This is a genomic window from Cellulomonas sp. ICMP 17802 (assembly GCF_041295535.1).
Lineage (GTDB): Bacteria > Actinomycetota > Actinomycetes > Actinomycetales > Cellulomonadaceae > Cellulomonas.
Genome location: NZ_JBGFQZ010000003.1, coordinates 1 through 111874, shown reverse-complemented (window position 1 = coordinate 111874; position 111874 = coordinate 1). Strand labels below are relative to the sequence as shown.

The window sequence follows — 111874 nt, the reverse complement described above, 5'->3', positions numbered from 1 at the left end:
CCTGCTCGACGCGGCCGGGCACGGCGACGATCTCGCGGACAAGCCGGCGACCGGTTCCGTCGAGGTCCAGGTGCACCACGAGGTCCACCGCCGACGCGACCGTCGGGATCACGAAGCGGTCGGACACGTTCTCGCCCGCGAGCAGCGGCAGCGTGCAGAGCTTGGTCAGGGCCTCGCGGGCCGAGTTGGCATGGATCGTGCACATGGCCGGCACGCCCGCGTTCAGCGCGATGAGCAGGTCGAGGGCCTCCGCCTCGCGCACCTCGCCGACCAGCAGCCGGTCGGGACGCATGCGGAGCGCCTCCTTGACCAGCCGGCGCAGCGGGATCTCGCCCGTGCCCTCGAGGCTCGGTTGGCGGCACTGCATGGCCACCCAGTCGCGGGCGACCAGCCGCAGCTCGAAGACCTCCTCGCAGGTGATGACCCGCTCCCGCGCCGGGATGGATCCGGCCAACGCGTTCAACAGAGTTGTCTTGCCTGCCTGCGTTCCGCCCGAGACCAGCACGTTGAGGCCAGCGCGGACGGCACCCTGCAGGAACGCGGCCGCGTGCGGGGTCACGGTGCCGAGCCCCACCAGGTCGTCCAGCGAGGTCGCGCGGACCACGTACTTGCGGATGTTCACCGACCAGTGCCGCCGCGTGACGTCCGGGATCACCGCGTGCAGGCGCTCCCCGCCCGGCAGGCTGGCGTCGACGAACGGGCTGGACAGGTCGAGGCGCCGGCCCGAGACCTTGAGCATCTTCTCGACGAGGTCGCGGACCTGGCCGTCGGTGAGGATCGTCGTCGTGAGCTCCGACTCGCCGCGCCGGGCCACGAACACCTGCGTCGGCGAGTTGATCCAGATCTCTTCCACGTCCGGGTCGTCGAGGTACTTCTGCAGCGGACCGAGCCCGGCGACCGCGTCGACCACCGCCTTGTGCGCGGCGACGGCGTCGGCCAACGGCGGGACCGCCCCCACCACCGACCGCTCGTCGTAGTCCGCGATCACGTCCGAGACCAGCGCGACGACCCCCGGCCGGTCCCGCACCGGGTCGATGCCGCGCCGCCGGATGAGCTCGCGGACCTCGGTCTCGAGGATCGCCACGCCGTCCACGAGTGCTCCCCTCGCTCGGTCACAGCGCCCGGTTCATCCGTCATGTCCGATATGCACGCTGGCCGGAACCCTAGGGGACGCCCGGGGGTGGGCACAGCCCGCTGTCCACAGATGAGACGTGGTTCACCCATCGGAGGGACCCGTCCGGGACCTGGGTCCCACGGTTTCGCGACGCTTGCCTTGGACAATTGGGGTACATCGAGCAGGAAGGAGGCAGAGACGTGAACACGCACCCGCGGTCGATCCGCCGCTACGCCTTCCGGATCGGGTCCACTCGCGGAGCCTGAGAGCTCCCGCGATGCCCGTCCCGCACCGTCACCGGTGCACCCTGACTCCCCCACGAGGAACTTCTCCATGCGCTTCCGCACGCTCGGCGCCGCCCTCCTGACGGCCGCCCTCGTCCTGCTCCCCTCCGCCGCCCACGCTGCCGGCTCCGACGGCCCGACGCCCTACACCGTCACCGCGGACGGCCTCACGCTGCCCGCCGGCACCACCTTCGAGGCCAACGGGCACATCAACTACCGCGTCACCAACCCCGACGGGACCGGCGCGCGGACGTTCAACGTCCACCAGTCCGTGCCCCACAACGGCGTCTGGCCCCAGGCGCGGTACGTCGGGCTGAGCTACTACCCCTGGGCTGCCCACCCGCAGTTCGCCGGGGCGTTCCCCGACGGCTACTGCATCACCTGGGTGCAGGTGAGCCTCTACAACGAGCACTTCGGCGAGGGCGGCCAGGCGCCGGTCTGCAGCATCCCGACCCCGCCGGTGGACCCCGTGGACCCGGGCACCCCGGTGGACCCGACGGACCCGATCGACCCGGTCGACCCCGGCACGCCCGTCGACCCGACCGACCCGGTGGACCCGGTCGACCCGACCGACCCCGGCACCCCGGTCGACCCGACCGACCCGGTGGACCCGACCGACCCCGGCACGCCCGTGGACCCGGTCGACCCCACGGACCCCGGCACCACGGTCGACCCGACGGACCCGGTCACCCCGACCGACCCGGCTCTCCCCACCGACCCCGCCCAGCCGCTGACCCCGGCCGAGCCCGGCTACATCAGCGAGGTCCTCGCGGCCGAGCCGGACGGCACCACGGCCTCGTCGGCCACGCTCGCCTCGACGGGCTTCCCGACGGCCGCTGTCGCGGCGCTGGCCGCCGCGGCGCTCGGTGCCGGGACGACCCTGGTCGTCCTGACCCGGCGCAAGGCGGAGACCGCGAGCTAGCACACGGCCGGACACACGACCCGATGCCACGGGTCGTGTGTCCGGCCCGCTAGCGTGTGAGCGTGTCCACGACGACGATCACCCCTCTGCCCACCGGCCGCCAGCACGTCCTCGAGCTGGGCGGCCAGCGCGCCGTCGTCACGGCCGTGGGCGCCAGCGTGCGCGAGTACACGGTGGACGGCCGCGACGTCGTGCTCCCGTTCGACGAGTCGGAGATCCCGCCGGCGTTCTCGGGGGCGGTCCTCGCCCCGTGGCCCAACCGGCTGCGGGACGGCGTCTACGTGTACGACGGCGAGCAGTACGTGGTCCCCCTCACCGAGCACGCGCCCCGGCTGACGGCGCTGCACGGGCTGGTGGCACAGACGGCGTTCACCACGGTCGACGCCGACAGCACCTCGGTGACGCTCGAGCACGTCGTCGTCCCCACGTGGGGCTACCCGTGGCCGGTCCGGCTGCAGCTGCAGTACACGCTCACCGAGGCGGGCCTGCACGTGCGGGCCGAGGCGACGAACCTCGGAACGTCGACCGCGCCGTACGGCATCGGGTTCCACCCGTGGCTGTCCCCCGGCGACGCGTCGGTCGACGACTGCACCCTGCAGGTGGACGCGGAGCGGCACGTGACCGTCGACGACCGGCTCCTGCCCACGGGGTCGGAGCGCGTGGCGGACGGCTTCGACCTACGGTCGGCGCGGCGGCTCGAGGGCCTGGACCTGGACGACGCCTGGGTCCAGCCGATCCGGGACGCCGACGGGCTGTCCTGGATCCGGCTGGGCTGCCCGGACGGCCGCACGGTCGCCATGTGGGCCGACGACGCGACGAAGGCGTGGCAGGTCTGCACCGGCGACACCGTCGCGCACATCTCGCGCCGGGGCGTGGCCGCCGAGCCGATGACGTGCATCGCGGACGCGTTCCGCACCGGGAGCGACCTGGTGCACCTGGCGCCGGGGGCGAGCCACACGATCACGTGGGGACTCGCGCTGCTCTGACGCTCAGCGGCGGCCGTCAGCCGTCGTAGTACTCGCCGTCGGCCTGGACGCCCTTGGTGTACTCCCAGTGCCACTTCTCGTGCGGGCCGCTGCCGCCCGGCTGCGCCCACGCGGGGTTCTCCCAGCCGTACGTCGCGCCGTTCTCGGTGATCCAGCGCCACTTCACGCCGGACGTCTGGTCCTGGCACAGGTCGACGGCGAGGCCCCAGCCGTGGTTGCTCTTGCCCGGGGCGGCAGCCAGGCCGCCCTTCTGCGCCTTGACGGCGCGCTGCTGCGCGAGCGTCCGGTAGCCGGAGCTGAGGCACAGGTCGCCGCCGAACCGCGCGGCGAAGGCCTGGTTGAACTCGGCGAGCGAGACGGCCGCGTCGGCGCGCAGCTGCGTGTGGTTGTCCCAGAGGGTGCACAGGTCTGAGACCTTGAGCAGGCCGTTCTGGCCAGCCGGACGGACCGAGCCGTCGCACCCGGGGAGCAGCGACCGCTCCTCGGTGCGGCTGGACGCCGACAGGCTCCGCGCCTGCATGGCGCCGTCGGCCGACACCAGCGACGAGGGCGGCAGGGCCGACAGCGGCGAACCGGCCAGCGCCGAGACCGTCGTCGGCAGGGTGGAGTCCGCGAGGGCGTCGGACCCGAAGGCGACCGGGCCGGGAATGACGCCCTGGCTCACCGGGATGACGACCGTGATGCCCGCGAGGACGCCGAGCACCCCGAGCCGTGCGGCCGTCCGGGAGGGGCGGCGCGCGCGGCGGGTGACGGCGCCGTGCTCGACGGCGGCCAGCTCCGGGGGGACGTCCGCCGGGACGGTACGTGCGACCGGCGAGGCGACGGCGGGAAGAGTTGCCGGCAGCGTGGGGAGCAGCACCGGAGCCGTCGGCGGGGCGACCGGCACGACGGGGCGGGCGACCGGGGAGGCGACCGCGGGAAGAGTCGCCGGCAGCGTGGGGAGCACCGGAGCCGTCGGCGGGGCGACAGGCTCGACGGGGCGGGCGACCGGGGTCGAGGCCCACGAGACGCGCGGCTGTGGCGACGGCTGGGCCGCAAGGGGCTGCGAAGCGGCCGGCTGCGGAGCGGTCGCCCAGCTGCGAGGCTCGGCCGGCGCCGGACGCGGCGCAGCAAGAGACGGCGCCGGACGCGGCGCAGCGAGAGGCTCGGTCGGCGCCGGACCCGGCGCGGCGAGCGGCGCGGTCGCCGGTGCGTGGTGCGCCCAGGACGGCACGTGGTGCACGGCCGTCGGGGAGTCGGGGTCGGGTCGCGGGGCCGTCGCGGGGACGGGGGCCGACGTGGGCCCGGCAGCAGAACGCCGCTCGGCCTCACGGAGGCTGCGGCGCGTCGGGAGGCCCGTCACGGGCTCCTCGCTGTGCGACCCCACGACACCTCCTGTCCGTTCACGCGTCTGATCGACCGGCAGATCGGCCTCGGATGCACGCCGCGCGCGACCCGGCAACTGCGGTCACGAAACCATAACGGGTGACGGTCGCGCTTCCAACCCCCTGGACAGCCGTCCAGAGAACGGATCGGACATACCGGGCGACACGCGCGGCGACACGCCGGTCCCCCGCACGCGATCCGCACAAGTGGCCTACCGGTCAGGACATCTGCCCGCGCTGCATCGCGTCACGCACCTCGCCGACGAGCTCCTCGAGGATGTCCTCCAGGAACACGACGCCGACCGTGCCGTCCCCCGCGTCGACCCGCGCCAGGTGCGAGCCCGACCGCTGCATCGCCGCGAGCGCGTCCTCCACCTCGTCCTGCGGCCCGACGACGGCCAGGTTTCGCACCCGCCACGCGGGGACCGCCACGGACCGGTTGCCCTCGTCGGCGTACAGCACGTCCTTGAGATGCAGGTAGCCGGTGAGCACGCCCGTGTCGTCGAGCACGGGGAACCGGCTGAAGCCCGTCCGGGCGACCAGCCGCTCGACGTCCTCCGGCGTGCTGCCCGGGCTCACGCTCACCAGCTGGTCGGTGCCGATCATCACGTCGGCCGCGGTCCGGTCGGAGAACTCGATGGCGCCGGCCAGCAGCCCCTGCTCGTCCTCGAGGAGCCCTTCCGCCTGCGACCGCTCGACGATGGACTGCACCTCCTGCGCGGTGAACGCCGACGAGACCTCGTCCTTGGGCTCGACGCCGAACAGGCGCAGCGCGTGGTTGGCCAGCCAGTTGAGCCCGGTGATCACCGGGCGGACGGCGCGGGCGATCCACACCAGCGGCGGGCCGAACATCAGCACCGCGCGGTCGGGGCCGGCCACGGCCAGGTTCTTGGGCACCATCTCGCCGAGCACCACGTGCAGGTAGACCACGATGGCGAGCGCGACGACGAACGAGATCGGGTGCGTGAGGTCCTCGCTGACGCCGAGGGCGGCGAGCGGGTCGGCGATCAGGTGCGCGATCGCGGGCTCGGCCACGACGCCGAGGCTGGTCGAGCACACGGTGATGCCCAGCTGGGCGCACGCGAGCATGAGCGAGACGTGCTCCATGGCCCACAGCACGGTGATGGCGCGGCGGTCGCCGGCCGCCGCGAGCGGCTCGATCGCGCTGCGGCGCGAGGAGATGATCGCGAACTCGGCGCCGACGAAGAACGCGTTGGCGGCGAGCAGCAGGATCCCGAGCAGGAGGGCGAGGGACGAGCTCATGACTCGACCTCCTCACCGTCGTCGTCGACCGCGCACACGCGCACCCGCTCGACCCGCCGGCCGGCCATCGCCTCGACCTGGAGGCGGACGCCGTCCACGACGATCTCGTCGCCGTCGGTCGGGATGCGGCCGAGGACGAACATGAGCAGGCCGCCCAGGGTCTCGTAGGGGCCGTCGGCCGGGACGTGCAGCCCCGTGACCTCGGCCAGCTCGTCCGGCCGCAGCACGCCCGGCAGCAGCCAGGAGCCGTCGGCGGACCGGGCGGTCGAGGCGCGGCGGCGGTCGTGCTCGTCGGCCACGTCCCCCACCAGCTCCTCGACGACGTCCTCGAGCGTGACCACGCCCGAGGTGCCGCCGTACTCGTCGACGACGACCGCCATCTGCAGGCCCTGCTCGCGCAGCTCGACCAGCAGCGGGCCCAGGTGCACGGTCTCGGGCACGCGCGGCGCGTCGACCATGAGCGCGGCCGCCGGCACCTCGGCCCGCCGCTCGTACGGCACGGCGATCGCGCGGCGCAGGTGGACCAGCCCGACGATGTCGTCGCTGGAGTCGCCGATCACCGGGAAGCGGGAGTGGCCCGTGCGGCGGGAGAGCTCGATGACGCCCGCCGCCGACTCCTCGCGCCGGACCACGACGAGCCGCAGCCGGTCGGTCATCACGTCGACCGCCGTGAGCTCGGTGAACTCGATCGAGTTGGTGAGCAGCGTGGCCGTGGACTCGTCGAGCGTCCCGACCTCGGCGGAGCGGCGCACCAGCGCGGCGAGCTCCTGCGGCGACCGGCCGCCCGAGAGCTCCTCGCGCGGCTCGACCCCGACGGCCCGCAGCAGCGCGTTGGCGCTGCCGTTGAACGCGACGATGAGCGGCCGCAGCGCGCTGGTGAACCCGCGCTGGAGCGGGGCGACCATCCGGGCGGTAGGCAGGGGGCGGCTGATCGCGAGGTTCTTCGGGATCAGCTCACCGACCACCATCGAGAAGCCGTTGACGAGGACGATCGCCAGCACCGCGGCGACGACACCGCCGACCGCGCGCCCGAGCACCGAGTCCTGCAGCGGCAGCCGCAGCAGGTGCGCGACCGCCGGCTGCGTGGTGTACCCGAGCAGGACCGTGGTCAGGGTGATGCCCAGCTGGGCCCCGGAGAGCTCGGTGGACAGCCGGCGCAGCGCCTTGAGCACGGACTGGCTGCGCCGGTCGTCGGGCGCGGCCTGGCCCTCGACGAGCCCGGGGTCCAGCGTGACCAGCGAGAACTCGCTGGCGACGAACACGGCGGTGCCGAGCGTCAGCAGGACGCCCAGCCCGACGAGCAGCCACTCGGTCAGCACGCGGCACCGCCGCGCGCACGACGAACGCCGACCCGGAGGCCGGCGCTCGTGGGCATCCCAAGCACGGGAGAGAAGAGGAAGAGGTGGCCGGCATGGTCTCCCCCGGGCTCATCGGCCCGGGAGTGACGCCGGCAGCGACTTGAGCTGCTCATGGTGGGCTCGATCATACGGGCGCACGGGCGACGACACCTGGTGCGGAGACAGATCTGCCGACGAACGCCGCGTCATTGTCGATGGCCTGTGCCACGCTGACGCCATGGCGAACGTGAGCGGAGGGCCGACGACGGCGCCCGGCGGTGCAGCCGGCACGACGGTCCTGGTGGTGGAGGACGAACCGGCGATCGCGCAGGCGATCGTGCACCGGCTCTCGGCGGAGGGCTGGACGGTCGAGGCGGCCGCCGACGGGCTGGCCGGCGTGAGCGCGGCGTCGCGGCTGCGCCCGGACGTGGTGGTCCTCGACGTCATGCTGCCCGGCATCGACGGGCTCGAGGTCTGCCGCCGCATCCAGGCCGAGCGTCCCGTGCCGGTGCTCATGCTCACGGCCCGCGACGACGAGACGGACATGCTCATCGGCCTCGGCGTGGGCGCCGACGACTACATGACGAAGCCGTTCTCCATGCGCGAGCTCGTCGCGCGCACCAAGGCCCTGCTGCGCCGCACCGAGCGGGCCACGCGAGCCGCCGAGATGGCCGCCGCCGACCAGCCGGACCCGCCGCTGGTCCTGGGCGACGTCACGGTCGACCGGGCCCAGCGGCGCGTGCTGCGCGGCGACACCGAGGTGCACCTGACCCCCACCGAGTTCGACCTGCTGCTCGCGCTCGCGGCGACGCCCCGCACGGTGCTCACGCGCGAGCGCCTGCTGGCGGAGGTCTGGGACTGGGTCGACGCGAGCGGCACCCGCACGGTCGACTCCCACATCAAGGCGCTGCGCCGCAAGCTGGGCGCCGACCTCATCCGCACGGTGCACGGCGTCGGCTACGCGTTCGAGCCGAACGACGGCACGGGCGACGGGGCGAGTGGCCCCGAGGACGCGTGAACGCACCCCGGCACGTCCGTGGCGAGTTCGCACGCTCGCGGATCCCGGACGTCCGGCCGCTCGACCGCTTCCGCTCGATCAAGATCAAGCTCGGCGTGCTCGTGGCCGCGACGGTCACCGCGGCGTCGTTCATCACGTGGCTGGGCCTGTACAACCACCTCGGCCCCACCCGCACGCTGCCGATCGCGATCCTCGGCTCGCTCGTGGTCACGCAGCTGCTGGCCCGCGGCATGACGTCGCCGCTGCGGGAGATGACCTTCGCCGCGCGGCGCATGGCGAGCGGCGACTACAGCCGCCGGGTGCGGGCCACCAGCCTCGACGAGGTGGGCCAGCTGGCCGACGCCTTCAACACGATGGCCGACGACCTCGAGCAGGCCGACACCTTCCGGCGCGAGCTCGTCGCCAACGTCTCGCACGAGCTGCGCACCCCCGTGACGGCGCTGCAGGCGCAGCTGGAGAACATCGTCGACGGCGTGACCGAGGCGGACCCGGCCACCATGCAGGCGGCGCTGGCGCAGACCGAGCGGCTCGGGCGACTGGTCACCTACCTGCTCGACCTGTCCCGCCTCGAGGCCGGCGACGTGCCCCTCCAGCTGGCCGACGTCCGGCTGCAGGACTTCCTCGAGGAGGCCGCCGAGGGCGGGATGCTCGTCGGGTCGACCAAGCGCCTGCGGTTCCCCGTGGTGGTCGAGCCCCCGGACCTCACCGTGCCCGCGGACCCCGACCGGCTGCACCAGGTCGTCGCCAACCTGGTGCACAACGCGGTGCGGCACTCCCCCGACGACGACGAGGTGCGGCTGGAGGCCTCGCGCGTGGGCTCGGACGTCCGCATCGACGTGGTCGACCACGGTCCCGGCATCGCCCGCGACGACCGCGCGCACGTGTTCGAGCGGTTCGTCCGCGGCAACACCCCTGCGCTCACGGGGCAGGTCTCGACGGGCGGCACCGGGCTGGGGCTGGCGATCGTGCGCTGGGCGGTCGAGCTGCACGGGGGCCGGATCGAGGTGGCCGACACCGACGTGGGCTGCACGATGCGCGTGACCCTGCCGGCGGGCAGCGCGCGCCCGGCGTGAGCTACTTGTTCTACTCGGGGTAGAACACTACGGTCGAGGCATGACGACCGACGGCACGATCCTCGTCGAGCACCTCTCCAAGTCGTTCGGGTCGGTCCGCGCCGTGGACGACCTGTCGTTCCAGGTCACCCCGGGTCGCGTCACCGGGTTCCTCGGGCCCAACGGCGCCGGCAAGACGACCACGCTGCGCATGCTGCTCGGTCTGGTCCGCCCGACGTCGGGTGCCGCGACCATCGGCGGCCGGACGTACGCGCAGATCAGCCGCCCGCTGCGCACGGTCGGCGCCGCGCTCGAGGCCGCGAGCTTCCACCCGGGCCGTACCGCGCTGGACCACCTGCGGCTCTACACCCCGCAGGTCGGCGTCCCCGACGAGCGCGCCGGCCAGGTGCTCGAGCTGGTCGGCCTGTCGGCCGCGGCGGACCGGCGGGTGGGCGGGTTCTCGCTCGGCATGCGGCAGCGGCTCGCGCTGGCCACCACGCTGCTCGGCGACCCGCGGGTGCTCCTGCTGGACGAGCCCGCCAACGGCCTCGACCCGGAGGGCATCCGGTGGCTGCGCGGCTTCCTGCGCGCGCTGGCCGCCGAGGGTCGCACGGTCCTGGTCTCCAGCCACGTGCTGTCGGAGGTCGAGCAGACGGTCGACGACGTGGTGATCATCGCGCGCGGGCGGCTGGCGCACGCGTCGTCGCTGGCCGAGCTGGCCGGCATGGCCCGGGTGCGCGTGCGGGTGGTCTCCCCCGACGCCGCCGGGCTCGCCGCGCTGATCGAGCGCTCGGGCTGGACCCGCACGCCGGCCGGCGACCCGCGCGTGGCGGACGTGCTCGACGTCGACGCGGCCACGGTCGGCGCCGCGGCGTTCGCCGCGGGTCTCGAGCTGCACGAGCTGGCCGGCCAGGACCCGGGCCTCGAGGGCCTGTTCCTCCAGCTCGTCGGCCAGGTCGAGGCGGCGGCCTGATGCGCGCCGCGCTGGTCACCGAGTACCGCAAGCTCGTCACCACCCGCCTCTGGTGGATCCTGCTGCTCGCCATGGTGGTCTACATGGCGTTCCTGTCCGGCGTGCTCGGCTGGGGCATCTCGCAGGCCGGCGGCCTGTCGGGCTCGGACGTCGGCGGGGGCACCGGCACGGTAGACACCGCCCCGGACGCCGTGGTGCGCGCGGTCTACACGATCGCCGTGACGTTCGGGTACGTCTTCCCGTTGATCGTCGGCGCGCTCGCCGTGGCCGCGGAGTTCCGCCACCAGACGATCACGCCGACCCTGCTGGCCGAGCCCCGCCGGACCGTCCTGGTGGGAGCCAAGGTCATCTCGGCCGCGGCGCTCGGCCTCGTGTACGGCATCGTCGGCACCCTGGCCGCCGTCGGCGCCGGGGCGGCCGTGCTCACGCTGCTGGACAAGCCGACGTTCCTCGACTCCGCCTCGACCTGGCGGACCATCGCGCTGTCGGCCCTCGCGCTCGCGCTCTGGGCCGTGGTCGGCGTGGGCCTGGGCTCGGTGCTCACCAACCAGGTCGCGGTCATCGTGGTGGTCCTCGCGTTCACCCAGTTCGTCGAGCCCGTGCTGCGGTTCGTGCTCTCCCTGACCAGCTGGGGGCACGGCGTGGCGGCCTACCTGCCCGGCGCCGCGGGCGAGGCCGTCTCGGGCGGCAGCTTCTACTCGGAGTCCGGCGTCGGCGACCTGCTCGAGTGGTGGCAGGGCGCCCTCGTCCTGCTCGCGTACGGGCTCGGGCTGGCCGCGATCGGGCGCGTGACCACCTTCCGGCGCGACATCACGTGACCTCGCACGCCGGGTCCGGACCGCCTGCAGAACCATGACCTGGCAGGGCTGCCGACAACCCCACCTTGAGGCGCGCTGAACGGGCTCGTTGCCCTGCGTTGACCCGGGTGTGCCGACCAGGTGAAGACCTCTGCGGATCCGTCCCGCAGGGGCCTCCCGAGGCAGGTCGAAAGGCCCAGAGGCCGTAGTGTTGTCATCAACAGAACGCACCTGAACCAGCAGAGACGCGGTTGCGAGCCGCGGCGGAAGTGGGCGATCCCAGCGTGACCCAGAAGGCGGATCCTGACTCGACGCGTGCCGATTTCGGCGCCAACGAGTGGCTCGTGGACGAGTTGTACGAGCAGTACCTCCAGGACAAGAACGCCGTCGACCCGGCCTGGTGGGACTTCTTCGAGGGCTACAAGCCCGACGAGGTCCCGACCAACGGCTCGGTGCCGGCACCTGCAGCGACCAACGGCGTCCCGGCGACGAAGCCGACGCCGGTCGTCCAGGCCCCGGCACCCGCCGCCGTCCCGACGCCGGTCGCTCCTCCCGCGGCCCCGGCCGCGCTCCCCCCGGTGCACGTCGCGCCGTTCGTCGAGCCGCCCGCGGTGACCTCCCCGATCGCGACGGCCCAGCCCGCGACGGCCCCCTACGCGCAGGTGGCGCAGCGCGCGTCGCAGGCCGACGAGGCCGAGGCCGCCGACGACATCCAGAAGCTGCGTGGCCCCGCCGCGCGCGTCGTGACCAACATGGAGGCCTCGCTCGAGGTCCCCACGGCCACCTCGGTGCGCGCCGTCCCGGCCAAGCTCATGGTCGACAACCGCATCGTCATCAACAACCACCTGGCGCGCGGGCGTGGCGGCAAGATCTCGTTCACGCACCTCATCGGCTTCGCGATGGTCGAGGCGCTGGCCGAGATGCCGGCCATGAACACCTCGTACATCCTCGCCGACGACAAGCCGAGCGTGCTGACGCCGGCGCACGTCAACGTCGGCATCGCGATCGACCTGGCCAAGCCGGACGGCACCCGCCAGCTGCTCGTCCCGTCGATCAAGAAGTCCGAGACCCTCGACTTCGCCGGCTTCTGGAGCGCCTACGAGGACGTCGTCCGCCGGGCGCGCGCCAACAAGCTCACGGTCGAGGACTTCGCGGGCACCACGATCTCGCTGACCAACCCTGGCACCATCGGCACGGTCCACTCGGTCCCCCGCCTGATGCAGGGGCAGGGCACGATCGTCGGCGTCGGCGCCATGGACTACCCCGCCGAGTTCGCGGGCACGTCCGAGGACGCGCTGAACAAGATGGGCGTCTCGAAGGTGCTGACGCTCACCTCGACGTACGACCACCGGATCATCCAGGGCGCGCAGTCGGGCGACTTCCTGCGGATCATCGGCCGCAAGCTGCTGGGCGAGGACGGGTTCTACGACCGCGTGTTCGCCGCGCTGCGAGTGCCGTACGAGCCGGTCCGCTGGGTGCGCGAGGCCGCGGACCCCGACGCCGAGGCCATCAAGCCGGCGCGGATCGCGGAGCTCATCCACTCGTACCGCTCGCGCGGCCACCTCATGGCCGACACGGACCCGCTGGCCTACCGCCAGCGCAAGCACCCGGACCTGGACGTGCAGACGCACGGCCTGACCCTCTGGGACCTCGACCGCACGTTCCCCACGGGCGGCTTCGGCGGCAAGCCCCGCGCCAAGCTGCGCGAGGTGCTCGGCCTGCTGCGCGACTCGTACTGCCGCACGGTCGGCAGCGAGTACATGCACCTGCAGGACCCGCGCCAGCGCAAGTGGCTGCAGGAGCGGCTCGAGTCGGGCTACGCCCGCACGCCGCGCGAGGACCAGCTGCGGATCCTGCGGCGCCTCAACGCGGCGGAGGCCTTCGAGACCTTCCTGCAGACCAAGTACGTCGGCCAGAAGCGGTTCTCGCTCGAGGGCGGCGAGTCCGTCATCGCGCTGCTCGACGCGATCCTGTCCAAGGCCGCCAACAACGGTCTCGACGAGGTCGGCATCGGCATGGCCCACCGCGGCCGCCTGAACATCCTGGCCAACATCGCCGGCAAGTCCTACGCGCAGATCTTCAGCGAGTTCGAGGGCAACCAGGACCCCAAGTCGGTCCAGGGCTCGGGCGACGTGAAGTACCACCTCGGCACCGAGGGCACGTTCACCGCCGAGTCCGGCGCGACGACCGCGGTGTACCTGGCGGCCAACCCGTCGCACCTCGAGGCCGTGGACCCCGTGCTCGAGGGCATCGTCCGCGCCAAGCAGGACCGCATCGACCTGGGCGGCGACGGCTTCTCCGTGCTGCCGATCCTCATCCACGGCGACGCGGCCTTCGCGGGCCAGGGCGTCGTGTTCGAGACGCTCAACCTGGCGCAGCTGCGCGGGTACCGCACCGGCGGCACCATCCACGTGATCATCAACAACCAGGTCGGGTTCACCACCGGTCCGTCGTCGTCGCGCTCGTCGCAGTACGCGACCGACGTGGCCAAGGGCCTGCAGGTGCCGATCTTCCACGTCAACGGGGACGACCCCGAGGCGTGCGTCCGGGTGGCCGAGCTCGCGTTCGAGTACCGCGAGCAGTTCGACCGTGACGTCATCATCGACATGGTCTGCTACCGCCGCCGCGGCCACAACGAGGGCGACGACCCCTCGATGACGCAGCCGCTGATGTACAACCTCATCGAGGCCAAGCGCTCGGTCCGCAAGCTCTACACCGAGACCCTGGTGGCGCGCGGCGACCTCACGATCGCCGACGCCGAGCAGGCGTTGCAGGACTACCAGTCGCAGCTCGAGCGGGTGTTCGCGGAGACGCGGGAGGACGGCTACGCGCCGGCTCCCCCCGAGGCCGAGGCCGTCAAGGGCCTGGAGCGGCCGGAGTCGCAGCTCGAGGACGCGGGCGTCATGGTCGGCTGGAAGACCGCCGTCGACGCCGGCACGCTCGAGCGGATCGGCCGCGCGCACGTGCGGCCGCCCGAGGGCTTCACGGTGCACCCCAAGCTGGCGCAGCTGCTGGCCAAGCGCGAGGCGATGACCCGCGAGGGCGGCATCGACTGGGGCTACGGCGAGCTGCTGGCGTTCGGCTCGCTGCTGGTCGAGGGCACCCCCGTCCGGCTGGCCGGGCAGGACTCGCGCCGCGGCACCTTCGTGCAGCGCCACGCGGTCATGCACGACCGGGAGACCGGCGCCGAGTGGACCCCGCTGCTGTACCTGTCGGCCGACCAGGCGAAGTTCTGGGTCTACGACTCGTCGCTCTCGGAGTATGCGGCCCTCGGGTTCGAGTACGGCTACTCCGTCGAGCGCCCGGACGCCCTGGTGCTCTGGGAGGCGCAGTTCGGCGACTTCGTCAACGGCGCGCAGACGATCATCGACGAGTTCATCTCGTCCGCCGAGCAGAAGTGGGCGCAGCGGTCCTCCGTCGTGCTCCTGCTCCCGCACGGGTACGAGGGCCAGGGGCCCGACCACTCGTCGGCCCGCATCGAGCGGTTCCTGCAGCTCGCGGCCGAGGACAACATGACGATCGCGCAGCCGTCGACGCCCGCGTCGCACTTCCACCTGCTGCGTCGCCAGGCCTACGCCCGGCCGCGCCGCCCGCTGGTGGTGTTCACCCCGAAGTCGATGCTGCGCCTCAAGGCGGCGTCGTCCGACGTGGCGGACTTCACCACGGGCACGTTCCGCCCGGTGATCGGCGACGAGCTCGCCGCCGCCAAGGCCGGCCAGGTCACGCGCGTGCTGCTCTGCTCGGGCAAGGTCTACTGGGACCTGCTCGCGCACCGCGTCAAGACGGGCGACGAGCACACGGCGATCGTGCGGCTCGAGCAGCTCTACCCGCTCGACGCCGAGGCGGTCCGCGCCGCCGTGGCCCCGTTCGACGGTGCCGAGCTGGTGTGGGTGCAGGATGAGCCGCGCAACCAGGGCCCGTGGACGTTCCTGTCCATGCACCTGCCGCAGCTGCTCGGTCGCACGCTCCGGGTGGTCTCGCGCAAGGAGTCGGCGTCGCCGGCCGCCGGGTCCGCCAAGAAGCACCAGGCGCAGCAGGCCACGCTCGTCGAGACCGCGTTCGCGCGCTGACCGACGGCTGACCGAGGCCCGCATCCCCCACGGGGTGCGGGCCTCGCCCGTGTCACCCGACCGCGACCGGGGCGAACGTCCGGCGGTACTGCTGGGGGCTGGTGCCCAGGGTCCGCGCGAAGTGGTGGCGCAGCACCGCCGCGGTGCCGAAGCCGCACAGGCGCGCGATCTCCTCGATGCTCGCGTCCGACCGCTCGAGCATCTCCTGCGCCCGGACCACGCGCTGCCGGGTGACCCACGCGGCGGGCGTGGTGCCCGTCTCGGCGCGGAACCGGCGGGCGAAGGTCCGCTCCGAGACGAATGCCCGAGCCGCCAGGTCGGGCACGTTGAGGTCCTCCTCGAGGTTCTCGACCATCCAGGCCAGCAGCGGGGCGAGCGTGTCCGCGTCGCACGGCAGGGGGGTGTCGACGTACTGCGCCTGGCCGCCGTCGCGGTGCGGCGGCACCACCATCCGGCGCGCGACCGCCGAGGCCGCCGCGGCGCCCAGCTCGCGGCGGACCAGGTGCAGGCACGCGTCGATGCCCGCGGCGGTGCCGGCGCTGGTGATCACGTGGTCGTCGTCGACGTAGAGCACCGCGGGGTTGAGCCGCGCGGCCGGGAACTGCCGCGCCATCTCGTCGGTGTACATCCAGTGCGTGGTGCACTCCCGGCCGTCGAGCAGCCCCGCCTGCCCGAGGGCGAACGAGCCGCTGCAGATGCTGAGCACCCAGGCGCCGCGCGCGTGCGCGTCCCGCAGCGCGTCGAGCACCACCTCGGGCACGTCCCCCGTGTCGCCGTACGCGGGCACGATGACCAGGTCGACGTCCTTGGTGGCCTCCAGGCCGTGCTCGACGATGATCGAGTAGCCGGCGCCCTTGGTCGGGACCACACCCGGCTCGATGCCGCACAGCGTGAAGTCGAACGACGGTCCGCCGGTGTCCCGGCGGTCGATGCCGAAGACCTCGCAGGCGACCCCGAGCTCGAAGGGCGCGACGTTCGGCAGGGCGATGGCGGCGACGGAACGGAGCATGCAGCCAGCATCGGCACGGACTGGCGGAATGTCAACGGTCATCGTCAGTTCTGCCACTCGTGGCGCGTTGTGCTCGGGCGGAGACTTTCTGCCATGACCACCTTCTGGATCGTCCTCGCACTCGCCGCCGCGGCCTGGCTGGTCGCCCGACTGGTCGTCACGCTGCGCCGCGACGGCCTCGGCAGCTCGCAGCCGCCCGCCTCCCACGCCGACTGGTCGGACGTCACGTCCGACCTGCCGAGCCACCCGTTCCGCACCGCCGGCTGACCGCCCGCCTACCGGGGAGTCGTCGGCGCTGTCGTCGGCCAGCACCCGTCGCTGCAGGGATGGATGCACGATCCGCGGCCCAGCCACGGCGTGTCGCGCATCCATCCCTGCAGCCACCACCCTGCAGCCACCGCCGCATCGGTTCGCCGGCGGGAAGCCTCGCGGCGGGTCCGACCGAGACGCGCGTCGCGGCGGGACCGACCGCGCCACGCCGCGCGACGGGTCCGACCGTGTCACGCGCTCACGATGGACCCCCCGGGCACGCCTCGCGACAGGCCCGCCGATGAACCGGCCCCCGTCGCCCCGCCCTGAGAGACTGTGCCGACGACGGCCGACGGCCGTCGCAGCACGGTCCGACGGCGAAGGGTGAGGCACGTGGGTGAGCTGCCGCTGAGGCTGGCGGTGGTCGGCGACGAGCTGGTGGCCGGCGCGGGCGACCCCAAGGGGCTGGGCTGGGTGGGCCGCGTCACGGCGCGCACGCAGACGCCCGAGCCGCTGACCGTGATGACGCTCGCGGTGCCGGGTGAGACCAGCACGGGGCTGGGCAGCCGGTGGGACGACGAGGTCTCGCGCCGCTGGTCGCCCGAGGCCGACAACCGCCTGGTGGTCGCGCTGGGCCGGGCCGACGTCGCCGCGGGCCTGTCGCTCGCGCGCAGCCGGCTCAACCTGGCCAACATCCTCGACGTCGCCGAGCAGCGCCGGATCCCCGCGTTCGTCGTCGGCCCCCCGCCGGGCGGCACGGCCGAGGCCGAGAAGCTGGCGGACCTGTCAGCCGCGTTCGCGGACGTGGCCACCCGGCGCCGGGTGCCGTTCGTCGACACCTACACGCCCCTGGCCGCCCACGACCAGTGGCTGGGCGACCTCGCCGCCGGCGACGGGGTCCTGCCAGGCCAGGCCGGGTACGGCCTGATGGCGTGGCTGGTGCTGCACACCGGCTGGCACACCTGGCTCGGGCTGCCCGACGACGCCGCCTGACAGCCACCGGCTCCACAGGGTCATCGCAGGGTTCCCCGCACCGCCGTCAACGCCGAGTCCAGCACGGTCCGCAGCGTGTCGAGCGTGAGCTGCTCGACGCTGCCGCGCGCGTCCGCCTTGCGCAGGTCGGCACGGATCTCGTCGCGGAACCGGTGGATCATCGCCTCGGCGTCCTGGTACCGGACGTGCGACGCCAGCCGCGGGTCGTCCGTGGCGCCCGGCGCGTGCGGCACCGCGGCGGCGCGCGCCTGCTGGGCGGCGGCGGCCAGGTCGGCGCGCAGCCCGCGCATCGAGCCGCGGACGTCGTCGCGGACCTGCGCGGCACGCTCGCGCACGGACTCGGCGATGCCCTCCTCGAGGTGCGCGAGGTCGCCCCGGCGCGCCTCGAGCTCGGCGTACCCGGCCTCGGTGAGCGCGTAGGTGCTCTTGCGCTCCTCGTCCACCCGCATGACCAGGCCCTCCTCCTCGAGGCGGGCCAGGCGCGGGTAGACCGTGCCGGGGCTGGGGCGGTAGGTGCCGCCGAAGCGGTCCGAGAGCGCGGTGATCAGCTCGTAGCCGTGCTTCGGCCCGCTCTCGAGCAGCGACAGCAGGTAGAGGCGCAGCTGGCCGTGCGCGAAGACGGGGGCCATCATCACGCGACCCCGGTCCCCGCGCCGCGCAGCACGGTGAGGTGCCCGGACACGGTGCTGGCGGACACGAAGCAGGCGCCGTCGCCCGTGCGCAGGTCGACCTTGCGGTGCCCCGGCGAGCTGCCCTTGTACTCCTCGCCGTCGACCACGAGGCGGCCCGAGACGGACTGGCCCTTGACCTGCACGCCCTTGCCGGCGGGCAGCCGCACGGTCACGTCGCCGGAGACGGTCGTCGCGGTCACGCTCGAGGTCCCGGACGTCACGTCGAGGGTCAGCGAGCCCGAGACCGAGTTGGCCTGCACCAGGCTCAGCTCCCCCGACGCCGCCAGCTCGCCCGAGACCGAGTTGAGCTTGAGGTCGCCGCGGTGGTCGCGCACCACGATCTCGCCCGAGACCGTGTTGGCGCCCAGCCGCCCGACCGTGCCGTCGGTGATGAGCGTGCCGGACACCGTGGACACGGACGCGTCCTCCTGGATGCCGGCCAGCAGCCCGTCGGCCGTCACGGTGCCCACCTTGGCGTGCACGTCGCGCGGCACGGCGATGTGCACGTCGGCGCGGTCCTTGCCGCGGAAGTTGCGGAACCGCTCGAGGAACCCGTCCCAGCCGCCCAGGGTGAACTGGTAGCCCACCCGCAGCTCGCCGTCGGACAGGCTCACCTCGAGGGGTCGGCCGTCGACGTCGTGCACCTCGATGCGGGCGCCCGGACCGTCGTGCGCGACGACGTCGACCCGACCGGCGACGAGCTGGACGCGCAGGCTGGTGATCGCCTCGATCTCGATGATCTGCGGGCCGGCGACGACCCAGGACTCGCTTGCCATGATGCTCTCCATTCGCGATATATCTCGTTCGAGAGACACGTTATATCGCGTTACGCGGAGTGGCAACCCCCGGACGCGCGACGAGCCCGTGACCTCGAGAGGTCACGGGCTCGTCGCGCGGAGGGTCCTAGGAGACCAGGCCGGCCTGGCGCAGCTCGACCGTCAGGTCGTGCGGGCTGGTCGACGCCGAGAGGGCCTCGTCGTACGTGATGACGTCGTCGCGGACCAGCTGGAACAGGTGCTGGTCGAACGTCTGCATCTTGTAGAAGTCGCCCTCCTTGATCAGGTCGATCAGGGGCGGGGCGTCCTCCGGCTCGAGGATCGCGTCGCGCGTGCGGCCGGTGTTGACCATGACCTCGATGGCGGGCCGGCGGCCGGTGCCGTTGGCCAGGCGCACGAGGCGCTGCGAGACGATGCCGCGCAGGGCCTGGGCCAGCGCGATGCGGACCTGCTTCTGCTCGTGCGGCGGGAAGAAGTCGATGATGCGGTTGATCGTCTCTGCCGCGTCGATGGTGTGCAGCGTCGAGAGGACCAGGTGGCCGGTCTCGGCGGCGGACAGCGCCGCGCGGACCGTCTCGACGTCACGCATCTCGCCGACCAGGATCACGTCCGGGTCCTGGCGCATCGCGGCACGGAGGGCCACGGTGAAGTCGGCCGTGTCCTGGCGCACCTCGCGCTGGGAGACGATCGACTTCTTGTCCTGGTGCAGGATCTCGATCGGGTCCTCGATGGTGACGATGTTGACCTCGCGCAGCGTGTTGATGAGGTCGACCATCGACGCGAGCGTCGTCGTCTTGCCCGAGCCGGTCGGGCCCGTGACCAGCACGAGACCGCGGGGCTCGAGGGCGAGCTCGCCGACGACCTCGGGCAGCGACAGCTCGGCCAGCGCCTGGGCACCGACGGCGACCCGCCGGAAGACCATGCCGTACGTGCCGCGCGCCTGGTAGGCGTTGACGCGGAACCGGCCGACGCCGGACACCGAGTAGGCGAAGTCCGCCTCGTGGTGCTCACGGAAGGTGTCCACCAGGTCGTCGGGCAGGACCTCCTCGAGCATGCGCTCGGTGTCCGCCGGCTTGAGGTCGGGCACCTGCAGCTTGCGCAGCCGACCGTCGACGCGCACACGCGGCGCGGACCCGACCTTGCAGTGCAGGTCGGAGCCGCCCGTGCTCGCGAGGGCGTGCAGGAACGGGATCACGGACTGTGTCGGCTGGCTCACGCTCTGGATATCGGCCGCACGGCCGCCGCACTTGAGGGTGTGCAAGATGTGGGACCATGGAGCGAGTCCGGCGTGCAGCACGGCCGCCGTCAACCGAGGAGAACCCATGAGCAAGCGAGGCCGCAAGCGCCGCTCCCGCAAGGGCAGCGCAGCGAACCACGGCAACCGTCCCAACGCCTGAGCGTCGGCAGACAGGTAGTCAGAAGGCCCGGGCAGCATCGCTGCACCGGGCCTTCGTCTGTCTGGGGGGCTCTCAGTCGAGCGTGACCCGCATGACCGTCAGCTGCTCGTGGATGCGCACGCGCAGGCTGTCCGGCGCCGCCTCCTGGCAGCCGCGCTTGACCAGCGTCTTCACGACGAGGTCGACGTCGTACTCCTCGAGGCAGCCCTGGCACTCCGCCAGATGGGTCCGGACCGTCTCGGCGTCGGGCGCCCCGAGCTCGGCGTCCAGGTACTCCCAGAGCCGGTCCAGCGCATCGGCGCAGTTGTTGCCGCAGGTGCCGGTCGACGTCGGCAGGCCACTGTCACTCATCGTTCGCCCTCCGGTGCGGTCGGGGCCACCGCGACCAGACCACGCCCCCGCGCGTAGTCCGAGAGCATCTCGCGCAGCTGCGCGCGCCCGCGGTGCAACCGGGACATCACCGTCCCGATCGGTGTCCCCATGATCTCGGCGATCTCCTTGTACGCGAAGCCCTCGACGTCGGCGAGGTACACCGCGATCCGGAACTCCTCCGGCAGACGCTGGAGGGCGTCCTTGATGTCGGAGTCCGGCAGGTGGTCGAGCGCCTCGGCCTCGGCAGACCGCAGACCCCTCGACGTGTGCGACTCGGCGCGGGCCAGCTGCCAGTCCTCGATCTCCTCGGAGCGGGACTGCTGGGGCTCGCGCTGCTTCTTGCGGTACGAGTTGATGTACGTGTTGGTGAGGATGCGGTACAGCCACGCCTTGAGGTTGGTACCCGGGCGGTACTGGTGGAACGCGGCGAACGCCTTGGCGAACGTCTCCTGCACCAGGTCCTCGGCGTCGGCCGGGTTGCGCGTCATCCGCAGGGCAGCGCCGTACAGCTGGTCCAGGTAGACCAGCGCCTCGGCCTCGAACCGCTCGGTGCGTGCCGCGTCGCCCTCGGACTCCGGGGCGCGGTGGGTGTCCTCGCTCATCGCGGTGAAGCCTAGCCCCGCGGGCTGAGAGACACCGGCCGAGGTGGGCGACGCCACATCCACCCGCACGGCCTGCATCTGCGGGGACCGCTGGGTCGGAAGGGTGTCCACGGGGACGCCGAGCGCCCATCCGGTCCCGGAGGGCGTCGTGGGTCGCGTCTCGGTGGCGCAGCTCATGGTGGGCACAACGGCACGGGAGCGCGAGCCATTCCCACTCGTGCCAACCCCGGGGTCGCGCACTAGGTTGGCGGCATGACCAGCAGCACCGACGAGTCCACCTTCCTGCGCCTCCTGCGCGAGCAGATCGGTCACGAGTTCGACGCCCACCAGCAGTACGTGGCCATCGCCGTGTGGTTCGACGGTCAGGACCTGCCCCAGCTGGCGCGGCACTACTACCGGCAGGCGCTCGAGGAGCGCAACCACGCGCTGATGATCGTGCGGTACCTGCTGGACCGGGACCTCAAGGTCGAGATCCCGGCGGGCGGCGCCGTGCGCAACGACTTCACCGAGGTGACCGAGCCCATCGGCCTCGCCCTGCGCCAGGAGAAGCAGGTGACGTCGCAGATCGAGGCGATCTTCGCGGCGGCGCGCGCCGAGGGCGACGCCCTGGGCGAGCAGTTCCTGCTCTGGTTCCTCAAGGAGCAGGTGGAAGAGGTCGCGTCGGCGACCACCCTGCTCACCGTCGCCACGCGAGCCGGCGACAACCTGTTCGACCTCGAGAACTATGTCGCCCGGGAGCAGATCGGTGACGGCGGCGAGTCCGCCGACGCACCGGCCGCTGCCGGCGGCGCCCTGTAGGAGGAGCTGCCGTGCTGCTGCGCCGTCTCGCGCGTCCCCTGTTCGCGTCGTGGTTCGTCACCGAGGGGCTCGACGTCGTCCGTCATCCCGCGGCCCACACGGCCGACGCCCGCGGGGCGCTGACCACGCTGCGCTCGCGGCTGCCGGAGAACGTCCGCCAGGGCCCGGCGGGCGAGGCCCTCGGCTACGAGATCAGCGACCGGCAGCTGACGACGATCGTGCAGGCGCACGGCGTCGCCCTCGCCGGGGCGGGCATCCTGCTCGCCGTCGGCAAGGCGCCGCGCACGGCCGCCCTTGCGCTCGCGGCCCTCACCGCCCCGCTGATCCTGGTGAACCTGCCCCTCAAGCGCGTCAAGGGCGAGGACCCGGCCCTGCGGCGGGCCCGGCGCGACCGGTTCGTGCGCGCCCTGGCCTTCACGGGGGGCGCGCTCATCGCGGGAGTCGACCTCGAGGGCCGGCCCGGGATCACCTGGCGCGTGCAGAAGGCTCGCAGCGAGCACGCGGCGGCGAAGGCGTCCGACTGAGCCTCTGAGACGGTCGCAGTGCTCGTCGGCACCCCCACTAACCTGGGTGCCATGGACCTGTGGACCGCGCCGCTCGCCGGTGGACCGCTCGACGCGCTCGTCGAGGTGCCCGGCTCCAAGTCGCTGACCAACCGGTACCTGGTCCTGGCGGCCCTGGCCGACTCCCCCGGGCGGCTGCGCGGCGCGCTGCGCTCGCGCGACACCCGACTGATGGCCGCCGCGCTGACCAGCCTGGGCGCGCGGGTCGACGACGAAGGCGCCGACTGGGTGGTGACCCCGGGCCCGGTGCTCGGGTCCACCACAGTGCACTGCGGGCTGGCGGGGACCGTCATGCGGTTCCTGCCGGCGGTCGCCGCGCTGGCGGACGGGCCCGTCCGGTTCGACGGCGACGAGTCCGCGCTCGCCCGGCCGATGGGACCGGTGCTCACGGCACTGCGCATGCTGGGGGTGCGCATCGAGGAGCACGGAGAGCCCGGGCGCCTGCCCTTCACGGTGCACGGCCGCGGCGCGGTGGCCGGCGGGCAGGTCGACGTGGACGCCTCCGCGTCGAGCCAGTTCGTCTCCGGCCTGCTGCTCGCCGCCGCGCGGTTCGAGCGCGGGCTGACCCTGCGGCACACCGGGCGGACGCTGCCCAGCCTGCCGCACATCGAGATGACGGTGGCGCTGCTGCGCGAGGCCGGCGTGGACGTCGACGACTCGCGCCCGGCCATCTGGCAGGTGGCGCCCGGTGCGGTCGCCGGCCGGGACGTGCGCGTCGAGCCCGACCTGTCCAACGCGGCACCGTTCCTCTGCGCCGCGTTGGTGGCGGGCGGCACCGTGCGCGTGCCGGGCTGGCCCACGGCCACCACGCAGCCGGGCGGGCTGCTGCCCGGCATCCTCGAGCGCATGGGCGCCACCACCGGCCTGGACGGCGACGTGCTCAGCGTCTCCGGGACCGGCGCGATCCACGGCGTCGACCTCGACCTGCACGCGGCCGGCGAGATCGCGCCGACCATCGCCGCGCTGGCCGCGCTGGCCGACTCCCCCACGCGGCTGCGCGGCATCGCCCACCTGCGCGGGCACGAGACCGACCGGCTCGCGGCCCTCGCCGCGGAGATCACCCGGCTGGGCGGGCAGGCCGAGCAGACGTCGGACGGGCTGGTCATCACGCCGCGCCCCCTGACCGGCGGTGCGTGGCACACGTACGAGGACCACCGGATGGCCACGGCAGGCGCCCTGGTCGGCCTGCGGGTGCCGGGCGTGCAGGTGGAGGACGTGGCGACCACCGCGAAGACCCTCCCCGACTTCGTGGGGCTCTGGGGCGGCATGCTGACCGGTTCGGCCGTGCTGGCCTGATGGGGACCCGGCGCTACGACGAGCGGGACGTCCGCATCCGTCCCGGTCGCGGCTCGCGCCCGCGGACCAAGCAGCGCCCCGAGCACGCCGACGCGGAGGTCGCCCTGGTGACGGCCGTGGACCGCGGCCGGTACTCGATCCTGGTCGACCCCGACGGGCCCGACGAGCGCGTCGCGATCGCCATGAAGGCCCGCGAGCTGGGCCGCGACCGCGTGGTGCCCGGCGACCGCGTGGACATCGTCGGCGACACGTCGGGCGACGAGGGATCCCTGTCCCGGATCGTGCGGATCGGCGAGCGCCGCACCGTGCTGCGGCGGACCGCCGACGACACGGACCCGGTCGAGCGGATCATCGTCGCGAACGCCGACCAGCTGGTGATCGTCACGGCGCTGGCCGATCCCGAGCCGCGGACGCGCATGATCGACCGCTGCGTGGCGGCGGCCTACGACGCGCGCATGGACGCGCTGCTGGCCCTGACCAAGGCGGACCTGGCGGACCCGGCCGAGCTGGTGGGCATGTACGCGCCGATCGGCGTGGAGGTCGTGGTCACCAGCGCCGAGAAGTCGACGGGCGGCCGGATCATCCACGGGCTCGACGACGTGCGCGCCGCGCTCGAGGGCAAGACGTCGGTGCTGGTCGGGCACTCGGGCGTCGGCAAGTCGACGCTGGTGAACGCCCTGGTCCCGGGCACGTACCGCGCGGTGGGCGTGGTCAACGACGTGACCGGCCGCGGCCGCCACACGTCGAGCTCCGCGGTGGCGCTGCGGGTGCCGGGGACGAGCAGCCCCACCTGGGTCATCGACACCCCGGGCGTGCGGTCGTTCGGGCTCGCGCACGTGGACCCGCAGCACCTGCTGGGCGCGTTCGCGGACCTCGCCGAGGTGGCCGAGGAGTGCCCGCGCGGGTGCACGCACGCCGACGACGCCCCCGACTGCGCCCTGGACGAGTGGGTCGAGGCCTCCCCCGACGAGAGCACCCGGGCGGCGCGGGCGGCCCGCATCGAGTCGTTCCGCCGCCTGCTGGCCAGCCGCCTGGGCACCGGCGAACCGGACAACCGGGAGCCCGCGCGTCCCTGACGTGCGGGTTCGACGCACTACCGTGTCGGGCATGAGCCTGCGCCCCGGGTACGACGACGACCTGCGCCTCGCCCACGTGATCGCGGACCAGGTCGACTCCCTGACCATGTCCCGGTTCAAGGCCCAGGACCTGCGGGTGGAGACGAAGCCCGACCTCACGCCGGTGTCCGACGCCGACAAGACCGCCGAGGAGATCGTCCGCGGTCAGCTGTCCCGGGCGCGGCCGCGCGACGCGGTGCACGGCGAGGAGATGGGCGACACCGGCCACGGGCCGCGCCGCTGGGTGATCGACCCGATCGACGGCACCAAGAACTTCGTCCGCGGCGTGCCCGTGTGGGCCACCCTGATCGGCCTGCTCGACGGCGACCAGGTGGTGGTCGGCCTGGTCAGCGCCCCCGCGCTCGGCCGGCGCTGGTGGGCCGCGCAGGGGTCCGGGGCGTGGACCGGCAAGTCGCTGGCGGCCGCGAGCCAGCTGCACGTGTCCGGCGTCGACCGGCTCGAGGACGCCTCGCTGTCCTACTCGTCGCTGGGCGGCTGGGAGGAGCGCGGGCAGCTCGACGCGTTCCTCGGCCTGACCCGCCGGACCTGGCGCACCCGCGCGTACGGCGACTTCTGGTCGCACGTGCTCGTCGCGGAGGGCGCGGTGGACCTCTCGGCCGAGCCCGAGCTCGCGCTGCACGACATGGCCGCGCTGGTGCCCATCGTCACCGAGGCCGGCGGCATGTTCACGTCGATCCGCGGCGTGCCCGGGCCGTTCGGCGGCTCCGCGCTCGTGTCGAACGGCCTGCTGCACCGGGCGGCGCTCGAGCTGCTGGACCCGCTGCCCGAGCCGTGAGCACCGACGACCGCGCCGCACGCGCCGCATCGTTCGAGGGCGGCGCGTCCGTCTACCGGGCCACCCGGCCCAGCTACCCCGACGACGCGGTCGGCTGGTCCGTGCCGGCGGGGGCGCGCGACGTGCTCGACCTCGCGGCCGGCACGGGCAAGCTGACCGAGCGGCTGGTCGCGCGCGGCCTGCGGGTCGTGGCCGTGGAGCCGTCGGACGCCATGCGGGCGGAGCTGACCGCCGGCCTCCCGGACGTCGAGGCGCGCCCGGGCACCGCGGAGCACCTGGACCTGCCCGACGGCTGCGTGGACGCGGTGACGATCGCGCAGGCGTGGCACTGGGTGGACCCGCCCGCGGCCGCCGCGGAGGTCGCCCGGGTCCTGCGGCCCGGCGGGCAGCTCGCCGTGCTGTGGAACATCCGCGACGAGACCACCGACTGGGTGGCCCGCTGGACCGAGATCGTGCACCGCGGCGATTCCTTGGGCCGGACCCTCGACTACGGCGAGCCGCGGCTCGGCGACCGCTTCACGGCCCCGGAGCACGCCACGTTCCACTGGACGGACCGCCTGCGCGCCGCCGACCTGCGGGTCCTCGCCGCCAGCCGCAGCCACCTGATCCTGCTGCCGCCCGACGAGCGGGAGACCCTGCTGGACGCCGTCGACGAGCTCGTCGCCACGCACCCGGACCTGCGCGGCCGCGAGTGGGTCGACGTGCCGTACCGCACCGAGTGCTACCGGGCGCGCCTGCGCTAGAGGCCGAGCACGGCCGGGAGCTCGTCCAGCGACCGCACGACCAGGACGTCCGCCGCGGCGATCTCGTCGTCGCCGATCGGGATCCGGCGTCCACCGGGACGGTCGAGCCAGACGCCCACGAGGCCCGCGGCGCGCGCGGCAGCGGCGTCGACGTCGAGCTCGTCGCCCACGTACGCGGTGCGCGCCGGGTTGATGCCCAGCCGGCTGCAGGCCTCCGCGAACACCCGGGGGTCGGGCCTGCCGAAGCCGTCCTAACGACGGTCCGACCCGGGACCGGCGTGGCTTTAGCTCTTTGGAACGGCAAACGCCTTGCCCTGAGTGATCGACAAGCCCCCACGGTAGAGCGGTGGGACCTTGTAGGTCGAACCGACCCTTTCAAGAAACCCGAGATCAGCGAGACGCTTAGTCTCTTCGACGGCATTATCGCCCAGGAGATCGCGAAGAGACGTCTCGTTATGCTCGGACTTGCCTCCCTCGAAGCTTCGAATCAACTCGGCGCTGTCTCCCGCCTCTGCAATCAACGTGTCTTCGACGCGCTCTCGACTCAACTCAACGAGCGCCAGTTTTAGGGCTTCGCCCGTTATGAGCGGCTCGCCGGGTTGGTGAGTGCGCGGATTGCGCACCTCTCGACGTTTCTGGGCATCTATCGCCTTTGCGACGAGGTCAACGAGGTTGCGGGGCGACTTAACGTCGTTTCCATCACGAATCCGAGTGAGCATCCAATTCCACGTTGTCGGCCGCTTTTCACCTTGATCAACCTTGATCGGGAAGACCGCCGAGAAGACTTCTGAGTCGGTGGCATCTTCAAGGCCAGCGAGGACGAGAAACTCCTTGGACTCGCGTAGCCGCCTTACGAGCAAGGCGTGCAGGTCATCATCGTCCCAGGTCAAAGGGATCTTGCGAGCATTGATGTGCGTCAGGTTGACAAAGCCGTTCGCGATGATTCTGCGGAACAAGTCGTTCCGGACGAACAGTTTGATGTCAATACGAGCCAGGCTCTGCATGTCGAGGTAGCAGCGAAACAGCGCCCGGAGTGCCGGGTACTCGACGTCGGGTCTCGCCTGAAACGCCTCGTCAAGTCGGTCGAGGACCATCCAGATCTCGAAGTCAGTCTCGATGAGGCAACGATCGAGGAGTCCCAGAGCATCGTCGTGGCGAAGGAACGCTTGCTGGGCGATATCGGCCGCTCTTGGTTCTGCAAACGAGACTTTCGTCGTTGAAATCGGAATACCGTCTGGAGTGAATGTGAGCGTCGATTCCAGATCTTTCGGGTTGAGGAACTTCTCCAGCAATCGTGAGAACACGTTCTTTGCCTCGGGTGCCGCGACCCGAAGTCCCGCCTCGACGAGCACCCTATCTAGTTCCGCGAGACTACCCGGCCTGGTATTGCCGTATTCTTCGAGAAGCCAATTTCCACCAAGTATGAAGAAATAGGTCTTCCAAACTCGGATATATTCCGCCTCGTCGAGAAGTGCCGCATCGGTCAGTCGCTGGAAGATGGGTGTTCCTGCAGGGTTGAATGCTGCGAGCACCGTTACTGACCCGAGCTCCGGGTAAGACTCGTATCGTTCAGCAAGAATGCGGTACAGGGCAGACTTTCCGGTGCCCTTATCTCCGGCGACCGTGTCACCACCGTTAGTGATGAGCCGCCTGAAGGTGTCCGTCTCGATGAAGTAGTTCGCGAGGGCCGTATCGTGCTCCGCAACGGGCGAGCCCAATGAGATCTTGCCCAGCACATCGGCGACAGACCGCCCTTCGAGTTCTGACATGCGGCCATGATGACGCATCTGGCGAGGCTTCGGCCCAAGTTCACGCGCGAGTCTCGATCCGATGAGCTCCTGCGGTTCGTCGCAGGGGCGGAAGACCCGATCATGCCCCGGCACGGACGAGCGCAGGCTCCCCCGGGCATCGGACCGTTCGTGTCAGGAATGGGCTTAAGTTGCGAGATCGATTCCCAGAGCCTCCGGCACTTTCGAAAGCGAATCGATCCTGAGGACGCCCGCGTCGTGTGCTGACCCTATTTCGATCGCCGATATGGCACGCCGTCGACCATCGGGTCGATCGAGCCACACGCCAATCAATCCGGCGCCGACCGCGCCCACCGCATCGACGTCCAGTTCGTCGCCTACGTACGCGGTTCTCTCGGGCTCTGTGCCGAGCCGGCGACAGGCCTCGAGAAAGGTCTGAGGATGAGGCTTGCCGAAGCCGAGCGTGTCGACGCCGACCAGCATCGGCACGCGGTCCAGCAGCGCCGCGTGCTCGAGCTTGCGGGTCTGGTAGGCCACCGAGGCGTTGGACAGCGCACCGACCGCCAGACCCGCGTCGAGCAGCCGGTCGACCACCGCGTCCACGTCCGGGTGGGCGAACCACGCTCCCGAGAACTCCGCCTCGAACGTCCGGTCCCACCGCGCGAACCCGTCGTCGTCCAGCGCCGGGCCGCCGAACCGCTCGTGCAGCTCGTTCGCCCGGGCCATGCGCTGCTCGGTGTAGCCCACGTCGCCTCGCGTGTACGCCGCGTAGTGGCCGCCGACGTCCGCGCGCCAGACCGTCACCAGCTCGTCGTGCCGCTCCGCGGGCAGGTCGGGCAACCAGCGCCGGGCCACCCCGGACAGCGCGTGGACGAAGGCGCCGCGCGTGTCGACGAGCGTGTCGTCGATGTCGAAGAGGACCCCGTCGACCCGCATCAGAGCGTGGCGCGCAGGGCGGCGATCCGCGCGAGCGTGGACTCCTTGCCCAGGATCTCCATCGACTCGAACAGCGGCGGGGACACGCGGCGACCGGACAGCGCGACGCGCAGCGGGGTGAACGCGAACCGGGGCTTGATGCCCAGGCCGTCCACCAGCGCCGCCTGCAGGGCCTCCTGCGTGGTGGCCGTGGTGAACTCGGTGAGTCCGCCGAGCGCGGCCGCGGCGGCGTCGAGGACCGACCCGGCCTCCTCGCGCAGCGCGCCGCGCGCGTCGTCGGCGATTTCCAGCGCGTCGTCGCCGACGAACAAGAAGCCGAGCATGCCCTCGGCCTCGCCCAGCAGCGTGATGCGCTCCTGGATCAGGGGCGCCCCCGCGTAGAGCAGCGCCTGGTGGGCCGGCGAGAGGTCCGCGTAGGAGTCGGTGGGCACCAGGCCGGCGCGGTGCAGGTACGGCACCAGGCGGTCGCGGAAGTCGTCCGGCGCGAGCAGCCGCACGTGCGCCGAGTTGATCGCCTCGGCCTTCTTCACGTCGAAGCGCGCCGGGTTGGGGTTGACGTCCGCCGCGTCGAAGGCCGCCGTCATCTCCGCCATCGAGAAGATGTCGCGGTCCGGGCCGATCGACCAGCCGAGCAGGGCCAGGTAGTTGAGCAGGCCCTCGGGCGTGAAGCCGCGGTCGCGGTGCAGGAAGAGGTTGGACTCGGGGTCGCGCTTGGACAGCTTCTTGTTGCCCTCGCCCAGCACGGACGGCAGGTGCCCGAACACGGGCTCACCCGTGCCGACGCCGATCGCCAGCAGGGCCCGGTACAGCGCGATCTGGCGCGGGGTCGACGACAGCAGGTCCTCGCCGCGCAGCACGTGCGTGATGCCCATGAGGGCGTCGTCGACCGGGTTGACCAGCGTGTACAGGGGCTGACCGTTGGCGCGCACGATGACGAAGTCCGGCACCGAGCCCGCCTTGAACGTCACCTCGCCGCGCACCAGGTCGGTGAAGCCGAGGTCCTCGTCCGGCATCCGCAGGCGCAGCACGGGCTCGCGGCCCTCGGCGCGGAACGCCGCCCGCTGCTCGTCGGTGAGGTCGCGGTCGGCCCCGTCGTAGCCCAGCTTCGGGTCCCGACCGGCCGCGAGGTGGCGGGCCTCGATCTCCTCGGGCGTGGAGAACGACTCGTACGCGTGCCCACCCTCGAGCAGGCGCCGGGCGACGTCCGCGTACAGGTCCATCCGCTGCGACTGCCGGTAGGGCTCGTGCGGGCCGCCCACCTCGACGCCCTCGTCCCAGTCCAGGCCGAGCCAGCGCAGCGCGTCGAGCAGCTGGAGGTAACTCTCCTGCGAGTCGCGCGCGGCGTCCGTGTCCTCGATGCGGAAGACGAACGTGCCGCCCGTGTGGCGCGCGTACGCCCAGTTGAACAGCGCCGTGCGGATCAGGCCGACGTGCGGCGTCCCGGTGGGCGAGGGGCAGAAGCGGACACGCACGGCGGAGGAAGTCACGGGCTCCAGGTTAGTGGCGGCGCAGCACCGGGTTGCGCAGGGTGCCGATCTCCTCGACCTCGACCTCGACGATGTCCCGGTCCACGATCGGGCTCACGCCCGCGGGCGTCCCGGTGAGGATGAGGTCGCCGGGCAGCAGCGTGAACACCTCGGACACGTAGGCCACGAGGAACGCGGCGTCGAAGATCATCTGGGACGTGCGGCCGTCCTGCCTGGTCTCGCCGTTGACGCGGGCGCGCACGTACAGGTCGTCGACGTCCAGGCCGGGCACGATCCAGGGGCCGATCGGGCACGAGCCGTCGAACCCCTTGGCGCGGGTCCACTGCAGGTCCGCCCGCTGGACGTCGCGCGCGGTGACGTCGTTGGCCACCGTGTAGCCGAAGACGTGGTCGAGCGCGCGGTCGGGCGTGACGTCCTTGGTGACCTTGCCGATGACGATGGCCAGCTCGGCCTCGTGCTCGACGTGCTCGGTCCAGTCGGGCAGGACGATCGGGTCGTCCGGGCCGATGATCGACGTGTTCGGCTTGAGGAAGAGCAGCGGCGCCGAGGGGACCTCGTTGCCCAGCTCCGCGGCGTGCTCGGCGTAGTTGCGCCCGACGCCGATGATCTTGGAGCGCGGGATCACGGGGGCGAGCAGACGCACCGAGTCGTCGTCGAGCCGGATCTGCTCCCCCGTCGGCTGCACCGGCGTGTAGAGCGGGTCACCCGTGATGACCACGAGCTCCTCGGAGCCGGGGGCTCCGTCGACCAGGGCGTAGCGGGGGTCTCCCCCGGTGGTGAACCTCGCGATGCGCACCCCGGAAGCCTATGTCAGGCGCGGGCGAGCACCTCGCCGTGCAGCACCGCGAACCACCCGTCGGGCTGCGTGCCCCACTCGCGCCAGGCGTCGGCCAGCAGCTCGAGGCCGACCTCGTCGGCGAGCCCGTGCGCGATGGCCTGGGCGGCGAAGTTCGACGCGACGGAGCGGTCCGCCCACAGCCCGGCCCACCACGTGCGGTCCTCGGGCGTGGCGTAGCACCAGACGCCCGCGCTGGGCACGATGCCGGCGGGGTCGAAGCCGGCCTCGCGCACCCACGAGAGCAGCTTGCGGCCCGCGTTCGCGTCGGCCTCGTTGGCCTGCGTGACCTCGTGGTAGAGCTCGCGCCACTCGTCCAGGCCGTTCGACGGCGGGAACCACGTCATCCCGGAGTAGTCGGCGTCGCGCACCGCGACGATCCCGCCTGGCTTGGTCACGCGGCGCATCTCGCGGAGGGCGGTGACGGGGTCGGTGAGGTGCTGGAGCACCTGGTGGGCGTGCACCACGTCGAAGGCGTCGTCGGGGAACGGCAGCTCGTACGCGTCGGCCACCTGGAACGTCACGTTGTCGGCGCCGGCGTCCGCGGCGGCCTTCTGCGCGATCTCGACCACGGCCGCCGACGTGTCCACGCCGACCACCTCGCCGGGCTCCAGGCGCGCCGCGAGGTCGATGGTCACCGACCCCGGGCCGCAGCCCACGTCGAGCAGGCGGGTGCCCGGGACGAGGGCGGGTAGCAGGTACGCGGCGGAGTTCTCGGCCGTGCGCCACCGGTGCGAGCGCAGCACCGACTCGTGGTGCCCGTGGGTGTACACGTCGGGGTGCGTCGGAGAGTTCACATCGAACTGTAAGCATCCGACGGGGTAGAAGTTCAAGAATCGGGACGAACCGTTTCGACATGCGAGATTCCGCGGATCGCTAGCATCCGAGCATGCGCCGCATCGTGGGGATCGACGTCGCCCGAGGGCTCGCCGTGCTCGGGATGATGACCGCGCACGTGGGTCCCGACGACCCCTACGGCCTCTCCGAGCTGGCCGACGGCCGGCCGGCCTCGTTGTTCGTCGTGCTGGCGGGACTGTCCCTCGGGCTGCTCTCCGGCGGCGCGACGCCCGTGACCGGGACGCGGCTGGTCCAGGCGCGGGTCCGGATCCTGGTGCGGGCGCTGCTGCTCTTCGCGATCGGCGAGCTGCTGGTCCTGCTGGGCACGCCGGTCGCCGTCATCCTGCCCACGTACGGGCTGCTGTTCGCGCTCGGGTGCCTCGCGCTGCGGTGGTCGCGGCCCGCCCTGCTCACCGCCGCCGGGGTGGTCGCGGTGGTCGGCCCGCCCCTCGGGCAGATGATCGCCGCCGAGCTGGACGGCCGGCCGGACACGACGCTCGTCGCCCTGGCGACCGGGCACTTCTACCCGGCGATCGTCTGGCTCGCGTACCTGCTGCTGGGCCTCGCGGTGGGCCGCAGCGACCTGCGCGACCGGTCGCTGCGCCTCGTCGGGGTGCTGGTCGGCGTCGGCCTGGTGGTCCTCGGGCACGGCGGGTCCTGGGTCGCGCTGCACGTCTTCCGCTGGCCGATCGGCCTGGCGACGAGCGCGCCGCACTCGTCCACGACGTTCGAGGTCGTCGGCAACGTCGGCGTGGCGCTGCTCGTGATCGCCGCGTCGCTCGCGGTCGCCGAGCGCTGGCCGCGCGTCCTCGCGCCGCTGGCCGCCGTCGGGTCGCTCGCCCTCACCGCCTACACCGTGCACGTCGTCGTCATCGCGGCGCTGGGACAGACCGTCGTCTACGACCCGAGCGTCGAGGTCTGGCTCGCGTTCCTGCTCACGACGGTCGCCCTGTGCTGGCTCTGGGCCACCGCCGTCGGGCGCGGGCCGTTCGAGTGGCTGCTGCACCGGGTGTCGACGAAGGCGGCCGACGTGGCGCCGGACGAGCTGCCCGCCGCCCCCGAGCCCTCCCCGGCTACGCGCACTCCCAGATGACCGAGAGGGCGCTCTGCCTGAGCGCGAGAAGCCATTCCCCCGGTGCGCCCTCGATCGCGTACAACGAGCGAGCCGCGAGGAACGAGGCGTCCGTGGCGAACGGATAGCCCGCCGCGGCGCCGGTCACCATCTCGCCGCCGTCCGCCGGGTAGGTCCACGAGTGCTCCTCCTGCCAGTCGCGGACCGTCCGGGCGATCGGGTTGCCGCCGTCGACCGGCACGTACACCGGGCGACCCTCGGCGGTCGCTCCGGCGACCTGCCACTGCGCGGCGACGTGTCCGGCCTCGCGGGCGAGGATGGCGCCACCGTTGCACGCGTTCGAACCCGGCGAGACGGCGAGCTCGAAGTCATACGGGGCCGGCTGGGGGGCAAACCCGCCGTTCCACCGGATCGTCGTGACGTCGCCGCCCGGCAGGTCGTCGGCCCGGAGCATCACCGAGCTCCCGAAGGGCATCGCGACGGCGTACCGGAAGCTCGCGAGCTCCGGTCCATAGGACTCGAACTCCTCGGCCACGACCGCTTGCGCACCCATCGAGCGGACCGTTCGCTCGCTGCCGAAGGCCGAGCCGACGAGCTGGGCCCCGTCTCCGTAGAGCTGCGACGGGAACGACGGGCTCCCCACTGTCCTCGTCGTGGTGAGGACGTACCCGCCGCCGAGGTCCACGGCGCGCGGGATCGTGGCGGTGTCGTAGAAGGTCGCCTCGTCGCGCACGACCCCCGGTGCCCGCATCCACGTGTCGTCGTCCGCACAGGGATCATGCGTCCGTGCGCTCGGGCAGGCGATCAGTCGGGCGCCCGCGGCATCGATCTCGTAGAGCCCGGACACGGGCGTTCCCCCGTAGGTCGGGGCTTCCACCGTGATGTAGATCGACGCGTCCCCCCGCGTACCGACGAGGAACGCCTGCGCTCCGTAGGCCGTCTCGGCGATCAGCGTCGGCTCGACCTCGGGAGCGCGGACGGGCGTCTGCCACACCTCGCCGGTCCGGGGGTGCTCGAGCCGGGCCAGGACCGTCGCGTCGTCGATCGACTCGGCGCGGGCCGGCGGCCCGGTCGGGGTCGGGGTGGAGCTCGGGGTCGGGGTCGGCGTCGGCGTGGGCGTCGGGGTCACGCTCGGCGTCACCACGGGCGCCACGGGGTCGGGAGCCCGGTCGACGGAGCCGAGCCAGACGCCCACGCCCACCGCGGCCACGGCCGCGACGCCCGCGAACGACTCCGCGGTCCGGCGGGCGAGCCGGCGGCGGCGGGCGGCGGACCGGACCAGGTCCAGGCGGCCGCCCGGCAGGGCCGGGGACGCACCCTCGATCTCGTCGGCCGCCCGGGCCAGCAGGGCGTGCAGCTCATCGCTCACGGCGCACCTCCGTCGGGGTCAGGTTGCGCACGGAGATCCGCTCGACGGGGGCGGCCGTGCTGCCGAGCTCGGCGTTCAGGCGCGCGAGCCCGTCGGACGTGTAGCGCTTGACCGCGCCCTCGGACAGGCCGAGGGCGGCGGCGGTCTCGACGACGGAGAGGTCCTCCATCTGCCGCAGCACGACGCAGGCGCGCTCCCGCGGGCTCAGGCCGGCGAGGGCGCGGACCACGTCCGCACCGGGCAGCCGGTCCTCGTGCACCACGCCGTCGGGAGTCTGAGCCGCCGCGCGCGCCAGGAGCCGGGCCTCGCGCGTCTTGCGCCGCCCGGCGTCGATCGCCCGGGACGCGATCGCGCGCCGCACGTACGCCTCCGCCTGCTCGACGGACCCGAACCGGGCGCGTCCGGAGAACGCCGCGATCAACGACTCCTGCACGAGGTCCTGGGCGTCCGACGGCGACGCGGACACGAGTGTCGCGTGCGCCACCAGACGGCCGTACCGCTCACGGGCGACCTGCTCCAGCAGGTCCTCCCACCGTCTGCTCACGCACCACGCTCCCTGTTCGCGACTCCTGCACCCATAACGCCTTTCGACGCTGACGGCGTTGGGGTTGAGGTCGCGGGGAGGTCAGGACACGAGCGCGACCACCGCGAAGACCACGGCGAGCAGGGGGAAGGTGCCCTGGGTCGCGGCGGCCCGGGCCATGCTGCGGTTCGTCGCGACGAGCACGAGGGCGGCGGCGAGCATCGACCCGCAGGCCAGCAGGACGAGGGCCAGGCCGACGGTCTCCTGGCCCGCGAGCGCCAGGACCACCCCGACGATCGCGCCGATGGCCAGGAACAGGTTGTAGAAGCCCTGGTTGTACGCCCACGGCTTCACGGCGGGGACGTCCTGCGTGCGCGTCTGGAAGCGCGCGTGCACGTCGGGTCGCTCGAAGAGGATCGACTCGTACGCGAAGAACAGGACGTGCAGGAGGGCGGCGAGGACGGCGACGACGGACGCGAGGATGACCACGAGGGCAGTCTGGCAGGCCGCCTACCCTTGACGCGTGACCGTGACCGCTCCAGCCGTGCTCGACGCCGCGACGTGGACGTCGCTCGCGGCCGCGCACGCCGAGCGTGCCGACGCCTTCACCGCCGACCGCCGCGAGCGCCGGTCCCGCCACCAGACGCACGCGATCGAGGACTTCCTGTTCGAGTACTACCCCGTGTCGCCCGCGGCGCTGCGTCGGTGGCACCCCGGGGTCAGCGTCGGGCTCGAGGCCCCTGCACCGCACGAGGGCCGGCGCTGGTACCGGGTGGTCGGCGACACCGTCGGCCTGGACGTCGCGGCGTTCGTCACCGACCGGGGCGACACGGTGCGGTTCGTGCACGGGCTCCTGGGCGCCACCCTCGGGCGCCCGGCCTTCACGGGCTGCTTCGGCCTGCACGAGTGGGCCATGGTCTACCGCGAGGGCGCCGACGAGCACCGGCACCCGCTCCCCCTGCGCCTCGGACCCGACGGCACCGACGCCGTCGTCGAGTCCCATCGGATCCGCTGCTCGCACTTCGACGCGTACCGGTTCTTCACGCCGCAGGCCGTGGACCGCAACACGCTGCGGCCCACGCGCGAGTCGATGACCGCGATGGAGCAGCCCGGCTGCCTGCACGCCGGCATGGACGTCTACAAGTGGGCCACCAAGCTGGGCCCCGCGGTGCCCGGCGAGCTGCTGCTGGACTGCTTCGAGCTCGCCCGCGACATCCGCACGCTCGACATGCAGGCGTCGCCGTACGACGTCACGACGTACGGCCTCGATCCCGTGGCCATCGAGACGCCCGAGGGCAAGGCCGAGTACGTCGCGCGGCAGCGCGGCTTCGCCGAGCGCGGCAACCTGCTGCGCTCCCGGCTCGTCGACGTGTGCGAGGCCGTGCTGGCCTGAGCGCCCGCCTCAGCCCACCACCATCGTCCAGTTGCCGTTCGCCTTGATGTCGATCACCGACGGGCCCGAGCTCAGCGGCACGGTCCCCGCATACGGCCCGATCTCGTTGACCAGCAGCCCGTACTCGAACGCGTCCCCCGTGTCCTCGCTGACGACGATGTTGCCGTCGCCGTCGTGGGTGACGCTCAGGGCGCCGGGCGGTCCGTCGTAGAGGAACACCGCGTCGCCCGCGCCCACCGGGACCAGCGGCGGCGCCGTCGACACCGGGGCGATGGTCAGGGACCAGTTGCCGTCCGCGGTGACCTGCAGCATCACCGGCTCGGCCAGGCCGTGCCCGAACAGCGTCGTGCCGGCGTAGGGACCGATCGCGTTGACCAGCAGCTCGCCGGTCGGCTCGTTCGCGGCGTCCAGCACCGCGATGGCGAAGTTCGCCGAGCCGTCGTGGGTGGCGGTGACCACCCCGACCACCGCACCCGCGGGGAGGCTCACGAGGTCGTCCCCCGCACCCGTCTGGGTCTCCGCGGCGAAGGTGCCGAACGTCTCGTCGGCCCACGACTGCACCGTGACCACGGGCTCCGTGGGCTCCTCGGTCACGACCGTGTCCGGCACCGTGACGTCCTCGGTCTCCACCACGTCCGGCGCGTCGACCGTGGGCGCCCCGCCGAGGTCGTCGACGACCCGCCCTGCCGCGGCGCCGTTGATCCCGCCGATGACGGCCGAGATCGCGAACACGACGCCGGTGACGACCCAGGCCATCTTCTTGTACTGCTCGTACCCCGCGAGCGGGCGACCGATCTTGTCCTTCTGCGCTCCCGCCAGCACCAGGATGAGGTCGACCAGCACCCAGATCCCGCAGCCGCCGAGCGTGACCAGCTTCAGCACGCCGGTGCCCACCTTGCCGAGGTAGAAGCGGTCGACCCCGAACACCCCGAGGAACCACGCGAACAGCCAGGTGGCGATGAACGACTTGTCGGACTCCCCCGGGACCGGCGCCGCGGGGTAGGCCTGCTGGGGTGCCCCGTACGCCGGGACGGGTGGGCCGTAGGGCGGGGGCGGCGGGACGCCGTAGGGCGCGGTGGGCGGAGGCCCGTAGTCCGGCGGCGGCGGAGGCGGCGGTGGTGGCGGCGGAGGTGGCGGCGGTGGTGGCGGCGGGGCTTCCGGGACCGGAGTCGGCTGCGCGGCCGGATCGTCGTCGGGCGTGGTCGGGTCGGTCGGCATGAGGGCCCCCTGCGTGCACCGGGCCGGCAGGCGGACTCCTCCGAGCAACCGCGGCCCCCTCGGCCCCCGGACCTGTCACCGTATCGGCTGCGGCTGCGGCGGTGACAGGGCGTGCACCCGCTCAGGAGTCGTGCCGGACGTCGAGCACCACCCGCACGGGATCGGTCAGCGCGAACACCCGGAACGGGTGGCCCGCCGTGTCGACGCCGACGAACGCGAGCTCCTGACCCTCGAACTGGCCGCGGACGGCGACCTCGCGCAGCACCGGGTAGTCCGGGGTGAGGATCGGGTTGGTGCCGCTCCACTCCGGGATGCCGGTGTCGGCGGGCAGCCCGATGCCGAGGAGGGTGACCTGGAGCGTGCCGTCGCCGGCGATGTCGAGCACGGTGTCGGCGGGGTCGTCGGTGGCCACGTCGACGTACCGGACCATCCAGCCCGGCGTGCCGGTCCCGTCGAACCGGAAGACGACGCGGTCGTAGCCGTCGTGCTCGCCCGTGGTCACGTCGGTCACGGTCAGGGCGGCGCCCGCGGAGGCCGGCTGCTCGTCGGCGGCGACGTCCGCCGGGAAGGGCACCGGCGCGTCCGGCTCGGCCGACGTCGCGGACGGGCTCGGCGCGGGGCTCGTCGTCGGCGCGCTCGTCGTCGGTGCGGGTTCGTCGGGCGCCGGGGAGCCGCACGAGCCGAGCAGCAGGATCGTGGCGACGGCGAGCACCGCCGCGCGGCGAGCAGACATCGCGCCTCCTCACGGACCGGGTAGGTCCACCGTACGATGCGAGGACGCGACGACCTGGGAGAACGCGATGGCGGACCCCGCGCAGCTGCTCCTCGTCGAGGACGACAAGCAGCTCGCCTCCATGCTCGAGCAGATCCTCGTGGGCGAGGGCTACGAGGTCGACGTCGCGCGGGACGGGCAGCGCGGGCTGCACCTCGGCCTGACGCGTCGGTACGACGTGATCGTCCTGGACCGGGGGCTGCCGGCGATCGAGGGCCTCGACCTGCTCGGGCGCCTGCGGTCCAAGGGGGTGGTCACGCCCGCCCTGGTGCTCTCGGCGCTCGGCAACCCGGCCGACCGCGTGGCCGGCCTCGACGCCGGCGCCGAGGACTACATGAGCAAGCCGTTCGACGTCGACGAGCTCGCCGCGCGCCTGAGGGCCCTGCGCCGGCGCGCGCACGACCACGTGGGCGCGCTGCACGTGCCGGGCGGCACGCTCGACGTCGCGACGCGCCAGGTCACGCTCGCCGCCGGGGACCCGGTGGACCTCTCGGAGCGCGAGTGCGCGCTGCTCGAGCTGCTGGCGCGGCACCCGCGCCAGGTGTTCAGCCGCGCCGAGATCCTCGAGCGCGTGTTCACCGAGGCCGAGGACGAGGGCGTGGTCGACACCTACGTCTACTACCTGCGACGCAAGGTCGGCCGGTCGACGGTCGCCACTGTGCGCGGCGCCGGGTACCGCCTGGGTGCCGGATGACCGACCCCGGCACCGGCGCCGAGCGCGAGCTCCTGCGCAGCACGGCCCGCCGGCTGGGTCTGCAGACCGCCTTGCTGGTCCTCGGGTGCCTGCTGGTCGTGGGCGCGGCGGTGCTCTTCGTGGTCGTCCGAGGGCAGGCCGAGTCGGCGCGGCTTCGGCTCGAGGGCGCCGTGCACTCGATCGACGACGCGCACGACGCCCCGCCCGGGATGTGGGTGGCGGTGTCGTCGCCGCGCGGCCTGTCCGTCACCGACGAGCTGCCGGACAGCCTGCCCGACGTCGAGCTCATGCAGCAGGTGGCGCAGAGCGGCCAGGACGTCTGGACCACGGCGGCGACCGACGTCGGCACGGTCCGCGTGCTCACGGGCGGCCACGACGGCACCGTCGTGCAGGCGGCGCTCGACCCGACGGAGAGCCGGGAGGAGCTGCGGCGGCTGATGGCCGCGCTGCTGCTCGCCGGTGCGCTCGGGGTCGTCCTGGCGGGGCTCGGCGCCGTGTGGCTGGCGCGCCGTGCGGTGCAGCCGATGGTCACCGCCCTGAGCCTGCAGCGCCGGTTCGTCGCCGACGCGAGCCACGAGCTGCGGACGCCGCTGACCCTGCTCGCCACCCGCGCGCAGCTGCTGGACCGGCACATGACCGCCGACTGGGGCAGCGCCACCCCCGACCGCGTGCAGCACGACGTCGACGGCCTGCTCGCCGACGCCGCCGCCCTGACGGCCGTGCTGGACGACATGCTGCTGGCGGCGGACGCGCGCTCGGTGGACGCGGAGCCGGTGGACGCGGCCGGGCTGGCCCGCGAGGTGGTCGACGCGGCGCGGGCCACGGCGGCGGAGCGGGGTGTCGCGATCGAGCGGCAGGGGGCCGATCGCGCGGTCGCGCTGGCCTCCCCGGTGTCCGTGCGGCGGGCGGTCACCGCCCTCGTCGACAACGCGATCGACCACGCCCGCGCACGCGTGGAGGTGGACGTGACGACGCGCGACACCCGCGTGCTCGTCCAGGTCCGCGACGACGGCCCCGGGATGCCGCCCGAGAGCGCGGAGCTGTTCCAGCGCTTCGCGTCCCACCGGGACGACGGGAACGGCGACGGGGACGGCGACGGCCCCCGCAGGCACTACGGCATCGGGCTCGCGCTCGTCGCCGAGGTGGCCGCGCAGCACGGCGGCACGGTGACCGCCACGGCGCGCGAGGACGGCCTGCCCGGCGCCGCGATCACGCTGGAGCTGCCTGCAGCCCCGTGAGCACCTCGCCGTCCGTGCGCACGGCGACGACCGCCGCGGCGCCGTGCTCGGCGGCCCACGCGATCCCGTCGGGCCCGAGGGCCAGGACGCACGTGGCCAGCACGTCGGCGGTGGTCAGGTCGGCGGCCACGACGGTCGCCGCGAGCAGCCCCACGGCCGCCTCGCCCGTGCGGCCGTCCCAGACGTGCTCCCCGCGCTCGTAGGTGCCCGACGTCGCGACCGCGCCGTCCCGCACCTCGAGCACCGTGAGGAACGACTGCGGGTCGGCGGGCTCGCGCACGCCGACGTTCCAGCCGCGGCCGGGCTCCGGCTCGCCGCGGACCACGACGTCGCCGCCGGCGTTCAGGCAGAACGTGGTCAGGCCGGCCGCGACCAGCGTGTCCGCGGCGCGCTGCGCCGCCCACCCCTTGACCACGCCGTCGGTGTCGAGCGAACCGTCCGGCCGGCGCACCGAGAACGCGCCGCCCGAGAGAGACGCGTAGCGGTCCGCGATGTCGAGCACCTCCCGCAGGTCGGCGCTCGGCTCGGCGCACTCCCCGCGGTCGAAGCGGCTCACCTCGCTGTCGGGGCGGAACCGGCTGAACCGCCGGTCGGCCTCGTGCATCTGGTCGAACGCGGCACGGACGGCCCGCTGCGCGTCGGCCTGCGCGTCCTCGTCGCCGTCGCACCGCACGTCGACGGACATCGGTACGCCCATCACCAGCTCCAGGTGGCGCACCGCGTCAGCCCCGCTGGTCGATGGCCGACTGCACGGACTCGGCGTAGGCCTGCGACGTGTAGGTGGCACCCGAGACGGTGTCGATCTGCGCCGACTGGGCCGCGATGACCTCCTGCGCGAGGATCGGCGTGGCCCGCGCGTTGATCTGGATGCTCTCGCCGTGGCCGCCGGGCGTCTGCAGGGCCTGCACGTCGGTGATCTGGCCCGCGGTGAACGTCACCGACACCTGGACGGGGCCGTACCGAGTCTGCACCGACGAGCCGACGATCGTGACGGTGTCGTTGGTGGTCGTGGCCGCGCCCGAGCCGGTGCTCGTCGCCGACTGGCTGGAGTCCGACGACGAGCTGGAGGAGCTCGAGGAGCTCGACCCCGTCGAGCCCGTCGACGCGGACGTCGAGGCGCCCGAGGCGGTCGCCGCCGTGGTGTCCGGGGCGAGCACGGCGAACTTCGCGAACCCCGCCGCCCCCATCGCGGCCACGGCACCGGTGTAGATCAGGGTCCCTCTCCAACGTGTCGTCACGACTCGATCTCCTCTCGATGGATGGCGGTGCGCGGCACGCCCAGGGCCCGCGCGGAGCGCACGACGGCGTCCGTCATGGCCGGCGGCCCGCAGACGAAGACGTCGCGCGACGCGATGTCGGGCACGAGCGCCCGCAGGTGCGGGGCGTCGAGCGGGTCGTAGCCGAGCCGGGCGCGGCGCCCGGGCACCGGCACGTACTGCAGGCTGGGCGACGGGGTGAACTCGGACGCCAGGGCGAGCCCGGCGGCGTCGTGGGCGCGGTGCACGACCACCAGCTGGTGGCCCCGCACGAGCAGGTCCTCCGCCAGCGCCCGCACCGGGCCCACACCCGCCCCGCCGGCCACGAGCAGGGCCTTGCGGGTGGTCGCCCGGTCGGCGGTGAAGCGCCCGAACGGCCCCTCGACCTGCACGCGCGTGCCGGGACGGAGGTCGGCGACCGCCGCGGAGTGGTCCCCGAGGGCACCGACCGTGAAGCGCAGCCGGTCCCCGGTGGGCACCATCGACATCGAGTACGGGTGCGCGGTCGCCCGGTGCCCCGGCGTGAGGAACCGGACGAGGAAGAACTGCCCGCCGCGCGCCTCCAGGGCCGCCAGCCCGCGCCCCTCGAGCCACACGCTCGCCAGCCCCCGACCTTCGGGCACGACCGCGGACACCCGCAGCCCGAGCCGGCGGTGCGCGACCAGCGGGAGCACGACGCGCCAGGTCAGCAGCGCGGCGGCCGTCCCTGCGTAGAGGAGGATCCACACGCCGCGGGCCACCGGCGAGTCGACGAAGTGGGTGCCGCCGGCCACCTGGTGGGCGAACGCGAGGAAGACACCGACGTAGATGGTCAGGTGGACGGCGAACCAGACCTCGTACGAGAGCTTCTGGCGGGCGAGCCTCGCACTGGACAGGCCCACCGCGAGGAAGAGCACCGTGCCGATCAGGGCCGGCCACAGGTACGGCTGCGTGGCCAGGACGCCCGGCACCTCCGACCAGAGGCTGATGCCGTCGAGCATCGAGCCGCCGACGATCATGAGCGCGACGTGCGTGAGCACGAGCAGGACCACCGACGTGCCGAGCGACCGGTGCCATGCGACCAGCCGGTCGAAGCCGATCCCCCGCTCGAACCACGGCACCCGGCCGACCAGCAGCAGCTGGGCGCAGACCAGGTACGAGGCGAGCAGGCCGGCGAGCTCGCCGAGCGCGACGAGCGCGCCGCCGGGGGTGGCGCCGGCCGAGGCGGCCGTGCCGGTCCACCAGAACAGCAGGACCGCCAGCACGCCGAGCCAGAGCATGGGGAGCACGCCGCTGCGCGTCCGGGCGGTCGGCTCCGGTGCGGCGAGGGTGGCGAGGGGCGGTGCGTCCCAGGTCGTCGTGGTCATGGAACGAGTCTGTCCGCGCGTTCTCAGAGGATTCTCCGAGCTACCTGTCCGTCCGCTGTGAGGCGGACCGACCCCCCGTCAGCGCGCGTACCGCCGCACGAACGCCTCGAGGATGAGTGGGGGCGCCCACACGTCCGCGGCCTGCACCCGCGCGATCACCTCGTCGTACTCCCCCGGCCGGTAGTAGCCGTAGTCGCGGTACACGCCTATGCGCGTGGTGATCCCGGCCAGGTCGAGCTCGGGGTGGAACTGCGTGGCGTAGAGGTTCTCGCGCACGCGGAACATCTGCACGGGGCACGTGGCCGACGACGCGAGCAGCACGGCCTCCGGGGGCAGCACGCGGCAGGCCTCCTTGTGCCCCACGAACGCGTCGAACGACTCGGGCAGCGCGGCCAGCAGCGGGTCCGCCCGCCCGGCGTCCGTGAGCGTGACCGTCACCGCGCCGATCGGCTCGGCGTAGGTGCCGTCGATCACCGCGCCCTGGTGCACGCCGAGCGTGCCCACGCCGTAGCAGGCGCCGAGGAACGGCAGGTCGCGGTCGACGATCTCGTCGAGCAGCGACGACACCTCGGCCTCGACCCGGCGCTGCACGGGCGACTTCTCGTCCTCGGGCTTGCTCGCGTCGTAGGGGCTGCCGCCGACGATCACGCCGTCGTACCGGTCGAGGTCGACCGGCAGGAACGGGGCCGCCTCCATCCGCACCTGCTCGAGCTCGTCGGCGCGCAGGCCCCCGAACCGCAGGAATGCGGCGTGCTCCCCGACTGCGGCCACGTCCTCGGCGCGCGAGCTGAGCAGCAGGAACCGGGTCATCGCGCGACCGACACCCGGCTGGCGTCGTCCGGTCCCAGCATCCAGCGGATCGCTCGGGTGGCCACGGCTCCGGAGGCCCGGCCCGCCGCCAGACCCACCCGGCCGGGCCGGTCCAGCCCGAGCAGCTCGAACGACCACGCCGGCATCGAGGCGACCGCGGCGCGGGCGAGCAGGGCGTAGCCGGGCCGCAGGCTGCGCGGCACCGGCGGCTCGTGCAGCAGGAAGTCCGCGGCGTCGCGCGCGGCGGCCGACGGCCCGAGCACCGGGCGGAACTCGTCCAGCGCCTTGGTCAGCTCGGCCACCGACTCGGGCACGCGCTCCGCGCCGAGGGCGACGGCGACCCGCGACGCCTGCGCGACGTACTCGTCGGCGCCGGCGGCGTCCAGCGGTCGCTGGCCGAACACCCGGTGGCTGCGCAGGAAGCTGTCGACCTCGGCCACGTGCACCCAGCGCAGCAGGTCGGGGTCGCCGGCGAAGTACGCGAGCCCGTCGGGCGTGACGCCGCGGATGCGCTCGTGCACCCAGCGGACCCGGTCGATCGCGGCCGTGGCGTCGTCGATGGTGCCGAACGTGGTGACCGCCAGGAACGTGCTGGTCCGCGCCAACCGGCCCCACGGGTCGCCCCGGTAGCCCGAGTGCGCCGCGACCGCCGCCATTGCCGCCGGGTGCAGCGACTGCAGCAGGAGCGCGCGCATGCCGCCGACGAACATCGAGGCGTCGCCGTGCACCGCGCGGATGGCGGAGCCGGGCGGGAACCAGCGCGGTCCGGGGGTGCCGTGGATGCGCTCGCGGCTGGCCAGCCCGTCCGGGCCGGCCACGCGCAGGAACAGGCTGGTGCCGGCACGGTCGCGCACCGCGGCGAGGCTCTGCACTGTGCACCCTCCCGGTCGGCGGCTTCCCTGCCGTCGATGGTAGGTCGCCCCTGTCCCGTCCGCGCCCGGCGGGCCATGCTGGCGACCATGACGACGCTCACCCACATCGGCGGGCCGACGGTGCTGATCGAGATCGACGGCTGGCGGTTGCTCACCGACCCCACGTTCGAGGCGCCCGGGCGCGGGTACGCGTTCGGCTGGGGCACGCACGGAACCAAGGTCGCGGGGCCCTCGGTCGAGGTGGCCGACCTCGGGCCCATCGACGCGGTCCTGCTCTCCCACGACCAGCACGCCGACAACCTCGACGACGCCGGCCGGGCCCTGCTGCCGTCCGTCGGCACGGTCCTCACCACGGTCCCCGCCGCGCGGCGCCTGGGCGGCAACGCCGTCGGGCTGGAGCCGTGGCGCACGACGACGCTCGAGGACGGCGAGCGTCCGTCGCTCACCGTGACGGCGACCCCGGGCCGCCACGGACCCCCGCTCACCCGCGCGGTCGTCGGCGACGTCACCGGCTTCGCGGTCCGGCGGTCGGGGGCCGACGAGGTGGCGGTGTGGGTCTCCGGCGACACGGTGCTGTTCGACGGCGTGCGGGAGGTGGCGCGGCGCCTGAGGGTGGACGTCGCGGTGCTGCACCTCGGCGCCGTGCGGTTCGGGGTGACCGGTCCGGCCCGGTTCACGTTCAGCGCCCGCGAGGGTGCCGAGCTGGTCGACCTGCTGCGCCCGCGCGTGGTCGTCCCGGTCCACTACGAGGGCTGGTCCCACTTCCGCGAGGGGCGCGCCGTGATCGAGCCCGCGCTGGCGGCGACGAAGGCCGAGGTCCGCTGGCTCGAGCCCGGGCGGGCGACGGAGGTGGGCTGAACGCCATGATCGGCTCGTGGCGCTGGACCTGACCTAGCCGCCCGCGCGCACCTTCTCGACCCCGCGGTTGGCCAGCTGGTCGGCGCGCTCGTTGCCCGGGTCGCCGGCGTGCCCCTTGACCCAGACCCAGCGGACCGTGTGCCGCGCGATCTCGGCGTCGAGGGCCTCCCACAAGTCCTGGTTCTTCACCGGCTTCTTGTCGCCGGTCCGCCAGCCGTTGCCCTTCCAGCCGGCGATCCAGCGCGTGACGCCGTTCATCACGTACTGCGAGTCCACGTGCAGGGTCACGTCGCAGGGCCGGGTCAGCGCCCGCAGCCCCTCGATCACTGCGGTCAGCTCCATGCGGTTGTTGGTGGTGAGCTCCTCGCCGCCGAACAGCTCGCGCTCGTGCTCGCCGTACCGCATCCAGGCGCCCCAGCCGCCGACGCCCGGGTTGCCCTTGCAGGCGCCGTCGGTCCACATCTCCACCGTCGGTCGCTCGCTCACGGCCCACACCCTAGACGGCCGCATGGGACCATCGACGCACGATGAGCACCCCCACGCTGGCCGACCGCATCCCGGCCGATCCGATCGATCCCGACGCGCTGTACGAGGCCTTCACCGGATGGGCGTCGGACCAGGGACTGGCCCTGTACCCGCACCAGGACGAGGCCCTGCTGGAGCTGGTGACCGGCGCGCACGTGATCCTGTCCACGCCGACCGGCTCCGGGAAGTCGCTCGTGGCCGTCGCGGCCCACTTCGTCGCGCTGGCCCAGGGCCGCCGCACGTACTACACGGCCCCGCTCAAGGCGCTGGTCAGCGAGAAGTTCTTCGCCCTGGTCGAGGCGTTCGGCTCGGCCAACGTCGGCATGATGACCGGCGACTCCGCGGTCAACCCGGGCGCGCCGATCATCTGCTGCACGGCCGAGATCCTGGCCAACGTGGCGCTGCGCGACGGCGACGACGCCGACGTCGGCCAGGTGGTCATGGACGAGTTCCACTTCTACGCCGACCCCCAGCGCGGCTGGGCGTGGCAGGTGCCGCTGCTCGAGCTCACGAAGGTCCAGTTCGTGCTCATGTCCGCGACGCTCGGCGACGTCGGCTTCTTCGCGGAGGACCTCACGCGCCGGACCCACCAGCCGGTCGCGGTCATCGCCAACGCCGAACGGCCGGTGCCGCTCACGTTCAGCTACGCCATCGAGCCGCTGCACGAGCTGCTGGACGAGCTGGTGAAGACCCGCCGGGCTCCCGTGTACGTCGTGCACTTCACGCAGAAGGAGGCCGTCGAGCGCGCCCAGTCGCTCATGTCGACGCCCCTGGCCAGCCGCGAGCAGCGGGACCGGATCGCCGACGAGATCGCGGGGTTCCGGTTCGGCCCGGGCTTCGGGCGCACGCTCAACCGGCTGCTCCGGCACGGGGTCGGCGTGCACCACGCGGGCATGCTGCCCAAGTACCGCCGGGTGGTCGAGCGCCTGACCCAGAAGGGCCTGCTGCCGGTGGTCTGCGGCACGGACACGCTCGGCGTCGGCATCAACGTGCCCATCCGCACGGTGCTGCTGACCAGCCTGGTGAAGTACGACGGCGTCCGGATGCGGCACCTGTCGGCCCGCGAGTTCCACCAGATCGCGGGCCGCGCGGGCCGCGCCGGCTTCGACACGGTCGGCGAGGTCATCGTCCTGGCGCCCGAGCACGTGATCGAGAACCGCAAGCTGCTGGAGAAGGCCGGCGACGACCCCCGCAAGCTCAAGAAGATCGTCCGCAAGAAGGCCCCCGAGGGGCACGTCAACTGGACCGACAAGACGTTCGAGCGGCTGCGCGACGCGCCGCCCGAGCCTCTGACCAGCAGCTTCGCGGTGTCGCACGCCATGGTGCTGCACGTGCTGGCGCGGCCGGGCGACCCCGTCGCGGCGATGACGAAGCTGCTCACGGACAACCACGAGCCCGAGGGCGCCCAGGGCCGGCACGTCCGCCGCGCCGTCGCGGTCTACCGCTCGCTGCGGGCCGCGGGCGTCGTCGAGCGCCCCTGGGTCGAGGACCCGACCGCCCCGCACGGCCGTCGCCGGGCCGTGCGGCTGACCGCCGAGCTGGCCCCGAACTTCGCGCTCAACCAGGCCCTGTCGCCGTTCGCGTACGCGGCACTCGACCTGCTGGACCGCGACGACCCGGCCTACGCGCACGACGTCGTCTCGGTCATCGAGGCCACGCTCGACGACCCGCGCCAGGTGCTCGCCGCGCAGGAGAACCGCGCGCGGGGCGAGGCGGTCGCGCAGATGAAGGCCGACGGGCTCGAGTACGACCAGCGGATGGCCCTGCTGGAGGACATCGGCTACCCCAAGCCGCTCGCCGAGCTGCTCGAGGCCATGTTCGTCACGTACCGGCAGACCAACCCGTGGGTGGCGGACCTCGCGCTGTCCCCCAAGTCGGTGGTGCGGGACATGCACGAGCGGGCGATGGGCTTCGCCGAGTACGTGGCCTACTACCAGCTGGACCGCACCGAGGGCGTGCTGCTGCGCTACCTCGCGGACGCCTACCGCGCCCTGCGCCAGACGGTCCCCGAGGAGGCCCGCACCGAGGAGCTCTGGGAGATCATCGAGTGGCTGGGCGACGTGGTCCGCCGCACGGACTCGAGCCTGCTGGACGAGTGGGAGCGCCTGAGCAACCCGCTGGACGAGCACGGCGCCGACGCCCCCGGCGGCATCGACGAGGACGTGCCCGAGCCCATCACGGCCAACCCCCGGGTGTTCCGCGCCCTGGTCCGCGGCGCGCTGTTCCGCCGGGTCGAGCTGGCCGCACGCGAGTTCTACGGCGGCCTGGCGCAGCTGGGCGACGTCGACCCCGACGACGTGCCGTGGGACGCCGACCGCTGGCGGACCGCCCTCGACCCGTTCTACGACGACCACGACGAGATCCTCACCGGCGCCCCCGCCCGCGGTCCGGCGCTCTTCCAGGTGACGCCCGGGCGCGGCACCTGGCAGGTCCGCCAGCTGCTCGACGACCCCGAGGGCGACCACGACTGGCGGATCGACGCGGTGGTCGACCTGGCGGGCTCGGACGAGACGGGCGAGGTGCAGCTGCGGATCGCCGCGGTCGGACCCCTGGGCGACCTGACGGCCTGAGACGCCGCCCGGCCGCCCCTGTCGCTCGTACTACCGTTCGCGCATGGCGACAGACCCGCAGGACAGCCCGACCGACCCGCCCGTGCGCACGCGCCGGTCACCGCGCTTCGTGTTCCTCGTCTGCCTGGTCGCGGCGCTGCTGAGCGCGTTCTTCGTGCTCGGGCTGCTCACGCTGGTCGCGGCCGTGGTGCTCGTGGTCACCGCCATGGTGCTGCAGGCCCGGGGCAAGAACCCGGCCCTCTGGTTCGCGGCGAGCACCGGCGTCGCGGCCGGCACCCTCATCTACCTGGTCGCGATCCTCATCATCGGCCGGTAGCGGTCACTGGCCGTAGGCCGCCATCAGGCGGTCGGACGGCACGATCTGCTTCCCCAGCGGGAACAGCGAGATGGGCACCATCTTCCAGTTGGCCAGCGCGAGCGGGATGCCGATGATCGTGATCGCCTCCGCGATGCCCGTCACGATGTGCATGAGGGCCAGCCACCACCCGGCGACGACCAGCCAGATCACGTTCCCGATGACGGACCACGCGCCGGCGGTGGGCTTGTCGACCACCGTGCGCCCGAACGGCCACAGCGCGTAGCTGGCCATCCGGAACGACGCGATGCCGAACGGGATGGTGACGATCAGCACGCAGCAGATGATCCCGGCGAGCACGTAGCCGAGCGCCAGCCACAGGCCCGCGAAGATGAGCCAGATGAGGTTCAGCAGGGTCTTCACGCGGCCAGCCTGCACCCTGCGCCGCCGCGGGCGGTATCGGGGACCACCCTGATCCGCCCCTATCGTGGCGTCGTGGCCAAGAAGGAGCACGCCCCCACCGGCACCCCCGCACTCGTCGCCCTGACCGCCGCCGGGGTGCCGCACACCGCGCACGCGTACGAGCACGATCCCGCGAGCACCCTCGGCTACGGGCTCGAGGCCGCCGCGGCGCTCGGGGTGCCGGCCGAGCAGGTGTTCAAGACCCTGATGACGGTCGTGGACGGCACGCTCACGGTCGCCGTGGTCCCCGTGACGGGCCAGCTGGACCTCAAGGCGCTCGCGCACGCGGTCGGCGGCAAGAAGGCGACCATGGCGGCCAAGCCCGACGCCGAGCGCGCGACCGGGTACGTGGTGGGCGGCATCTCGCCGCTGGGCCAGCGCAGCGCGCACCCCACGGTCGTCGACGAGACCGCGTGGCTGTTCGACACCGTCCTCGTCTCCGGCGGCCGGCGCGGCCTCGACGTCGAGCTGTCCCCGGACGACCTGGTGCGGCTCACCGCCGCGACGGTCGCGGACATCGCCCGCAGCTGACCGCCGGTAGGTTCTGCGGCATGGGAGACGCGCCGGACCGGCACACGATCGCCGGTCGGCTGGCGGAGGTCCGCCGACGGGTCGCCGCGGCGGCGGTGACCGCGGGCCGGGACCCGGCAGACGTGCGGATCCTCCTGGCGACCAAGACCCAGCCCGCCGAGCTCGTGCGGGCGGCGCTCGCGGCCGACCGCGACGCCCGCGCCGCCGACCCGGCGCTGGCCCCCGTGCTCGTCGGCGAGAACCGGGTGCAGGAGCTCGTCGCCAAGGGACCCGAGCTCGCCGGCCTGGCCGGCCTGCACCTCATCGGGCCGTTGCAGTCCAACAAGGTCAACGCCGCCGTGCGCTGGGCGTCGTGCATCGAGTCGGTGGCCACCCGCGAGCTGGCCGAGCGGCTCTCGGCGCGCACCACCGACGCGCTCGACGTCTACGTGCAGGTGAACGTGTCGGGCGAGGCGACCAAGCACGGCGTGGCGCCGGACGACGCCGTCGCGCTCGCGCGGTCGGTCGCCGCGCTTCCGCGGCTGCGGGTGGCCGGGCTCATGACCGTCGGGGCGCGCTCGGACGACCCCGGTGCGGTCCGGGCCGGGTACGCGCTGCTGCGGTCGCTGCGCGACGAGATCGTCGCGGCCGGCACTCAGACGGCGACGGAGCTGTCCATGGGCATGAGCGGGGACCTCGAGCTCGCGATCGCCGAGGGCGCCACCCTGGTGCGCGTCGGCAGCGCGGTCTTCGGCGCCCGCCCCACGTGACCTCCGCGCAGCAGCAGCACCTGCGCGGTCCGGACGGATGCGCGGCTCCGGGTGGTCGCCAGCTCGCGGGCGCGCAGCACCGAGAGGCGGCGCAGCTGTCGGTCGAGGTCCAGGTCCATGTCTCCCCCTTCGTCGTGCGTCAGGAGCACGCGGTCCCCCGCCTGATACGTGCGCAGAGTGACAAGGTCGCTTGACACGACGGCCGATGTCAAGCACGCTTGTCACGTCAAGCACGCTTGACATCCACCGCAGACCTCGGAGGCCTTCCGTGCCGGACCTGCTCGACACCCGGACGACCGCGTGCGCGCTCCTGCCCACCCGGCCGGCGACGCGATGAGGAACGACATCCGCCGCCTGCGCGAGGAGGCAGGCCTCTCCCAGGCCGCGCTGGCCGAGGCGCTCGCCGTGTCCCGCCAGACGGTCAACTCGTTGGAGACCGGGCGGTACGACCCCTCCTTGCCGCTGGCGTTCGCGGTGGCCCGCTACTTCCGCACGACGATCGAGGAGATCTTCCATGACGACGTCTGAGCCCGACCGCCCCGTCCGGACGCCCCCGCGCACGCTGTCCGACCGCCGGTTCCTGGTCGCCTGCGCGTGCGGGCTGACCGCCGTCGGCCTGCTGTGGCTGACCTTCACGCTGGCGGGGCAGAGCGACACCGCGGCAGGCGCGCTGGTCGGGGGCGGCGGCATCCTCGCGGCCGCCGCCGTGGTCCGCTGGCGGGCACGACGGCGAGGCTCCTCCCCCGACGGCGGCGTCAGCCGCACGGTCCTGGGCACCGCCGACGAGCGCGACAAGACGATCCTCACCGCGTCGCTCGCGTGGGTCGGGCTCGCAGCCTTGCTCGCCAACGCGGTGGGTCTCGCGGCGGTGGCCCTCGGCGCGGACGCGTCGACGGTGATCGGCGCGATCGAGGCCGCCCTCCTCGCCGTCCTCGTCGCGGCGCTCCTGGTGCTCTCCCGGCGACTCTGACGAGAGGATGGGCGCATGGACGACGAGCGGGACGGCCGCTTCCCCCGATGGGTCTACGGCAGCGGCACGGACCCCGACGCCCGCTTCTCGCTGGCCAACGAGCGGACGTTCCTCGCCTGGATCCGCACCTCGCTGGCGCTGCTGGCCGCCGGCGTCGCGCTGGAGGCCCTCGAGCTGCCCGTGCAGGCCGACCTGAGGTTCGCCGCGGCGCTGCTGCTCGTGGCGGTCGGCGTGCTCGCCCCGGTGCTCGCCTGGATCGGCTGGGCGCGGGCGGAGCGCGCCGTCCGGCTCGGGCGCTCCCTGCCGACCCCCTCCGCCTTCAGCCTGCTCGTGGTCGGGGTGTGCGTGTCCGGCACGCTGGTGCTCATCGGGCTCGCGGTCGCGTGACGGACCAGCCGGACCCGCCGACGCTCGCCGCCGAGCGGACCCACCTGGCCTGGCGGCGCACCGCGCTGGGCCTCGCGGGCGGCGGGATCGCGGCCGCCCACCTGCTGCAGGAGTTCTTCGGGCTGTCGGCGTGGAGCCTCGCGGTCGCGGCCGTCGCGGTCGCCGTCGCCCTGGCGATCGTCTCGGCCCGGCGCCACCTGTCCGGCACCCGGCTCCCGCCGGGCGGGCGGCTGGTCGCCGCGAGCACGCTCGGCGTCGTGCTCATCGGCATCTCCGCGGTCGCCTTCGTCCTGCTGCACGGCGTCTGAGTCAGGGGACCCGGGCGGTCCACCCCGGGTCCGTGAACTTGGTCCGCATCAGCTCGGTCGCCCGCGCCAGCTCGTCGGGACGCAGCGTGCCGGCGACGGTCGGGTACCGGTGCCGGAAGTGCGCGGCGAACGCGGAGATGACCTCCTCGCGCGGCAGCTGCGTCTGGGACCGGACGGGGTCGACGCGCTTGTTCGCGCTCGTCGTGCCCTTGTCGGAGAGCTTCTCGCGGCCGATGCGCAGCACCTCGAGCATCTTGTCGGCGTCGATGTCGTAGGACATGGTCACGTGGTGCAGGACGGCTCCGCCCACCATGCGCTTCTGCGCCGACCCGGCGAGCTTGCCGGCCGGCGACGCGATGTCGTTGAGCCCGCTGGTGAACGCCTGCACCCCGACGTCCGCGAGCGCGCCCAGCACCCACTGGTTGAGGAACGCGTAGGACTCCTCGAAGGTCATGCCGTCCACCAGCGACGCGGGCACCACCAGCGAGAACGTGATGCAGTTGCCCGCCTCCATGAACATCGCGCCGCCGCCCGAGATCCGGCGGACCACCGTGATCCCGTAGCGCTCGGCGGCCTCGAGGTCGACCTCGTTGCGCAGCGACTGGAACGACCCGATGATCACGGCCGGCTCCACCCACTCCCAGAACCGCAGCGTCGGGCCGCGCGTCCCGGCGGCGAGCTCCTCGGTGAGCACCTGGTCCAGCGCGGCGTGCAGGGCGGGCGGCAGCGGTCCGGGGTGGATCAGCTCGAACGTGTGGTCCGTCCACGCCGTGGAGAGGCCGAGCGCCCGCCGCACGGCCACCGCCACGGCGTGCGCGTCGAAGCCGACCATGGCGACGGGCTCGTCGACGAGGGCGAGCGCGCTGGTCACGGCGTCGGCCAGGCGGCTCACCGGGGAGTCCCGGGGCAGGCCGTCGAGCGCCGACGACAGGACGTCGAGCGCCTCGTCGGGCTCCAGGAAGAAGTCGCCGCTCACGCTGACGCCGCTCAGCAGCCCGTCCACCACGTCGAGGTCGACCGCGACGAGCTTGCCGCCGGGCACCTTGTACTCACCGTGCACCGGCCCAGCGTAGGTGCCGCGGTCAGCCCAGCGCCTTCACGGCCGCCTGCGCGCGCTCCTGCACCATGGCGTCGAGGCTGGTCGGGTCGCCCAGCGTGGCCAGCGCGGCGTCGGGGTCGCCGGTGGCCAGCGACTCCGCGGTCCACGTGACGATGGCGTTGCCCACCAGCATGTGGCCGCGGTACGACGGCGCGGACGTGCCCTCGGCGGCGTGCGTGACCTCCTGCACGATCGAGGGGTACAGCCCCTGTCCCTCGATCGCGGGCTGCGCGGTCCACGTCGCGCCGTCCACGCCGGTGTTCACCTGGCGGTACTCGGGGCAGGCGTCCACGGTGGTGACCAGGGTGCGGAACGCGTCGCGCGCCGCGGCCGGGTCGGGCAGCAGCACGATCTCCTGCTGGAGCACGAACGCGTCGTTGCCCCACTCGCGCGCGTCGAACCACGGCGGCGCCGTCTCGACGACGGTCACGGCGGTGGTGCACGTGGCGGGCTCGACCGTCGAGCCGGCCGGCAGCCCCCACGTCAGCTGGCCCGAGGGCATGAGCTGCTGCACGCCGGGCTTCGCCGCGGGGACCTGCGCGACGAGGTCCTCCGGGGTGACGAACAGCGGGAGGGCCGTCGTCGGGTCGAAGACGGCGTCCGCGCCCGGCGGGGCCACCGACGTCGACGCCGAGGGCGAGCCCGGCTCGGTGGTCGGCGGGACGGTCACCGTCACGGTCGGCGTCGGCTCGGTCTCCACCGGCTCCCACGGCCGGGTGACCAGGGCGGTGATCAGGCCCAGCGCCAGCACCGCGACGAGCAGCCACCACCAGGCGCGGCGAGACCGGCCGGGCGGTCCCGCCTGCGGATCGTCCCCGGGGGCCGGGCCGAGGGGCTGCGGCGTACTGCCGGACACGACCGCTCCCTCCGCACGTCCGCGGCCGCGCTGCAGCGGCCGTCCGTCCGAGGCTAAGCCGCCCGGCCGGAGAGTGCAGGGATGAACTTCAGAGCGGCTGCACGCCGTGGTTGCGCAGGCCCCAGATGGCGGAGTCGGTGAGCGCCTCCCACGACGCCTCGAGCAGGTTGGGGCCGACGCCCACGGTGCTCCACGACCGCTGCCCGTCGCTCATCTCGATGAGCACGCGCGTGACCGCGTCGGTGCCGTGCATCGAGTCGAGGATGCGCACCTTGAAGTCGATCAGCTCGAACGACTCGAGCTCCGGGTAGACCCGCAGCAGCGCCTGCCGCAGCGCGTGGTCGAGCGCGTTGACCGGGCCGTTGCCCTCGCCCGTGCTGACGATCCGCTCGCCGCCCGCGTGCAGCTTGACGGTCGCCTCGGCGGTGGCCGGCGTGCCGCGCCCGCCCGAGCGTTCGACGATGGTCCGCCACGACTCGACCCGGAAGTACTGCGGCCGCTGGCCGTCGATCTCCTCGAGCAGCAGCAGCTCGAACGACGCGTCCGCGGCCTCGTAGGTGTAGCCGTTGGCCTCGGCGTCCTTGACCCGGTCGGTCACGCGGCCCAGCAGCTCCGGGCGGCCCGAGAGGTCGAACCCGAGCTCGCGGCCCTTGAGCTCGATCGAGGCGCGGCCGGCCATGTCCGAGATCAGCATGCGCATGTCGTTGCCGACGTTGGCCGGGTCCGTGTGCTGGTAGAGGTCCGGGTCCACGCGGATGGCCGAGGCGTGGATGCCGGCCTTGTGCGCGAACGCGCTGGCCCCCACGTACGGCGACCGCGCGAACGGGGAGATGTTGGTGATCTCGCTGATCGCGTGGGCGATCCGCGTGAGCTCGGGCAGCCCGCCGGGCAGGCCCTCCTCGACCTTGAGCACGGGGAGCCCGTACTTCAGCTGGAGGTTGGCGACGACCGCCAGCAGGTCGGCGTTGCCGGTGCGCTCGCCGTAGCCGTTGACCGTGCCCTGGACGTGCGTGCAGCCCGCCTCGACCGCGGCGAGGGTGTTGGCCACGGCGCACCCGGAGTCGTTGTGCGCGTGGATGCCGAGGATGGCGTCGGGGCCGACGACCCCACGGATCTCGTGCACGATGTCCGACACCCACGTGGGCACCATGCCGCCGTTGGTGTCGCAGAGGGCCACCACCTCGGCGCCCGCCTCGAAGCCGGCCAGCACCGCGGCGCGGGAGTACGCCGGGTCGAAGCGGTAGCCGTCGAAGAAGTGCTCGGCGTCCACCACCACGCGGCGCCCCTCGCGCACCAGGAACGCGACGGTGTCCGCGATCATGGCGATGTTCTCCTCGCCCGTGGTCCGCAGCGCGCGCTCGGCGTGCCGCAGGTCGTGCTTGGCGACGAGCGCGACGACCGACGCCTCCGAGTCGACCAGCGCCCGCACCTGCGGGTCGTCGACCGCCCGGGTGCCGGCCTTGCGGGTGCTGCCGAACGCCGCCAGCTCGGCGTTGCGGAAGTCCAGCTCCTTGGCCGCGCGCTTGAAGAACTCGGTGTCCTTGGGCACCGCGCCCGGCCAGCCGCCCTCGATGAAGCCGACGCCCAGCTCGTCGAGCAGGGGCGCGATGGCCAGCTTGTCGGCGACGGAGAGGTTCATCCCCTCCTGCTGGGCGCCGTCGCGCAGGGTCGTGTCGTAGACCTGGAACGGCGTGCTGCTGGGGACGGACACGATGGGCTCTCTTCGGTGCTGGGACGGGCGACTGACCTCGTGCTGGCTGCTGCTGCGTCGCACTGCTCGTCGGCCGGGGTGTGCCGGTGCAGTCGACGGTAGTCGGGGCGGGGGTGGTGCTCCGACCAACAAAAAGACCCCCCGGGGTACGGGAGGTCTGCGCGTCAGCGGGTGGGCCGACGCGCTACTCGATAATGAGGGAGGAGCTGGTCACCACTGCATCGTGGCACACGTCACGTCCCGTGGTCACGCGTTCCACGTGCTGGACACTCCCCGCCGTGCGGTCACCGTCGCGGCCCTACTGACGAACGAAGGACCGACGAGCGAGGGCCACGACCGAGAAGCCGAGCAACAGCAGGCCGGTGAGGACAACCGGGAGGGCAATGACGAGGGCGTACGGCTCGTTGATGCCGTCGGTCGTCGGCGCGGAAGAGACGGCCAGGAGGGCTATCCCGCCCACCAGGAGGCCTGCACCGACGAGGACGCCAACGACGCAGCTGAGCACCGACACCACCGGAGCACGGACCTCAGCCTCCCGGTACGGCGGCGCCCAGGGGATGCCCGACGGGTCGTCGCCAGTCATGCGGTCGTCGCGGCGTTCGACTGGCACTCCGCCTCCTCAGGTCGACCGCACCGTAGCCCCGCGGCGTGTGGTCGCGGCAGGTACGGACTGCTGTTCACCCGACCGGACCCGATACCCGCCCTGACCGCCGGCTCGTGTCCCGACGTCGGCCATCGGGATGTCCGATTCGCTACGGTGGCTCCTACCGGCACCGCCGGCGCGCACGGTTCACGACCGAGCAGGAGGCAGCATGTCCGTCCCGACTCCCCCTCCCGAGCGCCAGTCCGCGTACCCGCACCAGAGCCCGTCGACACCCCCCGCGACGCCCCCGCCGGCACCGCCCGCCGACCCCACGGTGGTCTACCCCGCCGCGGTGCAGCCCGCGCCGGTGCAGCCGGCGCAGCCGGTGCAGCCCGTGGTACCCGCGGCGCCGGTGCGCGCGTCGGGTCCGTCCGTCGACCCCGGCCGCTACTGGGCCGGCGTGGTGGCCACCGCGCTCGTCGCCGCCCTGATCGGCCTGGTCGCCGTGCTGATCGTCGACCAGATCCTCAAGATCGACCTCGCGGTGAAGGACATCCTCGGCACCGGCTCCACCGGCGCGGCCTTCGTCGTCGGCGGCGTGATCGCGTCGATCGTGGCCGGCGGGCTGCTGCACCTGCTCGTGCTCTCGACGCCGAAGCCGCGGGCCTTCTTCGGCTGGATCATGGCCCTGGCCACCCTGACCGCCGCGGTGCTCCCGCTGACCTGGACGGACGACCGGACGTCGGCGATCGCGTCGGGCCTGGTCAACGCCCTCATCGGCATCGCGATCTGGTCCCTGCTGCTCGGCGTGCTGAGCCGGACGCTCCGGCCCGGGGTGCCCGTCGACTGACCCGCTCAGCCGATCAGCTCCCGCTCGAGCGCCCGGAGCAGCGGCCACGCGGCGTCGGAGGTCGTGCCCACCACCGTCACGGTGAGCCCGTCGGCGGGGTCGTGCAGGCTCCGGAACGACACCCCGGCGTCGTACCCCTCGAGCTGGGCGACGTCGCGCGTCGGGTGCAGCCAGAACCCGAGCCCGTAGCGGCGCCCCTCCTGCGGCACGTCGCTGCGGGGCGCGACCATCGAGGCGACCGTGTCCGTGCCGACGATCCGGCCCGCGAACAGCGCGGTCCAGAACCGGTGGACGTCCGCGCCCGTGGTGTACATGCCGCCGTCGCCGCTGCCGAGCACGGGCAGGTGGAACACGTTGGTCCGCCAGGCGCCGTCCTGCTCGACGTACCCGAGCGCCGCGCGGCCCGGCAGCGCGTCGGAGCGCAGGAAGTCGGTGTCCACCAGCCCGGCGGGGGCGCAGACGCGATCGCGGACAAGGTCGTGGAACGGCACCCCGGAGGCCCGCTCGGCTAGCAGCGCGAGCACGACGAACCCCCCGTTGCAGTACGCGAACCGCTCCCCCGCCCGGAACTTCGTCGGGAACCCGTCCAGCACCGCGAGGAACTGCTCCGTGGTCGCCAGCTCGTGCACGGGCACCGTCATCGCGTACGCGCTGATCGGCGTGTCCGCGTCCTCGTCGACGTAGTCACCGATGCCCGAGCGGTGGGCCAGCAGGTGCTCGACCGTGACGTCGTCGGCGACGAGCGGCAGGTCGGCGCCCAGCAGCGAGCGCGCGGTCGTCGTCAGGGCGAGCGTGCCGTCCTCGACCAGGCTCATCACCGCGAGCGCGGTCATGCCCTTGGACCCGCTGGCCATGGCGACCTGCGAGTCCGGGGTCATCGCCAGCCCGTGCCGCCGGTCCGCCAGCCCGAACGCGAGCGAGAGCTCCGTGGCGCCGGCGCGGTCCACCCGCACGACGCCCGCGAAGCCGGTCCGTGCGGCCTCGCGGGCGACGAGCTCGGTGAGGTCCATCAGACCAGGCGGTGCAGCCAGCCGTGCCGGTCCGTCGCTCGCCCGTACTGGATGTCGGTCAGCTCGGCACGGATCCGGGTGGTCACCGGGCCGGCCCCGCCGTCGCCGACCGTCAGGTCGAAGTCGTCGCTGGCCAGCCGGCCGATGGGCGTCATGACGGCCGCCGTCCCGCACGCGAACACCTCGCGGACCGAGCCGTCGGTCAGGCCCTCGCGCAGCTCCGTGAGCGGGATCTGGCGCTCGGAGACCTCGTGCCCGGCGTCCGTGAGCAGCCGCAGGATCGACGAGCGGGTGACGCCCTCGAGGATCGAGCCGGAGATCGGCGGGGTGGCCACGCTGCCGTCGGCGTAGACGACGAACACGTTCATGCCGCCCAGCTCCTCGAGCTGCGTGTTGGTCGACGCGTCGAGGAAGCACACCTGCTCGAAGCCCTTGGCGTAGGCCTCCTGCTGCGGCAGCAGGCTCGCGGCGTAGTTGCCGCCGCACTTGGCGGCGCCCGTGCCGCCCGCTCCGGCGCGGTGGTACTCCTGGTCGACCCAGATGGCCACCGGCCGCACCCCGCCGGCGAAGTACGGGCCCACGGGCGACGCGATGACCAGGAACTCGGCCTCGAGCGACGGACGGACCCCGAGGAACGACTCGGAGGCGTACATGAACGGGCGCAGGTACAGGCTGGTCTCCTCGCCGGACGGCACCCAGGCCTGGTCGGTGGCGACGAGCGCGTGGATGGCGCCGAGGAAGTCCGCCTCGGACAGCTCGGGCAGCGCGAGCCGGCGGGCCGACCGGGCGAACCGCGCGGCGTTGGCCCGCGGGCGGAACGTCCAGACCGAGCCGTCGGCGTGGCGGTACGCCTTCATGCCCTCGAAGATCTCCTGCGCGTAGTGCAGCACCGCGGTCGCAGGGTCCAGCAGCAGCGGTCCGTACTTCTCGACGCGCCGGCCGGTCCAGCCGCTCTCCTGCGAGTACGAGATCCGAGCCATGTGCTCGGTGAACACGGTGCCGAACTTCGGCGAGGCGAGGAGCGCCTCGCGGTCGGCGTCGGCGACGGGGGTGTCGGTGCGCGTGATCTCGAAGCTGTCGACAGACGACGAGTTCGACGTGGGGTTGGTCAGGGTGCTCATGTGCGGGGGCCTTTCACCAGAGTCGGGTTCGACGGTACCGGTGAGGACGGCCGGGTGACAGGCGGAGGCGTGGAGCCTGCGCGTGGACTAGCCGGCGATGCGCGCGGCGAGGTCCTTGCCCACCTCGGCCGTCGACCGTACTCGGTCGGTCCCGCGGTCCGCGATGTCGTCGGCGACGGCCTTCTCGACGCGTGCCGCGGCGTCCGGGAGGCCGAGGTGCTCGAGCAGCAGCGCGACCGACAGCACGGTGGCCGTGGGGTCGGCCTTGCCCTGGCCCGCGATGTCCGGCGCCGAGCCGTGCACGGGCTCGAACATGCTCGGCGCGGTGCGGTCCGGGTTGATGTTGGCCGACGCCGCCAGGCCGATGCCGCCGGTGATGGCGGCGGCCAGGTCGGTGAGGATGTCGCCGAACAGGTTGTCCGTGACGATCACGTCGAACCGCGACGGGTTGGTGACCAGGAAGATCGTCGCCGCGTCCACGTGCAGGTAGTCGACGGTCACGTCGGGGAACTCGGCGTTCACGGCCTCGACCGTGCGACGCCACAGGTGCCCGGCGTGCACGAGCACGTTGTGCTTGTGCACCAGCGTGAGCTTCTTGCGCGGACGCGCGGCGGCGCGGGCGAACGCGTCGCGGACCACGCGCTCGACGCCGAACGCGGTGTTCACGCTGACCTCGTTGGCCACCTCGTGCGGCGTGCCCACGCGGATCGCGCCGCCGTTGCCCACGTACGGGCCCTCGGTGCCCTCGCGGACGACGACGAAGTCGATCTCGCCGGGGTTGGCCAGCGGCGAGGCCACGCCCGGGTACAGGCGGCTCGGGCGCAGGTTGACGTAGTGGTCGAGCGCGAAGCGCAGCTTGAGCAGCAGCCCCCGCTCCAGGACGCCCGACGGCACGCTCGGGTCGCCGATGGCGCCCAGCAGGATCGCGTCGTGCGCACGGATGGCGTCGAGGTCGGTGTCCGTGAGCGTCTCGCCGGTCGCGTGCCAGCGGCGGGCGCCCAGGTCGAAGTCCGTGGTCGAGACGGTGACCGGGGTGCCGTGCAGCGCCGTGTCGAGCGCGAGCAGGCCCTGCTCGACGACCTCCGTGCCGATGCCGTCACCGGCGACGACGGCGAGGCGGATGTCCCGGGCAGCAGCGGTGTCGACCATGCGGCGAGCCTAGACCCCGTCCCACCGCTCGGGACGGGCGTCTCACCCTGCGGTCAGTCGACCGCGGGCGTCGGGCCGGTCGTCGGATAGATCAGCTCGAAGCGCTCGAGCATCACGTCGATGGTCGTCGAGAAGCCCTCCCCCAGCACCCGGCGCCACGACTCCTCGTGATGCGTGCGCCACGACTCCAGCGAGCCGTCGTCCTCGGCCTCGGCCGCGGCGTGCTCGGCACCGACCTGGTCGAACGGGACCACCTCGACCTCGGTGGTGCGCAGGAGCGCGCGCGGGCTGCCCTCGCCGTCCACCACGATCGACAGGTCGCCCACCCGCGGGATCTCGAGGCCCACCTGCTCCAGCTCGGCCACCGCGAGCGCCGTCGCCGTCTTGCGGCCGTCCAGCACGCGGGCCAGCAGCTCGTCCGCCTCGGCGTCGTCGCCGTACGACCACGACGGCGGCGGCACCACGTCCTCGGCCGTCCCGCCCAGCACGCTGTCCAGCTTGCCGAACCCGACATGCCCACGGGCGGCCTGCCAGAACGCGGCGACCCTCTCGTCCTCGACCGCACCCTCGGCGCCGTGCTCGGGCGGCTCCACCTGCTGGTCCGTCATCGTCGTCCCTCCGTCGTCGTCCGCCCATCCTGGCGTACGCGCTGGTCGGTGGCACACTCCCGCGGGCCGGAGCGGCCGACAGATGTCCCACCCTGCCGCACTCGGTGCAGGAGTGACGCACGGGGCAGCCCGGCCGGCGCACGGGTCCCTGGGGCACCCGGTGCGTCAGGGTCGGACGCGCGGCGACGGGCGGAACGCCGAACGGCACCCCGACAGGAGCCGGGGTGCCGTTCGGTCGGAGCAGAGGATCAGCGCGCCGCGCTTCCCTCGACGTAGTCGGTCTCCGACGGCTTCACCCAGGCGAACAGCTTGCGCAGCTCGCGGCCGACGGGCTCGATCGGGTGGTTCTGGCCCTTCTCGCGCAGGGCCTTGAACTCCGGCGCGCCGGCGTCCTGGTCGGTGATGAAGCGCTCGGCGAACGCGCCGTTCTGGATGTCGGCCAGCACGGCCTTCATGTTCTCCTTCACGTCCGGCGTGATGACGCGCGGGCCGGAGACGTAGTCGCCGTACTCGGCCGTGTCGGACACGGACCAGCGCTGCTTGGTGATGCCGCCCTCGAAGATGAGGTCGACGATCAGCTTGAGCTCGTGCAGCACCTCGAAGTACGCGACCTCGGGCTGGTAGCCGGCCTCGGTCAGGGTCTCGAAGCCGTACTGGATCAGCTGCGAGACACCGCCGCAGAGGACGGCCTGCTCGCCGAACAGGTCGGTCTCGGTCTCCTCGGTGAAGCTGGTCTTGATGCCGGCGGCGCGCAGGCCACCGATCGCCTTGGCGTACGAGAGCGCGAGGTCCCACGCGGAGCCCGACGCGTCCTGCTCGACGGCGACGATGACCGGCACGCCGCGCCCGTCGACGTACTCGCGACGGACCAGGTGACCCGGGCCCTTGGGGGCGACCATGAGCACGTCGTGCTGGGCGGCCGGCTTGATGTAGCCGAAGCGGATGTTGAAGCCGTGGCCGAAGACCAGCGCGGCGCCGTCCTTGAGGTTGGGCTCGATCTCCTCGCGGTACACGATGCGCTGCACCTGGTCGGGCGCCAGGATGACGACGACGTCGGCCTCACGGACCGCGTCGGCCACCGAGGCGACCTTGAGGCCCTGGTTCTCCGCCTTGGCGCGGGACGCCGAGCCCTCGCGCAGGCCGACGGTCACGTCGACACCGGAGTCGCGCAGGTTGAGGCTGTGCGCGTGCCCCTGGCTGCCGTAGCCGATGACGGCGACCTTCTTGGACTGGATGATCGACAGGTCGGCGTCGTCGTCGTAGAACAGCTCGGCCACGATGGGTCTCCTCGGTGTGTGGTTCTGCTTCAGTAACGGAAAAGGTCAGGCGCTGCGGTTGACGCGCTCGAGCGCGCGGTCGGTGATCGAGCGCGACCCGCGGCCGATGGCCACGGTGCCGGACTGCACGATCTCCCGGATGCCGAACGGCTCCAGGGCGGCGAGCAGGGCGTCGAGCTTGCCAGGCCCGCCGGTCGCCTCGATGACGACCGTGTCGGGCACGACGTCGACGACGTGCGCCCGGAACAGCTGGACGACCTCGAGGACGCTGGTGCGCTGCGTGGTGTCGGCCTTGACCTTCACCAGCAGGAGCTCGCGCTGCACGGAGGCGGCGTCCTCGAGCTCGACGATCTTGATGACGTTAATCAGCTTGTTCAGCTGCTTGGTCACCTGCTCGAGCGGCAGGGCGTCGACGTCGACGACGACCGTGATGCGCGAGATCTCGTCGTGCTCGGTGGGACCGACCGCGAGCGAGTGGATGTTGAACGACCGCCGCGCGAACAGGCCGGCGACGCGGGTCAGCACGCCGGGCTTGTTCTCGACGAGGACCGACAAGGTGTGGCGGGACATGGCTCAGTCCTCCCGGTCCCACGCGGGGCTGATCCCGCGCGCGTACTGGATGTTGTCGTTGCTCACGCCGGCGGCGACCATCGGCCACACCATCGCGTCACGGGACACGGTGAAGTCCACGACGACCGGCTGGTCGTTGATCTCGAGCGCCCGCTTGATGGTCGCGTCGACGTCGCCGAGGGTCTCGCAGCGCAGGCCGGCGCAGCCGTAGGCGTCGGCCATCTTGACGAAGTCGGGGATGCGCGCGGTGCCGTGCCCGGTGTTGAGGTCGGTGTTGGAGTAGCGCGACTCGTAGAACAGGGTCTGCCACTGCCGCACCATGCCGAGCGACGAGTTGTTGATGATCGCGACCTTGATCGGGATCTCGTTGATCGTGCAGGTGGCCAGCTCCTGGTTGGTCATCTGGAAGCAGCCGTCGCCGTCGATCGCCCAGACGGTCCGCGACGGGTCGCCGACCTTGGCGCCCATCGCGGCGGGCACGGCGTAGCCCATGGTGCCCAGGCCGCCCGAGTTGAGCCACGAGTTGGGCCGCTGGTACTTGATGAACTGCGCGGCCCACATCTGGTGCTGGCCCACGCCCGCGGCGAAGATCGACTCGGGCCCGGACAGCTCGCCGATGCGCTGGATGACGTGCTGCGGCGCCAGGTGCCCGTCGGCGGGCTGGTCGAACCCCAGGGGGAAGGTCGCGCGCCACTCGTCCAGCTGGCGCCACCACTCCTCGAGGTCCGGCCGGCCGTGCTGCAGGTGCTCGCGGGCCAGCTCGGGCAGCAGGTCGGCCATGACCTCCTTGAGGTCGCCGACGATCGGCACGTCGACCGTGCGGTTCTTGCCGATCTCGGCCGGGTCGATGTCCGCGTGCACGATCGTCGCGTTGGGCGCGAAACTGGACAGCAGGCCGGTCACGCGGTCGTCGAACCGGGCGCCCAGGGCCACGATCAGGTCGGCCTTCTGCAGCGCCGCGACGGCCGGGACCGTGCCGTGCATGCCGGGCATCCCCAGGTGCTGCGGGTGCGAGTCGGGCAGCGCCCCGCGCGCCATGAGCGTGGTCACCACCGGGGCGCCGGACGCCTCGGTCAGCGCCCGCAGCTCGGCGGAGGCCCGCGCGCGGATGACGCCGCCGCCCACGTACAGGACCGGGCGGCGAGACGTGGCCAGCAGCCGGGCCGCCTCGCGGATCTGCTTGGCGTGCGGCTTGGTCACCGGGTGGTAGCCCGGCAGCGTGAGCTCCTGCGGCCAGGAGAACGTGGTCTGCGCCTGCATCGCGGACTTCGCGATGTCGACCAGCACCGGGCCGGGCCGGCCGGTCGAGGCGATGTGGAACGCCTCGGCGATCACGCGCGGGATGTCGTCCGGGTTGGTCACCAGGTAGTTGTGCTTGGTCACCGGCAGCGTGATGCCGACGATGTCGGCCTCCTGGAACGCGTCCGTGCCGATGAGCGAGGCGCCCACCTGCCCGGTGATCGCGACCAGCGGCACGGAGTCCATGTGGGCGTCGGCGATCGGGGTCACCAGGTTGGTCGCGCCTGGTCCCGACGTCGCCATGCAGACACCGACCCGGCCGGTCGCGGCGGCGTAGCCGGCGGCCGCGTGGCCACCGCCCTGCTCGTGCCGGACCAGGATGTGGCGGACCTTGGTGGAGTCCATCAGCGGGTCGTAGGTGGGGAGGATCGCGCCGCCGGGGATGCCGAACACGACCTCGACGCCCGCCTCCTCGAGCGAGCGGACGATCGACTTCGCGCCGCTGACCTGCTCGGGCCCGATCGCGGTCACCGGCGTCGGAAGGGTGACGCGCGGCGTGGCGGACGTGGGCGTGGGCGTTCGCGGCGGTGCCGGGTGAGGGCCCTGGACCATCGATGTCTCCCTGGGTCGTGCTGCGGGTGGTGCGTGGGTGGTGCTGCTCCGAACACAGAAAAACCCCTCGAGCCGCGTACGGGCTGGACGAGGGGCGAGCGCGCTGACGAGGCCTGTGCGGGAGGCCTCTAGCCGGCGCGCTCAGGAAGTACTACGAGAAGGATCGTCTGCACGCGTTGGACACTACGCCCAGGTTTCCGATGTGTCACGCCACCACTCGCCCATCTCACATCGTGGTTCACGGGATCATCAATTGGACGGCGCGGACGGCTCCGGGTCCATGTCGAACGCCGGCAGCCCGTCGATGCTCGTCCGGTTCTTGAGCCGCCGGTAGTCGGCCTGACCCTCGACGCCCTTGCGCTCCATGTACGGCGGCAACAGGTCCCGCTCCCCCTCGAGGCTCATCAGCGGCACCCCGTACCCGCACGAGTCCGAGACGCGGTCGACCTCCACGACGATCACCGCGCGGGCACCGCGCGTCTCCGGGAACAGCGCCGCGAGCTCGTCGAACCCGTCGTCGTAGAGGGTGACGAACCGGCCGCGGCCGTACAGCCGGACGATGTTGGGCGGCCCCTGGAACGCGCAGAACATCAGCGTGATCCGACCGTTGTCGCGCAGGTGGGCGATCGTCTCCGACCCGCTCGCCGTGAGGTCGACGTACGCCACGGTGTGCTCGTCGAGCACCACGAACGAGCCGGCGATGCCCTTGGGCGACAGGTTCACGTGCCCGTCCGGGCCGCTGGGGGCCGTCGCGACGAAGAACATCGGCTGCGCCTCCACGAACGCCCGCAGCCGACCGTCGATGCTCTCGTGCACCTTGCCCACGCCTGCTCCTACCCCTCGCCGACCTCCGTCCGAGCGTATCCAGCCGGGCCCGACGCCGGGTCGACGATCCGCAGTGCGGGCAGGCCACGGCGACGGACGAGGACCTCGGCGAGCACCAGGTTCGGGATCCAGGCGAGGAACGGGACCACGGCGTAGGCGTTCGTGAACGCGGCGTCGGCGTCCGCGCCCGTCACGATCCACGGCGACTGCGCCGCCACGAGCACGCCGGTCCACAGGCGGAGCGTGACCGCCGCGTACGTCAGCGAGAAGTTGCGGATCATCCACGCCTGGTGGCTCCGCACGTCGCCCGAGCGGATCGCCCGGTACCCGCGCCACGCGGTCCACACCCAGAGCACGGCGAGGGTGCCGAAGCCCGCGAAGCCGACCATCCCCGCGGAGTTGACGGGTGCGAGCGCGAGGGCCGCGACACCGCCGATCAGCACCGCCACCAGGTAGACGCGACCGACCGCGCGGTGCACCGCCCGAGCCCGCTCGCGCAGCGCCCGCCAGAACTGCAGCGGGCCGACGAGCAGCGCGACGCCGCCGGCGGCGATGTGCGCGTAGAACGCCGCATGCACCCAGGCCGGCTGGTTCTCGTACGCGCCTGCGAGGCCGACGCCGTCGCCGGCCAGCTCGTGCAGCGGCGTCGTGACGTACGGGGTGACGGCGTAGACGGCGATCGCGAGCGACGACAGCGCCACCCAGGTCCACCCGATCCGGGACCGGGTCCGGGTACGCGGTCGTCGTGGCGCGACGTCGAGGCTCATGCCTCGACGCTAGGGAGCGCGGGACTGCCCGGTCTGTCCGGCCGACCCACCGACCGGGCCGGGGGCTGACCCCCGCCTCAGGACCGGTAGACCCGCGCCTCCCACGCGCGCAGGCGGGACCGGTCGACGTCGCCGAGCGTTCGCGCGTCCGCGTAGTTGCCCAGCACGAGCTCGCCGTCGAGCCGCACCTGGGCCTCGTCGACCTCCTGCACCTCACCCGAGAAGTTGCCCAGCACGGTCAGGGTCACGTCGCCGAGGCGGCGGGTGAACGCGTAGACGTGCTCGTGGTCGGGCAGCAGCATCGTGAAGTCGCCCAGCGCGACCACCGGGTCCTCGTGCCGCAGGGCGATGAGCGTCCGGTAGTGGTGGAACACGGAGTGCGGGTCGGCGCGCTCGGTCTGCGCGTTGAGCAACGGGTAGTTCGCGTTCACCTCGATCCACGGGGTGCCCGCGGTGAACCCGGCGTGCGGCGAGCCGTCCCACTGCATGGGCGTGCGCGCGTTGTCCCGCCCCATCGCGGCGATGCCGGCCAGCAGGTCCTCGTCGCTGCCCGTGCCGACGGACTTCGCGACCGCCACGTGGTTGAGCGTCTCGATGTCCCGGTACTGGTCGAACCGCGTGAAGTGCGCGTTCGTCATCCCGAGCTCCTCGCCCTGGTAGACGTACGGCGTGCCGCGGTGCAGGTGCAGGACCGTGGCCAGCATGGTCGCCGACTCGCGCCGGTACGCCCCGTCGTCGCCGAACCGGGAGACCACCCGCGGCTGGTCGTGGTTGTCCCAGTAGAGGCTGTTCCAGCCGACGTCCGCCAGCCCGGCCTGCCAGCGGCCGAACGACGCCTTGAGGTCCAGCAGCCGCAGCGGCCGCACGTCGAACTTGCCGCCCGGTCCGTGGTCGAGGCCGACGTGCTCGAACTGGAACACCATGTCGACCTCCTCCCGGGCCGGGTCGGTGAAGTCGCGCGCCTGCTCGGCCGTGACGCCGGGCATCTCCCCCACGGTCAGCAGCTTCTCCGGGCGGTCCGCGAAGACCGCCTTGTGCATCTCCGCGAGGAACTCGTGGATGCGCGGCCCGCACACGTAGAACGGCGACCCGTCGGCGAGCAGGCCGTCGCTCACGACGCCGTCGGGCAGGGCGGTGTCCTTCGAGATGAGGTTGATGACGTCCATGCGGAAGCCGTCGACCCCGCGGTCCAGCCACCAGCGCATCATCGCGTAGACGGCGTCGCGGACCTGCGGGTTCTCCCAGTTCAGGTCGGGCTGCTTGCGGCTGAACAGGTGCAGGAAGTACTCGTCGGACCGCTCGTCCAGCTGCCAGGCCGAGCCCTCGAAGAACGACCGCCAGTTGGTGGGCTCGGCGCCGGGCGCTCCCGCCGCCATGCCCGCCCGGGGCGGTCGCCACCAGTACCAGTCGCGCTTCGGGCTGGCCGGGTCCCGCGACTCCACGAACCACGGGTGCTCGTCGGACGTGTGGTTGACGACGAGGTCCATGACCAGCCGCATGCCGCGGGCGTGCAGCTCGCGGACCAGCTCGTCGAGGTCCTCGAGCGTGCCGAACACCGGGTCGACCGCCTGGTAGTCGCTGATGTCGTAACCGTTGTCGTCCTGCGGGGACGCGTAGATGGGCGACAGCCACACCACGTCGACGCCGAGGGCGACGAGGTGGTCGAGCCGTCCGAGGATGCCCCGCAGGTCGCCGACGCCGTCGCCGTCGGAGTCCGCGAACGAGCGCGGGTAGACCTGGTACACGACGGCTCGGGTCCACCAGGGGGCGTTCTCGGTCGTCCACGTCATGCGCAGGGTCCTCTCGTCACAGTCCCGCGGGCGCGGGGAGCAGCTCCTGGTCGACCCGGTCGAGGTCGATGCGGTCGACGGCGTCCTGGATCGCGACGGTCGCGGCCCCCCGTGCCCACGCGGAGAACCCGGACTCGTCGACGTACAGCCCGACGGGCTCGGCGCGCGGGTCGCGGTCGGCGGCGACGGCCGACCGCACCCGCTCCTCGGCGACGGAGAAGAGCCCGATGCCCTCGCCCGCGAGCACGGCAGCCGGCTGCAAGGTCAGGTTGGCCGCCAGGGCGACCAGGCGCCCGAGCGCCGCCGCGGCCTCGTCGACCACCGTCGCCGCCGCCGGGTCACCGTCGGCGGCGAGCCGGAGCACCTCGGCGTAGTCGACGGGTCGCTGCAACGCCGCCGACACCTGGGCCGCGATCGACCCCGAGGTCAGCATGGCCTCCGCGCACCCGCGGTGGCCGGCGTGGCAGACGGGTCCGGTGGTGCCGAGCGGGATGTGCCCGCCCAGGCCCACGCCGGCCTCACGGGAGTGCACGACCTCGCCGTTCACCACGAGCGCGTAGCCGATGCCGGCGCCGATCGTGATCACGACGAACCCGGGGATGCCGCGGCCCAGCCCGAACCAGCGCTCGGCCTCCGCGAGCGCCACGAGGTCGTTCTCGAGCGACACCGGGACGCCGAGCTCGGCCTCGACCAGCTGCGCGAACGGCACGTCGGTCCAGCCGAGGAACGGCGCGAACTCCACGCGGCCGTCCCGCACGGCACCGCCGAGCGAGACGCCGACGCCGGCGATCCGGTCGACGCCGAGCCCGCGGACCGCGCGCGCGATCTCGGCGGCGACGTCGCCCGGGTCGTGGCTGCCGAGGGGGTGCTCCTCGTACGCCAGGAGCCCCGCGCGCACGTCCGTCGCGACGACGTGCAGGGACTCCCCCGTCACCTTGACGCCGGCGAACTGCGCCAGGCCCGGTCGCACGTCGAGCGGGCGGACGGGGCGACCGATCGAGCCGTCGGTCCGGTCGTCGAGCTCCACCAGCAGCCCGCGGTCGAGGAAGGGCTTCGCGAGGCGCGTGAGGCTCGGTGGCGAGAGGGACAGGCGGCTGGTCAGCTCGCTGCGCGAGATCGGTCCGTGGATCAGGACCGCGCGCGCGAGGGCTCTCTCGCTGTCGCTCAGCATCGACTCGACCGGTTCATTGCTTCCATCATGGCATGAACGGGCCCCTTCCAGGCAAGAATCTCGCAATTCTCCCGTCTTGCGGCTCTTGTTAATTCCGTGTTAGAACTAACACATGCTCTTCCACGACGTGGTGACCGCCGACGATCCGGCCACCCCTCCGGCCCTCGCCGCCGGCGGGGTGCTCCACCTGCGCCGCGGCGGCACCAGCGTCGTGATCGACCTCGACGTCGCTCCGCACCCGGCGATCGTGCACTGGGGCGAGGAGCTCGAGGGCTCCAGCGAGCAGTCCCTGCGCAGCCTGGCGGTCGCCGCCCGACCGCAGCGCGTCTCGGGCGGCCTGGACGAGCCGGCGCGGGCGACCCTCGTCGCGTCGCCGGCGGGCGGCTGGCTCGGCACACCCGGGCTCGAGGGACACCGCGACGGGGCGTCGTTCTCGGTCCGCCTCGAGCTCGTCGGCGTCCAGGCCGACGACCACGGGGCCCGGCTGTCGCTCGTCGACCGGGAGGCCGGGCTGAGCGCCGAGCTGGAGCTCACCCTGGGCACGGCCGGACTCCTCCGCCAGCGCCTGACGCTGCGGAACACCGGCGACTCCCCGTACACCGTCCAGCACCTGCACCTCGCGTTCCCCGTGCCGTGGGACGCCACCGAGATCCTCGACACCACCGGCCGTCACCTGCGGGAACGCTCGCCGCAGCGGCACCCGTTCGGGTACGGGACGTACCTGCGGGAGAGCCGCCGCGGCCGGCCGGGGGCGGACGCCACCCTGGTGCTCGCCGCCGGTCGGCCCGGGTTCGGGTTCGAGCGCGGTCGGGTCCACGCCCTCCACGTCGCCTGGAGCGGCAACCACCGGCTGATCGCGGAGCGGTCCGTGTCGGGTGAGGCGTTCCTCGCCGGCGGCGAGCTGTTCGCGCCCGGGGAGGTGGTCCTCGCGCCCGGCGAGTCGATCACGTCGCCGGACGTCGTCGGGTCCTGGGGCGACGGTCTGAGCGAGGTCGCCCACCGCTTCCACGACGAGTGGCGCCGCCGGCCGGCGCATCCTCGCCGGGCCCGGCCGATCACCCTGAACACGTGGGAGGCGGTCTACTTCGACCACTCGCTCGAGCGGCTGACGGCCCTCGCCGACGCCGCGGCGTCCGTGGGCGTCGAGCGGTTCGTGCTCGACGACGGCTGGTTCGACGGCCGACGCGACGACACGGCGGGCCTGGGCGACTGGTACGTGGACACGGAGGTCTGGCCCGACGGGCTGCACCCCCTGGTGGACCACGTGCTCGCCCGGGGCATGGAGTTCGGTCTGTGGGTGGAGCCCGAGATGGTCAACCCCGACAGCGACCTCGCCCGGCTCCACCCGGACTGGATCCTGCGCGCCCGGACCACGCTGCCACCGTCCGCGCGCCAGCAGCAGGTGCTCGATCTCGCCCACGACGACGCCTACGACTACGTCGCGGCCCGGCTGCACGCGTTGCTGGCCGAGTACCCGATCGCCTACCTGAAGTGGGACCACAACCGCGACCTGCTGGACGCCGGCAGCGGCCCCGACGGAGTCGCCCGGGTCCGTGCGCACACCCTGGCCCTCTACCGGCTCCTCGACGAGCTCAAGGCCGCTCGCCCGGACCTGGAGATCGAGAGCTGCGCCTCGGGCGGGGCACGGGTCGACCTCGGCATCCTGGCGCGGACGGACCGGATCTGGACCAGCGACAACCTCGACCCGCTCGAGCGCCTGGTGAACCAGCGGTACACGGCGCTGGTGGTCCCGCCCGAGATGATGGGCATGCACCTGACCAGTCCCGTCGTCCACTCGACCGGACGCACCGTGGACCTCGACTTCAGTGCCGCGGTCGCGCTGTTCGGCCACGTCGGGATCGAGTGGGACCTCACCCGCACCGACGACGAGACCCGCCGCCGCATCGCCGCGTGGGTGGAGTACGCCAAGCGCATCCGTCCGCTGGTCGCGACGGGTCGCACGGTCGACGTCGACGGGACCGAGCCGGGGATCGACGTCCGCGGCATGGTCGCGCCGGACGGCACGTCGGCCGTGTTCACCCTCACGCAGACCGACACCACGGTCGCCTACCCGCCCGGGCGGGTCCGGATCCCCGGGCTCGACCCCGCGCGCCACTACCGCGTGCGGCTCGTCGGCGGCCCGTCGAGCGCCGCCGCTCAGTCGGAGCTGCCCTGGCAGACGTACGACACCACGGTGACGGGCCGCGAGCTCGACGCCGTCGGCCTTCGACCCCCCGTCCAGTACCCGCAGAGATCCACCGTGATCGAGCTGGTCGCTCAGGACTGAGCAGCCAGGACCCCCGGCGCAAGGAGGCGCACGATGAGACACCGACAGAAGCGACACGCTCGCGCAGCAGCAGCGGTCGCCGTGGTCGCCCTGCTGGCCGCCGTCGGCGGCTGTGCGAACGACGCGTCCGACGGCGTGACCACCCTGAACTTCTTCCAGTTCAAGGGCGAGGCGCTCGAGGACTTCAACCAGATCATCGCCGAATTCGAGGCGGAGAACCCCGACATCCGCGTCGTGCAGAACCAGGTCGCCGACGCCGACACCGTCATCCGGACGCTCCTGGTCAAGGACAAGGCGCCCGACGTCATCACGCTCAACGCCAGCGGCAACTTCGGCCGCCTCGCGCAGGCCGGCGTGTTCTACGACTTCTCGAACGAGCCCGTGCTCGACACCATCAACCCGGCGGTGCAGGGGATCCTCAAGGACCTCGGGACGTACAAGGACGAGGTCAACGGCCTCGGCTACGTCAACAACGCCAACGGGATCATCTACAACCAGGAGATCTTCGCCCAGCAGGGCCTGAAGGTCCCCGAGACCTGGGACGAGCTCATCGCCGTGTGCGACAAGCTCAAGGCCGCCGGGATCACGCCGTTCTACGGCACCCTCGCCGACTCGTGGACGGGGCTGCCCTCGTTCAACGCGCTCGGCGCGTACCCGGCGGAGAACGGCTTCTTCGACTCGATGCGCAAGGAGGGCAAGGACCTCAGCGCCGACTCGAAGGTGTCCTTCCAGAAGGACTTCGCCACCACGCTGGACCAGCAGGCCACGCTGTTCAGCTACATGCAGGACGGCTACCGCGGCAAGACCTACGACGACGGCAACGCCGCGTTCGCCAACGGCGAGGCCGCGATGCTCCTCCAGGGCATCTGGGCCCTCAGCCCGATCAAGGCGGTCAACCCCGACATCAAGGCCGGGATCTTCCCCTACCCCGCGACCGACAACCCCGACGACCGGGTCCTCGTCTCGGGCGTCGACGTCGCCGTGACGATGCCGAAGAACGGCCCGCACACCGCCGAGGCGCTGCGGTTCGTGAACTACCTCTTCGACAAGGGGGTCATCGAGAAGTTCGCGGCCTCGCAGAACATGGTCCCGTCGGTCAAGGGCGCCCAGCTCAGCGACGACCCCGCGCTCCAGTCGGTCAAGCCCTACTTCGACGACGGCCGCATCGCCGGCTTCATCGACCACCAGGTGCCGCCCAGCATCCCGCTGGCCGCCATCGACCAGCAGTTCCTGTTCGACGGGAACGCCAAGGCGGCGCTCGCCACCCTCGACAGCGAGTGGCGCAAGGTCGCCGCCCGCACGATCCCCGTGACGGGAGAATGACGATGACGTCCTCCACGCAAGCCCCGCCCGCCGCCCGCGGCGCGGGCACCACCCTCACGACCCCCGCCCGGCGCACCAGGAGCGACCGCGCGCAGTCCACCTTCTACTGGATGGTCTGGCCGGCCGTCATCGCGTTCTTCCTGTTCCACACCGTCCCGGTGCTGGTCGGCATCTTCTTCAGCCTGACCAACTACCCCGGCTACGGCGCCTGGAACTTCGTCGGCCTGTCCAACTACGTCAACCTGTTCAAGGACGACCGCGTCCTGGCGGCCTACGGGTTCTCGTTCCTGTTCGCCATCGTCGCGACCGTGCTGACCAACGCGATCTCGCTCGCCATCGCGATGGGCCTCAACGCCAAGATCATGGCGCGCAACCTCTTCCGCGGCGTGTACTTCGTGCCCTACGTCCTCGCGGCCCTGGTCATCGGGTACGTCTTCCAGTTCTTCTTCTCGAGCTCGCTGCCCAAGATCCTGGCGGGCATCCCGCTCTTCGCCGACAACATCCTCACCAACGAGACGTGGGCGTGGACCGCGATCGTCGCGCTCGCCGTCTGGCAGGCCTGCGCGTTCACGGTCATCATCTACCTCTCCGGGCTGCAGACGATCCCGCGCGAGCTCTACGAGGCGGCATCCCTGGACGGCGCCAAGCCGTGGCGGCAGTTCTCGTCGATCACGTTCCCGCTGATCAGCGCCTTCTTCACCATCAACGTGGTGCTCAGCCTCAAGGGCTTCCTGCAGGTCTTCGACCAGATCGTCGCCCTGACCAACGGCGGGCCCGGCACCTCGACCGAGTCGGTCACCCTGCTCATCTTCCGCGGCGGGTTCTCCGGCGGGGAGTTCGCCTACCAGTCCGCGAACGCGGTGATCTTCTTCGTCGTCATCACCGTGGTCTCGCTCTTCCAGTTCAAGGTCCTTCAGCGCAGAGAGGCGGACTTCTGATGACCACCGCAGGAACCGCGCTCGGCCAGGCCGAGGCCGTCCTTCCCGAGCCCCGACGTCGACGCACGAAGGCCGTCGCCGACGACGACACCCGCAAGATCAACTGGTGGGTGACCGCGCTGATCGCGGTGTGCTCGCTGACGATCCTCGTCCCGCTCTACCTCGCCGTCGTCGTCGCGCTCAAGACCCCCGAGCAGCTCGCCGCCGGCACGGGGCTGGAGCTGCCCAACCCGATCCGCTGGCAGAACTTCAGCGAGGCGTGGACGCGGACCGAGTTCCCGCAGGCGCTCATGAACACCGCGATGATCACCGTCGGGTCCGTGGTCCTCACGCTGCTGACCAGCTCGGTCGTCGCCTACGCCATCGCGCGGAACATCCACCGGCCGTTCTTCAAGGGCGTGTTCTTCTACCTGCTCGCCGCCCTGTTCATCCCGTTCCCGATCATCATGCTGCCGCTGGTGAAGCAGACCGCGCTCCTGGGGCTCGACAACCAGGCCGGGATGATCCTGCTGTACACGATCTACGGGTTGTCGCTGAACATCTTCATCTACACCGCGTACATCCGGTCGATCCCGCTCGAGCTCGAGGAGGCGGCGCGGGTCGACGGCGCATCCACCTGGCGGGTGTTCCGGCAGATCATCTTCCCGCTGCTGACCCCGATGAACGCCACCGTCGGCATCCTCACCTGCGTGTGGGCGTGGAACGACTTCATCATGCCGCTGGTGGTGCTCACCGATCCCGGGGCGCGGACGCTGCCCCTCGCGCAGTACGTGTTCCAGGGGCAGTTCAACACCGACTACACGGTGGCGTTCGCGTCCTACCTCATGGCGATGGCGCCGCTGCTGGTGGTCTACGTCTTCAGCCAGCGCTGGGTCATCTCCGGAGTCACGCGGGGCTCGATCAAGTAGGCACACCCGCGCGAGGACGGGCCCGCTCCCCCTCCGGGGCGGGCCCGTCGTCGTGCGTCAGATCAGCACGGCGCCCTTCGACGCCGACTGCACGAGCTTCGCGTACTTGGCCAGCACCCCGCGGGTGTAGGTGGGGGGCAGCGGGGCCCAGCCGACCTTGCGGCCCTCGAGCTCCTCCTCCGAGACCAGCACGTCGAGCGTCTCGTTGGCCACGTCGAGCCGGATGCGGTCGCCGTCCTTGATGAACGCGATCGGGCCGCCGTCGACGGCCTCGGGCGCGACGTGCCCGACGCACAGGCCCGTGGTGCCGCCGGAGAAGCGGCCGTCCGTGAGCAGGAGGACGTCCTTGCCCAGGCCGGCACCCTTGATCGCCCCGGTGATCGCGAGCATCTCGCGCATGCCCGGGCCGCCCTTGGGGCCCTCGTAGCGGATGACGACGACGTCGCCGGCGACGATCGTGCCGTTCTCCAGGGCGTCCATGGCCGACCGCTCGCGCTCGAACACGCGCGCGGTGCCCTCGAACACGTCGGAGTCGAAGCCGGCGGACTTCACCACGGCGCCGTCGGGCGCCAGCGAGCCGTGCAGGATGGTGATGCCGCCCGTCTTGTGGATCGGGTTGTTCATCGCCCGCAGGATCTTGCCGTCGGGGTCCGGCGGGTTCACGTCGGCCAGGTTCTCGGCGATCGTCTTGCCGGTGACCGTGAGGCAGTCGCCGTGCAGCAAGCCCGCGTCGAGCAGCGCCTTCATGACCACCGGGACGCCGCCGATGCGGTCGATGTCGTTCATGACGTAGCGGCCGAACGGCTTGAGGTCGCCCAGGTGCGGCACCTTGGCGGCGACGCGCGAGAAGTCGGCGAGCGTGAGGTCGACCTCGGCCTCGTGCGCGATCGCCAGCAGGTGCAGGACCGCGTTGGTCGAGCCGCCGAAGGCCATCACGACGGCGATGGCGTTCTCGAACGCCTCCTTGGTCATGATCTGGCGCGCGGTGATCCCCTGGCGGAGCATCTCGACCACGGCCTCGCCCGACTTCTTCGCGAAGGCGTCGCGACGACGGTCGGCCGACGGCGGGGCGGCGGAGCCGGGGATCGACATGCCGATCGCCTCGGCCACCGACGCCATCGTGTTGGCGGTGTACATGCCGCCGCAGGCGCCCTCGCCGGGACAGATGGCGCGCTCGATGCGGTCGACGTCCTCGCGGCTCATGAGCCCGCGGGCGCAGGCGCCGACGGCCTCGAACGCGTCGATGATCGTCACGTCCTTCTCGGTGCCGTCCTCGAGCTTGACCCAGCCGGGCGCGATCGAGCCGGCGTAGAGGAAGACGCTCGCCAGGTCGAGGCGGGCCGCCGCCATGAGCATGCCCGGCAGGGACTTGTCGCATCCGGCCAGCAGCACGGAGCCGTCGAGGCGCTCGGCCTGCATGACGGTCTCCACCGAGTCCGCGATGATGTCGCGGCTCACCAGCGAGAAGTGCATGCCCTCGTGGCCCATCGAGATGCCGTCGGACACCGAGATGGTGCCGAACTCCAGCGGGTAGCCGCCCGCCGCGTGCACGCCCGCCTTGGCGGCCTGGGCCAGCCGCTGGAGCGACAGGTTGCAGGGCGTGATCTCGTTCCAGGAGCTCGCGACGCCGATCTGGGGCTTCGCGAAGTCGTCGTCGCCGAGGCCCACCGCGCGGAGCATCCCGCGCGAGGCGGTCGCCTCCAGCCCGTCGGTGACGGTGCGCGAGCGGGGCTTGATGTCGACGGAGGGTGAGGCGGTGGAGGGGGCGTTGTCCGACGTCACGGTCATGCTCGCGAGTGTATGACTGCCGTTCGACCCGGCCACGGGAGGGTCACCCTGCGGACGACCCGGCGACGTCAGCGGGGCGGCGCGGTCGATCCGCGCTCGACGAGCGAGGTCACCAGCTGGATGTGGGTCCGGTCGACCGGCGCCCCGTCCATCAGCGCGATGAGCAGCGCGATGGCGGCGGCACCCATCTGCTGGATCGGCTGGTGGACCGTGCTCAGCGGCGGGTTGGTCAGCGCCGACTCCGGGATGTCGTCGAAGCCGATGATCGAGAGCTCGGCCGGGACGTCCAGGCCGAGCTCCTGCGCGATCTCGAGCGTGCCGATCGCGGAGAGGTCGTTGGCCGCGAAGATGGCGGTCGGTCGCTCCGGCAGGGTCAGCAGCTCGCGGGCCGGCTCGTGGGTCGAGTCCTTGCGGTAGTCGCCCTCGCGCATCAGGCCCGGGTCGACCTCGATGCCCGCGTCGGCGAGCGCCTTGCGGTAGCCGGCCTCGCGCAGGCGGGAGGACTCGAGGTCCGAGCGGCCGCCGATGAACCCGATCCGGCGGTGCCCGAGGCCCAGGAGGTGCTCGACCGCCTGCACGGCCCCGGTGAAGTTGTCGGAGTCCACGGTGGGCAGGCCCGACGGCCCGGCGTGCGGGTCGATGGCGACGACGGGGATGCCGGCGTCGGCCTCGAGCACCGTCGGGGTGACCAGGACCGCGCCGTCGATCAGGGTGCCGCTCAGGCGGGAGAGGTAGCGCCGCTCCCAGCCGACCCCGCCGGTCAGCTGGCCGCCGGTGTAGGCGAGCAGGGCGTACCCGGAGTCACCGAGCCCGATCGACGCGCCCTTGAGGATCTCGGCGCTGAACGGCTCGAACTCGGCGACCAGGATGCCGATCACGTTCGTCTTGTGGGACCGCAGGCTCCGGGCGACGAGGCTCGACTCGTACCCGAGCTCCTCGATGACCGCCTGGACGTGCGAGGTCGTCCGGCTGGCCACGCCGTAGCGCTCGTTGATCACCTTCGAGACGGTCGCGGTGGACACTCCCGCGCGCCGTGCGACATCTGTGATCGTCACCCGTTGACCCATGGGTGGAGCGTACTGCAACTAAATCGTTATCGATAACGTTTGACATGCCCGAGATTGCGGGCAGTCTCCCAGTGCGCTCCCCGCAGCGTAGACCCGCGGCGCGCGGCAGGCCGTGCGGGCGCGCCGCGTCGAGCCGCGGCTCCGCGCGGCGCCGTCAGAGCGCCGGCAGGTACTCGAACCGCTCCACCTGGACCACGGTCGTCGTCGGGCGCCCGTTGCTCGTCGCGTAGACGCCGATCCACAGTCCGAGGAACCCGCCGGTCGCCACCGAGTCGAGCGCGGACCCGTCGACGGACGCCACCGTCACCGGCTCCCCCTCGCCCACCGCGACGAGCAGCGCGTAGTCCTGCCCCCGCGCACGCACGGTCAGCGCGACGGGCTCGTCGCCCGCGGGGAGCGGCAGCTCGCCCAGGACGGACTCGACGCCGCCCCGTCGGTGCACGGCGACCGCCGTGCCGGAGGCGGTGAGCAGCAGCCGCACGTGGTCGTCCTCCGACTGCCGCACGGCGAGCCCGACCTCCTCCCCCTCGGCGAGCGTCGCGCGGACGGTCGCCCGCACGTCGACGTCGGCGTGCTGCTGCCGCACACCGAGGAAGGCGGGGGTCACGGGCTCGCTCAGGGTGCTCTGCCGCATCCGCACGTCCCAGCCGTCGCCGCGGGCCGTCGCGAACTCGGCCGCGGGCCGGCGCAGGGACGTCCACCGCAGGTCGTCCGGCGGGACGGTGCCCGACGCGAGGCCCTGGGCCACGCCGGGACGGGGGGTCCCGGCGAACGGCACCTCGACCTCGGCCGTGACCCGCCCGACGCCGGGGGCGAGCACGGGCCAGCTGTCCTCCCAGACCACCGGGACCAGGAACGTCTCGCGGCCGAGGTTGTAGTGGTACCCGCCGTAGGGCCGCATGCCCAGCAGGACGGCCCACCAGCTGCCGTCCGCCGCCTCCACGAGGTCGGCGTGCCCGACGCCGACGACGTCCGACCCCACCCCGAGGTGCCGGTGGGTGAGGACCGGGTTGCCCTTGGTGCCCACGTACGGCCCGGTCACGGCGTCCGCGCGCGCGACCGAGACGGCGTGGTGGAACTCGGTGCCGCCCTCGGCGGCGACCAGGTAGTACGTGCCGTCGACCTTGTAGAGGTGCGGCGCCTCGGCCCACACCACGCCGAGCAGCGCCCCGTTCCAGATGACGTGCTCGGGTCCCACCAGGGTCATGGTCGCCGGGTCGAGCTCGCGCACCCAGACCTCGGTCTGGTCGTGCCACTGCGGCGAGCGGGCCAGCCGGGTGCCGTGAACCCAGACGCGGCCGTCGTCGTCGAAGAAGATCGACGGGTCGATGCCGTCGGCGTCGAGCCAGACCGGGTCGGACCACGGGCCGGCGGGATCGGTGGCGGTCATCAGGAAGTTGCCGCCCCGCGTCGCGTCCTGCTGGTCGACGAGGGTGCACACGAGCCAGAAGGTGCCGTCGTGGTGCCGGAGCGTGGGCGCGTAGAGGCCGCCCGAGGAGGCGATGCCGTCCATGTCGAGCTGGCCGGGCCGGTCGAGCACGTGCCCGATCTGCTCCCAGCCGGCGAGGTCGCGGCTGTGGAACACGGGGAGCCCCGGGAAGTACTCGAAGGTCGAGGTGACGAGGTAGAAGTCCTCGCCCACCCGACAGATCGACGGATCGGGGTAGCACCCCGGCAGCAGGGGGTTGCGGACGAGGGTCACGGGGCGACGATCTTGACTTCCACCGACCGCGGGTCGGCCGTCGTGACGGCGTGCACGTCGCCGGTGATCGCCACGACCGCGCGGGCCGTCGCCGTGCCGGGGATCTCGCGCTTCTCGGTGGCGCGCCCGTTGGAGATCACGCCTCCGGTGGACTCCTTCGTGCTGGTGCCCGCGCCCGAGGCGGCGGCGTGCGAGCCGATCCACACCTCGACGTCGCCGGGCTCGACCACCTTGACCATGCGGCGGTCCGTGAAGGCGAAGCGGGTGGTCGGCACCGAGAAGGTGACCCGGCTGGAGGCACCCGGCTCGAGCTCCACGCGCGCGTAGCCGAGCAGCGCCGCGACCGGGCGCGCGATGGTGCCCTGCACGTCGTGGCCGTAGAGCTGGACGACGTCGGCGCCCGGCAGCGCGCCCGTGTTGGTCACGGTCACGGCGGCGGTGAAGGTGCCGCTCGAGCCCACCGACGGGTCGACGGTCAGGTCGGAGTACGCGAACTCCGTGTAGGACAGCCCGAAGCCGAACGGGCGCAGCGGGGTGGAGTCGGTCGACGTGACGTCCGACGGCCCGCCGAGGATCGGCTGCAGGTAGGAGTACGGCTGAGCACCCGTCGAGCGCGGCATGGAGACGGGCAGCCGTCCGGACGGGTTCACCGCGCCGGTGATCACGTCGGCGATGGCCAGGCCGCCGCCCTCGCCGGGGAAGAACGCCTGCAGCACCGCGCCCGGCCGGGCGCCGGTGCCGTCGAGCGCCCAGCCGACCGAGTACGGGCGACCGGTCAGCAGGACCATGACCACGGGGGTGCCGGTGGCCACGAGCGCCTCGACCAGCTGGCGCTGGACGCCGGGCAGCTCGAGCGACTCGGAGTCGTTCCCCTCACCCACGGTGCCGCGGCCGAACAGGCCGGCCTGGTCGCCGACCACCACGACGGCGACGTCGGCGCCCTCCGCGGCGGCGACGGCCTCGGCGAACCCGGAGGTGTCGTCGTCCTCGACGGTGCACCCCTCGGCGAACACCAGCTCGGGACGGGGCGCACCGGCGCGGTCGAACGCGCCCTCGAAGGCCTCGAAGACCGTCGGGATCTCGAAGCCGATCGGCAGCTCGGGGTGGTGCGCGAGGACGTGGTTGGCGAACGAGTAGCAGCCCATGAGCGCCTCGGCGCGGTGCGCGTTGGGGCCGACCACCGCGACGCGGGTCGGCGCGGTGGCCCACCCGTTGAGCGGCAGCACGCCGCCGTTCGACAGCAGGACGACCGACTCCTGCGCGAGGCGGCGGGCCAGGTCCTGGTGCCGCGGCGAGTTGAGGTCGATCTCGGTGGGCGGCTCGTCCTCGAAGGCGTCCGGGTCGAGCAGGCCCAGCTCCTCCTTCTGCGCGAGGGCGCGCAGCACGGCCCGGTCGACGAACGCCTCGTCGAGGGCGCCCGCACGGACCCGGGCGGCCAGCGGCTCGAGGTAGGCGTCGCCCGTGGGCAGCTCGATGTCGATGCCGGCCTCGAGCGCCAGCGCGGCGGCCTCGCCGCGGTCGGCCGCGATCGCGTGCATGACCTGCAGGAACGCCACCGCGAAGTAGTCGGCGACGACCACGCCGTCGAAGCCCCACCGCTCCCGCAGGACGGTGGTGAGGTACTCCGCGTTGGACGCCATCGGCACGCCGTCGACGTCGGTGTAGGAGTTCATGACGGACCTGGCCCCGCCGTCGAGGACGGCCATCTCGAACGGGGGCAGGAAGACGTCGGCGATCTCGCGCGGGCCCGCGCTCACAGGCGCGTGGTTGCGGCCCGACCGCGAGCCCGAGTAGCCCAGGAAGTGCTTGAGCGTCGCGTGCACGCCCGCCTCCTGCAGGCCGCGGACGTAGGCGGTGCCCACGGTGCCGACCAGGTACGGGTCCTCGCCGATGCACTCGTCGACGCGGCCCCACCGGGGGTCGCGGATGACGTCGAGCACCGGGGCGAGGCCCTGGTGGATGCCCAGCTCCCGCATCGAGTCCCCGATCGCGCGCGCCGCGTCGTGCACCAGGTCGGGGTCGAACGCCGCGCCCCAGGCGAGGGGTGTCGGGTACGTCGCGGCCTGCCACGCGGCGAGGCCGGTGAGGCACTCCTCGTGGACCAGCGCCGGGATGCCCAGCCGCGTCTCGCGCTTGAGCCGCCGCTGCTCCGCCCACAGCCAGGCGGCACGCTCGGCCGGGTCGACCGGCCGGGTGCCGTAGACCCGCGTGTAGTGCCCGAGCCCGTCACGCGTCGTCTCGCTGAGCCGGCCGGAGGGCTGCTGGCCCGCCGCCATCTCCGACTGCATGGGCGCGACGGTGCCGTTCTGGTCGAGCCAGTAGCCCACGATCTGGGCCAGCTTCTCCTCGAGCGTCATCTGCGCGTGCAGCGCGCGCACGCGCTCGGACACCTGGGGCATGGCGGGTACGGCGTCGACCACGGGCCCTTCTCCTTCGTCATGGCGTATGGGTGCGTCGTCCGTCGGACGGCGCGGACAGGCAACCGCAGGGCGCGCGCGACGTGAGCCGCGCCCGCAGTCGGACCTCGGCGGGTGGTCAGCCCTTGACCGCGCCGGTGAGACCTCCGACGATGCGGCGCTCGAAGATCGTGAAGAACAGGAGTGCGGGGATCATCGACAGCGACGTGAACGCGAGCACCCGGGCGGTGTCCACGGAGTACTGCGACGCGAACGCCTGGACCCCGAGCGGGAGCGTGTAGCTGTTCTCGTTGTTGAGGATGAACAGCGGCAGGAGGTAGCTGTTCCAGCTCGCGATGAAGGCGAGGATCCCGACGGTCACCACGCCCGGGATCGACAGCGGGATCACCATGCGGAAGAAGAAGCCGAGCCTGCTCGCGCCGTCGATGGACGCCGCCTCCTCGAGCTCCTTGGGGATCGCCCGGAGGAACGGCACCAGGATGATGATGGTCGTCGGCAGGGCGAAGGCAATCTGCGGCAGGATGATGCCGGCGAGGCTGTCGCTGAGGCCCAGGCCCCGGATCATGATGTAGAGCGGCGTGATGGCCACCGTGATCGGGAACATCAGCCCGGCGGCGAACAGCGCGTACAGGGCCGCCCGGCCGGAGAAGTTGTAGCGCGCGAGCACGAAGCTGGCCGCCACGCCGAGGACGACGACGCCGATCGTGGTGAACGCCCCGCAGATCACGGAGTTGCCCACCTGGCGCCAGAAGATCGGGCTGCTCAGCACCTCGGAGTAGTTGACCAGCTGCCACTTCGTCGGGAAGCCCGACGGGTCGACCGTGATCTCGGCGTTCGTCCGGAAGCCACCGATGATGATGTAGAGCACCGGGGTGATGCACAGGCCGACCAGCGCCCAGGCCACGACGTAGGTCGCCCAGCCGGCACGGGACAGGCTCGGTCGCTTGCGGCCGGCCACCGCGCGCGGGGTCGTCGGGCTCAGCGGGGGCGCCGTCGTCGCCGTCATCACTTCTTTCCTTCCGTCAGGGCGCCCTCGGTGTCGCGCCGCAGCACGAACCGCTGGTAGGTCAGCGCGACGATCAACGAGATGATGAAGAGGACCACCGCGACCGCGCTGCCGTAGCCGTAGTTCGCGGCGTTGCGCCCGTTGACCACCATGTAGGTGGCCATGGTCGAGGTCCCGGCCGTCGCGGCCACGTACTGGCCCCAGATGATGTAGACGAGGTCGAAGAGCTGGAGCGCCCCGATGATCGAGAGGAACGCCCAGATCCGGATCGTGGGGCCGAGCAGCGGCAAGGTGATGCGCCGCTGGGTCTGCCAGTAGCTCGCGCCGTCGATCGCCGCCGCCTCGAACAGCTCCTCGGGGATGCTCTGCAGCCCCGCCAGGAACAGGATCACGGCGAAGCCGATGTACTTCCAGGTGATGATGATCATCAGCGACGCCATCGCGACCTTCGGGTCGGACAGCCAGTCCACGGTCCAGTTCGGCAGCCCGATCTTGACCAGCAGGTCGTTGACCGCGCCGTTGGTCTGGAGCATGAGGCTCCAGCCGGTGCCGACGATCACCTCGGAGATCACGTACGGCACGAAGATCAGCACCCGCACGAGCGAGCGGCCGCGCATCTTCTGGTTGAGCAGGAGCGCCAGCAGCACCGCCGCGGGTCCCTGGAGCACCAGGGACAGGATCACGATGACGAAGTTGTGCCGCACCGCGTCGTGGAACGTGGAGTCCTGCAGGATCGTGACGTAGTTCTGCAGCCCGACGAAGTTCGTCGGCGGCCCGAAGCCCTTCCACTTGAAGAACCCGTAGTACCCGCCCAGCAGCACCGGGAAGATGACGAACGCCAGGAACATGAGGATCGCGGGACCGGCGAGCAGCAGGATCTCGAGGCGCTGCCGCCATGGTGACGACCCGACCCGGTAGACCGGGGACGACGCCGTGTCGGCGCCGTCCCCGTCCACCGAGGAACCCTCGGGCGAGGAGGTCACGGCGAGACTGCCCTCGCCCAAGGAGTTGCTCATGGTGCAGTTACTCCTTCGCCGCCGCGTCCTCGACGCCCTTGACGATGGCAGCCGAGTCACCCTGGCCGGCGAGCAGGTTCACCACGCCGGTGTTGAGCGCGTTGCCCACGTTCTGGCCGTACAGCGTGTCGAGCCACAGCGAGACGTACGGCGCCTCGTTGTACGACGCGAGGACGTCCTTCAGAGCCGGCTCGGTGACCACGCCCTGCGCCTCCTGGCTGGCGGGCAGCGTGTGGAACGCGTTCGCGTAGCCCTCCTGGTACTTCTTCTGCATCGCGAAGTTCAGGAACTTCGAGCACTCCGCCGGGGCGTCCTTGGAGCAGGAGAACCCGTCGAGACCACCCATCATGGCACCGGCCTCACCCTTGCCACCGCTGGTGGTCGGGAAGGGGAACCAGCCGAGGTCGGCCAGCGGCTTCTGGTCCGGGGTCAGGGACGCGATCACGCCCGGGTCCCAGGCGCCCATGAGCTCCATCGCCGCCTGGTGGTTGGCCACCAGACCGGCCGACGAGCCGGCACCCTGCTGGGCGGAGGTGGTCAGGAAGCCCTCGTTGAACGGCGAGGTCTTCGAGAACGCCTCGAGGTCGTCGCCCGCCTTCTTCCAGCACGGGTCGTCGAACTTCATCTCGGCCGCGGCCTTGTCCAGCGTGTCCTTCGAGCAGGCGCGCAGGGCGAAGAAGTAGTACCAGTGCGCGGCAGGCCACGCGTCCTTGGCGCCGAGGGCGATCGGGGCGATCCCGGCGGCCTTGAGCTTGTCGACCGCAGCCTCGAGGTCGTCGATCGACTTCGGGGTGTCGGTGATGCCGGCCTGGGCGAACAGGTCCTTGGAGTAGTAGATGCCGCCCGGGAGGATCGACATCGGCATGCCGTAGATCTTCCCGTCCACGGTGAACGCGCTGAACGCCGCGTCGCCGACGGCGGTCTTCGTCGCGTCGTCGACCTCGACGGGCTGCGCCTGGCCGGCTGCGACGACGTCGGCCAGCTTGCCGCCGCCGCGCGCCATGAAGATGTCGGGGGCGTCACCGGAGTTGAGGGCGGTCTGGAGCTTGCCGTCCATGTCCTCGTTCTGGATGGCCTGGATCTTGATCGTGACCCCGGGGTTCGCGGCCTCGAAGTCCTTGACGGTCGCGTCCCAGTAGGCCTTGCCCTCACCAGTGGTGGAGTTGTGCCAGAAGGTCATCTGCACGTCGCCACCGGACGAGCTGTCGCTGCTGCCACCGTCGCCACCGCTACAGGCGGTGAGCCCGGCGGCACCCATCACCATGGCGGCTGAGACCGCCAGGAGCTTGCGAGCAATCATGAGATCTGTCCTCTTCGTCGAGTTACACAGAGTGGAAAGCTGGCCCCTTGCTGGGCGGACCGCTACTGCCACCAGAGCAACAGCCCGTGCCGGCCGTGCTGCCCGCACCGCCCGTCACCGCCGCAGGCCGGCATCCGTGCCGGTTCTGCGCCCGCTTCGCAAGAGCGGCACCACCGTCCCCGATGGTGCAGTCCTGTTCCTCACACACACGCCCGGTCTCCGCTGACGGTGGGCGCAGTCGCCACTGTTGCAGCCGGGAAGCCGTCCCGTCAAACGTTATCGATAACGTTTTACTAACGGTGATCCACGTCACGTTCGGACCTGCGGCTGGCCGATCCGCGGACCTGCGCCGGCCCCCGCCCCGAACCCGCCGGTCCACCCGCGCGGGACCGTGGCGTGCGCGTCTCACGATTCGATAACGTTATCAATAACGATGTCGGCACCCCTGGCGCTTTCGTCCGGATGGTGCGTAACGTCCGGCCCGGAGCGGAGCCGATCGCGCAAAGGAGCGCTGATGAGACGTGCACGAGTCCTCACCGTGGTGGCAGCCCTGCTGGTGGCGGGTCTGACGACCCCGCCGGCACAGGCCGCCGAGACCGGGCCGACAGTCGTCCTGCAGAGCGACTTCGAGACCCCCGACCCGGCCCCCTGGGGGCCACGAGGACCGGTCACGCTCGCGGTGACCGGGTCGGACGCGCACTCCGGGTCGGGCAGCCTGCTGGTCAGCGGGCGCACCGGTGACTGGAACGGGCCCGCCACCAGCGTGGCCGAGCTGTTCACCGCCGGGACCGCCTACACCGTCTCCGCCTGGGTGCGGCTCGCGCCGGGGACCACGGGCTCGTCGGCGGTGCACTTCACCGTCGACCAGACGCCCGCCGCCAACCAGTACGCGTGGGTGGGCTCGCCGGTGACCGTGACGGCCGACGCCTGGGTGCAGGTCGGCGGCACGTACACCAAGGACGCCGCCGTCACGGCGGCCAGCCTGTACCTCGAGGCGGCCGCGATCGACGGCACGAACCCGAGCCTGCTGCTCGACGACGTCGTGATCACGGCTCCCGCCGGCACGGGCGGCGGCACCGACCCCGACGTCGTCCCCGGAGGCGCCGTGAACCCCACCACCACCCCGGTCACCGCCGCCCGCGGCACCGGCGACGTCGCCGCGCTCACGTTCGACGACGGACCCAACGGCGCCACGACCGAGGCGCTGCTCGACTTCCTCAAGGCGCAGGGCCTGCACGCCACGTTCTGCGTGATCGGCCAGAACATCCAGGCCACCGGCGGCGCCGCGGTGCTGCAGCGCATCGTCCGCGAGGGCCACACCCTCTGCAACCACTCCACCAGCTACGCCGACATGGGCAGCTGGACGCCGGAGCAGGTGCGCGCGGACCTCGTCGCCAACCTGGCGATCATCCGCGACGCCCTGGGCGACCCGAACGCGAAGGTCCCGTACTTCCGGGCCCCGAACGGCAGCTGGGGGCAGACCGCGGGGGTCGCGGTCTCCCTCGGCATGCAGCCGCTCGCGGTGGTCAACACCATCAGCGACTGGGAGACGCAGGACGTCCCCACGCTCACCACCAACCTGCGGGCGGCCATGAAGCCCGGCCAGGTGGTGCTCACGCACGACGGCGGCGGCGACCGCTCGGGCACGCTCGCGGCGGTGCAGACCGTGGTGACCGAGCGCCTCGCAGCGGGCTGGTCGTTCACCCTGCCCGCCGGCGGCGCCGACGACACCGGCACGCCCACCACGTCACTGTCCACCGGGTTCGAGGACGGCCTGGGCGTCTGGGGTGCGCGCGGCAACGGCACGGCGCCGACCGTCGCGGTCACCGCGGCGGAGGCCCACGCCGGCGCGCAGTCGGCGTCGGTGACCGGGCGCACCGACACCTGGCACGGCCTCGGGGCACCCGTCACGGGCATCTTCCAGAGCGGCCGGACGTACCAGATCTCGGCGTGGGTCAAGCTCCCCGCGGGCGAGACCGGCAGCGCGGACGTGCGCGTGAGCGTGCAGCGCGACAACGCCGGCTCGTCGTCGTACGACACGGTCGCCACCGCGACCGGTGTGACCGCCGACGCGTGGGTGCACGTCCAGGCGTCCTACACGATGGCGGCGGCGGAGAGCGCGCTGCTCTACTTCGAGACCGCGTCGGGCACGCCGTCGTTCCTGGTGGACGACGTCGTGGTGACGGGCTCGACCGCTCCCCCGGTCCAGCAGGACATCCCGTCCCTCAAGGACGTGCTGCCCTGGCCCGTGGGCGTCGCGATCGACGACCGCGAGACGGTCGGCACGGGCGAGCAGCTGGTGACCAAGCACTACGGCCAGATCACGCCCGAGAACTCGATGAAGCCCGAGGCCATCCAGCCGACGGAGGGCACGTTCACGTTCGCCGCCGCCGACCACCTGGTCGACTTCGCGCTGGCGCACGGGATGCGGGTGCACGGCCACACCCTCGTGTGGCACAGCCAGACGCCGGCGTGGTTCTTCCAGCACGCGGACGGCACGCCCCTGACCGCGAGCGCGGCCGACCAGGCCCTGCTGCTGGCCCGCATGCGGACGCACATCGAGACCGTGGCGGACCACTACCGCACCAAGTACGGGGAGTTCGGCACCGCCGGCAACCCGATCGTCAGCTTCGACGTGGTCAACGAGGCGATCGCCGAGAGCGAGAGCGACGGCCTGCGGCGCAGCCCCTGGTACACCACGCTCGGCCCGGACTACATCAAGGACGCGTTCGAGATCGCCTCGCAGGCGTTCAACGGGGGCGACCCCGACGGCCCGGTCCAGCTGTTCATCAACGACTACAACACCGAGCTGCCCGCCAAGCGGCAGGCGATGCTCACGGTGCTGCAGGGTCTGCTGGCGGACGGCGTGCCGATCGACGGCGTGGGGCACCAGTTCCACATCAGCCTGTCGCAGTCGATCGACCAGCTGCGCACCACGCTGCAGACGTTCGCGCCCCTGGGCCTGCTGCAGGACGTGAGCGAGCTGGACGTGCAGATCGACGGCACGGTCACGGCCGAGAAGCTGGTGGAGCAGGGCTACTACTACGCGAGCCTGTTCTCGATGCTCCGCGAGTTCCCGGACCTGTTCGCGGTCACCCTATGGGGGCCGTACGACAGCCGGAGCTGGCGGACGGGCGCTCCCCTGCCGTTCGACGGCGACCTGCAGGCCAAGGCGGCGTACTGGGGCATCGTCGACCCGACGAAGCTGCCGACGCTCACCCGGCAGGCGAACGCCCCGCAGGCCGACGCCCCGGACGAGCTGCAGTGGCGCCTGCTGCCGCTGATCCCCGTCTCGGGCGGGACCGGGTTCCAGCTGCGCTGGTCCGGTGACCACCTCACGGCGTACGTGCACGTGGTGGACGCGACCGACGACGGCGCGGCCGACACGGTCACGCTCTTCGGCTCGGGCGCGCCCGTGGTGGTCACGCGGAGCTCCGGCACGCCGACCGCGGACGGCTGGACCGCCGTGGCCCAGCTGCCCCTGTCCGCACCCGGCGCGGTCGGCACCACGGTGCCGTTCGACGTCCGCGTGGCCGACGGCAGCGGCGGCCTCGTCTCGTGGAACGACCTCGCCCACCACCAAGAGACCGGCGGCCCGCTCGGCGTCGTGACCCTGGTCGAGCCGGTCGGCTACGTCGAGGTCCCGCAGACCACCACGCCGCCGACCATCGACGGCACGATCGACCCCGCCTGGGCCGACGCGCCCGTCGTGCGGACCGACGTGCAGGTCGAGGGCACCCCCGGGGCGTCCGCCGCCGTCCGGCTGCTGTGGCACGACGACCGGATCGACGTGCTGGCCCAGGTGACGGACCCGTCGCTCGACGCGACCAGCACCAACGCCTGGGAGCAGGACTCGGTCGAGGTGTTCCTCGACCCGGTCAACGCCAAGTCCGGTCCGTACAACCCGGCCGACGGGCAGTACCGGATCAACTACCTCAACGCGGTGTCGGTCAGCGGGGACCTCTCGGTCATCGGGGACCGGCTGACCAGCGCGACCGCGGTGGTCGACGGCGGGTACGTCGTCGAGGCCTCCCTGTCGCTCGGGCACCCGGTGACGGCCGGCGACCTGGCGGGCCTCGACTTCCAGGTCAACGACGGGACGGCCGGCGTGCGCGGCTCGGTGCGGACGTGGTCCGACCCGACCGGGCGCTCGTACCAGAACACCTCGCGGTGGGGCGTGGCCCAGCTGGTGGCGCCCGCGGTCGAGCCGTCCGCCCCAGTGGTCACCCAGCAGCCGGTGTCCGTCACGGGTGCGCTGGGTGCCGAGGTCAGCCTCACGGCCGCGGCGTCCGGCTACCCCGAGCCGACCGTCCGGTGGCAGGTGCGCGGGATCCTCCCGTGGCAGTGGAAGGACGTGCCCGGAGCGACGTCGACCACCTTCACGCTGCCGGTCACCGCACGGGTCGACGGCGCTCGCTACCGCGCGGTCTTCACCAACACCGAGGGGTCGGCCACCACGGACGTCGCCACGGTGCGGGTGGCCCGGGCGGCGCCCGCGCTCACGACGCAGCCCGCGTCGGTGACCGGGGCGACGGGGTCGACGGTGACGCTGGTCGCCGCGGCGAGCGGCTATCCGGTCCCGACCGTGCGCTGGCAGCAGCGGACCAGCGGCGCCTGGCACGCGATCCCGGGTTCACAGGGCCCGAGCCTCACCGTGCGGGTCGGCGCCAAGCCGGTCGACTACCGGGCGGTCTTCACCAACGCCCTCGGCACGGCGACCTCGGCCACGGCGACGGTGTCGCCCGCCCCCGTGGCGCCGCGGATCGTCGACCAGCCCCGGGACACGAGCGTGCGGTCCGGCAAGGTCGCCCGGTTCTCCGTCGAGGTCTCCGGGCGGCCGGCACCGAGCGTCGAGTGGTTCGAGCAGCGCGCGGGCTCGCCCACCTGGACGTCGGTGGGCACCGGCAGCACGCTCACGGTCACCGGGACGAGCGCCCGGGACGGCGCGCGGTACCGGGCGGTGGCCACGAACGCCGCCGGGGCGGCCACCTCGCGCACCGCGGTGCTCCGCGTGACGGGCCGCTGACCGCCCGGCGCACCACAGAACGCCGAGGGCCCCGGATCAACCTCCACTCCGATCCGGGGCCCTCGGTCTGCCCGCTCAGGCCAGCGAGCGCCCCTGCCAGGTGCAGACGCAGACCTCGTTGCCCTCGGCGTCGGCCAGGACGGTGAACGCCGGCGCCCGGCTGCTGCTGACCACGTGCCCGCCCGCCGCGACCGCCGCCGCGATGCGCTCCTCGGCCTGGTCGTGCGGGACGGTGATGTCGAAGTGGATGCGGTTGCGCTGCGGCCGCGGCGCATCCATCTGCTGGAACCAGATGGCCGGGCCGATGCCGGCGGGGTCCGTGACCTCGTCGTCGGACGTGGCCCGGTAGCCCATCACCGCGGCCCAGAACGGCTGCACGGCCGGGATGTCGAGCGCGTCGATGGCGAGCTCGAGGATCTCGCTGCGGTGCACGTCGGCCGCCAGGCCCAGCTCGTCGGCGATCGCGCTCACCGTCGCGGCGAGGTCCACGTCCCGCTGCGTGAGGCCGCCGGCGTCGTGGCTGGACGTGGTGACGGTGACCTGCCCCCAGCGCAGGACGACGTCCGGGTGGTGGTTCGCCTCGTCGGCGGCCGCCGCGATCCGGGCCACGAACGCCGCGGCGGTGGCGAAGTCGGGGGTGGTGAACGTGGCGCGCAGCGTGCGCAGGAGCACGCGCCAGTGGCGGGGGTCGACGGCGTCGGTGACGACGGAGTGGCGCAGCAGGCTGGTGTCGGTCATGCCACCCAGCCTGCCACCGGCCCCCGACAGCGGCTCAGTGCTGCAGCGCCGCCTCGGACTCGGAGTCCGCACCCGCCCGGATGTGCCGCGTGACCCACGGCGCCAGCGCGAACATGCCGCCGGCGAACGCCAGCGCGATCAGCCCGATCGTGCCGAAGTACGCCGTGGGGCTCACGTCGGGCGTGCCCTGGATGACCTGCGCGGCGATCGCGTTGCCGGCCGACGGGGCGAGGAACCACAGGGCCATGGCCTGGCCGCGGAACGCCCGGGGCGCCAGCAGCGTCGTCGCCGCGAGCCCCACGGGCGACAGGCACAGCTCACCGATCGTCTGGATGAGGTACACGACGATGAGCACCCACGCCGACGTCTTCGCGCCGCCGGCCAGCGCCGAGGCCCCCGCGAGGAAGACGAAGCTCAGCGCGGCGAACGTGAGCCCCAGCGCGAACTTCACGGCGGTCGGCGGGCGGTCGTCGAGCTTGATCCACAGCCACGCGAACACGGGCGCGAGCACGATGATCGCGGCCGGGTTGACCGACTGGAAGAAGGCCGGCGAGATGGTCACGCCGAACATCACGAGGTCGGTGTTGTCCTTCGCGTAGGAGGCGAGCGTGCTGGCCGCCTGCTCGAAGATCATCCAGAAGATCATCGCCGCGACGAAGAGCGGGATGTACGCACGCAGCCGCGTCCGCTCGTGGGCGTTCACCTTGGGCGAGCGGAACATGACGATGAACGTCGCCACGGGCGCCGCGAACGCCAGGTAGGACACGGCGTCGATGAACGCCGGCAGGCCGAAGCCCCCCTCGACCAGCCAGCCGGCGGCGACCGCGAGCGCGATGCCCAGCAGCACGAACAGGAACAGCCGCACGACCGCGGGCCGGTCCTGCGGCGTCAGCGGGTTGGGCGGGACGTCCCCGGCGCCGCCCAGGTACTTGCGGCCCGCGACGAAGAACACCAGTGCGATCGCCATGCCGATCGCGGCGACGGCGAAGCCCGCGTGGTACCCGCCGGCCGTCTGGGCGGCCCCCACCAGGAACGGCGCGGCCAGGGAGCCGATGTTGATGCCCATGTAGAAGATCGAGAAGCCCGAGTCGCGCCGCGGGTCGTCCCGGTCGTACAGCTCCCCCACCATGCTCGACACGTTGGGCTTGAGCAGCCCGGTGCCCAGCGCCACGAAGACGATGCCCAGGTACGAGAAGAGCGCCTGCGGCACGGTGAGGAACACGTGCCCCGCGGCGATGATGATGCCGCCGTAGAGGACCGAGCGGCGGGCGCCGATGATCCGGTCCGCGAGCCAGCCGCCCAGCACGGAGACCAGGTAGACCGACGAGCCGTAGATGGCGACGAGCGCCTCGCCCGACGTCTGCTCGATCCCGAGGCCGCCCTTGGCCACCGTGTCCGTCAGGTAGTACAGCAGGATGGCGCGCATCCCGTAGTAGCTGAACCGCTCCCAGAGCTCGGTGCCGAACAGCGTGAACAGGCCCAGCGGCTGACCGAAGAAAGCGCGGTCGCCGGGCAGCGTGTCGACCTTGCGAGCGGGCGTCGAGCCCCCCGAGTTCGAGTCGCTCATGGGCCCATCGTGGCCTCAACCCCCGTCGAGCCACCAGCCCCGGGCTCCTGCCGACGCCCTCGGGCGGCGGCGCGGCGGCCGCGCGGCTACGGTCGCCGGGTGCCCACGATCCACTGGTTCCGTCGCGACCTGCGCCTCGCGGACAACCCCGCGCTGGTCGCCGCCGTGGAGCAGGCGCGGGCCGCGGGCGACACCGTCGTGCCGCTCTTCGTCGTCGACCCGACCCTCTGGGCGTCCTGCGGCGCGCCGCGCCGGGAGTACCTCGCGCGCAGCCTGCGGGCGCTCGACGAGGCCACCGACGGCCGGCTCGTCGTCCGCCACGGCCCGGCCGCCGAGGTGGTGCCGGCGGTGGCCCGCGAGGTCGCGGCGCCCGCCGTGCACGTGACCGCCGCGACCGAGCCGTACGGACGGCGTCGCGACGACGCCGTCGAGCGCGCACTGGAGGTGCCGCTGGTCCGCACCGGGTCGCCCTACGCCGTGGCCCCGGGCCGACTGACGACGCAGGCTGGGACGCCCTTCCAGGTCTTCACCCCCTTCCGCGGCGCGTGGCTCGATCACGGCTGGGCCTCGCCCGCGCCGCACCCGTTGGACGTGCCGTGGGCGGACGTCCGGTGCGACGGCATCCCCGACGCCGCGTCCGCCGACGTGCGCCTCCCCCCGGCGGGCGAGGACGCTGCGCACACCCGGTGGACCAGCTACCTGCACGGCGACCTGGCCGAGTACGCGAGCCTGCGCGACCGGCCCGACCTCGACGCCACGTCGATGCTGTCGATCCCGCTCAAGTGGGGCGAGCTGCACCCGCGGACGCTGCTGGCCGACCTGGCGGCCGCCCCGTTCGACGTGGCCACGTTCCGGTCCGAGCTGGCGTGGCGGGAGTTCCACGCCGACGTGCTGTGGCACCACCCCGGCGCCGCGCACCGGTCGCTGCGCAGCGTCGTGCCGGACGACTCGTGGGACGACGGCGACGCCTCGTTCGCGGCCTGGGCCGCCGGGCGCACGGGCTACCCGTTCGTCGACGCCGGCATGCGCCAGCTGCGGGCGCTCGGCTGGATGCACAACCGGGTGCGGATGGTCGTCGCGTCGTTCCTGGTCAAGGACCTGCACGTGCGCTGGCAGCGCGGCGCGGCGCACTTCATGGAGTGGCTGGTGGACGGGGACGTGCCGCAGAACCAGCTCAACTGGCAGTGGGTGGCCGGCACCGGGCGGGACGCCGCGCCGTACTTCCGGGTGTTCAACCCCGTGACGCAGGGCGAGAAGTTCGACCCCGACGGCGCGTACGTCCGCGAGTGGGTGCCCGAGCTGCGCGGCATCCCCGGGCGGGCCGTCCACCAGCCCTGGAAGCTCGGGCTCGAGGCGCCCGAGGACTACCCGGACCCGATCGTCGACCACGCGGCCGAGCGCAAGGTCGCCCTCGACGACTTCCACCGCGCCCGCGGCTAGGCGCGAGGGGCGGGGATCGACTCCGGGAGGCCGAACGCGGGCAGCACGGTGCCGTCGAACCGCGTCAGCGCGCCGACCCCGGCGCCCGCGAGCTCCAGGACGAGCAGGCCGGTCCCCCGGCTCGAGCCGTCGGGACCCCGCAGGTACGTGCCGAACGCCGGCTGACCGTTGGCCCGGGTCGCGACCAGGTCGAACCGGCGACCCGGCGCGAGGATGCCCGCGCAGAACAGCGCCGCGAGGTCCCGGCCCACGTACTCGTAGGGCATCGGCGGCATGGAGATGAACACGTCGTCCGTCAGCAGGGCGACCAGGGCGACCACGTCGGCGGACTCGTAGGCGCTGACGAACGTCGCGACGAGCCGGTCGGCACCCGCGGACGTCGGCGGCTCCGCCGACCGGCGCACCTGCAGCGTCGCGCGGGCCCGCTTGAGCGCGCTGGTCACCGACTCGACCGTCGAGCCGAGCATGTCGGCCACCTCGCGCGCGGGGAACCCCAGGACGTCGCGCAGGACGAGGACGGCGAGCTGACGCGGCGGCAGCACCTGCAGCGCGGTGACGAACGCCAACGAGATCGCCTCGGTCCGCTCGTAGCGCGCCTCGGGACCGAGCGGCGCGTCGCCGGCGCCGCCGAGGAGGGCGTCGGGGAACGGCTCGAGCCAGAGCACCTCACCGAGGCTGCTCGGCTCGACCAGGTCGACGCCGGGCACGTCCCAGGCGCGCGGCGGGCGGCGCGCGGCGGCACGGCGCGCGTTGAGGCAGCGGTTGGTGGCGATGCGGTACAGCCACGTGCGCACCGACGACCGCCCCTCGAAGCCGTCGAGGCCCTGCCACGCCGCGAGCAGCACGTCCTGCAGGACGTCCTCGGCGTCGTGCAGGGACCCGAGCATCCGGTAGCAGTGCACCAGCAGCTCGCGCCGGTACGGCTCCATGAGCTCGCGGAACGCGTCGTCGTCCCCCGCGCGCGCCCGCGCGGCCGGGTCGATCGTCTCGGTCATGCCACCTCCCGTGGTCCCACTCTCGCGTACAGACACCGGCCGGCGCGCGAACTGGGCGGTCCGGCGGCGCCCAGCTCTCGCCCGCGCCGGTGCCTACCCGACCGACGGCACCGGCCGGGGCCGTCGCACCCCACGCGGAAGAGGTCGGACATGTTGCTGCAGGACAAGGTCGCGGTGGTCTACGGCGCCGGCGGCGCCATCGGGGGCGCGGTCGCGCACGCGTTCGCGGCCGAGGGCGCGGCGGTCCACCTGACCGGGCGCGACCGGGCGGACGTCGACGTCGTCGCCAAGGAGATCGTCGCCGCGGGCTTCCGCGCCGAGGCCGCCGAGGTCGACGCGCTCGACGAGCGGGCCGTCGACGAGCACCTCGAGCACGTCGTCGCGACGTCGGGCCGCGTCGACATCTCGTTCAATGCGATCGGCATCCCCGACACGGACATCCTCGGCCTGCCGCTGACGGAGGTCGACGTCGCGCGTTTCGCGCTGCCGCTGACCGCCTACACCACCTCGTACTTCCTCACCGCGCGGCTGGCCGCCCGGCGCATGGTCGCCGCAGGCTCCGGGGTGATCATGACGGTCAGCGCCCTGCACTCCCGGATCGGCATCCCGCTCGTCGGCGGCTTCGGTCCGGCGCAGGCGGCCAAGGAGGCGCTCACGCGGTCGCTGTCCGCCGAGCTGGCGCCGCACGGCGTCCGCGTGGTGGGCCTGCGCCCGCAGGCGATCCCGACGACGCGCACGATCCGGCAGGCGTACGAGCCGCGCGCGGCGGCCACGGGGGATGACCTGGGAGCAGTGGCAGGACCTGCTCGCCGCCCGGACGCACCCCCGCCGGCTCATGGGTCTCGACGAGGTGGGGAACATGGCGGCGTTCCTGGCGTCCGACCGGGCGAGCGGGATGACCGGCACCACCGTCAACCTGACGATGGGCAGCCTGGACGACTGATCGGCGTCCGAGCCTGCCGCGCTGGGGACCGGGTTCGCGGGTGGGGCGCGTCCGGCGCCCCACCCGCACCGCTCGTCACCAGCGCGGCAGGATCCGACGGCGGCCGGCTACGCGCTGACGAGCTCCGGGGCGGCGTCCTCGGACGCCTCCTCCAGCGCCGCGTGGGTGGCCGCGCCCGTGTCCCGGAAGTGGCCGAGCACCGCGAGCAGCAGGCCGAGCAGCGCCCAGGAGGCCAGCGCGAGCCAGAGGGTCGTCGTGTCCGCCGCCGGGAAGTACGACTCGTCGCGGAGCAGCGCAGCGGCCGCACCCGGGGGCATCCACTGCCCGACCGCCCCCCACGGCACCGGCAGCATCTGCCACGGCTGGGCGGCCGAGGCGATGGGGTTGGCGACGAGCAGGAACAGCACCGGGCCGATCGCGATGCCGGGCCGGCCCACGACCGACACGAACCCGACGATGACGCCGGCGACCGCCAGGATCGCGAGCGCGACGATCCCCGCGTTGACCAGGTACGACCCGCCCAGCGCGCCGAACCAGCCCTGCAGGACGCCGGCGACGGCGAGCCCGCCCAGCGCCGAGTACGCCGTGACGGCCGCCACCCGGCGCCAGACGCCGACGACCGCCAGCGAGATGGCGATGCCGCCGATCATCCCGCCGATGACCAGCGGGAACGTGACCGCCCCGAGGATCGCGCCGCGCGGGTCGCCGGCGTTCAGGGGGACGACGTCCGTGACGGGGACCGGCGCGCCGGTCTGCTGCTGCAGCACCGGGGCCAGCTGCGCCAGCTGCTGCGCCACCAGCGGGCTCCCGCCCGAGGCGGTGAGGATCTCGGGCTGCTGCCCGAGCACCACGGCGCCGTAGACCTCGCGGGTCTCGATCAGGCGGACGGCTGCCGCGCGGTCGGCCGCGGGGACGACGTCGAACGCACCGGGCGCGCGCTCGTCGAGACCCTGGGCGACCGGCGCGACGGCCTGCGGCGGACCCGCGACCGCGACGGGCAGGTCGCGCGGCTCGGACGTGACGGCGGGCCACAGGAAGGCCAGCGCGAGGACGGTGAGGACGGCGGCGAGCCCGGCACCCAGGCCGAGGAGCCGTCGCCACGGGGTGTGCGGCATGGCGGTGCCTCTCTCTCATAAACCGAATGTTCGTTCTTGTATCGAACTCCCCGCGCGCCGGAGTTGTCAAGAACGATCATTCGTTTTTATGCTGCAGCGTGCCCAAGGTCACCGAGGAGTACCGCGTCGCCCGCCGCGACGAGATCGCCGACGCCGCGCTGCGGGCGTTCCGGCGCAAGGGGTTCCAGGCCACGTCGATGGCCGAGATCATCGCGGAGTCGGGCCTGTCCGCCGGCGCGATCTACGGGCACTTCCCCAGCAAGAGCGCGATCGTCGTGGACGTGGCGTCCCGCGTCATCGGGTCACGGATCCTCGACATCGAGCGGCTCGCGCAGGTCGAGCCGCTGGCGCCGCCGCCCGCGCTCCCCCGGGTGCTCGTCACGGGGATGATGCGGTCGCTGGGCAGCCCCGGGATCATGCTGCAGCTGTGGGGCGAGAGCATGTCCGACCCCGAGGTGCACACGCTGGCCCACGAGGTGATCGTGCAGCTGCGCGCGGCGCTCACCGCGTACGTGTCGCTCTGGCACCAGCGCACGCACGGCACCCCCGCCGACGAGGCCGAGGCGCTGGCGGTCGAGCAGGTGCCGCTGCTCATCTCGGCGGTGCAGGGCTACGTGGTCCAGGCGTCGATCGTGCCGGACTTCGACGCCGAGGCGTACCTGGCCTCCGTCGAGAAGTACCTGCCCCGCTGACCGGCTCAGGGGATCTGGCTCGCCCGGAACTCGTCCTCGAGCAGCGACATGATGATCCCGTCGCAGTACCCCTCGCCGTCCCGGTAGGCGTCGCGCTTGCGGCCCTCGATGCGGAACCCGAGGTTCTCGTACAGCGACTTCGCGCGGGCGTTGATGCTCAGCACGTCGAGCTCGACGCGGTGCAGGGCCAGGCCGTCGAACGCCAGCCCGAGGATCAGCTGGATCGCCTCCGTGCCGTAGCCGCGGCCGCGGTAGCCCGGGCGCATCGCGAGGCGCAGGTTGGCGGACCGCACCACCTCGTCGATCTCGTTCAGCACGATCTCGCCCAGGTACTCGTCGGAGCCGTTCGCGGTGACCGCCAGGTCGATGCGGCCGTCGACCGACGAGATGGTCGCGCACCAGTCGTCGATCTGCTGCCGCGTGAACACCTGCGTCGTGCCGGTGAGGCGGTTGCCGTCGGCGTCGTTGACCGACTCCCACAGCGCGTCCGCGTCGCTCGCCCGGATGGGTCGGAGCACGATCATCTCGCCCTGGAGCGTGGGCTTCTCCATCGGTGCCTCCTCGGCCTGAACCAGTGGCGAACGCTACGGCCCGGGTATGGCGGGGACGTTACCGGCGGATCACGGGGACCGGTCAGCGCCCCGCCGGGGCGGGGCGCCGACCGCGGACGTCACTGCGCGATGCGCTCGAGCAGCAGCTCGCGGACACGGCCGGCGTCGGCCTGCCCGCGGGTCGCCTTCATGACCGCGCCGATGATCGCGCCGACCGGGCCGAGGTTGCCCGACCGGATCTTCTCGGCGATGTCCGGCTGCGCGGCCAGGGCGGCGTCGATGGCCTCGAGCAGCGGGCCGTCGTCGGAGACCACCTCGAGCCCGCGCGCGACGAGCACCGTCTCCGGGTCGCCCTCGCCCGCGAGCACGCCCTCGAGCACCTGGCGGGCCAGCTTGTCGTTGATCCGGCCGTCGTCGACCAGCTTCTGCAGCTGGCCGATCTGGGTGGGCGTCACGGGCAGGTCGGCCAGCTCGACCTCCTGCTGCTTGGCCGTGCGGGCCAGCTCGCCCATCCACCACTTGCGCGCGGCGGCCGGGCTGGCACCCGCGGCGATCGTGGTCTCGATGAGCTCGACCGCGCCGGCGTTGACCACGTCGCGCATCTCGGCGTCGGCGTACTCCCACTCCCCCTGCAGCCGTCGGCGGCGCGCGGCCGGCAGCTCGGGCAGGCCGGCGCGGATCTCCTCGACCCACGCGCGGTCCGGGGCGATCGGGACGAGGTCGGGCTCCGGGAAGTACCGGTAGTCCTCGGCGTCCGACTTCACGCGGCCCGACGTCGTGGTGCCGGTGTCCTCGTGCCAGTGCCGCGTCTCCTGGATGATCGCGACGCCGTCGTCGAGCACGCCCGCCTGGCGGCTGACCTCGTACCGGACGGCGCGCTCGACCGAGCGGAACGAGTTGACGTTCTTGGTCTCGGTGCGGGTGCCCAGGGGGCTGTCCGCGGAGGGCCGGATCGACACGTTGACGTCCGCGCGCACGTTGCCGCGCTCCATGCGGGCCTCGGACACCTCCAGCGCCCGGAACAGGTCGCGCAGCGTCTGCACGTACGCGCGGGCCACCTCGGGCGCCCGGGCGCCCGCACCCGTGATCGGCTTGGTGACGATCTCCACCAGCGGGATGCCGGCACGGTTGTAGTCGACCAGCGAGTACTCGGCGCCGTGGATACGACCGTCGGAGCCGCCGATGTGCGTGTTCTTGCCGGCGTCCTCCTCCATGTGCGCGCGCTCGATCTCGACGCGGAAGATGCTGCCGTCGTCCAGCTCGACGTCGACCCAGCCCTCGTAGGCGATGGGCTCGTCGTACTGCGACGTCTGGAAGTTCTTCGGCACGTCCGGGTAGAAGTAGTTCTTCCGCGCGAACCGGCAGGTCTCGGCGATGGAGCAGTTCAGCGCCAGGCCGATGCGGATGGCGTACTCGACCGCCTTGCCGTTGACCACCGGCAGCGAGCCCGGCAGGCCCAGCGAGACCGGCGTGACCGACGTGTTCGGCTCCTCGCCGAACCCGGCGGGCGCGCCGTCGAACATCTTCGTCGCCGTGCCCAGCTCGACGTGCACTTCGATGCCGATGACCGTGTCGTAGCGGGCCACGGCCTCGTCGTAGTCGACCAGCGTGCTCATCGGGCCACCTCCAGCTCGGGAGCCTTGGCCAGCAGCGGGCCACCCCACTCGTTCTCCAGCAGCGCCTCGAGCGCGGCACCCACGCGGTACAGCCGGTCGTCGGCCTTGGCCGGGGCCAGCACCTGGAACCCGACCGGCAGGCCGTCGTCGGACAGCCCGCTGGGCAGGGACAGCCCCGGCACGCCCGCGAGGTTGGCCGGGATCGTCGCGACGTCGTTGAGGTACATCGCCAGCGGGTCGTCCAGCTTCTCGCCCAGCTTGAACGCCGTGGTCGGCGCCGTCGGGGAGACCAGCACGTCGGCCGCCTCGAACGCCGAGGTGAAGTCGCGCTGGATGAGCGTGCGGACCTTCTGCGCGGAGCCGTAGTAGGCGTCGTAGTACCCGGCCGACAGGGCGTAGGTGCCCAGGATGATCCGGCGCTTGACCTCGTCGCCGAAGCCCTGGCCGCGCGTGGCGGACATGACGCGCTCGGCGGTCGGGTTGTCCTCGGGGACCACGCGCAGGCCGAACCGCATGCCGTCGAACTTGGCCAGGTTGCTGGACGCCTCGGCCGGCAGGATCAGGTAGTACGCCGCGAGCGCGTAGGTGAAGTGCGGGCAGGAGACCTCGACGATCTCGGCGCCCGCGCCGCGCAGCAGCTCGAGCGACTCCTCGAACCGCGCGAGCACGCCGGCCTGGTAGCCGTCGCCCTGGAGCTCGCGGATGACGCCCACGCGCACGCCCGACAGGTCGCCGTTCGCGCCCTGACGTGCCGCGGCGACCAACGGCGGCAGCGGCTCGTCGATCGAGGTCGAGTCGCGCGGGTCGTGCCCGCCGATGAGCTCGTGCAGCAGCGCCGAGTCCAGGACCGTGCGGGTCACCGGGCCGGCCTGGTCCAGCGAGGACGCCAGCGCGATGAGCCCGTACCGGGAGACCCCGCCGTAGGTCGGCTTGACCCCGACCGTGCCGGTGACGGCCGCGGGCTGACGGATCGAGCCGCCGGTGTCCGTGCCGATGGCCAGCGGGGCCTCGTAGGCGGCGACGGCGGCCGCCGACCCGCCGCCGGACCCGCCGGGGATCCGGTCGAGGTCCCACGGGTTGTGGGTGTTGCCGTAGGCCGAGTGCTCGGTGGACGACCCCATGGCGAACTCGTCCATGTTGGTCTTGCCCAGGATCGGCAGGCCCGCGGCCTTGATGCGCTCGACCAGCGTGGCGTCGTACGGCGGGATCCAGCCCTCGAGGATCCGGGAGCCCGCGGTGGTCTCGAGGCCCTTGGTGACGACGACGTCCTTGACCGCGATCGGCACCCCGGCGAGCGCGTGCAGCGACTCCCCGGCCGCGCGACGCGCGTCGACGTCGGCGGCGGCGGCCAGCGCCGCCTCGCCGCTGACCTGCAGGAACGCGTGGATCGCCCCGTCCACGTCGGCGATCCGGTCGAGGTGCGCCTGCGTCGCCTCGACGCTGGACACCTCCTTCGCGCCCAGCTTCTCCGCGAGCGCGGCGGCCGACAGCCTCGTGAGGTCGCTCACTGCTCCTCCCCCAGGATCTGCGGCACGGCGAACTTGCCGTCGATCTGGGCGGGCGCGGACGCCAGCACCAGGTCCCGGTCGACCGTCGCGACGGGCACGTCGGGGCGGAACACGTTGGTCAGCGGCAGGGGGTGGCTGGTGGCCGGCACGTCGGGCGTGGCGATCTCGCTCACGCGGGCGACCGACTCGACGATGACGTCGAGCTCGCCCGCGAGGCGGTCGAGCTCCGCCGGTGTGAGGTCGATCCGTGCCAGGCCCGCCACGCGCGCGACCTCGTCGCGAGAGAGGGTGGACATGCGTCGGAGTCTAGACGTTGGGGACCCGCTGCCTACGCTGGGCAGCATGGCGACGAGCCCCGACGACATGATGGCCGCGGTCACCGCGGGCATGGCCGCCCGCACCGGCCGGACGCTCGAGGAGTGGACCGCGCTGGTCCAGACGACCAGCGGCGTGGACCCCCTCGACCAGAACGCCGTGCGCCGGTGGCTCAAGGACGTGCACGGGGTGCCGCAGAACACCCAGTGGGCCATCGCCTTCGAGGTCGCGCGGCAGGCCGGCTGGGTCCAGCCCGACGTCGACGGCTACGTGGACGCCCAGTACAGCGGGCGCAAGGCGGCCCTGCGCCCGGTGTACGACGCCCTCGAGGCGGCGCTGCTCGGGCTCGGCGACGACGTGCGGCGCGAGGGCCGGTCGACGTACGTGCCGTTCGTCCGCGCCCGCCAGTTCGCGGCCGTCGCCGCCACCACCGCCACGCGGGTCGACGTCGGACTCCGGCTGGTCGACCCGCCCGACGACCCCCGCCTCGTGCCGGCGACGGCGCCCGGCTCCGCGACTTACAAGGTCGGCGTCACCGATCCGGCCGAGGTCGCCGACCTGCTCCCGCTGCTGCGCGCCGCTTACGAGCAGAACGGCTAGTCGGACAACCGTTCACCTTCTCGGTGTGTGCTCCCGCGCTCCGCGCCGCCCGGTAAGTACGCTTTGCCGGACCTGGCGGTGCCGGCCGGCCCTGTTCGACGTCGCGATCCGCTGCCGGTGCCCGATCGATCTCCCCCGACCGCGCCACCCGACGACGCCTTGCGAGGACCCATGCCGCCCAAGCTCAAGACCGCGCTCTTCTGGATCGTCGCGATCTTCCTGGTGTACGCCATCGTGACGAGCCCGGACCGCGCCGCCGACCTGGTGCGCGCGCTGTGGGACATCCTCGTCAACGCGTTCAGCAGCTTCGGCAGGTTCTTCTCGAACCTCGCCGCGTGACATGGGGACCGTCGAGCAGACGCTGGCGGGGCACCGGACCCTGCGCAAGTACGTGCTGCCCGGCGAGCGGGTGGTCCTGACCCGCCGGTCCCACTGGGGCAAGCTCCTGGAGCCCACAGTCACCACGGTGGCTGGATTCGTCGCCGTGGCGTGGTTGGTCGACGCGGCCGGCGGCGTCGTCGGCGACCGCTCGACGTGGCTCTGGTGGCTGTGGCTGGCGCTGGTGGCGCGGCTCGCCTGGCGGGTGGTCGACTGGCGCAACGAGTGGTTCGTCGCCACCGACAAGCGGATGCTCCTGCTCTACGGGCTGGTCACCCACAAGGTCTCGATGATGCCGCTGGTCAAGGTCACGGACATGCGGTACTCCCGGTCGATCGCCGGCCGGCTGCTCGGCTACGGCGAGTTCACGCTGGAGTCCGCCGGGCAGGACCAGGCCCTGGGGCGCATCTCGTGGGTGGCCGACCCGGACGCCACGTACCGCGAGCTGTGCGCGATCATCTTCACGCCCTCCCAGCCGCTGCACGGTCAGCCACCGTCCGTCCCGGTGCGCCCGGCCGTCCGCGAGCGCCGCGCGGGCGACACCCAGCCGATCCGCATCCCACCCCGGCGCACAGCGGGCCACGACGGCCCCGGCTGGGCGGTGTCCGGCGACCCGGGCACCTTCGTCCCGGTGCACGACCCGGACCACCGGTCCGGCGACTGACGGAAACGAGCAGGACGGCTCGGGCGCACCTCCCCTAGGCTCGGGCGCCATGCCGCTCCGACTCGTCCAGATGAACGTCAAGGCTCGCGACGACGCCGCGCTCGGCCGGTTCTGGGCCGACGCCCTCGGCTGGGGCCTGTCGAGCGAGGGACCCGGCGTGACCAACGTCGAGCCCCACGGGCTGGTCTGGCCGGACCCGGCGGCCGTGTACGTCGACGTCGTGTCGGTCCCGGACCCCGAGACGGTGCGGTACCGCACGCACCTCGAGCTCGCGTCCGGCTCCGCGGACCACCAGGCGCTGCTGGTCGCCCGGCTGCTGGAGCTCGGCGCCACGCAGGCCGACGCGGGCCGTCCGGACGCGCCGTGGACGGTGCTGGCCGACCCCGAGGGCAACGTGTTCCGCGTGCGGGAGCCGCAGGCGCTCTACCAGGACACGGGCCCGGTCGCCGCCGTGGTGGTCGACTGCGCGGACCCGTGGGCGATGGCCCGGTTCTGGGGCGAGGCGACGGACTGGACCCTGCACGAGCGGACCGACGACCTGGCGCGGCTGCGCTCGGCCCAGGGCGTCGGACCGTATCTGGAGCTGCGCCGCACCCCCGACGCCGAGCGGACCAGCAACCGGTTCCACCTCGACCTGCTGCCGTACCCCGGCGACGACCAGGCGGCGGAGGTGGCCCGGCTGCGGGCGCTGGGTGCCGCCGACGCCGACGTGGGCCAGGGCGACGTGCCCTGGACGGTGCTGGCCGACCCGGAGGGCAACGAGTTCTGCGTCCTCGCCCTCCGCTGACGCCGGCGGGCCGCTACACCCGGTCGACCGCGGCGAGCACGAGGGCGAGCAGGGCCTGGGCGTAGGCGTCCGCCGCCGAGTCGGACGTGAACAGCCGCTCTGGCCGGCCCGGCAGCTCGACCAGCACCTGGAACTGCCCGACGGTCGAGCGCGCGAGGCTGCGGAAGGTCCGGCCGAGCAGCTCGCGCAGCTGGTCCTCGCGCGGCAGCCACAGGGCGTCCTCCTGCGCGACCGAGTCGAGCGCCCACTCGGTCGTCCCGTTGAAGCCCAGCACCGTGCCCGTGGGGTACTCGTGCGGCTCCACCACCATGTCCGAGATGGTGAACACCTGGTCGGCCAGCGTCCGCACCGCGAACCGGTCGCCGGGCCCCGGGTGCCAGCGCAGGCCCGCCGTGTGGAGCTGCTCCGCGAGCGCGATGCTGATCATCACGCCAGTATCTGCCCCGGGCGGGCCTACCGTGCGCTGAACGCGGCGTCGAACGCCGCCGCCGGGGGGTCGAAGGCGTTGCGCCGCACGAACTCCAGCGCCTCGGGCGCGCCGAGCAGCCGGTCCATCCCGGCGTCCTCCCACTCCACCGAGATCGGCCCCTCGTACCCGATCGAGTTCAGCGCCCGGAACGACGCCTCCCACGGCACGTCGCCGCGGCCGGTCGAGACGAAGTCCCACCCGCGCCGCAGGTCGGCCCACGCCAGGTGCGACCCGAGCCGGCCGTTGCGGCCGTTGCCCAGCCGGAGCTTCACGTCCTTGCAGTCCACGTGGTAGATCCGGTCGCGGAACTCGAGGATGAAGTCGACCGGGTCCAGCTGCTGCCAGATGAAGTGGCTCGGGTCCCAGTTGAGACCGAAGGCCTCGCGGTGGCCGATCGCCTCGAGCGTGCGCACGCAGGTCCAGTAGTCGTACGCGATCTCGCTGGGGTGCACCTCGTGCGCGAACCGGACGCCCACCTCGTCGAACACGTCGAGGATCGGGTTCCAGCGGTCGGCGAAGTCCTGGTAGCCGGCGTCGACGGCCTCCTGCGAGACCGGCGGGAACATGGCGACGTACTTCCAGATGCTCGAGCCGGTGAACCCCACGACCGTCTTCACGCCGAGCTTCGCGGCCAGGCGGGCCGTGTGCTTCATCTCCTCGGCGGCCCGCTGCCGGACGCCCTCGGGGTCGCCGTCGCCCCAGACGACGTCGGGCAGGATGTCGCGGTGCCGCTGGTCGATCGGGTCGTCGCAGACGGCCTGACCCTTGAGGTGGTTGGAGATCGCGTAGACCTTGAGGCCGTACTTCTCCAGCAGCGCGAGCTTGCCGGCGACGTACTCGTCGTCGTCCCAGCGCCACGGGTCCAGGTGGTCGCCCCAGCACGCGATCTCGAGGCCGTCGTAGCCCCAGCCGGACGCCAGCCGCGCCACCTCCTCGAACGGCAGGTCGGCCCACTGCCCGGTGAACAGGGTGATCGGTCGGGTCATGGTCAGCTCTCCCTCGAAACCGGTGTCCAGGTGCTGTCGTCCGCCGCCGAGCGTTCCACCGCGTCCAGCACCCGCTGGACCACGAGCCCGTCGGCGAAGCTGGGCTCCGGCTGGCGGCCCGCCGCGATCGCGCCGACCAGGTCCACGGCCTGGTGGGTGAACGCGTGCTCGTACCCGAGGCCGTGCCCCGGAGGCCACCAGGCCGCCACATAGGCGTGCTCGGGCTCGGTGACCACGATCCTGCGGAAGCCCGCCTCGGCGGCGTCGTCGGAGGCGTCGAAGAAGTGCAGGACGTTCATGTCCTCGAAGTCGAACGCGAGCGAGCCGGCGGACCCGTTGATCTCGAGGCGGATCGCGTTCTTGCGCCCCCACGCGAACCGCGTGGCCTCGAAGGTCGCCAGGCCGCCGCCGGACATCCGGCCGAGGAAGATCGCGGCGTCGTCCACCGTCACGGGGCCGGTCGACGTCCCCGCCGTGCCGTGCAGCCCGGAGTGCTCCGAGGCGACGGGCCGCTCGTGCACGAAGGTCTCGAGCACCGCGGAGACTCCCGTGACCTGCTCGCCCGTGACGAACTGCGCGAGGTCGACGATGTGCGCCCCGATGTCCCCCAGCGCGCCCGAGCCGGCCTTCTGCTTGTCCAGCCGCCACGACAACGGTGCCTGCGGGTCCGCGATCCAGTCCTGCAGGTACTGCGCGCGCACGTGCCGCACGGTGCCGATGCGGCCGGTCGCGACGAGCGTGCGCGCCAGCTGGATCGCCGGGACGCGCCGGTAGGTGAACCCGACCATGGCCAGGCCGGTGCTGGCCTCCGCCGCGCGGACCATGGCCTCGGCCTCTTCGACCGAGTTGGCCAGCGGCTTCTCGCACAGCACGTGCTTGCCGGCCGCGAGCGCGGCGATCGCGATCTCGGCGTGGGTGTCGCCGGGGGTGCAGATGTCGACCAGGTCGACGTCGTCGCGGGTGACGAGCGCCTTCCAGTCCGTCTCCGTGCTCGCCCAGCCGAGCCTGGCCGCGGCCGCCTCGACCGCGTCCTTCGAGCGGCCGGCGACCACCGCCATGTCGGGGTGCAGCGGCAGGTCGAAGAACCGGGGCGCGTTGCGCCAGGCCTGCGAGTGCGCGATCCCCATGAACGCGTACCCGATCATGCCCACGCCCAGGCGCGGGGGTGCTGCTGTCACGGCTCCTCCTTCTGGCCCCGGGCGGGTCCCCTGCGGAGAGGGACCCGCCCGGCTCGGTCAGGCTGGGTCAGGACTCGAAGGCCGTGGGCAGGTACTGGTCCACGTTGTCCTTGGTGACCACGGGCGCGTACAGCTGGATCTTGCGCGGCACCTCGACCTCGACCAGGTCGCTCATCGACTTGCCCTGCACCAGCAGGCGGGCCAGCTTGATGCCGTCGGCCGCCTGGGTCGACGGGTAGATGACCGTCGCCTTGAGCACCGTGTTGTCGGCCTTGATGGCCTCCATGACGTTCTTCGAGCCGGCGCCGCCGACCATGAAGAACTCGTCGCGGCCGGCGTTCTCGATGGCCGCCAGGACGCCGACGCCCTGGTCGTCGTCGTGGTTCCAGATGGCGTCGAGGTGCGGCGCTGCCTGCAGCAGGTTGGCCGCGGCGGCCTCCCCGCCCTGGACCGTGAAGTCCGCCGCCACGCGGTTGCTGACCTCGAGGCCGCACGCGGCCAGCGAGTCCTTGAAGCCCCGGCTGCGGTCCTGCGTCAGCGGCAGGGAGTCGATGCCGGCGATCTCGGCGACCTTGGCGCCGGCCTTGCCGCCCAGCTGGTCGCAGATGTACGCGCCGGCGCTCACGCCCATGCCGTAGTTGTCGCCGAGCACCGTGGTGCGCGCGGCGTTCGGGTCGTCGAACTCGCGGTCGACGTTGATGACGACGATCCCGGCGTCCATGGCCTTGGTCGCCACCTCGGTGAGCGCCGCGCCGTCGAACGGCAGCAGGACGATGGCGTCGACGCCGTCGTTGATGAACTGCTCGATCTGGCTGATCTGCAGGTTGACGTCGTTGGTGGCCTCGGCCTGGACCAGCTCCACGTCGGAGTACTTGGCGGCCTCGGCCACGGCCGACTTGGTGATGGAGCCCATCCAGCCGTGGTCGGCGGCCGGGGCCGAGAAGCCGATGACGACCTTGTCGCCGGGCTCGTCGTTGCCGGTGGCCGCGACGGCCGGGACGGACGCGTCACCCGAGCTGGTGTCCTCGGGGGTGTTGGACGTGCAGCCGGCGACGACGAGCGCGAGAGCCGCGGTGGAGCCGGCGAGGGCGAGCCACCGGCGGCGCAGGGGTGCGGACATGACGATCCTCCTTGATCGGGACGTGCGGACGAGAGCGGAGCAGACGAGAGCGGAGCGGTCGGGGGGGTCAGGTACCGGCGCGGGATCGCTCGGCGATGCGCTGCTGGAGCAGCACGGCGACGACGATGATCACGCCCTTGGCGATGGCCTGTGCCGAGATGGACAGGTTGTTCTGCGTGAACACGTTGCTGAGCGTCGTGAAGATCAGCACGCCCAGGAAGGTGCCGACGATGGTGCCGCGGCCGCCGATGAGCAGGGTGCCGCCCACGACCACGGCGGCGATGGCGTCGAGCTCGTAGAGCTGGCCGTTGGTGGAGCTGCCGGCCGTGGTGCGGCCGAGCATCATCACGCCGCCGATGCCGGCCGTCAGCCCGCAGAGGGCGTACAGGTACATCGTGTGGCGCTTGACCTTGATGCCCGCCAGCCGCGCAGCCTCGGGGTTGCCGCCGACCGCGATGGTGCGGCGACCGAACGTCGTGCGGTTGAGCAGGACCCACCCGGCGACGGACACCAGGACGAAGATCCACACGAGCATCGGCACGCCGAGGGGCGACGACCGGAAGAACTCGAGGAAGGCGCTCACCTTGACGATCTGGGTCTGCCGGTTGGCGATGATCTCCGCCAGGCCGCGGGCGGACACCAGCATGGCCAGCGTCGCGATGAACGCGACCACCTTCCCGTAGGCGATGAGCACGCCGTTGATCAGTCCCGCGCCGATGCCGACGCCCAGCGCGCAGAGCACCATGATCGTCCAGTGGACGTCCTGCGCCATGGTCTGCGTGGCCAGCGTGGAGGCCCACACCGAGGCGAGCCCGATGACGGAGCCGACCGACAGGTCGATCCCGCCGCCGGTGATGACGAAGGTCATCCCGATGCTGATCACCCCGAGCACCGACGCCAGGCGCAGGATCGTCAGGACGTTGTCGATGCTGGCGAACCGCTCGCCGGCCGTGATGACGCCGAAGGCGCAGATCGCCACGAGGGCGATGACCAGGCCGAGGTTGCGCCCGGTGGCCCCGGAGAGGAGCCCCCCACGGGACCTCTCGTCGGCCTTGGCCACCTGCTCGACCCGAGCGGACTCGTCGGCGGCGGGGACTGTCAGGTCCTGGTCGCTCACGCGGCACTTCCTTCCATGACGAGGTCGAGCACGCGGTGCTCGTCGATGCCGGACGCCGGTCCGTCGTGGACCACGCGCCCTTCGGAGACCACCAGGACGCGGTCGGACAGGCCGAGCACCTCCGGGATGTCGCTGGAGACCACCACGACCGCGGCGCCCTGGGCGGCGAGGTCGGCGATCAGCCCGTAGATCTCGGCCCGTGCGCCCACGTCGACGCCGCGGGTGGGCTCGTCGAGCAGCAGCACGCGGCAGCCGTGCACCAGCCAGCGGGCGAGCAGGACCTTCTGCTGGTTGCCGCCGGACAGGGTGCGCGCGCTGCGGTCGGGGTCGGACGGCCGCACGTCCAGCGACTGGATCTGCTGGCGCGCGACGCGCCGCTCGGCACCCTCGTCGAGGAACGACGCCGTGGCGTTGCGGGAGAACGTCGAGAGCGTGATGTTGCGGTACACGGGCTCGTCGAGGATCAGGCCCTGGCTCTTGCGCTCCTCGGGGCACAGCCCGACGCCGGCGCCGACCGCGTCGCTGACCGAGCCCGGCCGCAGCCGGTCGTCGCCCACGCGCACCGTGCCGGCCGTGGCCTTGCGGGCGCCGAAGACGGTCTCCAGGATCTCGGTGCGTCCGGACCCGACGAGTCCCGCCAGACCGACCACCTCGCCGGCCCGGACCTCGAACGAGACGTCGCTGAACGCCCCGCGCAGGGCCAGCCCCTCGACGCGGAGCACCGTCGGCGCGTCGTCGGCCACGGCCGGTCGCGGCGGGATGGCGTACTCGACCGTGCGACCGGTCATGAGCTTGATCAGCTCGGCGGTGGGCGTCTGCGCGGCGGGGAGGCCGGTCGCGACCGTCCGGCCGTCCTTGAGCACCGTGATGCGGTCGCCGATCTGCCGGATCTCGTCGAGGCGGTGCGAGATGTAGACCACCGCGACGCCGGACGCGGTGAGCTCGCGCACCACGCGGAAGAGGTTGGTGACCTCCTCGGCGTCCAGCACGGCCGACGGCTCGTCCATGACGATCACGCGGGCGTCGTGCGACAGGGCCCGCGCCATGCTGACGATCTGTTTGCCGGCGGCGGACAGCCGGCCCACCTCGCGGTGCGGCGAGATGTCGCCGTGGCCCAGGCGGGTCAGCAGCGCCCGGGTGCGGGCGGTGGCCGCGCGGCGCTGCGAGAACCCGGCGCTGGCCAGCTCGTGGCCGAGGTAGATGTTCTCCGCGACGGACAGCCCGTCGACGACGTCGAGCTCCTGGTACATCGTCGCGATGCCCAGCTTGAGGCCCGCCACGGGGTGCGCGATGGTGACCGGGTTCCCGTCGAGCAGGATCTCGCCCTCGGACGGCTGGTGGGCGCCGGCCAGCACCTTGATGAGCGTCGACTTGCCGGCCCCGTTCTGGCCCAGCAGGCAGTGGACCTCGCCGGCCCGGATCTCCAGGTCGACGCCGTCCAGCGCCCGGGCACCCGGGAACTGCTTCACGATGCCGCGCATCTGCAGCAGCGGCGGGTCCACGTTGACCATGGGGGGAACGTAGGACCCACTTCTGTCGCTGGTCAAGCAAAAGTCGCCACGGATGTGTCATGGTTACGCGAACGTGACCTACACAAGGCGGAATGGTTCACTGTGCGCATGGACGAGCTCCTCAAGTTCGCCCCCAGGCCGACGGGCGCCGGGGAGATGTTCCAGCTCCTCCGCGACCGCCAGCCGCGCACGCGCTCCGACCTGGCCACGCTCACCGGCCAGGCGCGCTCCACCATCGCCGCCCGCGTGGACCTGCTGCTGTCGTCCGGCCTGGTCACCCCGGCCGGCGAGGCCAGCTCCACCGGAGGCCGGCCGCCCGCCACCTTCGCGTTCAACCCGGCGGCCCGGGTGGTCCTCGCGGTCGACCTGGGCGCCACGCACTCCCGGCTCGCGCTGACCGACCTGGTGGGGACCGTGCTCGCGGAGCACCACGAGCCGATCACCATCTCTGAGGGCCCGGTCCCCGTGCTCGACCGCGTCGTCGAGGTCGGGCTGGACCTGCTGGCCACCGCGGGCCGGCCGGTCAGCGACCTGGTGAGCGTCGGGGTCGGGCTGCCGGGGCCCGTCGAGCACTCCACCGGCCGGCCCATCAACCCGCCGATCATGCCGGGCTGGGACGACGCCGACGTCCCCGCGCTGCTCTCGCGCAAGCTGCGGGTGCCCGTGCTCGTGGACAACGACGTCAACGTCATGGCCCTCGGCGAGCACACCTCCCAGTGGCCCGACGTCGACCACCTGCTCTTCGTCAAGGTGGCCACCGGCATCGGCGCGGGGATCATCTCCGACGGCCAGATCCGCCGCGGCGCGCAGGGTGCCGCCGGCGACCTCGGGCACATCGCCGTCCCGGGCGGCGTCGACCGGCCGTGCCGCTGCGGCAACACCGGGTGCCTGGAGGCGGTCGCCAGCGGGCCGGCCATGGCGCGCGCGCGCGCCCACCCCCCCCCCCC

Annotated in this window: 108 protein-coding genes and 1 pseudogene (1 of these 109 cut by a window edge); 45 read left to right on the top strand and 64 right to left on the bottom strand. The window is 72.7% G+C overall.

The window, feature by feature from the left end; translation table 11 throughout:
• A protein-coding gene (locus AB5970_RS05720; RefSeq protein WP_370502951.1) for a CpaF family protein crosses the window boundary here: on the bottom strand, nucleotides 1-1093 show its 5' portion. It extends 134 nt beyond the left edge of the window; only the first 1093 of its 1227 coding nucleotides appear in the window; it begins with the start codon at nucleotides 1091-1093; its stop codon lies beyond the left edge, outside the window.
• Nucleotides 1094-1447: 354 nt separating this feature from the next.
• Here AB5970_RS05720 and AB5970_RS05715 point away from each other — a divergent pair, with 354 nt between their 5' ends.
• Complete coding sequence (locus AB5970_RS05715) at nucleotides 1448-2320, top strand: hypothetical protein (protein WP_370502950.1); 873 nt, start codon at nucleotides 1448-1450, stop codon at nucleotides 2318-2320.
• Nucleotides 2321-2382: 62 nt separating this feature from the next.
• The gene (locus AB5970_RS05710; protein WP_370502949.1) at nucleotides 2383-3306 is read left to right on the top strand and encodes an aldose 1-epimerase family protein; all 924 of its coding nucleotides are present in this window, start codon (nucleotides 2383-2385) and stop codon (nucleotides 3304-3306) included.
• Between the two features lie 16 nt (nucleotides 3307-3322).
• Here AB5970_RS05710 and AB5970_RS05705 read toward each other — a convergent pair whose 3' ends face one another.
• The 3 genes from AB5970_RS05705 to AB5970_RS05695 form a co-directional block, all read right to left on the bottom strand.
• A complete protein-coding gene (locus AB5970_RS05705) occupies nucleotides 3323-4252 on the bottom strand; it encodes a M15 family metallopeptidase (RefSeq protein ID WP_370502948.1) in 930 nt (309 codons plus the stop codon).
• 637 nt (nucleotides 4253-4889) lie between these two features.
• On the bottom strand, nucleotides 4890-5933 hold the full coding sequence (locus AB5970_RS05700; protein ID WP_370502947.1) for a hemolysin family protein: 1044 nt from the start codon (nucleotides 5931-5933) through the stop codon (nucleotides 4890-4892).
• Nucleotides 5930-7252, bottom strand: coding sequence for a hemolysin family protein (locus AB5970_RS05695; protein WP_370502946.1), 1323 nt, complete (start codon nucleotides 7250-7252; stop codon nucleotides 5930-5932). The genes AB5970_RS05700 and AB5970_RS05695 overlap by 4 nt, the downstream gene beginning before the upstream one ends.
• Nucleotides 7253-7508: 256 nt before the next feature.
• Between AB5970_RS05695 and AB5970_RS05690 the strand changes: the two genes are divergently transcribed.
• The 5 genes from AB5970_RS05690 to AB5970_RS05670 all read left to right on the top strand — a co-directional run bounded on the left by AB5970_RS05690 (nucleotide 7509) and on the right by AB5970_RS05670 (nucleotide 15180).
• Entirely contained in the window at nucleotides 7509-8288 is a 780-nt protein-coding gene (locus tag AB5970_RS05690; RefSeq protein ID WP_370502945.1) for a response regulator transcription factor, read from the top strand.
• Entirely contained in the window at nucleotides 8285-9361 is a 1077-nt protein-coding gene (locus AB5970_RS05685; RefSeq protein WP_370502944.1) for a sensor histidine kinase, read from the top strand. The genes AB5970_RS05690 and AB5970_RS05685 overlap by 4 nt, the downstream gene beginning before the upstream one ends.
• Before the next feature lie 40 nt (nucleotides 9362-9401).
• Nucleotides 9402-10313 (top strand): ABC transporter ATP-binding protein, encoded by a 912-nt coding sequence (locus AB5970_RS05680; protein ID WP_370502943.1) that lies wholly within the window; start codon nucleotides 9402-9404, stop codon nucleotides 10311-10313.
• The gene (locus AB5970_RS05675) at nucleotides 10313-11131 is read left to right on the top strand and encodes an ABC transporter permease (RefSeq protein WP_370502942.1); all 819 of its coding nucleotides are present in this window, start codon (nucleotides 10313-10315) and stop codon (nucleotides 11129-11131) included. Before AB5970_RS05680 ends, AB5970_RS05675 begins: the two co-directional genes overlap by 1 nt.
• A gap of 263 nt (nucleotides 11132-11394) precedes the next feature.
• The gene (locus AB5970_RS05670) at nucleotides 11395-15180 is read left to right on the top strand and encodes a multifunctional oxoglutarate decarboxylase/oxoglutarate dehydrogenase thiamine pyrophosphate-binding subunit/dihydrolipoyllysine-residue succinyltransferase subunit (RefSeq protein WP_370502941.1); all 3786 of its coding nucleotides are present in this window, start codon (nucleotides 11395-11397) and stop codon (nucleotides 15178-15180) included.
• Between the two features lie 52 nt (nucleotides 15181-15232).
• Here the strand turns inward: AB5970_RS05670 and AB5970_RS05665 are convergent, their stop codons facing one another.
• Entirely contained in the window at nucleotides 15233-16189 is a 957-nt protein-coding gene (locus tag AB5970_RS05665; protein WP_370502940.1) for a GlxA family transcriptional regulator, read from the bottom strand.
• Between the two features lie 93 nt (nucleotides 16190-16282).
• On the opposite strand from AB5970_RS05665, the gene AB5970_RS05660 reads away from it, so the two are divergent.
• Both AB5970_RS05660 and AB5970_RS05655 read left to right on the top strand, forming a co-directional pair.
• Nucleotides 16283-16456: a hypothetical protein gene (locus AB5970_RS05660; protein ID WP_370502939.1), complete on the top strand. Its 174-nt coding sequence runs from the start codon at nucleotides 16283-16285 to the stop codon at nucleotides 16454-16456.
• Between the two features lie 375 nt (nucleotides 16457-16831).
• A complete protein-coding gene (locus tag AB5970_RS05655) occupies nucleotides 16832-17431 on the top strand; it encodes a GDSL-type esterase/lipase family protein (protein ID WP_370502938.1) in 600 nt (199 codons plus the stop codon).
• A gap of 20 nt (nucleotides 17432-17451) precedes the next feature.
• Here AB5970_RS05655 and AB5970_RS05650 read toward each other — a convergent pair whose 3' ends face one another.
• The 3 genes from AB5970_RS05650 to AB5970_RS05640 form a co-directional block, all read right to left on the bottom strand.
• On the bottom strand, nucleotides 17452-18063 hold the full coding sequence (locus AB5970_RS05650; RefSeq protein WP_370502937.1) for a PadR family transcriptional regulator: 612 nt from the start codon (nucleotides 18061-18063) through the stop codon (nucleotides 17452-17454).
• Entirely contained in the window at nucleotides 18063-18878 is an 816-nt protein-coding gene (locus AB5970_RS05645) for a DUF4097 family beta strand repeat-containing protein (protein ID WP_370502936.1), read from the bottom strand. The genes AB5970_RS05650 and AB5970_RS05645 overlap by 1 nt, the downstream gene beginning before the upstream one ends.
• 127 nt (nucleotides 18879-19005) lie before the next feature.
• Nucleotides 19006-20094: a type IV pilus twitching motility protein PilT gene (locus tag AB5970_RS05640; protein ID WP_370502935.1), complete on the bottom strand. Its 1089-nt coding sequence runs from the start codon at nucleotides 20092-20094 to the stop codon at nucleotides 19006-19008.
• 106 nt (nucleotides 20095-20200) lie between these two features.
• On the opposite strand from AB5970_RS05640, the gene AB5970_RS05635 reads away from it, so the two are divergent.
• Complete coding sequence (locus tag AB5970_RS05635) at nucleotides 20201-20275, top strand: 50S ribosomal protein bL37 (RefSeq protein WP_155859599.1); 75 nt, start codon at nucleotides 20201-20203, stop codon at nucleotides 20273-20275.
• Between the two features lie 72 nt (nucleotides 20276-20347).
• On the opposite strand, the gene rsrA is transcribed toward AB5970_RS05635, so the two are convergent.
• The gene (gene rsrA / locus AB5970_RS05630) at nucleotides 20348-20626 is read right to left on the bottom strand and encodes a mycothiol system anti-sigma-R factor (protein WP_370502934.1); all 279 of its coding nucleotides are present in this window, start codon (nucleotides 20624-20626) and stop codon (nucleotides 20348-20350) included.
• The gene (locus AB5970_RS05625; protein WP_432205894.1) at nucleotides 20623-21327 is read right to left on the bottom strand and encodes a sigma-70 family RNA polymerase sigma factor; all 705 of its coding nucleotides are present in this window, start codon (nucleotides 21325-21327) and stop codon (nucleotides 20623-20625) included. The genes rsrA and AB5970_RS05625 overlap by 4 nt, the downstream gene beginning before the upstream one ends.
• Before the next feature lie 174 nt (nucleotides 21328-21501).
• Here AB5970_RS05625 and AB5970_RS05620 point away from each other — a divergent pair, with 174 nt between their 5' ends.
• Genes AB5970_RS05620 through AB5970_RS05595 form a run of 6 tightly spaced genes read left to right on the top strand, consistent with a single transcriptional unit; the run spans nucleotide 21502 to nucleotide 26560 of the window.
• Complete coding sequence (locus tag AB5970_RS05620) at nucleotides 21502-22047, top strand: ferritin (RefSeq protein WP_370502932.1); 546 nt, start codon at nucleotides 21502-21504, stop codon at nucleotides 22045-22047.
• Nucleotides 22048-22058: 11 nt separating this feature from the next.
• Nucleotides 22059-22571 (top strand): DoxX family protein, encoded by a 513-nt coding sequence (locus tag AB5970_RS05615; RefSeq protein ID WP_370502931.1) that lies wholly within the window; start codon nucleotides 22059-22061, stop codon nucleotides 22569-22571.
• A 51-nt stretch (nucleotides 22572-22622) separates the two neighbouring features.
• Nucleotides 22623-23906: a 3-phosphoshikimate 1-carboxyvinyltransferase gene (gene aroA, locus AB5970_RS05610; RefSeq protein ID WP_370502930.1), complete on the top strand. Its 1284-nt coding sequence runs from the start codon at nucleotides 22623-22625 to the stop codon at nucleotides 23904-23906.
• Nucleotides 23906-24982: a ribosome small subunit-dependent GTPase A gene (rsgA, locus tag AB5970_RS05605; protein WP_370502929.1), complete on the top strand. Its 1077-nt coding sequence runs from the start codon at nucleotides 23906-23908 to the stop codon at nucleotides 24980-24982. Before aroA ends, rsgA begins: the two co-directional genes overlap by 1 nt.
• Nucleotides 24983-25013: 31 nt before the next feature.
• On the top strand, nucleotides 25014-25817 hold the full coding sequence (gene hisN / locus AB5970_RS05600; RefSeq protein WP_370502928.1) for a histidinol-phosphatase: 804 nt from the start codon (nucleotides 25014-25016) through the stop codon (nucleotides 25815-25817).
• Nucleotides 25814-26560 carry a class I SAM-dependent methyltransferase gene (locus AB5970_RS05595; protein WP_370502927.1) on the top strand — a complete coding sequence of 249 codons (747 nt, stop codon included), beginning with the start codon at nucleotides 25814-25816 and terminating at the stop codon, nucleotides 26558-26560. The genes hisN and AB5970_RS05595 overlap by 4 nt, the downstream gene beginning before the upstream one ends.
• Here AB5970_RS05595 and AB5970_RS05590 read toward each other — a convergent pair.
• From AB5970_RS05590 to AB5970_RS05565, 6 genes are all read right to left on the bottom strand, one after another.
• A complete protein-coding gene (locus AB5970_RS05590; RefSeq protein ID WP_370502926.1) occupies nucleotides 26557-26784 on the bottom strand; it encodes an HAD hydrolase-like protein in 228 nt (75 codons plus the stop codon). The two genes, AB5970_RS05595 and AB5970_RS05590, sit on opposite strands and share 4 nt — an antisense overlap.
• Before the next feature lie 60 nt (nucleotides 26785-26844).
• Complete coding sequence (locus AB5970_RS05585) at nucleotides 26845-28329, bottom strand: P-loop ATPase, Sll1717 family (protein WP_370502925.1); 1485 nt, start codon at nucleotides 28327-28329, stop codon at nucleotides 26845-26847.
• A gap of 165 nt (nucleotides 28330-28494) precedes the next feature.
• A complete protein-coding gene (locus tag AB5970_RS05580) occupies nucleotides 28495-29244 on the bottom strand; it encodes an HAD family hydrolase (RefSeq protein WP_370502924.1) in 750 nt (249 codons plus the stop codon).
• Nucleotides 29244-30731, bottom strand: a complete 1488-nt coding sequence (gltX, locus tag AB5970_RS05575; protein ID WP_370502923.1) for a glutamate--tRNA ligase — start codon at nucleotides 30729-30731, stop codon at nucleotides 29244-29246. The genes AB5970_RS05580 and gltX overlap by 1 nt, the downstream gene beginning before the upstream one ends.
• 10 nt (nucleotides 30732-30741) lie before the next feature.
• Nucleotides 30742-31527, bottom strand: a complete 786-nt coding sequence (locus tag AB5970_RS05570) for a fumarylacetoacetate hydrolase family protein (protein WP_370502922.1) — start codon at nucleotides 31525-31527, stop codon at nucleotides 30742-30744.
• 14 nt (nucleotides 31528-31541) lie between these two features.
• Nucleotides 31542-32363 (bottom strand): methyltransferase domain-containing protein, encoded by an 822-nt coding sequence (locus AB5970_RS05565; RefSeq protein WP_370502921.1) that lies wholly within the window; start codon nucleotides 32361-32363, stop codon nucleotides 31542-31544.
• A 92-nt stretch (nucleotides 32364-32455) separates the two neighbouring features.
• Between AB5970_RS05565 and AB5970_RS05560 the strand changes: the two genes are divergently transcribed.
• Nucleotides 32456-33496, top strand: a complete 1041-nt coding sequence (locus AB5970_RS05560) for a DUF418 domain-containing protein (protein WP_370502920.1) — start codon at nucleotides 32456-32458, stop codon at nucleotides 33494-33496.
• On the opposite strand, the gene AB5970_RS05555 is transcribed toward AB5970_RS05560, so the two are convergent.
• From AB5970_RS05555 to AB5970_RS05545, 3 genes are all read right to left on the bottom strand, one after another.
• A complete protein-coding gene (locus tag AB5970_RS05555) occupies nucleotides 33477-34844 on the bottom strand; it encodes a hypothetical protein (RefSeq protein WP_370502919.1) in 1368 nt (455 codons plus the stop codon). The two genes, AB5970_RS05560 and AB5970_RS05555, sit on opposite strands and share 20 nt — an antisense overlap.
• On the bottom strand, nucleotides 34834-35388 hold the full coding sequence (locus AB5970_RS05550) for an RNA polymerase sigma factor (protein WP_370502918.1): 555 nt from the start codon (nucleotides 35386-35388) through the stop codon (nucleotides 34834-34836). Before AB5970_RS05550 ends, AB5970_RS05555 begins: the two co-directional genes overlap by 11 nt.
• An 81-nt stretch (nucleotides 35389-35469) precedes the next feature.
• Nucleotides 35470-35856 carry a DUF1304 domain-containing protein gene (locus AB5970_RS05545; RefSeq protein ID WP_370502917.1) on the bottom strand — a complete coding sequence of 129 codons (387 nt, stop codon included), beginning with the start codon at nucleotides 35854-35856 and terminating at the stop codon, nucleotides 35470-35472.
• A 34-nt stretch (nucleotides 35857-35890) separates the two neighbouring features.
• Between AB5970_RS05545 and AB5970_RS05540 the strand changes: the two genes are divergently transcribed.
• Nucleotides 35891-36760 carry a 3-methyladenine DNA glycosylase gene (locus AB5970_RS05540; protein ID WP_370502916.1) on the top strand — a complete coding sequence of 290 codons (870 nt, stop codon included), beginning with the start codon at nucleotides 35891-35893 and terminating at the stop codon, nucleotides 36758-36760.
• Nucleotides 36761-36769: 9 nt separating this feature from the next.
• Here AB5970_RS05540 and AB5970_RS05535 read toward each other — a convergent pair whose 3' ends face one another.
• Nucleotides 36770-37978, bottom strand: a complete 1209-nt coding sequence (locus AB5970_RS05535) for a TM2 domain-containing protein (RefSeq protein WP_370502915.1) — start codon at nucleotides 37976-37978, stop codon at nucleotides 36770-36772.
• Between the two features lie 121 nt (nucleotides 37979-38099).
• Nucleotides 38100-38711: an AMIN-like domain-containing (lipo)protein gene (locus AB5970_RS05530; protein ID WP_370502914.1), complete on the bottom strand. Its 612-nt coding sequence runs from the start codon at nucleotides 38709-38711 to the stop codon at nucleotides 38100-38102.
• Nucleotides 38712-38778: 67 nt separating this feature from the next.
• Here AB5970_RS05530 and AB5970_RS05525 point away from each other — a divergent pair, with 67 nt between their 5' ends.
• Both AB5970_RS05525 and AB5970_RS05520 read left to right on the top strand, forming a co-directional pair.
• A complete protein-coding gene (locus AB5970_RS05525) occupies nucleotides 38779-39444 on the top strand; it encodes a response regulator transcription factor (protein ID WP_370502913.1) in 666 nt (221 codons plus the stop codon).
• Complete coding sequence (locus AB5970_RS05520) at nucleotides 39441-40682, top strand: sensor histidine kinase (RefSeq protein ID WP_370502912.1); 1242 nt, start codon at nucleotides 39441-39443, stop codon at nucleotides 40680-40682. The genes AB5970_RS05525 and AB5970_RS05520 overlap by 4 nt, the downstream gene beginning before the upstream one ends.
• Here AB5970_RS05520 and AB5970_RS05515 read toward each other — a convergent pair.
• Both AB5970_RS05515 and AB5970_RS05510 read right to left on the bottom strand, forming a co-directional pair.
• Nucleotides 40654-41379: an FAD:protein FMN transferase gene (locus AB5970_RS05515; RefSeq protein WP_370502911.1), complete on the bottom strand. Its 726-nt coding sequence runs from the start codon at nucleotides 41377-41379 to the stop codon at nucleotides 40654-40656. The two genes, AB5970_RS05520 and AB5970_RS05515, sit on opposite strands and share 29 nt — an antisense overlap.
• 25 nt (nucleotides 41380-41404) lie before the next feature.
• Nucleotides 41405-41653, bottom strand: coding sequence for an FMN-binding protein (locus AB5970_RS05510; RefSeq protein WP_370502910.1), 249 nt, complete (start codon nucleotides 41651-41653; stop codon nucleotides 41405-41407).
• Between the two features lie 22 nt (nucleotides 41654-41675).
• On the opposite strand from AB5970_RS05510, the gene AB5970_RS05505 reads away from it, so the two are divergent.
• Nucleotides 41676-41891, top strand: coding sequence for a hypothetical protein (locus AB5970_RS05505; protein WP_370502909.1), 216 nt, complete (start codon nucleotides 41676-41678; stop codon nucleotides 41889-41891).
• 25 nt (nucleotides 41892-41916) lie between these two features.
• Here the strand turns inward: AB5970_RS05505 and AB5970_RS05500 are convergent, their stop codons facing one another.
• The 3 genes from AB5970_RS05500 to AB5970_RS05490 form a co-directional block, all read right to left on the bottom strand.
• The gene (locus tag AB5970_RS05500; protein WP_370502908.1) at nucleotides 41917-43284 is read right to left on the bottom strand and encodes a ferredoxin reductase family protein; all 1368 of its coding nucleotides are present in this window, start codon (nucleotides 43282-43284) and stop codon (nucleotides 41917-41919) included.
• Between the two features lie 78 nt (nucleotides 43285-43362).
• Nucleotides 43363-44094 (bottom strand): glutamine amidotransferase, encoded by a 732-nt coding sequence (locus AB5970_RS05495; RefSeq protein WP_370502907.1) that lies wholly within the window; start codon nucleotides 44092-44094, stop codon nucleotides 43363-43365.
• Nucleotides 44091-44966 carry an oxygenase MpaB family protein gene (locus AB5970_RS05490; RefSeq protein ID WP_370502906.1) on the bottom strand — a complete coding sequence of 292 codons (876 nt, stop codon included), beginning with the start codon at nucleotides 44964-44966 and terminating at the stop codon, nucleotides 44091-44093. Before AB5970_RS05490 ends, AB5970_RS05495 begins: the two co-directional genes overlap by 4 nt.
• 87 nt (nucleotides 44967-45053) lie before the next feature.
• Between AB5970_RS05490 and AB5970_RS05485 the strand changes: the two genes are divergently transcribed.
• Nucleotides 45054-45824 carry an MBL fold metallo-hydrolase gene (locus AB5970_RS05485; RefSeq protein WP_370502905.1) on the top strand — a complete coding sequence of 257 codons (771 nt, stop codon included), beginning with the start codon at nucleotides 45054-45056 and terminating at the stop codon, nucleotides 45822-45824.
• Between the two features lie 33 nt (nucleotides 45825-45857).
• Here the strand turns inward: AB5970_RS05485 and rnhA are convergent, their stop codons facing one another.
• A complete protein-coding gene (gene rnhA, locus AB5970_RS05480) occupies nucleotides 45858-46334 on the bottom strand; it encodes a ribonuclease HI (protein ID WP_370502904.1) in 477 nt (158 codons plus the stop codon).
• 17 nt (nucleotides 46335-46351) lie between these two features.
• Here rnhA and AB5970_RS05475 point away from each other — a divergent pair, with 17 nt between their 5' ends.
• Together AB5970_RS05475 and AB5970_RS05470 are read left to right on the top strand one after the other, a co-directional pair.
• A complete protein-coding gene (locus AB5970_RS05475; protein WP_370502903.1) occupies nucleotides 46352-48919 on the top strand; it encodes a DEAD/DEAH box helicase in 2568 nt (855 codons plus the stop codon).
• Nucleotides 48920-48962: 43 nt separating this feature from the next.
• Entirely contained in the window at nucleotides 48963-49235 is a 273-nt protein-coding gene (locus AB5970_RS05470; RefSeq protein ID WP_370502902.1) for a hypothetical protein, read from the top strand.
• 3 nt (nucleotides 49236-49238) lie between these two features.
• On the opposite strand, the gene AB5970_RS05465 is transcribed toward AB5970_RS05470, so the two are convergent.
• Nucleotides 49239-49637, bottom strand: a complete 399-nt coding sequence (locus AB5970_RS05465) for a YccF domain-containing protein (RefSeq protein WP_370502901.1) — start codon at nucleotides 49635-49637, stop codon at nucleotides 49239-49241.
• A 72-nt stretch (nucleotides 49638-49709) separates the two neighbouring features.
• Between AB5970_RS05465 and ybaK the strand changes: the two genes are divergently transcribed.
• The 6 genes from ybaK to AB5970_RS05435 all read left to right on the top strand — a co-directional run bounded on the left by ybaK (nucleotide 49710) and on the right by AB5970_RS05435 (nucleotide 52621).
• Nucleotides 49710-50207 (top strand): Cys-tRNA(Pro) deacylase, encoded by a 498-nt coding sequence (ybaK, locus tag AB5970_RS05460; protein WP_370502900.1) that lies wholly within the window; start codon nucleotides 49710-49712, stop codon nucleotides 50205-50207.
• Between the two features lie 20 nt (nucleotides 50208-50227).
• Nucleotides 50228-50956, top strand: a complete 729-nt coding sequence (locus AB5970_RS05455; protein ID WP_370502899.1) for a YggS family pyridoxal phosphate-dependent enzyme — start codon at nucleotides 50228-50230, stop codon at nucleotides 50954-50956.
• Nucleotides 50957-51289: 333 nt separating this feature from the next.
• Nucleotides 51290-51484, top strand: coding sequence for a helix-turn-helix transcriptional regulator (locus AB5970_RS05450; protein ID WP_370503027.1), 195 nt, complete (start codon nucleotides 51290-51292; stop codon nucleotides 51482-51484).
• A complete protein-coding gene (locus AB5970_RS05445; protein ID WP_370502898.1) occupies nucleotides 51471-51926 on the top strand; it encodes a hypothetical protein in 456 nt (151 codons plus the stop codon). Before AB5970_RS05450 ends, AB5970_RS05445 begins: the two co-directional genes overlap by 14 nt.
• A gap of 15 nt (nucleotides 51927-51941) precedes the next feature.
• Nucleotides 51942-52313 carry a YidH family protein gene (locus AB5970_RS05440; protein WP_370502897.1) on the top strand — a complete coding sequence of 124 codons (372 nt, stop codon included), beginning with the start codon at nucleotides 51942-51944 and terminating at the stop codon, nucleotides 52311-52313.
• Complete coding sequence (locus tag AB5970_RS05435; RefSeq protein WP_370502896.1) at nucleotides 52310-52621, top strand: DUF202 domain-containing protein; 312 nt, start codon at nucleotides 52310-52312, stop codon at nucleotides 52619-52621. The genes AB5970_RS05440 and AB5970_RS05435 overlap by 4 nt, the downstream gene beginning before the upstream one ends.
• Before the next feature lies 1 nt (nucleotide 52622).
• Here AB5970_RS05435 and AB5970_RS05430 read toward each other — a convergent pair whose 3' ends face one another.
• From AB5970_RS05430 to AB5970_RS05415, 4 genes are all read right to left on the bottom strand, one after another.
• On the bottom strand, nucleotides 52623-53681 hold the full coding sequence (locus AB5970_RS05430; RefSeq protein ID WP_370502895.1) for a lipoate--protein ligase family protein: 1059 nt from the start codon (nucleotides 53679-53681) through the stop codon (nucleotides 52623-52625).
• A 22-nt stretch (nucleotides 53682-53703) separates the two neighbouring features.
• A complete protein-coding gene (locus AB5970_RS05425) occupies nucleotides 53704-54576 on the bottom strand; it encodes a hypothetical protein (protein ID WP_370502894.1) in 873 nt (290 codons plus the stop codon).
• 88 nt (nucleotides 54577-54664) lie between these two features.
• The gene (cimA, locus tag AB5970_RS05420; protein WP_370502893.1) at nucleotides 54665-56287 is read right to left on the bottom strand and encodes a citramalate synthase; all 1623 of its coding nucleotides are present in this window, start codon (nucleotides 56285-56287) and stop codon (nucleotides 54665-54667) included.
• A 298-nt stretch (nucleotides 56288-56585) separates the two neighbouring features.
• Complete coding sequence (locus AB5970_RS05415; protein WP_370502892.1) at nucleotides 56586-56897, bottom strand: hypothetical protein; 312 nt, start codon at nucleotides 56895-56897, stop codon at nucleotides 56586-56588.
• Nucleotides 56898-57099: 202 nt separating this feature from the next.
• On the opposite strand from AB5970_RS05415, the gene AB5970_RS05410 reads away from it, so the two are divergent.
• Nucleotides 57100-57720 carry a DUF6069 family protein gene (locus tag AB5970_RS05410; protein ID WP_370502891.1) on the top strand — a complete coding sequence of 207 codons (621 nt, stop codon included), beginning with the start codon at nucleotides 57100-57102 and terminating at the stop codon, nucleotides 57718-57720.
• Between the two features lie 5 nt (nucleotides 57721-57725).
• On the opposite strand, the gene AB5970_RS05405 is transcribed toward AB5970_RS05410, so the two are convergent.
• From AB5970_RS05405 to AB5970_RS05355, 11 genes are all read right to left on the bottom strand, one after another.
• Nucleotides 57726-58730, bottom strand: a complete 1005-nt coding sequence (locus tag AB5970_RS05405) for a serine hydrolase domain-containing protein (RefSeq protein ID WP_370502890.1) — start codon at nucleotides 58728-58730, stop codon at nucleotides 57726-57728.
• Complete coding sequence (locus AB5970_RS05400) at nucleotides 58730-59851, bottom strand: branched-chain amino acid aminotransferase (protein ID WP_370502889.1); 1122 nt, start codon at nucleotides 59849-59851, stop codon at nucleotides 58730-58732. The genes AB5970_RS05405 and AB5970_RS05400 overlap by 1 nt, the downstream gene beginning before the upstream one ends.
• Nucleotides 59852-59938: 87 nt before the next feature.
• Nucleotides 59939-61000: a 3-isopropylmalate dehydrogenase gene (locus AB5970_RS05395; RefSeq protein WP_370502888.1), complete on the bottom strand. Its 1062-nt coding sequence runs from the start codon at nucleotides 60998-61000 to the stop codon at nucleotides 59939-59941.
• A gap of 53 nt (nucleotides 61001-61053) precedes the next feature.
• Nucleotides 61054-61608 carry an ASCH domain-containing protein gene (locus AB5970_RS05390; protein ID WP_370502887.1) on the bottom strand — a complete coding sequence of 185 codons (555 nt, stop codon included), beginning with the start codon at nucleotides 61606-61608 and terminating at the stop codon, nucleotides 61054-61056.
• A gap of 248 nt (nucleotides 61609-61856) precedes the next feature.
• Entirely contained in the window at nucleotides 61857-62885 is a 1029-nt protein-coding gene (ilvC, locus tag AB5970_RS05385; protein ID WP_370502886.1) for a ketol-acid reductoisomerase, read from the bottom strand.
• A gap of 45 nt (nucleotides 62886-62930) precedes the next feature.
• Nucleotides 62931-63455 carry an acetolactate synthase small subunit gene (gene ilvN / locus AB5970_RS05380; protein ID WP_370502885.1) on the bottom strand — a complete coding sequence of 175 codons (525 nt, stop codon included), beginning with the start codon at nucleotides 63453-63455 and terminating at the stop codon, nucleotides 62931-62933.
• A gap of 3 nt (nucleotides 63456-63458) precedes the next feature.
• On the bottom strand, nucleotides 63459-65306 hold the full coding sequence (locus tag AB5970_RS05375; RefSeq protein WP_370502884.1) for an acetolactate synthase large subunit: 1848 nt from the start codon (nucleotides 65304-65306) through the stop codon (nucleotides 63459-63461).
• 249 nt (nucleotides 65307-65555) lie between these two features.
• Entirely contained in the window at nucleotides 65556-66131 is a 576-nt protein-coding gene (locus tag AB5970_RS05370; protein ID WP_370502883.1) for a pyridoxamine 5'-phosphate oxidase family protein, read from the bottom strand.
• Between the two features lie 8 nt (nucleotides 66132-66139).
• Entirely contained in the window at nucleotides 66140-66898 is a 759-nt protein-coding gene (locus AB5970_RS05365) for a DUF2306 domain-containing protein (protein ID WP_370502882.1), read from the bottom strand.
• A 77-nt stretch (nucleotides 66899-66975) separates the two neighbouring features.
• Complete coding sequence (locus tag AB5970_RS05360; RefSeq protein WP_370502881.1) at nucleotides 66976-68688, bottom strand: glycoside hydrolase family 13 protein; 1713 nt, start codon at nucleotides 68686-68688, stop codon at nucleotides 66976-66978.
• 16 nt (nucleotides 68689-68704) lie between these two features.
• Nucleotides 68705-69859 carry an ROK family protein gene (locus AB5970_RS05355; protein ID WP_370502880.1) on the bottom strand — a complete coding sequence of 385 codons (1155 nt, stop codon included), beginning with the start codon at nucleotides 69857-69859 and terminating at the stop codon, nucleotides 68705-68707.
• A 112-nt stretch (nucleotides 69860-69971) separates the two neighbouring features.
• Between AB5970_RS05355 and AB5970_RS05350 the strand changes: the two genes are divergently transcribed.
• Genes AB5970_RS05350 through AB5970_RS05335 form a run of 4 tightly spaced genes read left to right on the top strand, consistent with a single transcriptional unit; the run spans nucleotide 69972 to nucleotide 75315 of the window.
• On the top strand, nucleotides 69972-72146 hold the full coding sequence (locus AB5970_RS05350) for an alpha-galactosidase (protein WP_370502879.1): 2175 nt from the start codon (nucleotides 69972-69974) through the stop codon (nucleotides 72144-72146).
• Nucleotides 72147-72179: 33 nt separating this feature from the next.
• A complete protein-coding gene (locus tag AB5970_RS05345) occupies nucleotides 72180-73469 on the top strand; it encodes an ABC transporter substrate-binding protein (protein WP_370502878.1) in 1290 nt (429 codons plus the stop codon).
• 2 nt (nucleotides 73470-73471) lie between these two features.
• The gene (locus AB5970_RS05340; RefSeq protein ID WP_432205893.1) at nucleotides 73472-74407 is read left to right on the top strand and encodes a carbohydrate ABC transporter permease; all 936 of its coding nucleotides are present in this window, start codon (nucleotides 73472-73474) and stop codon (nucleotides 74405-74407) included.
• The gene (locus AB5970_RS05335) at nucleotides 74407-75315 is read left to right on the top strand and encodes a carbohydrate ABC transporter permease (RefSeq protein ID WP_370502876.1); all 909 of its coding nucleotides are present in this window, start codon (nucleotides 74407-74409) and stop codon (nucleotides 75313-75315) included. The genes AB5970_RS05340 and AB5970_RS05335 overlap by 1 nt, the downstream gene beginning before the upstream one ends.
• Before the next feature lie 57 nt (nucleotides 75316-75372).
• On the opposite strand, the gene ilvD is transcribed toward AB5970_RS05335, so the two are convergent.
• From ilvD to AB5970_RS05300, 7 genes are all read right to left on the bottom strand, one after another.
• The gene (gene ilvD / locus AB5970_RS05330) at nucleotides 75373-77103 is read right to left on the bottom strand and encodes a dihydroxy-acid dehydratase (protein ID WP_370502875.1); all 1731 of its coding nucleotides are present in this window, start codon (nucleotides 77101-77103) and stop codon (nucleotides 75373-75375) included.
• 68 nt (nucleotides 77104-77171) lie between these two features.
• Nucleotides 77172-78170: a LacI family DNA-binding transcriptional regulator gene (locus AB5970_RS05325; RefSeq protein WP_370502874.1), complete on the bottom strand. Its 999-nt coding sequence runs from the start codon at nucleotides 78168-78170 to the stop codon at nucleotides 77172-77174.
• 154 nt (nucleotides 78171-78324) lie between these two features.
• Complete coding sequence (locus tag AB5970_RS05320) at nucleotides 78325-79872, bottom strand: glycoside hydrolase family 43 protein (protein ID WP_370502873.1); 1548 nt, start codon at nucleotides 79870-79872, stop codon at nucleotides 78325-78327.
• The gene (locus AB5970_RS05315; protein ID WP_370503026.1) at nucleotides 79869-82271 is read right to left on the bottom strand and encodes a beta-glucosidase family protein; all 2403 of its coding nucleotides are present in this window, start codon (nucleotides 82269-82271) and stop codon (nucleotides 79869-79871) included. Before AB5970_RS05315 ends, AB5970_RS05320 begins: the two co-directional genes overlap by 4 nt.
• 136 nt (nucleotides 82272-82407) lie before the next feature.
• A complete protein-coding gene (locus AB5970_RS05310) occupies nucleotides 82408-83295 on the bottom strand; it encodes a carbohydrate ABC transporter permease (RefSeq protein ID WP_370502872.1) in 888 nt (295 codons plus the stop codon).
• Nucleotides 83295-84311 (bottom strand): carbohydrate ABC transporter permease, encoded by a 1017-nt coding sequence (locus AB5970_RS05305; protein WP_370502871.1) that lies wholly within the window; start codon nucleotides 84309-84311, stop codon nucleotides 83295-83297. The genes AB5970_RS05310 and AB5970_RS05305 overlap by 1 nt, the downstream gene beginning before the upstream one ends.
• Before the next feature lie 7 nt (nucleotides 84312-84318).
• The gene (locus tag AB5970_RS05300; protein ID WP_370502870.1) at nucleotides 84319-85611 is read right to left on the bottom strand and encodes an extracellular solute-binding protein; all 1293 of its coding nucleotides are present in this window, start codon (nucleotides 85609-85611) and stop codon (nucleotides 84319-84321) included.
• 514 nt (nucleotides 85612-86125) lie between these two features.
• Between AB5970_RS05300 and AB5970_RS05295 the strand changes: the two genes are divergently transcribed.
• A complete protein-coding gene (locus AB5970_RS05295; RefSeq protein WP_370502869.1) occupies nucleotides 86126-90637 on the top strand; it encodes an endo-1,4-beta-xylanase in 4512 nt (1503 codons plus the stop codon).
• Between the two features lie 75 nt (nucleotides 90638-90712).
• Here the strand turns inward: AB5970_RS05295 and AB5970_RS05290 are convergent, their stop codons facing one another.
• Together AB5970_RS05290 and AB5970_RS05285 are read right to left on the bottom strand one after the other, a co-directional pair.
• Nucleotides 90713-91375: a VOC family protein gene (locus AB5970_RS05290; protein ID WP_370502868.1), complete on the bottom strand. Its 663-nt coding sequence runs from the start codon at nucleotides 91373-91375 to the stop codon at nucleotides 90713-90715.
• A gap of 34 nt (nucleotides 91376-91409) precedes the next feature.
• Nucleotides 91410-92942: a peptide MFS transporter gene (locus AB5970_RS05285; RefSeq protein ID WP_370502867.1), complete on the bottom strand. Its 1533-nt coding sequence runs from the start codon at nucleotides 92940-92942 to the stop codon at nucleotides 91410-91412.
• Nucleotides 92943-93041: 99 nt separating this feature from the next.
• On the opposite strand from AB5970_RS05285, the gene AB5970_RS05280 reads away from it, so the two are divergent.
• Nucleotides 93042-94382 carry a cryptochrome/photolyase family protein gene (locus tag AB5970_RS05280; protein WP_370502866.1) on the top strand — a complete coding sequence of 447 codons (1341 nt, stop codon included), beginning with the start codon at nucleotides 93042-93044 and terminating at the stop codon, nucleotides 94380-94382.
• Here AB5970_RS05280 and AB5970_RS05275 read toward each other — a convergent pair.
• A complete protein-coding gene (locus AB5970_RS05275) occupies nucleotides 94379-95377 on the bottom strand; it encodes an RNA polymerase subunit sigma-70 (protein WP_370502865.1) in 999 nt (332 codons plus the stop codon). The genes AB5970_RS05280 and AB5970_RS05275 overlap by 4 nt on opposite strands.
• A gap of 150 nt (nucleotides 95378-95527) precedes the next feature.
• Between AB5970_RS05275 and AB5970_RS05270 the strand changes: the two are divergent.
• Both AB5970_RS05270 and AB5970_RS05265 read left to right on the top strand, forming a co-directional pair.
• Nucleotides 95528-96052: pseudogene (locus AB5970_RS05270) on the top strand (SDR family NAD(P)-dependent oxidoreductase); the annotation flags it as partial.
• A gap of 103 nt (nucleotides 96053-96155) precedes the next feature.
• Nucleotides 96156-96320, top strand: a complete 165-nt coding sequence (locus AB5970_RS05265) for an SDR family oxidoreductase (protein WP_370502864.1) — start codon at nucleotides 96156-96158, stop codon at nucleotides 96318-96320.
• 107 nt (nucleotides 96321-96427) lie between these two features.
• Here the strand turns inward: AB5970_RS05265 and AB5970_RS05260 are convergent, their stop codons facing one another.
• Nucleotides 96428-97435: an ABC transporter permease gene (locus AB5970_RS05260; protein WP_370502863.1), complete on the bottom strand. Its 1008-nt coding sequence runs from the start codon at nucleotides 97433-97435 to the stop codon at nucleotides 96428-96430.
• A 98-nt stretch (nucleotides 97436-97533) separates the two neighbouring features.
• Between AB5970_RS05260 and AB5970_RS05255 the strand changes: the two genes are divergently transcribed.
• Complete coding sequence (locus tag AB5970_RS05255; RefSeq protein ID WP_370502862.1) at nucleotides 97534-98127, top strand: TetR/AcrR family transcriptional regulator; 594 nt, start codon at nucleotides 97534-97536, stop codon at nucleotides 98125-98127.
• Between the two features lie 5 nt (nucleotides 98128-98132).
• Here AB5970_RS05255 and AB5970_RS05250 read toward each other — a convergent pair whose 3' ends face one another.
• From AB5970_RS05250 to gatC, 4 genes are all read right to left on the bottom strand, one after another.
• Nucleotides 98133-98678, bottom strand: a complete 546-nt coding sequence (locus tag AB5970_RS05250) for a GNAT family N-acetyltransferase (protein WP_370502861.1) — start codon at nucleotides 98676-98678, stop codon at nucleotides 98133-98135.
• A gap of 119 nt (nucleotides 98679-98797) precedes the next feature.
• Entirely contained in the window at nucleotides 98798-100294 is a 1497-nt protein-coding gene (gatB, locus tag AB5970_RS05245) for an Asp-tRNA(Asn)/Glu-tRNA(Gln) amidotransferase subunit GatB (protein ID WP_370502860.1), read from the bottom strand.
• On the bottom strand, nucleotides 100291-101802 hold the full coding sequence (gatA, locus tag AB5970_RS05240) for an Asp-tRNA(Asn)/Glu-tRNA(Gln) amidotransferase subunit GatA (protein WP_370502859.1): 1512 nt from the start codon (nucleotides 101800-101802) through the stop codon (nucleotides 100291-100293). Before gatA ends, gatB begins: the two co-directional genes overlap by 4 nt.
• Nucleotides 101799-102098 (bottom strand): Asp-tRNA(Asn)/Glu-tRNA(Gln) amidotransferase subunit GatC, encoded by a 300-nt coding sequence (gene gatC / locus AB5970_RS05235; RefSeq protein WP_370502858.1) that lies wholly within the window; start codon nucleotides 102096-102098, stop codon nucleotides 101799-101801. Before gatC ends, gatA begins: the two co-directional genes overlap by 4 nt.
• A gap of 46 nt (nucleotides 102099-102144) precedes the next feature.
• On the opposite strand from gatC, the gene AB5970_RS05230 reads away from it, so the two are divergent.
• From AB5970_RS05230 to AB5970_RS05215, 4 genes are all read left to right on the top strand, one after another.
• On the top strand, nucleotides 102145-102717 hold the full coding sequence (locus AB5970_RS05230; protein WP_370502857.1) for a DUF5655 domain-containing protein: 573 nt from the start codon (nucleotides 102145-102147) through the stop codon (nucleotides 102715-102717).
• Between the two features lie 171 nt (nucleotides 102718-102888).
• A complete protein-coding gene (locus AB5970_RS05225) occupies nucleotides 102889-103056 on the top strand; it encodes a hypothetical protein (RefSeq protein ID WP_370502856.1) in 168 nt (55 codons plus the stop codon).
• Between the two features lies 1 nt (nucleotide 103057).
• On the top strand, nucleotides 103058-103759 hold the full coding sequence (locus AB5970_RS05220) for a PH domain-containing protein (RefSeq protein WP_370502855.1): 702 nt from the start codon (nucleotides 103058-103060) through the stop codon (nucleotides 103757-103759).
• Nucleotides 103760-103808: 49 nt separating this feature from the next.
• A complete protein-coding gene (locus tag AB5970_RS05215) occupies nucleotides 103809-104546 on the top strand; it encodes a VOC family protein (protein WP_370502854.1) in 738 nt (245 codons plus the stop codon).
• A gap of 13 nt (nucleotides 104547-104559) precedes the next feature.
• Here the strand turns inward: AB5970_RS05215 and AB5970_RS05210 are convergent, their stop codons facing one another.
• From AB5970_RS05210 to AB5970_RS05185, 6 genes are all read right to left on the bottom strand, one after another.
• On the bottom strand, nucleotides 104560-104973 hold the full coding sequence (locus AB5970_RS05210; RefSeq protein WP_370502853.1) for a pilus assembly protein CpaE: 414 nt from the start codon (nucleotides 104971-104973) through the stop codon (nucleotides 104560-104562).
• Between the two features lie 26 nt (nucleotides 104974-104999).
• A complete protein-coding gene (locus AB5970_RS05205) occupies nucleotides 105000-106001 on the bottom strand; it encodes a sugar phosphate isomerase/epimerase family protein (RefSeq protein ID WP_370502852.1) in 1002 nt (333 codons plus the stop codon).
• Nucleotides 106002-106003: 2 nt separating this feature from the next.
• A complete protein-coding gene (locus AB5970_RS05200; RefSeq protein WP_370503025.1) occupies nucleotides 106004-107146 on the bottom strand; it encodes a Gfo/Idh/MocA family protein in 1143 nt (380 codons plus the stop codon).
• Between the two features lie 100 nt (nucleotides 107147-107246).
• Entirely contained in the window at nucleotides 107247-108299 is a 1053-nt protein-coding gene (locus tag AB5970_RS05195) for a substrate-binding domain-containing protein (protein WP_370502851.1), read from the bottom strand.
• 67 nt (nucleotides 108300-108366) lie between these two features.
• The gene (locus tag AB5970_RS05190; RefSeq protein WP_370502850.1) at nucleotides 108367-109416 is read right to left on the bottom strand and encodes an ABC transporter permease; all 1050 of its coding nucleotides are present in this window, start codon (nucleotides 109414-109416) and stop codon (nucleotides 108367-108369) included.
• Complete coding sequence (locus AB5970_RS05185) at nucleotides 109413-110927, bottom strand: sugar ABC transporter ATP-binding protein (RefSeq protein WP_370502849.1); 1515 nt, start codon at nucleotides 110925-110927, stop codon at nucleotides 109413-109415. The genes AB5970_RS05190 and AB5970_RS05185 overlap by 4 nt, the downstream gene beginning before the upstream one ends.
• Before the next feature lie 108 nt (nucleotides 110928-111035).
• On the opposite strand from AB5970_RS05185, the gene AB5970_RS05180 reads away from it, so the two are divergent.
• Nucleotides 111036-111874, top strand: an 839-nt coding sequence (locus AB5970_RS05180) for an ROK family transcriptional regulator (RefSeq protein ID WP_370502848.1), incomplete at its 3' end; no start/stop codon positions are given.

Excerpts from the sequence above, each read along its gene's own strand:
- AB5970_RS05715 (WP_370502950.1), top strand. The coding sequence starts at position 1,448 with ATGCGCTTCCGCACGCTCGGCGCCGCCCTCCTGACGGCCGCCCTCGTC.
- AB5970_RS05700 (WP_370502947.1), bottom strand. The coding sequence starts at position 5,933 with ATGAGCTCGTCCCTCGCCCTCCTGCTCGGGATCCTGCTGCTCGCCGCC.
- AB5970_RS05690 (WP_370502945.1), top strand. The coding sequence starts at position 7,509 with ATGGCGAACGTGAGCGGAGGGCCGACGACGGCGCCCGGCGGTGCAGCC.
- AB5970_RS05680 (WP_370502943.1), top strand. The coding sequence starts at position 9,402 with ATGACGACCGACGGCACGATCCTCGTCGAGCACCTCTCCAAGTCGTTC.
- AB5970_RS05675 (WP_370502942.1), top strand. The coding sequence starts at position 10,313 with ATGCGCGCCGCGCTGGTCACCGAGTACCGCAAGCTCGTCACCACCCGC.
- AB5970_RS05665 (WP_370502940.1), bottom strand. The coding sequence starts at position 16,189 with ATGCTCCGTTCCGTCGCCGCCATCGCCCTGCCGAACGTCGCGCCCTTC.
- AB5970_RS05660 (WP_370502939.1), top strand. The coding sequence starts at position 16,283 with ATGACCACCTTCTGGATCGTCCTCGCACTCGCCGCCGCGGCCTGGCTG.
- AB5970_RS05650 (WP_370502937.1), bottom strand. The coding sequence starts at position 18,063 with ATGATGGCCCCCGTCTTCGCGCACGGCCAGCTGCGCCTCTACCTGCTG.
- AB5970_RS05645 (WP_370502936.1), bottom strand. The coding sequence starts at position 18,878 with ATGGCAAGCGAGTCCTGGGTCGTCGCCGGCCCGCAGATCATCGAGATC.
- rsrA (WP_370502934.1), bottom strand. The coding sequence starts at position 20,626 with ATGAGTGACAGTGGCCTGCCGACGTCGACCGGCACCTGCGGCAACAAC.
- AB5970_RS05625 (WP_432205894.1), bottom strand. The coding sequence starts at position 21,327 with ATGCAGGCCGTGCGGGTGGATGTGGCGTCGCCCACCTCGGCCGGTGTC.
- AB5970_RS05620 (WP_370502932.1), top strand. The coding sequence starts at position 21,502 with ATGACCAGCAGCACCGACGAGTCCACCTTCCTGCGCCTCCTGCGCGAG.
- aroA (WP_370502930.1), top strand. The coding sequence starts at position 22,623 with ATGGACCTGTGGACCGCGCCGCTCGCCGGTGGACCGCTCGACGCGCTC.
- rsgA (WP_370502929.1), top strand. The coding sequence starts at position 23,906 with ATGGGGACCCGGCGCTACGACGAGCGGGACGTCCGCATCCGTCCCGGT.
- hisN (WP_370502928.1), top strand. The coding sequence starts at position 25,014 with ATGAGCCTGCGCCCCGGGTACGACGACGACCTGCGCCTCGCCCACGTG.
- AB5970_RS05585 (WP_370502925.1), bottom strand. The coding sequence starts at position 28,329 with ATGTCAGAACTCGAAGGGCGGTCTGTCGCCGATGTGCTGGGCAAGATC.
- AB5970_RS05580 (WP_370502924.1), bottom strand. The coding sequence starts at position 29,244 with ATGCGGGTCGACGGGGTCCTCTTCGACATCGACGACACGCTCGTCGAC.
- AB5970_RS05560 (WP_370502920.1), top strand. The coding sequence starts at position 32,456 with ATGCGCCGCATCGTGGGGATCGACGTCGCCCGAGGGCTCGCCGTGCTC.
- AB5970_RS05535 (WP_370502915.1), bottom strand. The coding sequence starts at position 37,978 with ATGCCGACCGACCCGACCACGCCCGACGACGATCCGGCCGCGCAGCCG.
- AB5970_RS05530 (WP_370502914.1), bottom strand. The coding sequence starts at position 38,711 with ATGTCTGCTCGCCGCGCGGCGGTGCTCGCCGTCGCCACGATCCTGCTG.
- AB5970_RS05525 (WP_370502913.1), top strand. The coding sequence starts at position 38,779 with ATGGCGGACCCCGCGCAGCTGCTCCTCGTCGAGGACGACAAGCAGCTC.
- AB5970_RS05520 (WP_370502912.1), top strand. The coding sequence starts at position 39,441 with ATGACCGACCCCGGCACCGGCGCCGAGCGCGAGCTCCTGCGCAGCACG.
- AB5970_RS05515 (WP_370502911.1), bottom strand. The coding sequence starts at position 41,379 with ATGGGCGTACCGATGTCCGTCGACGTGCGGTGCGACGGCGACGAGGAC.
- AB5970_RS05500 (WP_370502908.1), bottom strand. The coding sequence starts at position 43,284 with ATGACCACGACGACCTGGGACGCACCGCCCCTCGCCACCCTCGCCGCA.
- AB5970_RS05495 (WP_370502907.1), bottom strand. The coding sequence starts at position 44,094 with ATGACCCGGTTCCTGCTGCTCAGCTCGCGCGCCGAGGACGTGGCCGCA.
- AB5970_RS05485 (WP_370502905.1), top strand. The coding sequence starts at position 45,054 with ATGACGACGCTCACCCACATCGGCGGGCCGACGGTGCTGATCGAGATC.
- rnhA (WP_370502904.1), bottom strand. The coding sequence starts at position 46,334 with ATGCGGCCGTCTAGGGTGTGGGCCGTGAGCGAGCGACCGACGGTGGAG.
- AB5970_RS05475 (WP_370502903.1), top strand. The coding sequence starts at position 46,352 with ATGAGCACCCCCACGCTGGCCGACCGCATCCCGGCCGATCCGATCGAT.
- AB5970_RS05470 (WP_370502902.1), top strand. The coding sequence starts at position 48,963 with ATGGCGACAGACCCGCAGGACAGCCCGACCGACCCGCCCGTGCGCACG.
- AB5970_RS05455 (WP_370502899.1), top strand. The coding sequence starts at position 50,228 with ATGGGAGACGCGCCGGACCGGCACACGATCGCCGGTCGGCTGGCGGAG.
- AB5970_RS05450 (WP_370503027.1), top strand. The coding sequence starts at position 51,290 with ATGAGGAACGACATCCGCCGCCTGCGCGAGGAGGCAGGCCTCTCCCAG.
- AB5970_RS05445 (WP_370502898.1), top strand. The coding sequence starts at position 51,471 with ATGACGACGTCTGAGCCCGACCGCCCCGTCCGGACGCCCCCGCGCACG.
- AB5970_RS05440 (WP_370502897.1), top strand. The coding sequence starts at position 51,942 with ATGGACGACGAGCGGGACGGCCGCTTCCCCCGATGGGTCTACGGCAGC.
- AB5970_RS05410 (WP_370502891.1), top strand. The coding sequence starts at position 57,100 with ATGTCCGTCCCGACTCCCCCTCCCGAGCGCCAGTCCGCGTACCCGCAC.
- AB5970_RS05405 (WP_370502890.1), bottom strand. The coding sequence starts at position 58,730 with ATGGACCTCACCGAGCTCGTCGCCCGCGAGGCCGCACGGACCGGCTTC.
- AB5970_RS05400 (WP_370502889.1), bottom strand. The coding sequence starts at position 59,851 with ATGAGCACCCTGACCAACCCCACGTCGAACTCGTCGTCTGTCGACAGC.
- AB5970_RS05395 (WP_370502888.1), bottom strand. The coding sequence starts at position 61,000 with ATGGTCGACACCGCTGCTGCCCGGGACATCCGCCTCGCCGTCGTCGCC.
- AB5970_RS05390 (WP_370502887.1), bottom strand. The coding sequence starts at position 61,608 with ATGACGGACCAGCAGGTGGAGCCGCCCGAGCACGGCGCCGAGGGTGCG.
- ilvN (WP_370502885.1), bottom strand. The coding sequence starts at position 63,455 with ATGTCCCGCCACACCTTGTCGGTCCTCGTCGAGAACAAGCCCGGCGTG.
- AB5970_RS05375 (WP_370502884.1), bottom strand. The coding sequence starts at position 65,306 with ATGGTCCAGGGCCCTCACCCGGCACCGCCGCGAACGCCCACGCCCACG.
- AB5970_RS05365 (WP_370502882.1), bottom strand. The coding sequence starts at position 66,898 with ATGAGCCTCGACGTCGCGCCACGACGACCGCGTACCCGGACCCGGTCC.
- AB5970_RS05360 (WP_370502881.1), bottom strand. The coding sequence starts at position 68,688 with ATGACGTGGACGACCGAGAACGCCCCCTGGTGGACCCGAGCCGTCGTG.
- AB5970_RS05355 (WP_370502880.1), bottom strand. The coding sequence starts at position 69,859 with ATGCTGAGCGACAGCGAGAGAGCCCTCGCGCGCGCGGTCCTGATCCAC.
- AB5970_RS05350 (WP_370502879.1), top strand. The coding sequence starts at position 69,972 with ATGCTCTTCCACGACGTGGTGACCGCCGACGATCCGGCCACCCCTCCG.
- AB5970_RS05345 (WP_370502878.1), top strand. The coding sequence starts at position 72,180 with ATGAGACACCGACAGAAGCGACACGCTCGCGCAGCAGCAGCGGTCGCC.
- AB5970_RS05340 (WP_432205893.1), top strand. The coding sequence starts at position 73,472 with ATGACGTCCTCCACGCAAGCCCCGCCCGCCGCCCGCGGCGCGGGCACC.
- AB5970_RS05335 (WP_370502876.1), top strand. The coding sequence starts at position 74,407 with ATGACCACCGCAGGAACCGCGCTCGGCCAGGCCGAGGCCGTCCTTCCC.
- ilvD (WP_370502875.1), bottom strand. The coding sequence starts at position 77,103 with ATGACCGTGACGTCGGACAACGCCCCCTCCACCGCCTCACCCTCCGTC.
- AB5970_RS05325 (WP_370502874.1), bottom strand. The coding sequence starts at position 78,170 with ATGGGTCAACGGGTGACGATCACAGATGTCGCACGGCGCGCGGGAGTG.
- AB5970_RS05315 (WP_370503026.1), bottom strand. The coding sequence starts at position 82,271 with ATGCCCCAGGTGTCCGAGCGCGTGCGCGCGCTGCACGCGCAGATGACG.
- AB5970_RS05310 (WP_370502872.1), bottom strand. The coding sequence starts at position 83,295 with ATGACGGCGACGACGGCGCCCCCGCTGAGCCCGACGACCCCGCGCGCG.
- AB5970_RS05305 (WP_370502871.1), bottom strand. The coding sequence starts at position 84,311 with ATGAGCAACTCCTTGGGCGAGGGCAGTCTCGCCGTGACCTCCTCGCCC.
- AB5970_RS05300 (WP_370502870.1), bottom strand. The coding sequence starts at position 85,611 with ATGATTGCTCGCAAGCTCCTGGCGGTCTCAGCCGCCATGGTGATGGGT.
- AB5970_RS05295 (WP_370502869.1), top strand. The coding sequence starts at position 86,126 with ATGAGACGTGCACGAGTCCTCACCGTGGTGGCAGCCCTGCTGGTGGCG.
- AB5970_RS05290 (WP_370502868.1), bottom strand. The coding sequence starts at position 91,375 with ATGACCGACACCAGCCTGCTGCGCCACTCCGTCGTCACCGACGCCGTC.
- AB5970_RS05285 (WP_370502867.1), bottom strand. The coding sequence starts at position 92,942 with ATGAGCGACTCGAACTCGGGGGGCTCGACGCCCGCTCGCAAGGTCGAC.
- AB5970_RS05275 (WP_370502865.1), bottom strand. The coding sequence starts at position 95,377 with ATGACCGAGACGATCGACCCGGCCGCGCGGGCGCGCGCGGGGGACGAC.
- AB5970_RS05265 (WP_370502864.1), top strand. The coding sequence starts at position 96,156 with ATGACCTGGGAGCAGTGGCAGGACCTGCTCGCCGCCCGGACGCACCCC.
- AB5970_RS05260 (WP_370502863.1), bottom strand. The coding sequence starts at position 97,435 with ATGCCGCACACCCCGTGGCGACGGCTCCTCGGCCTGGGTGCCGGGCTC.
- AB5970_RS05250 (WP_370502861.1), bottom strand. The coding sequence starts at position 98,678 with ATGGAGAAGCCCACGCTCCAGGGCGAGATGATCGTGCTCCGACCCATC.
- gatB (WP_370502860.1), bottom strand. The coding sequence starts at position 100,294 with ATGAGCACGCTGGTCGACTACGACGAGGCCGTGGCCCGCTACGACACG.
- gatC (WP_370502858.1), bottom strand. The coding sequence starts at position 102,098 with ATGTCCACCCTCTCTCGCGACGAGGTCGCGCGCGTGGCGGGCCTGGCA.
- AB5970_RS05230 (WP_370502857.1), top strand. The coding sequence starts at position 102,145 with ATGGCGACGAGCCCCGACGACATGATGGCCGCGGTCACCGCGGGCATG.
- AB5970_RS05225 (WP_370502856.1), top strand. The coding sequence starts at position 102,889 with ATGCCGCCCAAGCTCAAGACCGCGCTCTTCTGGATCGTCGCGATCTTC.
- AB5970_RS05220 (WP_370502855.1), top strand. The coding sequence starts at position 103,058 with ATGGGGACCGTCGAGCAGACGCTGGCGGGGCACCGGACCCTGCGCAAG.
- AB5970_RS05215 (WP_370502854.1), top strand. The coding sequence starts at position 103,809 with ATGCCGCTCCGACTCGTCCAGATGAACGTCAAGGCTCGCGACGACGCC.
- AB5970_RS05210 (WP_370502853.1), bottom strand. The coding sequence starts at position 104,973 with ATGATCAGCATCGCGCTCGCGGAGCAGCTCCACACGGCGGGCCTGCGC.
- AB5970_RS05205 (WP_370502852.1), bottom strand. The coding sequence starts at position 106,001 with ATGACCCGACCGATCACCCTGTTCACCGGGCAGTGGGCCGACCTGCCG.
- AB5970_RS05200 (WP_370503025.1), bottom strand. The coding sequence starts at position 107,146 with ATGATCGGGTACGCGTTCATGGGGATCGCGCACTCGCAGGCCTGGCGC.
- AB5970_RS05195 (WP_370502851.1), bottom strand. The coding sequence starts at position 108,299 with ATGTCCGCACCCCTGCGCCGCCGGTGGCTCGCCCTCGCCGGCTCCACC.
- AB5970_RS05185 (WP_370502849.1), bottom strand. The coding sequence starts at position 110,927 with ATGGTCAACGTGGACCCGCCGCTGCTGCAGATGCGCGGCATCGTGAAG.